Source organism: Micromonospora sp. NPDC051925, from assembly GCF_044548625.1.
Taxonomy (GTDB): domain Bacteria; phylum Actinomycetota; class Actinomycetes; order Mycobacteriales; family Micromonosporaceae; genus Micromonospora.
The window spans coordinates 1-115,343 of sequence record NZ_JBIUCH010000010.1 but is presented as its reverse complement, the minus strand read 5'-3'; the positions used below and the strand labels follow the sequence as shown (position 1 = coordinate 115,343).

At 70.8% G+C, this 115,343-nt stretch carries 99 protein-coding genes, 1 tRNA gene and 1 pseudogene (1 of these 101 running past the window's edge); 51 read left to right on the top strand and 50 right to left on the bottom strand.

Annotated elements, in window-relative coordinates:
- From ACIG87_RS15645 to ACIG87_RS15615, 7 genes are all read left to right on the top strand, one after another.
- A protein-coding gene (locus tag ACIG87_RS15645) for a MurR/RpiR family transcriptional regulator (RefSeq protein ID WP_396851193.1) crosses the window boundary here: on the top strand, window positions 1-234 show its 3' portion. 714 nt of this gene lie to the left of the window's left edge; the window shows 234 of its 948 coding nt (coding positions 715-948); the start codon falls outside the window, past its left edge; the stop codon is at window positions 232-234.
- Window positions 231-980 (top strand): sugar isomerase domain-containing protein, encoded by a 750-nt coding sequence (locus ACIG87_RS15640; RefSeq protein WP_396851192.1) that lies wholly within the window; start codon window positions 231-233, stop codon window positions 978-980. The genes ACIG87_RS15645 and ACIG87_RS15640 overlap by 4 nt, the downstream gene beginning before the upstream one ends.
- 25 nt (window positions 981-1,005) lie before the next feature.
- On the top strand, window positions 1,006-2,442 hold the full coding sequence (ngcE, locus tag ACIG87_RS15635; RefSeq protein ID WP_396851191.1) for an N-acetylglucosamine/diacetylchitobiose ABC transporter substrate-binding protein: 1,437 nt from the start codon (window positions 1,006-1,008) through the stop codon (window positions 2,440-2,442).
- Window positions 2,443-2,462: 20 nt separating this feature from the next.
- The gene (locus tag ACIG87_RS15630; protein WP_088645682.1) at window positions 2,463-3,371 is read left to right on the top strand and encodes a carbohydrate ABC transporter permease; all 909 of its coding nucleotides are present in this window, start codon (window positions 2,463-2,465) and stop codon (window positions 3,369-3,371) included.
- Between the two features lies 1 nt (window position 3,372).
- Complete coding sequence (locus tag ACIG87_RS15625) at window positions 3,373-4,293, top strand: carbohydrate ABC transporter permease (protein ID WP_396851190.1); 921 nt, start codon at window positions 3,373-3,375, stop codon at window positions 4,291-4,293.
- A gap of 226 nt (window positions 4,294-4,519) precedes the next feature.
- A complete protein-coding gene (locus tag ACIG87_RS15620) occupies window positions 4,520-6,184 on the top strand; it encodes a bifunctional 3'-5' exonuclease/DNA polymerase (RefSeq protein WP_396851319.1) in 1,665 nt (554 codons plus the stop codon).
- A gap of 321 nt (window positions 6,185-6,505) precedes the next feature.
- On the top strand, window positions 6,506-7,099 hold the full coding sequence (locus ACIG87_RS15615) for an NTP transferase domain-containing protein (protein WP_396851189.1): 594 nt from the start codon (window positions 6,506-6,508) through the stop codon (window positions 7,097-7,099).
- Between the two features lie 301 nt (window positions 7,100-7,400).
- On the opposite strand, the gene ACIG87_RS15610 is transcribed toward ACIG87_RS15615, so the two are convergent.
- From ACIG87_RS15610 to ACIG87_RS15585, 6 genes are all read right to left on the bottom strand, one after another.
- Window positions 7,401-8,051, bottom strand: a complete 651-nt coding sequence (locus tag ACIG87_RS15610; protein ID WP_396851188.1) for a hypothetical protein — start codon at window positions 8,049-8,051, stop codon at window positions 7,401-7,403.
- Between the two features lie 143 nt (window positions 8,052-8,194).
- Window positions 8,195-9,004 (bottom strand): metal-dependent hydrolase, encoded by an 810-nt coding sequence (locus tag ACIG87_RS15605; RefSeq protein ID WP_396851187.1) that lies wholly within the window; start codon window positions 9,002-9,004, stop codon window positions 8,195-8,197.
- A gap of 102 nt (window positions 9,005-9,106) precedes the next feature.
- The gene (locus ACIG87_RS15600; RefSeq protein WP_396851186.1) at window positions 9,107-10,939 is read right to left on the bottom strand and encodes a protein kinase; all 1,833 of its coding nucleotides are present in this window, start codon (window positions 10,937-10,939) and stop codon (window positions 9,107-9,109) included.
- 95 nt (window positions 10,940-11,034) lie between these two features.
- Window positions 11,035-13,107: a protein kinase gene (locus ACIG87_RS15595; RefSeq protein WP_396851185.1), complete on the bottom strand. Its 2,073-nt coding sequence runs from the start codon at window positions 13,105-13,107 to the stop codon at window positions 11,035-11,037.
- Window positions 13,108-13,186: 79 nt separating this feature from the next.
- Window positions 13,187-14,518, bottom strand: a complete 1,332-nt coding sequence (locus ACIG87_RS15590) for a glycosyltransferase family 4 protein (protein ID WP_396851184.1) — start codon at window positions 14,516-14,518, stop codon at window positions 13,187-13,189.
- Between the two features lie 142 nt (window positions 14,519-14,660).
- Window positions 14,661-16,601 carry an amylo-alpha-1,6-glucosidase gene (locus ACIG87_RS15585; protein ID WP_396851318.1) on the bottom strand — a complete coding sequence of 647 codons (1,941 nt, stop codon included), beginning with the start codon at window positions 16,599-16,601 and terminating at the stop codon, window positions 14,661-14,663.
- A 45-nt stretch (window positions 16,602-16,646) separates the two neighbouring features.
- On the opposite strand from ACIG87_RS15585, the gene ACIG87_RS15580 reads away from it, so the two are divergent.
- The 3 genes from ACIG87_RS15580 to ACIG87_RS15570 are packed head-to-tail and all read left to right on the top strand — an operon-like array spanning window position 16,647 to window position 20,958.
- A complete protein-coding gene (locus tag ACIG87_RS15580; RefSeq protein WP_396851183.1) occupies window positions 16,647-19,388 on the top strand; it encodes an MGH1-like glycoside hydrolase domain-containing protein in 2,742 nt (913 codons plus the stop codon).
- Window positions 19,389-19,437: 49 nt separating this feature from the next.
- Window positions 19,438-20,136, top strand: a complete 699-nt coding sequence (locus ACIG87_RS15575; protein ID WP_396851182.1) for an HAD family hydrolase — start codon at window positions 19,438-19,440, stop codon at window positions 20,134-20,136.
- A gap of 27 nt (window positions 20,137-20,163) precedes the next feature.
- On the top strand, window positions 20,164-20,958 hold the full coding sequence (locus tag ACIG87_RS15570) for a DUF4184 family protein (protein WP_396851181.1): 795 nt from the start codon (window positions 20,164-20,166) through the stop codon (window positions 20,956-20,958).
- A 412-nt stretch (window positions 20,959-21,370) separates the two neighbouring features.
- Here the strand turns inward: ACIG87_RS15570 and ACIG87_RS15565 are convergent, their stop codons facing one another.
- From ACIG87_RS15565 to ACIG87_RS15550, 4 genes are all read right to left on the bottom strand, one after another.
- A complete protein-coding gene (locus tag ACIG87_RS15565; protein ID WP_328345164.1) occupies window positions 21,371-21,646 on the bottom strand; it encodes a hypothetical protein in 276 nt (91 codons plus the stop codon).
- A 47-nt stretch (window positions 21,647-21,693) separates the two neighbouring features.
- On the bottom strand, window positions 21,694-22,125 hold the full coding sequence (locus ACIG87_RS15560; protein ID WP_396851317.1) for a hypothetical protein: 432 nt from the start codon (window positions 22,123-22,125) through the stop codon (window positions 21,694-21,696).
- 1,231 nt (window positions 22,126-23,356) lie between these two features.
- Complete coding sequence (locus ACIG87_RS15555) at window positions 23,357-23,539, bottom strand: DUF397 domain-containing protein (protein WP_091238730.1); 183 nt, start codon at window positions 23,537-23,539, stop codon at window positions 23,357-23,359.
- Complete coding sequence (locus ACIG87_RS15550) at window positions 23,536-24,333, bottom strand: helix-turn-helix transcriptional regulator (protein WP_396851180.1); 798 nt, start codon at window positions 24,331-24,333, stop codon at window positions 23,536-23,538. Before ACIG87_RS15550 ends, ACIG87_RS15555 begins: the two co-directional genes overlap by 4 nt.
- Before the next feature lie 313 nt (window positions 24,334-24,646).
- Here ACIG87_RS15550 and ACIG87_RS15545 point away from each other — a divergent pair, with 313 nt between their 5' ends.
- From ACIG87_RS15545 to ACIG87_RS15525, 5 genes are all read left to right on the top strand, one after another.
- The gene (locus tag ACIG87_RS15545; RefSeq protein WP_328348739.1) at window positions 24,647-24,901 is read left to right on the top strand and encodes a flavin reductase; all 255 of its coding nucleotides are present in this window, start codon (window positions 24,647-24,649) and stop codon (window positions 24,899-24,901) included.
- A gap of 454 nt (window positions 24,902-25,355) precedes the next feature.
- Window positions 25,356-26,648: an ABC transporter substrate-binding protein gene (locus ACIG87_RS15540; RefSeq protein WP_396851179.1), complete on the top strand. Its 1,293-nt coding sequence runs from the start codon at window positions 25,356-25,358 to the stop codon at window positions 26,646-26,648.
- On the top strand, window positions 26,645-27,544 hold the full coding sequence (locus ACIG87_RS15535; protein ID WP_396851178.1) for a carbohydrate ABC transporter permease: 900 nt from the start codon (window positions 26,645-26,647) through the stop codon (window positions 27,542-27,544). Before ACIG87_RS15540 ends, ACIG87_RS15535 begins: the two co-directional genes overlap by 4 nt.
- A gap of 1 nt (window position 27,545) precedes the next feature.
- On the top strand, window positions 27,546-28,379 hold the full coding sequence (locus ACIG87_RS15530; RefSeq protein ID WP_396851177.1) for a carbohydrate ABC transporter permease: 834 nt from the start codon (window positions 27,546-27,548) through the stop codon (window positions 28,377-28,379).
- A gap of 9 nt (window positions 28,380-28,388) precedes the next feature.
- Window positions 28,389-29,594 (top strand): ABC transporter ATP-binding protein, encoded by a 1,206-nt coding sequence (locus tag ACIG87_RS15525; RefSeq protein ID WP_396851176.1) that lies wholly within the window; start codon window positions 28,389-28,391, stop codon window positions 29,592-29,594.
- 544 nt (window positions 29,595-30,138) lie between these two features.
- On the opposite strand, the gene ACIG87_RS15520 is transcribed toward ACIG87_RS15525, so the two are convergent.
- Together ACIG87_RS15520 and ACIG87_RS15515 are read right to left on the bottom strand one after the other, a co-directional pair.
- Window positions 30,139-31,266, bottom strand: coding sequence for a winged helix DNA-binding domain-containing protein (locus tag ACIG87_RS15520; protein WP_396851175.1), 1,128 nt, complete (start codon window positions 31,264-31,266; stop codon window positions 30,139-30,141).
- Between the two features lie 248 nt (window positions 31,267-31,514).
- Window positions 31,515-32,006, bottom strand: a complete 492-nt coding sequence (locus ACIG87_RS15515) for a GNAT family N-acetyltransferase (protein WP_396851174.1) — start codon at window positions 32,004-32,006, stop codon at window positions 31,515-31,517.
- 87 nt (window positions 32,007-32,093) lie between these two features.
- On the opposite strand from ACIG87_RS15515, the gene wrbA reads away from it, so the two are divergent.
- A complete protein-coding gene (gene wrbA / locus ACIG87_RS15510) occupies window positions 32,094-32,711 on the top strand; it encodes an NAD(P)H:quinone oxidoreductase (protein WP_396851173.1) in 618 nt (205 codons plus the stop codon).
- Window positions 32,712-32,809: 98 nt separating this feature from the next.
- On the opposite strand, the gene ACIG87_RS15505 is transcribed toward wrbA, so the two are convergent.
- Window positions 32,810-34,729, bottom strand: coding sequence for a chorismate-binding protein (locus ACIG87_RS15505; RefSeq protein WP_396851172.1), 1,920 nt, complete (start codon window positions 34,727-34,729; stop codon window positions 32,810-32,812).
- A 267-nt stretch (window positions 34,730-34,996) separates the two neighbouring features.
- On the opposite strand from ACIG87_RS15505, the gene ACIG87_RS15500 reads away from it, so the two are divergent.
- From ACIG87_RS15500 to ACIG87_RS15490, 3 genes are all read left to right on the top strand, one after another.
- Entirely contained in the window at window positions 34,997-36,424 is a 1,428-nt protein-coding gene (locus ACIG87_RS15500) for an FGGY family carbohydrate kinase (RefSeq protein WP_396851171.1), read from the top strand.
- Between the two features lie 69 nt (window positions 36,425-36,493).
- Window positions 36,494-39,028: a nitrate- and nitrite sensing domain-containing protein gene (locus ACIG87_RS15495; protein ID WP_396851170.1), complete on the top strand. Its 2,535-nt coding sequence runs from the start codon at window positions 36,494-36,496 to the stop codon at window positions 39,026-39,028.
- Window positions 39,029-39,033: 5 nt separating this feature from the next.
- A complete protein-coding gene (locus ACIG87_RS15490) occupies window positions 39,034-39,447 on the top strand; it encodes a roadblock/LC7 domain-containing protein (protein WP_396851316.1) in 414 nt (137 codons plus the stop codon).
- Window positions 39,448-39,579: 132 nt separating this feature from the next.
- On the opposite strand, the gene ACIG87_RS15485 is transcribed toward ACIG87_RS15490, so the two are convergent.
- Entirely contained in the window at window positions 39,580-41,076 is a 1,497-nt protein-coding gene (locus ACIG87_RS15485; RefSeq protein ID WP_396851169.1) for a GH1 family beta-glucosidase, read from the bottom strand.
- An 897-nt stretch (window positions 41,077-41,973) separates the two neighbouring features.
- Between ACIG87_RS15485 and ACIG87_RS15480 the strand changes: the two genes are divergently transcribed.
- Complete coding sequence (locus ACIG87_RS15480) at window positions 41,974-44,871, top strand: glycoside hydrolase family 48 protein (protein WP_396851315.1); 2,898 nt, start codon at window positions 41,974-41,976, stop codon at window positions 44,869-44,871.
- 314 nt (window positions 44,872-45,185) lie between these two features.
- On the opposite strand, the gene ACIG87_RS15475 is transcribed toward ACIG87_RS15480, so the two are convergent.
- Entirely contained in the window at window positions 45,186-45,863 is a 678-nt protein-coding gene (locus ACIG87_RS15475; RefSeq protein WP_396851314.1) for a DUF3159 domain-containing protein, read from the bottom strand.
- A gap of 176 nt (window positions 45,864-46,039) precedes the next feature.
- On the opposite strand from ACIG87_RS15475, the gene ACIG87_RS15470 reads away from it, so the two are divergent.
- Window positions 46,040-46,927, top strand: a complete 888-nt coding sequence (locus ACIG87_RS15470) for a phosphatase PAP2 family protein (protein WP_396851168.1) — start codon at window positions 46,040-46,042, stop codon at window positions 46,925-46,927.
- A gap of 22 nt (window positions 46,928-46,949) precedes the next feature.
- On the opposite strand, the gene ACIG87_RS15465 is transcribed toward ACIG87_RS15470, so the two are convergent.
- On the bottom strand, window positions 46,950-47,402 hold the full coding sequence (locus ACIG87_RS15465) for a YbhB/YbcL family Raf kinase inhibitor-like protein (RefSeq protein WP_396851167.1): 453 nt from the start codon (window positions 47,400-47,402) through the stop codon (window positions 46,950-46,952).
- A 79-nt stretch (window positions 47,403-47,481) separates the two neighbouring features.
- Between ACIG87_RS15465 and ACIG87_RS15460 the strand changes: the two genes are divergently transcribed.
- Window positions 47,482-48,207: a maleylpyruvate isomerase N-terminal domain-containing protein gene (locus tag ACIG87_RS15460; protein ID WP_396851166.1), complete on the top strand. Its 726-nt coding sequence runs from the start codon at window positions 47,482-47,484 to the stop codon at window positions 48,205-48,207.
- A gap of 69 nt (window positions 48,208-48,276) precedes the next feature.
- On the opposite strand, the gene ACIG87_RS15455 is transcribed toward ACIG87_RS15460, so the two are convergent.
- A complete protein-coding gene (locus ACIG87_RS15455) occupies window positions 48,277-49,539 on the bottom strand; it encodes a low temperature requirement protein A (protein WP_396851165.1) in 1,263 nt (420 codons plus the stop codon).
- A gap of 75 nt (window positions 49,540-49,614) precedes the next feature.
- Between ACIG87_RS15455 and ACIG87_RS15450 the strand changes: the two genes are divergently transcribed.
- Both ACIG87_RS15450 and ACIG87_RS15445 read left to right on the top strand, forming a co-directional pair.
- Window positions 49,615-50,658, top strand: coding sequence for an LLM class F420-dependent oxidoreductase (locus tag ACIG87_RS15450; RefSeq protein ID WP_396851164.1), 1,044 nt, complete (start codon window positions 49,615-49,617; stop codon window positions 50,656-50,658).
- A gap of 1 nt (window position 50,659) precedes the next feature.
- On the top strand, window positions 50,660-51,472 hold the full coding sequence (locus ACIG87_RS15445) for an SDR family oxidoreductase (RefSeq protein ID WP_396851163.1): 813 nt from the start codon (window positions 50,660-50,662) through the stop codon (window positions 51,470-51,472).
- Between the two features lie 66 nt (window positions 51,473-51,538).
- On the opposite strand, the gene ACIG87_RS15440 is transcribed toward ACIG87_RS15445, so the two are convergent.
- The 6 genes and pseudogenes from ACIG87_RS15440 to ACIG87_RS15415 form a co-directional block, all read right to left on the bottom strand.
- Window positions 51,539-53,779 (bottom strand): DUF3488 and transglutaminase-like domain-containing protein, encoded by a 2,241-nt coding sequence (locus ACIG87_RS15440; protein WP_396851162.1) that lies wholly within the window; start codon window positions 53,777-53,779, stop codon window positions 51,539-51,541.
- Complete coding sequence (locus tag ACIG87_RS15435; RefSeq protein ID WP_396851161.1) at window positions 53,773-54,945, bottom strand: DUF58 domain-containing protein; 1,173 nt, start codon at window positions 54,943-54,945, stop codon at window positions 53,773-53,775. The genes ACIG87_RS15440 and ACIG87_RS15435 overlap by 7 nt, the downstream gene beginning before the upstream one ends.
- 11 nt (window positions 54,946-54,956) lie before the next feature.
- Window positions 54,957-55,955 carry an AAA family ATPase gene (locus tag ACIG87_RS15430; RefSeq protein ID WP_396851160.1) on the bottom strand — a complete coding sequence of 333 codons (999 nt, stop codon included), beginning with the start codon at window positions 55,953-55,955 and terminating at the stop codon, window positions 54,957-54,959.
- 35 nt (window positions 55,956-55,990) lie between these two features.
- A complete protein-coding gene (locus ACIG87_RS15425; protein WP_396851159.1) occupies window positions 55,991-58,615 on the bottom strand; it encodes a fibronectin type III domain-containing protein in 2,625 nt (874 codons plus the stop codon).
- Window positions 58,616-58,765: 150 nt separating this feature from the next.
- Window positions 58,766-59,542 (bottom strand): hypothetical protein, encoded by a 777-nt coding sequence (locus tag ACIG87_RS15420; RefSeq protein ID WP_396851313.1) that lies wholly within the window; start codon window positions 59,540-59,542, stop codon window positions 58,766-58,768.
- Between the two features lie 2,253 nt (window positions 59,543-61,795).
- Window positions 61,796-62,017: pseudogene (locus ACIG87_RS15415) on the bottom strand (tetratricopeptide repeat protein); the annotation flags it as partial.
- A gap of 219 nt (window positions 62,018-62,236) precedes the next feature.
- Here ACIG87_RS15415 and ACIG87_RS15410 point away from each other — a divergent pair.
- Window positions 62,237-62,320, top strand: a tRNA-Leu gene (locus tag ACIG87_RS15410).
- Here ACIG87_RS15410 and ACIG87_RS15405 read toward each other — a convergent pair.
- The 4 genes from ACIG87_RS15405 to ACIG87_RS15390 all read right to left on the bottom strand — a co-directional run bounded on the left by ACIG87_RS15405 (window position 62,302) and on the right by ACIG87_RS15390 (window position 66,197).
- Window positions 62,302-64,011 carry a recombinase family protein gene (locus tag ACIG87_RS15405; RefSeq protein ID WP_396851158.1) on the bottom strand — a complete coding sequence of 570 codons (1,710 nt, stop codon included), beginning with the start codon at window positions 64,009-64,011 and terminating at the stop codon, window positions 62,302-62,304. The two genes, ACIG87_RS15410 and ACIG87_RS15405, sit on opposite strands and share 19 nt — an antisense overlap.
- 408 nt (window positions 64,012-64,419) lie before the next feature.
- Window positions 64,420-65,286: a hypothetical protein gene (locus ACIG87_RS15400; RefSeq protein WP_396851157.1), complete on the bottom strand. Its 867-nt coding sequence runs from the start codon at window positions 65,284-65,286 to the stop codon at window positions 64,420-64,422.
- Window positions 65,274-65,858, bottom strand: a complete 585-nt coding sequence (locus ACIG87_RS15395) for a hypothetical protein (RefSeq protein WP_396851156.1) — start codon at window positions 65,856-65,858, stop codon at window positions 65,274-65,276. The genes ACIG87_RS15400 and ACIG87_RS15395 overlap by 13 nt, the downstream gene beginning before the upstream one ends.
- A 96-nt stretch (window positions 65,859-65,954) precedes the next feature.
- Window positions 65,955-66,197 (bottom strand): hypothetical protein, encoded by a 243-nt coding sequence (locus ACIG87_RS15390; RefSeq protein WP_396851155.1) that lies wholly within the window; start codon window positions 66,195-66,197, stop codon window positions 65,955-65,957.
- 618 nt (window positions 66,198-66,815) lie between these two features.
- Between ACIG87_RS15390 and ACIG87_RS15385 the strand changes: the two genes are divergently transcribed.
- The 7 genes from ACIG87_RS15385 to ACIG87_RS15355 all read left to right on the top strand — a co-directional run bounded on the left by ACIG87_RS15385 (window position 66,816) and on the right by ACIG87_RS15355 (window position 71,696).
- On the top strand, window positions 66,816-67,307 hold the full coding sequence (locus tag ACIG87_RS15385; RefSeq protein ID WP_396851154.1) for an SAF domain-containing protein: 492 nt from the start codon (window positions 66,816-66,818) through the stop codon (window positions 67,305-67,307).
- A gap of 67 nt (window positions 67,308-67,374) precedes the next feature.
- Window positions 67,375-68,007 (top strand): MinD/ParA family protein, encoded by a 633-nt coding sequence (locus ACIG87_RS15380; RefSeq protein ID WP_396851153.1) that lies wholly within the window; start codon window positions 67,375-67,377, stop codon window positions 68,005-68,007.
- Between the two features lie 173 nt (window positions 68,008-68,180).
- Window positions 68,181-69,332 carry a CpaF family protein gene (locus tag ACIG87_RS15375; protein WP_396851152.1) on the top strand — a complete coding sequence of 384 codons (1,152 nt, stop codon included), beginning with the start codon at window positions 68,181-68,183 and terminating at the stop codon, window positions 69,330-69,332.
- A 2-nt stretch (window positions 69,333-69,334) separates the two neighbouring features.
- On the top strand, window positions 69,335-70,159 hold the full coding sequence (locus ACIG87_RS15370) for a type II secretion system F family protein (RefSeq protein ID WP_396851151.1): 825 nt from the start codon (window positions 69,335-69,337) through the stop codon (window positions 70,157-70,159).
- Complete coding sequence (locus ACIG87_RS15365; RefSeq protein ID WP_091237217.1) at window positions 70,156-71,064, top strand: type II secretion system F family protein; 909 nt, start codon at window positions 70,156-70,158, stop codon at window positions 71,062-71,064. The genes ACIG87_RS15370 and ACIG87_RS15365 overlap by 4 nt, the downstream gene beginning before the upstream one ends.
- A gap of 51 nt (window positions 71,065-71,115) precedes the next feature.
- Entirely contained in the window at window positions 71,116-71,313 is a 198-nt protein-coding gene (locus tag ACIG87_RS15360) for a hypothetical protein (protein ID WP_091237216.1), read from the top strand.
- Window positions 71,310-71,696 (top strand): TadE family protein, encoded by a 387-nt coding sequence (locus tag ACIG87_RS15355; RefSeq protein WP_396851150.1) that lies wholly within the window; start codon window positions 71,310-71,312, stop codon window positions 71,694-71,696. Before ACIG87_RS15360 ends, ACIG87_RS15355 begins: the two co-directional genes overlap by 4 nt.
- Window positions 71,697-71,813: 117 nt before the next feature.
- Here the strand turns inward: ACIG87_RS15355 and ACIG87_RS15350 are convergent, their stop codons facing one another.
- The gene (locus tag ACIG87_RS15350; protein ID WP_396851149.1) at window positions 71,814-72,122 is read right to left on the bottom strand and encodes a hypothetical protein; all 309 of its coding nucleotides are present in this window, start codon (window positions 72,120-72,122) and stop codon (window positions 71,814-71,816) included.
- Between the two features lie 156 nt (window positions 72,123-72,278).
- Between ACIG87_RS15350 and ACIG87_RS15345 the strand changes: the two genes are divergently transcribed.
- The 4 genes from ACIG87_RS15345 to ACIG87_RS15330 all read left to right on the top strand — a co-directional run bounded on the left by ACIG87_RS15345 (window position 72,279) and on the right by ACIG87_RS15330 (window position 77,535).
- Window positions 72,279-72,656 carry a pilus assembly protein TadG-related protein gene (locus ACIG87_RS15345; protein WP_396851148.1) on the top strand — a complete coding sequence of 126 codons (378 nt, stop codon included), beginning with the start codon at window positions 72,279-72,281 and terminating at the stop codon, window positions 72,654-72,656.
- Window positions 72,657-72,795: 139 nt separating this feature from the next.
- Window positions 72,796-75,387, top strand: coding sequence for a BTAD domain-containing putative transcriptional regulator (locus ACIG87_RS15340; protein ID WP_396851147.1), 2,592 nt, complete (start codon window positions 72,796-72,798; stop codon window positions 75,385-75,387).
- Window positions 75,384-76,103, top strand: a complete 720-nt coding sequence (locus tag ACIG87_RS15335; protein ID WP_396851146.1) for a prepilin peptidase — start codon at window positions 75,384-75,386, stop codon at window positions 76,101-76,103. The genes ACIG87_RS15340 and ACIG87_RS15335 overlap by 4 nt, the downstream gene beginning before the upstream one ends.
- A 34-nt stretch (window positions 76,104-76,137) precedes the next feature.
- A complete protein-coding gene (locus tag ACIG87_RS15330; RefSeq protein WP_396851145.1) occupies window positions 76,138-77,535 on the top strand; it encodes a hypothetical protein in 1,398 nt (465 codons plus the stop codon).
- Between the two features lie 162 nt (window positions 77,536-77,697).
- Here the strand turns inward: ACIG87_RS15330 and ACIG87_RS15325 are convergent, their stop codons facing one another.
- Window positions 77,698-78,021, bottom strand: a complete 324-nt coding sequence (locus ACIG87_RS15325) for a hypothetical protein (RefSeq protein WP_396851144.1) — start codon at window positions 78,019-78,021, stop codon at window positions 77,698-77,700.
- A gap of 275 nt (window positions 78,022-78,296) precedes the next feature.
- Between ACIG87_RS15325 and ACIG87_RS15320 the strand changes: the two genes are divergently transcribed.
- Both ACIG87_RS15320 and ACIG87_RS15315 read left to right on the top strand, forming a co-directional pair.
- Window positions 78,297-79,169 carry a hypothetical protein gene (locus ACIG87_RS15320; protein ID WP_396851143.1) on the top strand — a complete coding sequence of 291 codons (873 nt, stop codon included), beginning with the start codon at window positions 78,297-78,299 and terminating at the stop codon, window positions 79,167-79,169.
- Window positions 79,170-79,585: 416 nt separating this feature from the next.
- On the top strand, window positions 79,586-80,914 hold the full coding sequence (locus ACIG87_RS15315; protein WP_396851142.1) for a HEPN/Toprim-associated domain-containing protein: 1,329 nt from the start codon (window positions 79,586-79,588) through the stop codon (window positions 80,912-80,914).
- 190 nt (window positions 80,915-81,104) lie between these two features.
- On the opposite strand, the gene ACIG87_RS15310 is transcribed toward ACIG87_RS15315, so the two are convergent.
- The 15 genes from ACIG87_RS15310 to ACIG87_RS15240 all read right to left on the bottom strand — a co-directional run bounded on the left by ACIG87_RS15310 (window position 81,105) and on the right by ACIG87_RS15240 (window position 96,513).
- Window positions 81,105-82,061: a C40 family peptidase gene (locus ACIG87_RS15310; protein WP_396851141.1), complete on the bottom strand. Its 957-nt coding sequence runs from the start codon at window positions 82,059-82,061 to the stop codon at window positions 81,105-81,107.
- 513 nt (window positions 82,062-82,574) lie between these two features.
- Complete coding sequence (locus ACIG87_RS15305; RefSeq protein ID WP_396851140.1) at window positions 82,575-83,018, bottom strand: hypothetical protein; 444 nt, start codon at window positions 83,016-83,018, stop codon at window positions 82,575-82,577.
- Window positions 83,018-83,416, bottom strand: a complete 399-nt coding sequence (locus tag ACIG87_RS15300) for a hypothetical protein (protein WP_396851139.1) — start codon at window positions 83,414-83,416, stop codon at window positions 83,018-83,020. Before ACIG87_RS15300 ends, ACIG87_RS15305 begins: the two co-directional genes overlap by 1 nt.
- 110 nt (window positions 83,417-83,526) lie before the next feature.
- The gene (locus ACIG87_RS15295; RefSeq protein ID WP_396851138.1) at window positions 83,527-84,516 is read right to left on the bottom strand and encodes a DUF932 domain-containing protein; all 990 of its coding nucleotides are present in this window, start codon (window positions 84,514-84,516) and stop codon (window positions 83,527-83,529) included.
- Window positions 84,517-84,771: 255 nt separating this feature from the next.
- Complete coding sequence (locus tag ACIG87_RS15290; protein WP_396851137.1) at window positions 84,772-85,230, bottom strand: hypothetical protein; 459 nt, start codon at window positions 85,228-85,230, stop codon at window positions 84,772-84,774.
- 62 nt (window positions 85,231-85,292) lie between these two features.
- On the bottom strand, window positions 85,293-86,555 hold the full coding sequence (locus tag ACIG87_RS15285) for a helix-turn-helix domain-containing protein (protein WP_396851136.1): 1,263 nt from the start codon (window positions 86,553-86,555) through the stop codon (window positions 85,293-85,295).
- Window positions 86,556-86,731: 176 nt separating this feature from the next.
- A complete protein-coding gene (locus ACIG87_RS15280) occupies window positions 86,732-87,328 on the bottom strand; it encodes a hypothetical protein (protein ID WP_396851135.1) in 597 nt (198 codons plus the stop codon).
- A 9-nt stretch (window positions 87,329-87,337) separates the two neighbouring features.
- Complete coding sequence (locus tag ACIG87_RS15275; protein ID WP_396851134.1) at window positions 87,338-88,039, bottom strand: hypothetical protein; 702 nt, start codon at window positions 88,037-88,039, stop codon at window positions 87,338-87,340.
- Between the two features lie 94 nt (window positions 88,040-88,133).
- Window positions 88,134-88,832: a hypothetical protein gene (locus ACIG87_RS15270; RefSeq protein ID WP_396851133.1), complete on the bottom strand. Its 699-nt coding sequence runs from the start codon at window positions 88,830-88,832 to the stop codon at window positions 88,134-88,136.
- A gap of 305 nt (window positions 88,833-89,137) precedes the next feature.
- Complete coding sequence (locus ACIG87_RS15265) at window positions 89,138-89,995, bottom strand: replication-relaxation family protein (RefSeq protein WP_396851132.1); 858 nt, start codon at window positions 89,993-89,995, stop codon at window positions 89,138-89,140.
- A gap of 204 nt (window positions 89,996-90,199) precedes the next feature.
- Entirely contained in the window at window positions 90,200-92,671 is a 2,472-nt protein-coding gene (locus ACIG87_RS15260; protein WP_396851131.1) for a type IV secretory system conjugative DNA transfer family protein, read from the bottom strand.
- Window positions 92,668-94,416: a VirB4 family type IV secretion system protein gene (locus tag ACIG87_RS15255; protein WP_396851130.1), complete on the bottom strand. Its 1,749-nt coding sequence runs from the start codon at window positions 94,414-94,416 to the stop codon at window positions 92,668-92,670. The genes ACIG87_RS15260 and ACIG87_RS15255 overlap by 4 nt, the downstream gene beginning before the upstream one ends.
- Window positions 94,413-95,303, bottom strand: a complete 891-nt coding sequence (locus ACIG87_RS15250) for a PrgI family protein (protein ID WP_396851129.1) — start codon at window positions 95,301-95,303, stop codon at window positions 94,413-94,415. Before ACIG87_RS15250 ends, ACIG87_RS15255 begins: the two co-directional genes overlap by 4 nt.
- Entirely contained in the window at window positions 95,300-96,190 is an 891-nt protein-coding gene (locus tag ACIG87_RS15245) for a hypothetical protein (protein ID WP_396851128.1), read from the bottom strand. The genes ACIG87_RS15250 and ACIG87_RS15245 overlap by 4 nt, the downstream gene beginning before the upstream one ends.
- A gap of 26 nt (window positions 96,191-96,216) precedes the next feature.
- Window positions 96,217-96,513 carry a pilin gene (locus ACIG87_RS15240; protein WP_091237189.1) on the bottom strand — a complete coding sequence of 99 codons (297 nt, stop codon included), beginning with the start codon at window positions 96,511-96,513 and terminating at the stop codon, window positions 96,217-96,219.
- Window positions 96,514-96,918: 405 nt separating this feature from the next.
- On the opposite strand from ACIG87_RS15240, the gene ACIG87_RS15235 reads away from it, so the two are divergent.
- The gene (locus tag ACIG87_RS15235; RefSeq protein ID WP_396851127.1) at window positions 96,919-97,716 is read left to right on the top strand and encodes a hypothetical protein; all 798 of its coding nucleotides are present in this window, start codon (window positions 96,919-96,921) and stop codon (window positions 97,714-97,716) included.
- A 215-nt stretch (window positions 97,717-97,931) separates the two neighbouring features.
- Here ACIG87_RS15235 and ACIG87_RS15230 read toward each other — a convergent pair whose 3' ends face one another.
- Window positions 97,932-98,708: a hypothetical protein gene (locus ACIG87_RS15230; RefSeq protein ID WP_396851126.1), complete on the bottom strand. Its 777-nt coding sequence runs from the start codon at window positions 98,706-98,708 to the stop codon at window positions 97,932-97,934.
- Window positions 98,709-98,967: 259 nt separating this feature from the next.
- Here ACIG87_RS15230 and ACIG87_RS15225 point away from each other — a divergent pair, with 259 nt between their 5' ends.
- Window positions 98,968-99,546, top strand: coding sequence for a hypothetical protein (locus ACIG87_RS15225; RefSeq protein WP_396851125.1), 579 nt, complete (start codon window positions 98,968-98,970; stop codon window positions 99,544-99,546).
- Entirely contained in the window at window positions 99,527-100,381 is an 855-nt protein-coding gene (locus tag ACIG87_RS15220; protein WP_396851124.1) for a TRM11 family SAM-dependent methyltransferase, read from the top strand. The genes ACIG87_RS15225 and ACIG87_RS15220 overlap by 20 nt, the downstream gene beginning before the upstream one ends.
- Window positions 100,382-100,849: 468 nt before the next feature.
- Here ACIG87_RS15220 and ACIG87_RS15215 read toward each other — a convergent pair whose 3' ends face one another.
- Window positions 100,850-101,305: an ATP-binding protein gene (locus tag ACIG87_RS15215; protein WP_396851123.1), complete on the bottom strand. Its 456-nt coding sequence runs from the start codon at window positions 101,303-101,305 to the stop codon at window positions 100,850-100,852.
- Window positions 101,306-102,897: 1,592 nt separating this feature from the next.
- On the opposite strand from ACIG87_RS15215, the gene ACIG87_RS15210 reads away from it, so the two are divergent.
- From ACIG87_RS15210 to ACIG87_RS15180, 7 genes are all read left to right on the top strand, one after another.
- Window positions 102,898-103,365, top strand: coding sequence for a hypothetical protein (locus ACIG87_RS15210; protein ID WP_396851122.1), 468 nt, complete (start codon window positions 102,898-102,900; stop codon window positions 103,363-103,365).
- Between the two features lie 96 nt (window positions 103,366-103,461).
- A complete protein-coding gene (locus ACIG87_RS15205) occupies window positions 103,462-103,740 on the top strand; it encodes a hypothetical protein (protein WP_396851121.1) in 279 nt (92 codons plus the stop codon).
- A 151-nt stretch (window positions 103,741-103,891) separates the two neighbouring features.
- Window positions 103,892-104,503 carry an RNA polymerase sigma factor gene (locus tag ACIG87_RS15200; RefSeq protein ID WP_396851120.1) on the top strand — a complete coding sequence of 204 codons (612 nt, stop codon included), beginning with the start codon at window positions 103,892-103,894 and terminating at the stop codon, window positions 104,501-104,503.
- Entirely contained in the window at window positions 104,500-104,940 is a 441-nt protein-coding gene (locus tag ACIG87_RS15195; RefSeq protein WP_396851119.1) for a hypothetical protein, read from the top strand. The genes ACIG87_RS15200 and ACIG87_RS15195 overlap by 4 nt, the downstream gene beginning before the upstream one ends.
- Complete coding sequence (locus tag ACIG87_RS15190) at window positions 104,933-105,553, top strand: hypothetical protein (RefSeq protein ID WP_396851118.1); 621 nt, start codon at window positions 104,933-104,935, stop codon at window positions 105,551-105,553. The genes ACIG87_RS15195 and ACIG87_RS15190 overlap by 8 nt, the downstream gene beginning before the upstream one ends.
- A 142-nt stretch (window positions 105,554-105,695) precedes the next feature.
- A complete protein-coding gene (locus ACIG87_RS15185; RefSeq protein ID WP_396851117.1) occupies window positions 105,696-106,421 on the top strand; it encodes a GGDEF domain-containing protein in 726 nt (241 codons plus the stop codon).
- The gene (locus ACIG87_RS15180; protein ID WP_396851116.1) at window positions 106,418-107,713 is read left to right on the top strand and encodes a hypothetical protein; all 1,296 of its coding nucleotides are present in this window, start codon (window positions 106,418-106,420) and stop codon (window positions 107,711-107,713) included. Before ACIG87_RS15185 ends, ACIG87_RS15180 begins: the two co-directional genes overlap by 4 nt.
- Window positions 107,714-107,859: 146 nt before the next feature.
- Here ACIG87_RS15180 and ACIG87_RS15175 read toward each other — a convergent pair whose 3' ends face one another.
- A complete protein-coding gene (locus ACIG87_RS15175; protein ID WP_396851115.1) occupies window positions 107,860-108,297 on the bottom strand; it encodes an NUDIX hydrolase in 438 nt (145 codons plus the stop codon).
- A gap of 190 nt (window positions 108,298-108,487) precedes the next feature.
- Between ACIG87_RS15175 and ACIG87_RS15170 the strand changes: the two genes are divergently transcribed.
- Entirely contained in the window at window positions 108,488-109,288 is an 801-nt protein-coding gene (locus tag ACIG87_RS15170) for a class I SAM-dependent methyltransferase (RefSeq protein ID WP_396851114.1), read from the top strand.
- Entirely contained in the window at window positions 109,285-110,592 is a 1,308-nt protein-coding gene (locus ACIG87_RS15165) for a UDP-glucose dehydrogenase family protein (protein ID WP_396851113.1), read from the top strand. The genes ACIG87_RS15170 and ACIG87_RS15165 overlap by 4 nt, the downstream gene beginning before the upstream one ends.
- Window positions 110,593-110,669: 77 nt before the next feature.
- On the opposite strand, the gene ACIG87_RS15160 is transcribed toward ACIG87_RS15165, so the two are convergent.
- A complete protein-coding gene (locus tag ACIG87_RS15160; protein WP_396851112.1) occupies window positions 110,670-111,986 on the bottom strand; it encodes a UDP-glucose dehydrogenase family protein in 1,317 nt (438 codons plus the stop codon).
- A gap of 154 nt (window positions 111,987-112,140) precedes the next feature.
- Here ACIG87_RS15160 and ACIG87_RS15155 point away from each other — a divergent pair, with 154 nt between their 5' ends.
- On the top strand, window positions 112,141-112,710 hold the full coding sequence (locus ACIG87_RS15155) for a GNAT family N-acetyltransferase (RefSeq protein ID WP_396851111.1): 570 nt from the start codon (window positions 112,141-112,143) through the stop codon (window positions 112,708-112,710).
- Here the strand turns inward: ACIG87_RS15155 and ACIG87_RS15150 are convergent.
- Window positions 112,662-114,371 (bottom strand): hypothetical protein, encoded by a 1,710-nt coding sequence (locus ACIG87_RS15150; protein ID WP_396851110.1) that lies wholly within the window; start codon window positions 114,369-114,371, stop codon window positions 112,662-112,664. The two genes, ACIG87_RS15155 and ACIG87_RS15150, sit on opposite strands and share 49 nt — an antisense overlap.
- Window positions 114,372-114,755: 384 nt before the next feature.
- A complete protein-coding gene (locus ACIG87_RS15145; protein ID WP_396851109.1) occupies window positions 114,756-115,157 on the bottom strand; it encodes a hypothetical protein in 402 nt (133 codons plus the stop codon).
- Window positions 115,158-115,343 lie beyond the last annotated feature (186 nt).

Sequence of the window (115,343 nt, the reverse complement as noted above, 5' to 3'; positions counted from 1 at the left end):
ACCGGGTTCCCGCGCTCGCCGCTGGCCGAGTTGGCCGACATCGTCCTGCTCACCGCCAGCCAGGCCACCACCTTCCGGCCGGACGCGCTGTCCGCCCGGCACCCCCAGCTCGTCGTGCTCGACCTGCTCTACATCGCTGTGGCGCAGCGCACCCACGACCGCGCCCACGCGGCCTTCCGGCGTACCGCCCAGGCTGTCGACGGGCACAAGGCCGCGAAGGGGACCACGTCATGATCAGTGCCCAGGGGTACGCGCAGGCCGTCCGACCCGTGCTCGACCGGCTGGTCGAGTCGCAGGCCGAGGCGATCGGCCGGGCCGCCGACCTGATCGCCGCCAGCCTGCGGTCCGGCGGGGTGCTCCAGGCGTTCGGCGCCGGCCACTCCGAGGCGTTCGCCGCCGAACTGGTGGCCCGCGCCGGCGGCCTGGTCCCCACCAACCGGATCAGCCTGCACGACCTGGTGCTGCACGGTGACGCCCCACGGGACGTGCTCACCGACCCCAAGCTGGAACGCGACCCGGCCGTGGCCCACCAGCTCTACCCGCTGGCCCGACCGCAGCCGGCCGACGTCTTCCTGATCGCCTCGCAGTCCGGCATCAACGGCTCGGTGGTCGAGCTGGCGATGCTGGTCACCGAGCGCGGCCACCCGCTGATCGCGGTCACCTCGGTCGCGCACACCGCACGGGTCGCCCCACGTCACCCGTCCGGACACCGACTCGCCGAACTCGCCGACGTCGTGCTCGACAACGGCGCCCCGTACGGCGACGCACTGCTGCCGCTGGAGGGCGGCGGCGCGGTCTGTGCGGTCTCCTCGGTCACCGCCGCGCTGCTGGCGCAGTTGGTGACCGCGGAGGTCGTCCGACGGTTCCACCAGGCCGGAGAGGTACCCCCTATCTACCTCTCCGCCAACGTCCCCGGTGGGGACGCGCACAACCTCGCCCTCGAGTCGCGGTACGCCGGGCGTCTCCGGCGGACCGCCTGACCCGTACACCCAAGGAGAGACGACGATGTCGAATACCCCCGAGACCCCCACCGCGCTGAGCCGCCGCACCCTGCTGGGCCGTACCGCCGCGGCGGGCCTGCTCGCCACGCCGGTGGTCAGCCTGCTCGGCGCCTGCGCCACCAGCGGCTCCGACGAGGGCACCACCAAGGCCGAGGAGGGCGCCAAGAGCGCCGGCAACCCGCTCGGTGTCAAGGAGGACGCCGCGCTGGAGGTGGTCATCTTCAACGGCGGCTACGGCGAGAAGTACGCCACCGACGTGCACGAGCCGCTCTACAAGAAGGCGTTCCCGAAGGCGGAGATCAAGCACCAGTCCACCCAGGCGGTCTCCACCGTGCTCCAGCCCCGGTTCGCCTCGGGCAACCCGCCGGAGTTCGTCAACAACTCCGGCGAGAAGCTGATCGACTTCGGTTCGCTGGTCGCCGACGGCCAGTTGATGGACCTCACCGAGCTGTGGGACGCCCCGTCGGTCGACGACCCGAACAAGAAGGTCCGCGACACGGTCGTCCCCGGCACCGTCGAGGCCGGCTCGTTCAACGGCAAGCCGTACGTCCTGTACTACGTCTCCACCGTCTTCGGCATCTGGTACTCGGGCAAGCTGTTCACCGACAACGGCTGGGCGCCGGCCAAGAACTGGTCGGAGTTCACCGCCCTGCTCGACAAGATCAAGGCCAAGGGCATCACCCCGTACGGCTACGCCGGGGCGAACGCGGCCTACTACCAGTGGAACGTGATCCTGACCCACGCCGCCAAGATCGGCGGCACCGACGTGCTCAAGAACATCGACAACCTGGAGGACGGGGCCTGGCAGCAGGACGCCGTCAAGCAGGCCGCCGAGGCGTGGGCCGAGATCGGCGCGAAGTACGTCGACAAGAGCTTCGAGGGGCTCAAGCACACCGACGTGCAGCTGCGGCAGAACCAGTACAAGCTGGCCTTCTACCCCAGCGGTGACTGGCTGGAGGGCGAGCAGAAGAAGGACACCCCGGCCGGCTTCGACTACCAGCTGATGCCGGTGCCGAGCCTGTCCGCCTCGGACAAGCTGCCCGCCACCGCGGTGCGGGCCACCGCCGGTGAGGGCTACTTCGTCTCGGCCAAGAGCAAGAACCCGCGTGGCGGTCTGGAGTACATGCGCCAGATGCTCTCGGTGGCCGGCGCGAAGGGCTTCACCGAGGTGGTCAAGGCCCCGACCGTGGTCACCGCCGGCAGCGCGGGCTTCGCCTTCCCGCCGGGTGTGGCCAGCTCCCAGGCCGCCCTCAAGGCCGCCGGCCAGGACGTGTTCAACCTGTACTTCGACGGCTGGTACAAGGAGCTGGACACGGAGGCGCGGACCGCCACCAACGAGCTGATGTTCGGCCGGATCAAGGCGGACGCCTTCGTGGAGCGGATCCAGAAGCGGGCCGACGCGATCAAGAAGGACAGCTCCGTCGCCAAGTTCACGCGCTGACCGAACGGAGTAGCGGGATCATGCGGCACGGCAAGTATCCGTTCGTGATCGGGTTCCTCTTCGCCCCGGTCACGCTGTACGTGGTCTTCGTCATCGCACCGTACGCGCAGGCGTTCCAGATCTCGATGACCAACTGGCGGGGGCTGTCCGCCCCGCAGTGGGTGGGCTTCGACAACTACCGGCGGCTGCTCGACGACGGGCGGTTCTGGCAGGCGGTCCAGCACCACGGCGTACTGCTGCTTGCCCTGCCGCTGATCACGATCGCCATCGCGCTGTTCTTCGCCTTCCTGCTCAACGTGGGCGGGCGCAGCGTGGGCGGCCAGCGGCAGGGGGTCCGGGGGTCGAAGTTCTACCGGGTGGTGTTCTTCTTCCCCCAGGTCCTGGCCGTGGCCATCATCGCGGTGCTGTTCCAGATGGTGTACCGACCCAACGAGTCCGGCCTGATCAACGGCGTGCTGATGAAGCTCGGCCTGGACCCGGTGCTGTTCCTGATCCGGCCGAACCTGGCCCTCTGGTCGATCATCGCGGTGCTGGTCTGGCAGGCCGTCGGCTTCTACGTGGTGCTCTTCTCGGCCGGGATGGCCTCCATCCCGGGCGAGATCTACGAGGCGGCCGAGATGGACGGGGCGAGCAAGGTGATGCTCTTCTTCCGGGTCACCCTGCCGCTGCTCTGGGACACCCTCCAGGTGGCCTGGGTCTATCTGGGCATCGCCGCGTTCGACGCGTTCGCCATCGTCGCGGTGCTCTCGGTGGACAGCGGCGGCCCGGACGGCGCGACGACGGTGCTGGCGGTGGAGATCTACCGCAACGCCTTCGTCTACTCGAAGTACGGCTACGCCTCGGCGATGGGCGTGGCGCTGTTCTTCCTCACCCTCACGTTCGCGGCGCTGACGCTGCGGTTGACCAAGCGGGAAAGCGTGGAGTACTGAGATGGCCGCACAGACGACGCTGCCGCCGGCCTCGGCGGACACCCCGCCGGGCCGGCCCGCCGCCCGCGCCCGCCGGGCCAGGGGCGAGCACCACGAGGTACGACTGTTCAGCGGGCTCGGCCAGCTGGCGCTCGCCGTCTGGGCGGTGATCGTCATCGTGCCGATCCTCTGGACGTTCCTGGCCGCGTTCAAGAGCACCGGCGAGATCTTCAGCAGCCCGTGGACGCTGCCGGCGGAGCTGCGCTGGGAGAACTTCGGCCGGGCCTGGACCAAGGCGCACGTCGGCCGGTACTTCCTCAACAGCGTCTTCGTGGTGTCGTGCAGCACGTTCGGCACCATGCTGTTCGGCTCGATGGCGGCGTACGTGCTGGCCCGGTACAAGTTCCGGGGCAACCGGGCGATCTACTACCTGTTCGTCTCCGGGTTGGCCTTCCCGGTCTTCCTGGCGCTGGTGCCGCTGTTCTTCGTGGTCCGCAACCTGGGTCTGCTGGACACCCACACCGGCGTCATCCTGGTCTACATCGCCTATTCGCTGCCGTTCACCATCTTCTTCCTGGCCGCGTTCTTCCGGACGCTGCCGAACTCGGTGGCCGAGGCCGGGATGATCGACGGCTGCTCGCACACCCGGCTGTTCTTCCAGGTGATGCTGCCGATGGCCAAGCCGGGCCTGATCAGCGTGGCGATCTTCAACATCATCGGGCAGTGGGCGCAGTACCAGCTGCCCCTGGTGCTGCTCTCCAACGCCAAGGACAAGTGGGTGCTCACCCAGGGCATCGCCGACATCTCGGTCAACGCCGGCTACGAGGCCGACTGGTCCGGCCTGTTCGCCGCCCTGACCATCGCCATCCTCCCGATGATCATCGTGTACGCGATCTTCCAACGGCAGATCCAGTCCGGCCTGACCTCGGGCGCGGTGAAGTAACCCGGCAGACCGTCGGCGGCGGGGTGGGCGCTCCACCTCGCCGCCGTCGTCGTGTCCGGCCCGGTACCGCACCGCCGGCCTGATCCGATGGTGCGGGGCCTGATCCGACGGTGCGGGGCCGACCCGATGGTGCGGGGCCGACCCGATGGTGCGGGGCCGACCCGCGTACCCGGTCGGGGTGTCACAGGGGCGGGGCAGAATCGGGTCCGTGGCGGTGGTGGCGGTGGTGGCGGGCGAGCGGGGCGGCGGGGCGCTCCGGCCGCTCGACGACGCCGGTCGCCCGGCCGGGCCGGTCGAGGTCGTCGACGACCTGCCCGGTGCCGTGGCCGCGCGCGAGGCGGCCGCGCATCCGCGCTGGGTGTGGGCGGCCGGCGCAGCGGTCTACCCACCGCTGCTGCGCGCCGGGGTGCGGGTCGAGCGCTGCCACGACGTCGAACTGACCGAGGCGCTGCTGCTGGGGCACGCCGGCCGGTGGGGTGAGCCCCGCTCGCTGGCCGCCGCGTATGCCCGGCTCACCGGGGCCGCCGTCCCGCCCGACCCGCCGCCCCGGCCGCCCGCGCCGCCCGGCCACGGCCAGGCCGTCCTCTTCGAGGCCGTCCCCGGCCCGCCGGCCCCCGGCATCGACACCCTGACCCTGGTGTACGCCGACCAGCTCGCCCAGGTCGCCGCCACCGCGCATCCCGGCCGGTTCCGGCTGCTGGTGGCCGCCGAGTCGGCCGGCGCGCTGGTCGCGGTGGAGATGGCCGCCGCCGGGCTGCCCTGGCGGGCCGACGTGCACGACGCGATCCTCGCCGAGCTGCTGGGCGAGGTGTCCCCGGTGGGTGGCCCGCCCCGGCGACTGGCCGAGCTGGCCGCGCGGATCGCCGATGCCTTCGGCGTCCGGCAGCTGCACGCCGACTCCCCGGCGGAGCTGCTGCGCGCGTTCGCCCGGGTCGGCGTGGAGCTGCCCAACACCCGGGCCTGGGTGTTGCGCGGCGTCGACCATCCGGCGGTGCCGCTGGTCCTCGAATACAAGGAGCTCTACCGGATCTGGACGGCGCACGGCTGGGCCTGGCGGGACGCCTGGGTCCGCGACGGCCGGTTCCAACCGGAGTACGTCCCCGGCGGGGTGGTCTCCGGCCGGTGGGCGACCCGGGGCGGCGGCGCGTTGCAGATTCCCAAGGTGATCCGCCGGGCGGTGGTGGCCGATCCGGGCTGGCGACTGGTGGTGGCCGACGCCGGTCAGTTGGAGCCCCGGGTGCTCGCCGCGGTCTCCGGCGACGCGCGGCTGGCCACCGCCGGCGCGGCCGGTGACCTCTATGCGGCGCTGGCCCGGGATTCCTTCGGCGGTGACCGGGCCCGCGCCAAGCTCGCCCTGCTCGGCGCGATGTACGGGCAGACCGGCGGTGCGGCGCTGCCCGCCCTGGCGGTGCTCAAGCGCAGCTACCCGACCGCCTTCGGCTATCTGGAGGCGGCGGCCCGTACCGGCGAGGCGGGCGGCCTGGTCCGGTCCTGGCTCGGCCGGACCTGCCCGCCGGGGACAGCGGGTTTCGGCGACGGCGACGACGCCCTGCCGGTTCCGGACGCCGGGTCGGACCCGCACTCCCCCCGGGCTCGGGCCGCACGGTCCCGGGGCCGGTTCACCCGGAACTTCGTCATCCAGGCCACCGCCGCCGAGTGGGCCTCGACGTTGCTCGCCACGCTCCGGGGCGAGCTGGCCGGGACCGGCGGGCAACTGGTCTTCTTCCAGCACGACGAGGTGGTCGTGCACTGCCCGGCCGACCAGGCCGACATGGTGGTCGAGGCGGTCCGCCGCGCCGGGATACGCGCCTCGGCGCTGCTGTTCGGCGATTCCCCGGTCCGCTTCCCCCTGGAGCTGTCCGTCGTCGACTGCTACGCCGACGCCGACTGACCGCATCGGGCAGCCTCGCCTGCTGTGCTGACGCGGCCTGACCGGCATCCGGCCCAGCATCGCCTGCTGTGCCGACGCGGCCTGACCGGCATCCGGCCGTGGCCTCGCCTGTTGTGCCATGCGGGCTGGCCGCGTCCGGCCGTGGCATCGAGTGCTGTGCCGAGGTGGGCTGGTCCCGCCCCGCCGTAAACTGCCGTGCCGACGCAGCTCCGCCGCACGCGCTCGTGGACGTCGGGCCATGGATATACGCGTGAAATATCCGTTTCGCCCCGACACTCATTCCCCCGGGGGCTCGTTGCACCCGGTGTGCGTATCGCAGGAATGATCATCGCGGCGGGCGGGGGACGCCGGCTCGGCGGCCCCGAGGCGTTGCTGAGCCAGGGTGGCCGGCCGCTGGTCAGCCGGATGATCGACACGATGACCGAGGCCGGCTGCGGACAGTTGGTGGTCGTGTTGGGCGCGGCGGCCGACGAGGTCCGCACGGCCGCCGACCTGAGCTCCGCCACCGTGGTGGTCAACCGGGCCTGGGGGACCGGAGTCGGCTCGTCGATCCGGGCCGGACTGGCCGCGCTGGCCGACGAGCGGGTCGAGGCGGTGGTGGTGGTGCCGGTCGACATGCCCGGTCTCACTCCGGCGGCGGTCCGGCGGGTGGCCGCCCTCCCGTACCCGGATGTGCTGGCCTGCGCCACCTACGACGGGCTGCGCGGCTACCCGATGCTCTTCGGCCGCCGGCACTGGGCCGGCATCGCGACCCTGGCCAGTGCCGACGTCGGAGCCCGCCCGTACCTGCTGGCGCACAAGGACCAGATCGTCGACATCGCCTGCGACTCGGTCGCCGACGGCAACCGGGTGGACACCCCGGAGCTGATGGCGCTCTACGGCCTCACCGTGCCACCCCAGCGGGTCGGCGCCTGAGCCACCCCCAGCCCGCCGCCTCACCTGCCCGCGCCGCCGCCTCAGCTCGTAGGCCGTCCCACCTATCCGCACCGCCGCTTGAGCCCGCACCGTCGTCTCGCCTGCTCGCACCGCCGCCGCCTGAGCCCGCACCGCCGTCCCACCTGCCCGCACCGCCGCTTCAGCTCGCACCGTCGTCTCGCCTGCTCGCACCCCCGCTTGAGCCCGCACCGCCGGGTCACCTGCCCGATCCGCCGGGGGCATCTGCCCGCACCGCCGTCCGTGTCCGACCCCTCCGTTCTGCCGGCCCGCTCGGGGCCGTTCAGTCGTCGGGTGGGCGGCAGACGTCCACTGTCTGGTGCGGGCGCAGCCGTCGGTCGAACGCGACGGTGACCGCCGGACGATCGGCTATCGCGACCCGGACCGTCCGCTCGCCGACGAACTCGGCGTCGATCCGTCCGGCGGGCCACTCGTGCCGGCAGGTGACCAGTTCCCGCTCGGCGTCGTGGCTGAGCAGCCCGGCTCGGGACCGGACCCGCAGTTCGGTGTGCGGGAGGTCCTTCCAGTCGCGGGTGTCCAGCCGGACCACCGCGTACCGGCCGTCGGGGGAGACCGCCAGCGTCGAGTCCCGTTCTACGGTCGAGGCGAAACCGGTGCGGAACATGCCCCAGGCGGCGGTGCCCACGCCGAGCAGCACCGCGCAGCCGAGCGCGCCGAGTCGTAGCATCGTCGAGGCGGGGGGCCGCCGGGTGGCCAGCCAGCCGGCGGCCACCAGCGTCAGCGCGGCCAGCGTGGCCAGCCCGAGCAGGGGTAGCGGTCGGTGCAGGAACCGCAACGCCGGATAGAGCCGGGCGTACCCGGCGTCCCAGAGCACCCCCGCGAAGAGGGTCAGCGACAGCAGGGTCAGCACTCCAGCGAGCAACCGTCCGCAAAAGGACCCGGCAAGGGGGCGGATCCCAGGACCGGCGCGCATGCTCGCATCGTAGGCGTGCCCCCCACCCCCGGTATCCCCCGGTGATCAAGAGGTTTGCGTCAGCCTCAAGATCATTCTTGACACAAACCTCTTGATCACCGGCGGCGGGCGCGCGTGGGGGCGCCGGGGTGGGGTGGGGTGGGTCAGACGTCGATGTTTAGGCGGTCGAGGACTGAGGGGGCGACCAGGCCGATCGTTGCGAGGACGGAGAGGACGGTCAGGGCGGTGCGCAGCACCACCACCTCGGCCTTGCTGCCGGTACGTAGGGCGATGCTGTTGGGCAGGCCGATCATCGTCCACATCCGACGCTTGATCGGAATCGGCCAGAGGATCGGCACCCCGGCCTTGGTGATCATGTCGCCGAGGATGTGCACGAAACAGCCCACCCCGACCGCCAAACCGATCATCGGATAGCCGCGATCGCCGGGCAGGTTGGCGAAGGTGAACCAGGCGGCGGCGGCCGAGACGAGCGTGACGATCACCCAACCGGCCCGCTCGGCCCACTTGTCGAAGAGCCCGCGCAGCGCCAGCCCGATCATGAAGAACAGGATGCCCACCACCGCCCACTTGCCGTACGCGGCGCAGAGCGTGGTGGTGCCCCAGCCGACCAGCACGGTGAACGGGATGGTGTGGGTCAACGTACGGTGGCCGTTGTTGCGGCGCGGATCCCGGCTGAGCTTGGTGGCGTAGTAGACCCCGAGTGAGATTTTCTCCATCACCTCGGCGACGAAGAGCGAGAAGACGCCGAAGGTGCGGGCCACCGTCGCGCCACCCTGGTTGCGGGTGACCTTGCCGGAGAGGTCGAGGTCGGGGAAGAGCGCGCCACCGGCGCAGACCGCCGTGCCGACGGCCAGCGCGAGCGGAGACTGGTGGTAGTCGGCGAAGTAGTCCAGTGCCCACGACCCGGTCAACCACACCGCCGCGCCCGACAGTGCGTGGGACGGTCCCATCATGTCGCCTCGCCCCTCCCCAGGTTCTTGATCGACAAAGCTACGCCACTGTGTCAGAACTCCCGCCGACGGGGCAATCACCCGGACGGTCCACAGGGGAGCGTGTCAGTCGGCGGGGCGGAAGCTCTGCCGGATCATCAGGAAGTACGTGGCGTTGACCTGCCAGTCGAACTGGTCCGTCAGCCATGAGACGGTGTAGGCCCGCTCCGGGGCGACCCGCACCAGCAACCGGGCGGTGTGCAGCCGTGAGCCGGCCGCGCTGGTCCACTCGCACTCCCACAGCGCACCGCCCCGGAACATGTCCAGCGCGGAGATCTCCACCCGGCGATAGCCGGCGAGCCGTCCGGCGTCGGTGAGCCGGCGCTCCTCGGCCTTCCAGTACGCCACCGGGTCGGCCGGCGCGTCACCCGCAGCGACGCTCAACACCCGGGGGCCGTCCGGCTCCCGCAGACAGGTCACCGCGCCCTCGGTGTAGCGCAGCCAACCGGCCGGCGCGGCGATCCGGAACCCGGCCGGGTCCACGTACCAGGTCCAGCCCGGAACCAGGCCGAACCGCTCACCCGTCGGCGGCGGTGCGGACCGGACCGGGGTGGCGTCCGCCGGCGCGGGCGCGGCACACGGGAAGGCTGCCGGCCGGGCCACCGGGCTGCCGGCGCCGCCACCCGGCGAGGACGGCGGGGACTCACCGGTCCGCAGCGCGAGCGTCGCCCCGCCCCCGGCCAGCAGCGTGCCCGCGACGGCCACCGCGACCAGGGCGATCCGGCGACGGCGGCGGAGACCACCGACCGGCGGCAGGGTGTCCCCGGTGGTCTCGCCCGCCACCGGCCCGCTCGCCGCCCGGACCCGCACCGGCCCGGTCGGACCGCCCGGCCCCAGCGCCAGGTTGACCGCTCGGGGAGCGGGACCACCCGAGCGCGAAGTCAGGCCACCCGAGCCCGAAACCAGGCCGGCCGATCCCGGGGCCGGGCCGACCGCCGGCACCGATGCCGGGGTCGCGCCGAAGGTCCCCGGCCCGGTGGGCATTCCCGGCCCGGTGGGCATTCCCGGCCCGGTGGGCATTCCCGGTCCGATGGGCGTTCCCGGTCCGATGGGCGTCGTGCCGAGCGCCTCCGGTCCGGCGGGCGAGGGCACGAGCGCCGCCCGTAGCAGCGGCTCCGTCTCGGCGGCGGTGAGCCGTCGGTCCGGGTCGCGACGCAGCAGGCCGTCCAGCGCCGGGCGCAGCGGTCCGGCCCGGCGCATCGGGTCGGGGGGCTCGGTGGCCAGCGCGCTCAGCGTCGCCATCGCGCTCATCCGGGCGTACGGGGACTGCCCCTCCACCGCCGCGTAGAGCGTGGCGCCCAGCGACCACAGGTCGGTACGCGGGTCGGAGACCCCGTCGCGGGCCCGCTCGGGGGCGACGAACTGTGGCGAGCCGAGCACCAATCCCGGTCCGGTCATCACCCCGTCGCCGCCGTCGAAGGTGGCCAGCCCGAAGTCGGTCAGCACCACCCGCCCGTCGTCGCCGACCAGGACGTTGTGCGGCTTCACGTCGCGGTGCAGCACCCCGGCGGCGTGCGCGGCGCGCAGTGCGGCCAGCACCGCCAGCCCGATCTCGGCCACCCGGTGCGGGGCCAACGGTCCTTCGGCGTTCAGCAACTGCTGCACCGACCGGGACGGGACGTACTCCATCACGATCCAGGGGCTGTCCCCGTCGTGCACCACGTCGTAGATGCGGACCACGTTGGGGTGGTTGAGCCGGGCCGCGGTACGCGCCTCGCGCAGCGTGCGCAGCCGCAGCTCCTCGCGCTCGGACTCGGCGAGCCAGTAGGGTGGGACGACCTCCTTGACCGCGACGTCCCGGTGCAACATCTCGTCGCGCGCCAACCAGACCCGGCCCATCCCCCCGGTGCCGACCAGATCGAGCAGCCGGTAGCGCCCGGCGACCAGCTGCTGGTGCACGACGTTCCCCCTCAGCTACCCCCGCTACCAGCGTATCCATCCAGCTGCGGTTTCTCGACCGCGGTGGTGGCGCTGGCCGCAGCGTCGGGTGCGGGTCAGCGGGGTGAGGTGACCTCGGTCGACCGGCCCCGGAAGCTCTCCCGGGCCACCCCCAGCTGTCCGGTCGACTCCCCCCAGTCCTCGTCGGCTGCGGACCAGCTGAGGACGAATCCGGCCAGGTCCCGGCCGGCGATCAGCCGGACGCCGTGCTCCCGGCCGCCGAACGGGGTGTCCCAGCGGCACTCCCACTGGGCGCCGTCGCCGTCGAACGCGGCCAGCTTGATCTTGTCGTACCCGGGCAGGGTGTCGGCGGCGAGCTGCTCGCGTTCCTCGGCACGCAGCCGGTCCAGGGCCTCGGTGCCGTCGACGGGCACCGGCTGCACGCTGAGCGTCCGACGGCTGCCCGGGTCGCGGAAGCAGATCACCATCCCCTCCTGGCTACGCAGCCAGCCGACCGGCACGGCGATCCGGTAGCCGGCCCCGTCGTACCAGGTCCAGCCGGACGGCGGACGGAATCCGTCGTCCACGGTCGCCGGTCGGCCGGTGACCTCCGTACCGACCGGTTCGGGGCGCAGGCACGGCAGAGGGGGTGGGGTGACGCCCCCTCTGCCGGGGGGCGGGCCGGGCCGATCCTGGTTCGGAGCCGGCTGGCTCTGCGGGCGGGCCGACGGTTCGCCGCTGGTCAGCACGTTCGTCCGGCCCGGTCCGGCCCGGTGGTCGTCGCGGTCGATCGCGACGGTGGTGCCGATGCCGACCGTCGCTCCCAAGGCCAGCGTCACCCCGGCCAGTACCCAGCCGCGGACCCCGCCCGGCAGCCGGGCCAGCGCCCCCGCCGCCCGCCGCCCCGGCACCCCACCCGTGCCGTCCCGCCCCGGACCGCGTCCTCCCGGCCCGCTTGGCCCCGGCCCGCCTGGCCCTGGCCCGCCTGGCCCTGGCCCGCCTGGCCCTGGCCCGCCTGGCCCTGGCCCGCCCGGCCCCGGAATGCCTGGCCCCGGGCCGCCCGGGTAGGGGCCGCCCGGGTCAGCGCCGCCCGACGCCGGACCAGCTGGCTTCCGGCCGTCCGGGTGCGGGCCGGGGGGACCGGACGACGCCGGGCGCTGGGCCGCGACGGGCTGGTCGGCCGCCGTGGTGGATCCGGAGGCCCCACGGCCGGGCGGGCCCCAGTCCCGTTCGTCGTCGAGGTCCGCCCGGCTCCTCGGCGGCCGGTCCGTCGGCTGGTCGGCGGGATCGCCGACCGCGTGGGGCCAGCGCGGCGCTGTCCGGCCCGCCGGACGGGCGACCGGCAGCACCACCGTGGGGGGTTCGGAGCTGGGTGCCGGTCGGAGCACCCGTTCCAGCCGGCGGCTCGCCTCGTCGTGGCCGATCCGCTGACGGGGGTCGCGCAGGAGCAGCCCCTCCAGCACCGGGCGCAGCGGGCCGGCGTGCGGCGCCGGGTCCGGTGGCGAGGTGGCCAGGGCGGCCAGGGTGGCCATCGCGGTGCTCCGGGCGTACGGGGAGCGCCCCTCCACCGCGGCGTGCAGGGTGGCCCCGAGCGACCACAGATCCGCCTCCACGCTGGACACCCCCTCGGCGGCGCGTTCCGGGGCGACGAACTGCGGCGAGCCGAGCACCATCCCGGGGCGGGTCATCAACCCGTCACCGCCGTCGAAGGTGGCCAGTCCGAAGTCGGTGAGCATCACCCGCCCGTCGTCGGCGACCAGGACGTTCTGCGGCTTGACGTCGCGGTGCAGCACTCCGGCGGAGTGCGCGGCGCGCAAGGCGGCCAGCAGCGCCATGCCGATGTCGGCGGCGCGGACCGGGTCGACCGGGCCGGTGGTGTCCAGCACCGTCTGCAACGACTGCGAAGGGACGTACTCCATCACGATCCACGGTCGTTCCTCGACCTGCACCACGTCGTAGAGCCGGACCACGTTGGGGTGGTTGAGCCGGGCCGCGGTACGCGCCTCGCGCAACGTCCGCAACCGCAGCTCGTCGCGTTCGTCGTCGGCCAGCCAGGCGGGGGGCACCACCTCCTTGACCGCCACCTCGCGGTGCAACACCTCGTCCCGGGCCAGCCAGACCCGGCCCATGCCACCCCGGCCCACCAAGTTCAGCAGGCGGTACCGGCCAGCGATCACTACCTGCTGCACCGTTCTCCTCACCATCGGCGGAGGTACACCGTAGCCAATGGATCGGGGTGGACCTATCGGTTGTCAGGTCCCGGTTCACTCAGCAGGCGGCACCGTCCAACGCCAGCAGGTTGCCCTCCGGGATGGCGATCCGTGGACGCCCCCCGGCCAGCAGAGTCGCCGCCCGACGGGCCTGGAAGCTGCCGTGTTCGCGGCGGGCGGCGGCGTAGCTGCTCGCGGTACGCGCGGCGATGGCCGCCCAGCCGTACCGTTCGCCGACCATGGTGCGGGCCCGGCGGGCCACCCGACGGGCGAAGACCTCGTCGCCGACGAGCCGGCCGACCGCACCGGCGAGCGCACCCGGGTCGCTGTGCGGGAAGGTCACCCCGGTGACGCCCGGCTCGACGATCTCGGCCAGCCCGCCGGTGCTCGCCACCGCCAGTGGCGCACCGGCCGCCGCCGCCTCCAGGGCGATCATGCCGAACGGCTCGTAGAGGCTCGGCACGACTGTCGCGTCGGTGGCGGCGAGCAGCGCCGGGAGCTGGCCGGCGTCCAGGAAACCGGCGAACCGGACGCTGTCGGCGACGTGCAGCCGGCGTACCTGGTCGACCAGTTGGTCCTTGTACGGGCCGTCCCCGGCGATCACCACCCGCAGCCCCGGGTGCCGGTCCCGCAGGTACGGCACGGCGTCCACCAGGTGCTGGACGCCCTTCTCGTAGACCAGCCGGCCGGCGTAGCCGACCAGCGGGCCGTCCCCGGCGAACCGGGCACGGGCCGAGGCGACCGCCCGAGGCCGGGCCCGCCAGGCCCGGTCGTCCACCCCGTTGGGCACCACGTCGACCCGGCCCGCCGGTACGTCGAACAGCCGGCTCACCTGGGTGCGCATGTAGCCGGAGCAGGCGATCACCCGGGCCGAGGCGTTGCTGATCCAGTGTTCGACGCCGTGGATGGTGCGGTTCATCTCCCCGGGCAGCCAGCCCTGGTGCCGGCCGGCCTCGGTGGCGTGGATGGTGGTGACCAGCGGCAGGTCGAGGTGCTCGGCCAGGGTCACGGCGGTGTGCCCGACCAGCCAGTCATGGGCGTGGACCACGTCGTAGGCGGCGGTGTCGGCGGCCCGCAGGGCGGTCCGGGTCAGGGTGTGGTTGAACGCCATCGTCCAGGCCAGCAGCGACCCGGTGGCCAGGGGGAAGGTCACCGGGTCCTCGGGGGCGCGCAGGATGCGGACGCCGTCGGCGTACTCCTCCAGCGGCGCCCCCTCGGCGTGCCGGGTGACCACGGTGACCTCGTGCCCGGCGGCGGCCAGGGCCGTCGCCAGGGCATGGACGTGCCGGCCGAGCCCGCCGACGAGCACGGGTGGGTACTCCCAGGAGAGCATCAGCACCCGCTGGTGCCGGGCGGGGTGGATGTCGATCACGTCGGCGTCAGGTGACATGCGGCCCCCTTCGGTGGTGCCTGGGCGCACGGCGGTGGGACACCATGAGGGTGTCGTCGCTGTGGCCCGGGGTTCGGGGCCAATCCTGCACACCCGCGGATAACCAGCGGAGACGTCGCCGTTGCCGGTGTGTAACGCCTGCCTATCGCGCCCGCCTGACGCGCAGCAACTCGGCCACCGACCAGGCCTGGAACGGGCAGCCGGTGGCGGCGTGCGGTGCGGTGCCCTCCGCCGTCTCGCTCACCGAGCCCAGGCCGTACTCGCCCAGATGGCCGACGAGCCCGACCAGCAGGTCGTCGGTGGGCAGCCCGGCCTTGCGGTACGCCTCGACGAACGGGCCGACCAGCCACGGCCAGACCGTGCCCTGGTGGTAGGCCCCGTCCCGCTCCGCCGGGCCGCCCCGGTGCCGGGGTGCGAACTCCGGCGAGTCGGGGGCGAGGCTGCGCGGGCCCAGCGGGGTGAACAGCCCGGCCGCCACCCGGCGCAACGCCACCGGGTCCGGCTCCAGCGGGGCGTACGGCAGCGACCAGGCGAGCAGCTGGTTCGGGCGGAGCAGGTCGTCGTCGTGGTGCGCCGCCCCGCCCAGCGGGTACGCCGGGGCCGGCGCGTCCACCACGTCGTGCAACCAGCCCGCCGGGGTGGGGAACCGCTTGCCGAACGAGTTCCGGGCGTGGCCGTGCAGCCGCCACAGCTCGGCCGGGTCCTGACCGGCCAGTTCGGTCAGCTCGGCCAACCCGGCCAGCCCGTTGATCCACAGCGCGTTGACCTCGACCGGCTTGCCGGTGCGCGGGGTCACCGGCACCCCGTACACCCGGGCGTCCATCCAGGTCAGCGCGGTGTCCGGGGGGCCGCCCTGGGTGATCAGCCCGTCGGTCGGGTCGACCGCGATGCCGTACCGGGTGCCGGTCAGGTGGGCCTGCACCACCCCGTGCAGCGCCGGTAGCAGCTCGTCACCCAGGTCGGTGTCACCGGTGACGGTGACGTGCCGGCTCACCGCGTGCAGGAACCACAGCGTCGCGTCGACCGTGTTGTACTCCACCCTCCCGGTGTCGGCGGTGTTCGCCAGCATCCCCTCCGACAGCGTCGCCGCGTACGAGCGCAGCAGCTCCCGCCCCTCGTCGGCCCGCCCGGTGCACAGGAACAACCCCTCGTACGAGGTCATGGTGTCCCGCGACCAGGCGCCGAACCAGGGGTAGCCGGCCACCACGTCCGGCCCGGCGGCGGTGCGCACCACGAACGCGTCCGCGGCCAGGGCCAGGGTCGCCTCCACCGGGTCGGCCGGCTGTGCCGCCGCCACCACCGCCCGGTGCCGTCGCCGGGCCGCCGCCACCACCTGCGTCGCCGGTGGCGGCTCCTCGGCCAGGTCACCGGCCCAGGCCAGCACGGCGACGGTGTCCCCGGGGCGGTCCAGCGCGCCGGAGAACCGGCCCGCGTACCAGAGGTCCTCGTCGGGGTGCAGCCCACGGGCGGCCTCCTCCCGGTGGTGCACGCCCAGCCACCACTGCCCCTCCGGCGTCCAGTCCGGGCCGGCGAGCCGGAACGCGCCCTCGACCACCGCGCCGCCGTCGACCGGCTCCACCCGGGGCGCGGGGCCGTCGGCCCGCCGCTCGCCGTGCGCGTCGCGCCAGGTGCAGGCGGCCGACAGGTCCAGCCGGACCGGGCCGCCGGCCACCAGCCGGTGCACCACGGCGACGGCGGACCGGCCGTACGTCATGGCCAGCTCCCGCTCGATCACCACGTCACCGATCCGCCACCGCCAGCGGGGCAGCCCGTCGACCAGGTCGAAGCGCTCCAGCAGCTCGAAGCCGCGGGGGTCGACCACGCCCGAGGACCACTCGTGCGCGCCGAGCCGGACCCGGGCGCCGGACGGCAGGACCACCGCCGGGTCCAGGCTCACCAGTCCCACCCGGCGGGCGGCCGGGGTTTCCCCGGCGACCACCAGCAGACCGTGGTAGCGACGGGTCCGCAGCCCGCTCACCGTGCCCGTGGCGTACCCGCCGAGACCGTCGGTGACCAGCCATTCCCGGGTCGCCCCGTCGGTCAGTTCACCGCAGACTCCCGGGCCGAAACCGAACTCGATCAACTTCATTCCTCCTGTGGCGGCGAGGTGTAACACGCCACGACGACAATGGGCGCTGTGGTCAAGTACCCCGGCGGCGTCGAAGATGTGCAGGTGTTCACCGACAGATCGCCCTCCGACGCACCGTCCCCCGACGCCGAGCGGCTCCGACTCGCCCAGGCCGATGCCGGGGAGCAGGACTGGCGCGCATGGGGTCCCTATCTGTCCGAGCGGGCGTGGGGGACGGTACGGGAGGACTACAGCGAGCACGGTACGGCGTGGGACTACTTCCCCCACGACCACGCGCGGTCCAGAGCCTACCGGTGGAACGAGGACGGCATGGCGGGCGTCTGCGACGACCGGCAGACGTTCTGCTTCGGGCTGGCCTTGTGGAACGGCGCGGACCCGATCCTCAAGGAGCGGATGTTCGGCCTCGGTGGTGACGGCGGCAACCACGGCGAGGACGCCAAGGAGTACTGGTGGTACCTCGACAGCACCCCCACCCACTCCTGGATGCGCTGGCGTTACCACTACCCGCAGGCCGCCTTCCCGTACGACGAACTGGTCGCCGTCAACGCCCTGCGCGGCCGGGACGAGACCGAGTACGAGCTGGTCGACACCGGTATCTTCGACGACGACCGGTACTGGGCGGTCACCGTCGACTACGCCAAGGCGTCCCCGACCGACCTGTGCATCGTGGTCACCGTCGCCAACCGGGCCGACCGGGCGGCCACCCTGCACGTGCTGCCCACGCTGTGGTTCCGTAACACCTGGGCCTGGGGTCCGCCCGGCGCGGACCGGGTGCCCCGGCTGGTGGGGGAGGGCGCCCGGCTGGTCGGCGAGCACTGGGTGCTGGGGCAGATCCTGCTGGAGGGCGACGGCGAGCCGACCCCGCTGCTCTGCGACAACGACACCAACGCCGAACGGCTGTGGGGGCTGCCCGGCCGGTCGCCGTACCCGAAGGACGGCATCAACGACCACGTGGTGGCCGGCGCGGACACCGTCAACCCGGACCGGGAGGGGACCAAGGGCGCCCTGCACTACGTGCTGGACGTGCCGGCCGGCGGGCAGCGGCAGATCCGGCTGCGGCTGACCCGGACCGCCCCGCCGCCCGCCGCCACCCCGCCGCCCCCGGCGGATCTGGACGCCGGCTTCGACGCCGTGGTGTGGGCCCGACGGGCCGAGGCGAACCGCTTCTTCGCCGGGGTGATCCCGGCGGCGGCCAGCGCCGACGAGGCACTGGTGGCCCGGCAGGCGATCGCCGGGCTGATGTGGAGCAAGCAGTTCTACCACTTCGACGTCAAGCGGTGGCTGGAGGGCGACCCGGGCTCGGCGCCACCGCCGGCCGGTCGCCGGCACGGGCGCAACAGCGCCTGGTGGCACATGACCAGCTTCGACGTGATCTCCATGCCCGACCCGTGGGAGTATCCCTGGTACGCCGCCTGGGACCTGGCCTTCCACTGCGTCAGCATCGCCCGGGTGGACCCGGGCTTCGCCAAGGAGCAGGTGCTGCTCCTGCTCCGCGAGTGGTACCTGCACCCCAACGGGCAGATCCCGGCGTACGAGTGGGCGTTCGGCGACGTGAACCCGCCGGTGCACGCCTGGGCCGCGCTGAAGGTGTTCGAGATCGACGGTGGGCGGGACCACGAGTTCCTCGCCCGGGTGATGCACAAGCTGCTGCTCAACTTCACCTGGTGGGTCAACCGCAAGGACACCGGCGGCAACAACCTGTTCGAGGGGGGCTTCCTCGGGCTGGACAACGTCGGCCCGTTCGACCGCTCGGCCGCGCTGCCGGTGGCCGGGGTGCTCGAACAGTCCGACGGCACCGGCTGGATGGCGATGTACGCCCTCAACCTGCTGGACATGGCGATCGTGCTGGCCGAGCACGATCGGGCGTACGTGGACACCGCGACGAAGTTCTTCGAACATTTCGCCTACATCGCCGCCGCCGGCTACTCGCAGGGCCTGTGGGACGCCGAGGACGCGTTCTTCTACGACGTGCTGCGGCTCGCCGACGGCAGCCAGGTGCCGCTGAAGGTCCGCTCGGTGGTGGGGCTGCTGCCGCTGGCGGCCACCACCCGGCTCACCGGGCGGACCCTGCAACGCCTGCCCGAGCTGGGTGCCCGGCTGCGCTGGTTCCTCACCCAACGTCCCGAGTACGCCGACGTGATCGGGGCCCGCCGGCTCGGCCCGGACGGCCGCCAGCAGCGGTTGCTGTCCATGGTCGGCCCGGAGCAGGTGGTCCGGCTGCTGGCCCGGATGCTCGACCCCGACGAGTTCCTCTCCGACTACGGCCTGCGTACGCTCAGCCGGGCCCACCTGGACAAGCCGTTCGCGGTCGACCTCGGCGGGCAGGAGTTCTGCGTCGGCTACGAGCCGGCCGAGTCGACCAGCGGGCTGTTCGGCGGCAACTCGAACTGGCGTGGCCCGATCTGGATGCCGACGAACTTCCTGCTGATCAGCGCGTTGCGCGACTACGCCTCGTTCTTCGGCGACGACCTCCTGGTGGAGTACCCGACCCGATCGGGGCGCAAGTGCACCCTGGACGAGATCGCCGACGACCTCTCCGCCCGGTTGATCGCCCTGTTCACCCGGGACGACTGGGGCCGCCGGCCGATCTACGGGGCCTGCCAGCTCTTCCAGACCCATCCCGACTGGCGGGACCTGATCGCCTTCCCCGAGTACTTCCACGGCGACAACGGGGCCGGGCTCGGGGCCTGGCACCAGACCGGGTGGACGGCCCTGGTCGCCGACCTGATCCTGACCCTGCGCCGGGAGAACCCGGATGTGCCGGACGGGCCGGGCCACTAGGGTGTCCGGGGCCGCCGCCGGCCGGGCGGCCGATCGGGAAGGGACCAGGATGACCCCGGATGGGACCACGACGACGCTGATCTTCGACGCCGACGACACGCTCTGGGAGAACAACGTCCTCTTCGAGCGGGTGATCGACGACTTCCTGGACTGGCTCGACCATCCGACGCTCGACCGGGTCCAGATCCGTACGGTGCTCGACGACATCGAGCGGGCCAACGCGGTGGCCCACGGCTACGGCAGCAAGGTCTTCCTGCGTAGCCTCGGCGAGTGCCTGGAGCGGCTGCGCGAGCGCCCGGCCACCGACCGGGAACGCCGCGACCTCGACGCACTGGCCCAGGCGCTGGTCACCCATCAGGTCGAGCTGATGCCCGGCGTCGCCGACACCCTCGACGCCCTGGCCGGCCGGTACGACCTGCTGCTGCTGACCAAGGGGGACCGGGAGGAGCAGCAGCGCAAGCTGGACGCCTGCGGCCTGCTGCACCACTTCGACGCGGCACACATCGTGGCCGAGAAGAACGCCGAGACCTACCGGTGGCTGGCCCGGGAACACGGCTTCGTCCCGGCCGACGCCTGGATGATCGGCAACTCCCCGAGGTCGGACATCCTGCCGGCGCGGGCGGCCGGTATGCGGGCGGTGTTCATCCCCAACGAGAACACCTGGGTCCTGGAGGACGACGACCTCGACCCGGCCGACGTCGGGGTGATCCGACTGGCCGCCTTCCCGGACCTGCTTGACCACTTCTGAGGGTGCCGAAACGGTAACGTACGGTGCGTGCCGCTGACCTTCCCCTCTCACCTGGCGCCGGTGCTGCCGCTGAAGCTGTGGCGTCCGCACTGGTTCGACGGGGTGGCGCTCTGCACCGGCGCGGTGGCACCGGACGTCGCCTACCTGGTCAGCGGCACCCGGTTCGAGCTGGGCGGGCGGGTGCACACCCTGGGTGGGGTGCTCTGGTGGTGCCTGCCGGTGGCGTTGGCCTACGCCTGGCTGGTCCGCCGGGTGGTGGCCGGGGTCGCCGTGCACCTGCCCGGGGGTCGACTCTTCGGCTGGCCCGGTTACGCGGCGCTCGGCGGCGTCCGGCATCCCTGGCAGGTGACCGTCTGCTCGGCGTTGATCGGCGCGGTCAGCCACGTCGGCCTGGACCGGGTGACCCACAGCACGCGGTGGCCGCATGCCCTGGGGGTGGACCCCGCCGTGGCCACCCTCGCCGGGATGGACTGGTGGTTCCTCTCCAACCTGGTCAGCAGCCTGGTGTGCGGGGCGGTGGTGTGCGCCCTGGCGGTCCGGGCCGCCCGTCGGGGGCAGGTCTTCCTCGGCGTTCCGCCGCCCGCGCCGCCGGCCCGGCCGGTGGTGTTCCGGGCGGTGACCCTGTCGGTCGTCGCCCTCGGGGCGCCGGTGCTGCCGGTGCTGCCCGCCGCCACGGTGTCCGCCCCGCTGGGCGTACGACTGCTGCACCTGGTGGCGCTGGGGATGATCCTCGGCGGCTGGGCGGCGGGACGCGCGGCTGCCAGCCCTCCGGTCACGCCACCGACCGGTCGCCTCGACGAGAAGCAGCGTCAGCCCGGCTGACCGTGTCACGCCGGGATGCCGCAATTCCACCCCCGTGTGAATCACTTTCGCGGCACCGCCGACCTGCTTGCCCGGCAACCGGGCGGGTGCCTAACCTTGGCCGGCGTTCGTGACCATTCGGGGTGGTCGGGAACGCGCCGAAGTCCGGTGCTGGGCACCGTGGAGCTGAGTGCAGGCGGCCGTTGCGTCGTGTCGGGCCTGGTGTGGGGCGTCCTGCCCCGCCCGCTGTGCCCGGTCGGCGAGCGCCGCCGCCAGGCCGGACGGCTGGCGGTCAGGGTCGGGGAGTTGCGGACCCGGCCCTGACCAGCTCTCCTCGCGCGGCCAGTTCTCCTCGCGCGGCCAGTTCTCCGCGCATGGGCAGTTCTCCGCGCGCGCCAGCAGACCTCGCGCCGGTCGGGACGACTCGGGTGGGTCAGGAGACCTCGTCCCGGACGATCGCCACCGCCACCCGGCAGAACTCGTCCATGTCGGGCCGGAAACCGGCGGCGATGTCCGGGTGCAGCCCGGAGCGGGTCTCCTCGAGCAACCGCTGGCAGACCTGTTCGACCGGTTCGCCCGCGTAGCTGGCCCGGACCCGGTCGGTGGCCGCCTGGAGGGCCGAGGTCAGCTGGTCCTCCAGCGGGCCGCGCAGCTTCTGCTGCACCGGGTCGAGCCCTCTCGGGTCGAGCGTGACATGTGGCTCCGACATCGGCGCTCCCTTCGTCGGCGTCCGCGGTACCCCACCGCGGGCGTCGGTCAAACCACGGCTGGCGCGGCGGCCACCCGGACCTGGTACGAGAAGTCCTCCGCCGGCTCCTCCAGGTACGACAGCCGACGGACCTGCCGGTCGTCGACGTAGAGGGCGACGTCGACCAGGACCCCGAGATGGGCCAGCCCGATGTTCGCCACCCGCTTCTTGTCCTGGAGCACCGCGCACACCCCACCGAGCAGGGTGCTGGCGTCAGACGTGCGATGCCCGGGTGGGCAGCGCAGGATCAGGTCGACCTCGATCGGCCCGGCCAACGGCGTCCAGCCGGTGTGCTGGGCCGCGGCGCAGGCCGCTTCGAGCAGGGCGCGGACCCTCGTCGCCTGCCGATGGCCGGCGGCGAAGATGGACAGCGCCTCGGTCTTTACCGGTGGCAGGCCGCTCACCTCGAACGTCAGGGCGAGAGCGCGGGTGTCCTGCACCACGGAGCACCTCCTCGTTGAGGACGATCCTGCCCAGACCGGTGGGCGCGCAGTGGGAGTTCGCGGGAGAACCCACCGAACGGGCAGGCTGATGTCGGCCGGAGGCGTATCGACTACGACGGCGACGCGCTGGCTGGTGGAGTGAGTGCATCAACGCTAGTGCACGCGGCACACCCGGGGTAGCCCCGCCGCACCCGCCGTCCGGACGGTCGTGGTCAGCCGACGGACCCCACGGTACCCGCCGGGGCGCGGGGCGTCGGGTGGTGTTGGGGTGCGGGCGGTGGCCGGGGCGTCGGGTGGTGTTGGGGTGCGGGCGGTGAGGGGTGCGGGGCGGGCGGGGTCGGTTCCATGGCCAGGAGTGTCAGACGAGGTTTTCGACGTTTCCCACTCCTTGCTTCAGCGGTGCTGCCCAGTCGCTGACCAGCGGGTCGACGAGATCCAGCGCATGGCGGCTGGCTGGCAGAGCGCTTGGTTGATCGACTCCAGGGGGGCGATGTTGCGGTGTCCACCGCACCTCGATACCGCTGTATCGCCTCAACTGAGTCGATCTTCGCGAAGGCTGGGCGCATGCTGAGCTACCCACCCGGCTCTGCTGTGTGTGCCGCCCGGCTTTGCTTGTGTGTCGCCTGGGCCGTCCGGCTCGGCTGCGTACCCCTGGCCGGGCGGAACTGCTGGAGCCTCAAGATCAGATTGCCATTCGATGTGCTTTCCCCGGCGTGTCGTCTCCATTTCGGCAATCCGATCATGGGGCGGGGCTTTGCATACCGCGACGTGGGGCGTGGGTCGGTCGGCCAAGGCCGCAGCGGCAGGTCGACGGTCGTCTGCGGGGTGGGCACCCCGACCAGCAGTCGCGTCGGGCGTGCAGCTCCGAGTCGAGACGTACGTGCGGGCGACACCTGCCGGCGGCACGCTGACGGCCGAGGCGACTGACGCCCCGATCGCCTCCGTGTCGCTGTCCCGAGATTGCGCTCTTGCTGAGCGCCGCCGCTGCCGAGTAGAGCCTCGTTGATCATCGACGACCGTCGCCCCTGCGCGACGGGCCGGAGCGGGGGTGAGAGGCGGCCGGGCCCGACCAGGCTCCCGGCCGCGCGGTGGAACCTGGTCGGGCCGCTCGGACTTGGGTCTTGCGGTGGGGGCTGGTTGGGCCGCTCGGACTTGGGTCTTGCGGTGGAGGCTGGTTGGGCCGGCCAGGCTCCCCGGCTATGCGGTGGAGCCTGGCCGGTGAGCCGCGTCAGTGCTGCTTGGCGTAGCCGACGAATGCGGTCCAGGCCGTACGGTCGAAGTGGAGGGTGCCGCCGTCGCGGTCCTTGGTGTCGCGCACCAGCACCCGGCCGGGCAGGTTGTCGGCGACCTCGACGCAGGCTCCGCCGTTGCCGCCGGACCTGGTCGACTTCCGCCACTGCGGGGTCATCATGTCCATGACTTCGCCACTTCCTTGATCAGCTCGATTGACTGCCGGCGGGGGAGCGCCTCGTTCCGCACGATCTCCCACGTCCTGGCCAGACTAGCAACATCGGTTGGCGTATCGACGATCTGCGCGGTGAGCTGGTTGTCCGCATAGGTCACCCGCTCACCGTCGGGCATCTCGGCGATGATGAACTGCCCGGCCAGCCCCAGGTACATGCCGGCGTCGGTCGGCACGATGTGCACCTGGACGTGCTCCTCGGCGGTCAACCGGGCCAGGTGCTCACACTGCTCGATCATCAGCCCCGGCTGGTCGAGCACCGGCCGGCGGAGCACCGCCTCGTCGATCACGCAGATGAGCTGCGGTGGGCGCTCCCGCCGCAGGATCGCCTGCCGTTCGAGGCGGGACGCCACGATCCGGTCGACGTCCTCCGGGGCGAACCGGCCGCCGGCCAGCGTCGCGCGGGCGTACCGCTCGGTCTGGAGCAGACCCGGCACGTACGCCAGCTCGAACCAGCGCAGGGTGGTCGCCTCCCGCTCGAACTCGATCCACTCCCGGAGCCAGGCCGGCTCGGCGTCGAGTCGGCCCAACCGCTCCAGCATCCGCAGGAAACGCCCGCCGGTCTGGTGGTGGCCGTCGACCGCCTTCATGAACTCTTTGGTGGGTGCCCGGCCGCCGGTCTCCACCGAGCTGACGTGCGACCCCGAGTAGCCGATGCCCTTGCCGAAGTCGTCCTGGCTGAGCCCGAGCGCCGCCCGGAACAGGCGTAACTCCTCCAACACGTAATCGGTAGCTGTCCCCATCACACCCCCAGTCTCTGCCCACCGTGGATCGGCGGGTCTGTCGTGGTCGCTCACCCGCCCCGCTGAGCTGCGCAGATGACGTGAGCGTGTATCGACAGTAGTGGTCCGATCAGCAGACTGTCACCCGTGGCGGGCCCGCTGGCAGCCGGGGAGGGCGGCAGCGGGCCCAGCCCGGGGCCGCTCCCGATCCCCCGTGCGGGAGCGGCCCCTTCCAGTCCCCAGATCGGTGTGGTGACGCGGATGGTCGGCCCCGGGTCGAGACGGCCGGGGCCGACCCCGCCGAACGCGCCCATGATTCGAGGAGGTGGCGGTGATGGTGGTCCGACCGCCTGTCCCGCACGTCGCGATGCGCCCACTGTGGCGGTGCCGCAACTGTGGCCGGGAGTGGCCCTGCCAGCCGGCCAAGCTCGCCCTGCTCACCGAGTACCGCAAGGACCGCACCGGGCTGCTCGTCTACCTCGGCACCCTGATGTACGAGGCGACGAACCAGCTCAGCCAACTGCACCCGGAACACCCACCGGCCCGGATGACCGAACGCTTCCTGTCCTGGGCGAGAGCCCGCGCCTGAACCGGGTGCGCCCGCCCCTGAACGGTGCGTGTCGGCCTGAACGGTGCGTGTCGGCCTGAACGGTGCGTGTCGGCCTGAACGGTGCGTGTCGGCCTGAACGGTGCGCGTCGGCCTTAACGGTGCGCGTCAGTCTCGACGGTGCCCGCGCGTCGCCTGAGTGGTGTGCGTCGGCCTGACGGTGTGCGTCGGCCCGCAGAGTGTGTGCCGAGGTTGAACCGTGCGGCCGGCCCGATTGGGCACGACCTGGGACACCCGGCCGCGCCACCTCCGGTGCGGGCCGACCGATCGGTCCGGACTCTGGTTACCGGCAGGTTTCGCGACTTCGCAGGTCGGGCAGTGTAGGCGCACGGAACGGCCGGGGCGGGGCGTTTCCGCACTTCACCGGCCCGGTACCGGCTCGCCGTGCACCGGGGCGCGGGTGACCTCCCCGGTATTCGCCGAAGAGAGGGGGAGGGTGATGACGGAGCCCGGAACGGCCCGACACCGGCGTCGGCCGGCTGTCCGGGCCGGGGCGGCGGTGGCCGCGTTGGCGCTGGTCGCGCCGCTGGCCGCGTGCGGCACTGACGACGGCGGCGGTGGTACGCCCACGATCAACCTGTACTACCCGCCGGAGCAGAACCTGCAGAAGGTGGTCGACGACTGCAACACCCGGGCCGAGGGCCGATACCAGATCGCCTACCGGGTGCTGCCCCGGCAGGCCGACGACCAGCGGGTGCAGCTGGTCCGCCGGCTCGCCGCCGAGGACACCGGGATGGACGTGCTCGGCCTCGACGTCACCTGGACCCAGGAGTTCGCCAGCGCGAAGTGGATCCGGGAGTGGACCGGTCAGGACAGGAGCGAGGTGGAGCAGGGCACCCTTGCCGGCCCGCTGGACACCGCCCGGTACGAGGACAAGCTCTACAGTGCGCCGAAGAACACCAACGTGCAGCTGCTCTGGTACCGCAGTGATCTGGTGCCGCAGGCCCCGAAGACCTGGGACGACATGATCACCGCCGCCAAGGACCTCAAGGGGCAGGGCAAGCCGTACCAGGTGCTCACCATGGGGGCGCAGTACGAGGGCCTGGTCGTGCTCTACAACACGCTGGCCGAGAGCGCCGGCGGCAAGATCCTCAGCGACGACGGCAAGAAGGCCGTGATGGACTCTGGCACGGTCAAGGCCCTCGACCAGCTTCAGCGATTTGCCACGTCGGGCGTGACGTCGCCGTCGTTCAGCAACTCCACCGAGGACCCCGTCCGGCTGGACTTCCAGTCCGGCAACGGCGCGTTCCAGGTCAACTGGCCGTTCGTCTACCCGGCGTTGCAGGAGGCCGACCCGGAGCTGGCCAAGAAGGTCAGGTGGGCCCGGGTGCCCGGGATCGACGCAAACACCCCCAGCAAGGTCACCATCGGCGGGGTCAACCTGGCGGTCAGCGCCTACTCCAAGCACCCGACCGAGTCGTTCGAGGCGGCGAAGTGCCTCCGGGACGCCAAGAACCAGAAGTTCTCCGCGATCAACGACGGGGTGCCGCCGACCATCGAGGCCGTCTACGACGACCCGGAGATGGACGAGGCGTACCCGATGAAGGAGACCATCCTGGCGGAGCTGAAGGAGCCGGCGGTCCGGCCGCTGACCCCCGCGTACCAGAGCATCTCCACGGTGATGTCGGCGATCCTGTCGCCGCCGTCGGCGATCCGGCCGGAGCAGACGGCGAACGAGCTGCGTGACGCGATCTCCGACGCCCTCCAGTCCAAGGGGGTCCTGCCGTGAGCCGGCGCAGCCCGTTGAGTGAGAACAAGAAGGCCGAACGGAAGCTCGGTTGGCTGCTCTGCGCCCCGGCCGCGCTGGTCATGGTGCTGGTCACCGCGTACCCGATCAGCTATTCGGTCTGGTTGTCGTTGCAACGCTTCGACCTGCGCTTCCCCGATGAGCGGAAGTTCATCGGGTTGGAGAACTACGTCACCGTGCTGAGCAACGAGTTCTGGTGGACCGCGTTCGGGGTGACCATGCTGATCACGGTGGTCACCGTCGTGGTGGAGCTGGTGCTCGGCATGGGGCTGGCCCTGGTCATGCACCGCACCCTGGTCGGCCGGGGCATCGTCCGGACCGCGGCGCTGATCCCGTACGGCATCGTCACGGTGGTCGCGGCGTTCTCCTGGCGGTACGCCTGGACGCCCGGCACCGGCTACCTGGCCAACCTCTTCGACGGCAGCGCGCCGCTGACCGAGCGGGCCAGCTCGCTGGCGATCATCATGCTGGCCGAGATCTGGAAGACCACCCCGTTCATGGCGCTGCTGCTGATGGCCGGGCTGGCGCTGGTGCCGGAGGATCTGCTCAAGGCGGCGTCCACCGACGGGGCGACCGCCTGGCAACGGTTCACCAAGGTGATGCTGCCGGTGATGAAGCCGGCGATCCTGGTCGCGCTGCTGTTCCGCACCCTCGACGCGTTCCGGGTCTTCGACAACATCTTCGTGCTCACCAACGGCGGCAACGAGACCTCGTCGGTGTCGATGCTCGCCTACAACAACCTGATCCGGGGGCTCAACCTCGGCATCGGCTCCACGATGTCCGTGCTGATCTTCATCACGGTGGCGATCATCGCGTTCGTCTTCGTGAAGCTGTTCGGCACCGCTGCCCCGGGCAGCGACGACGGGGAGAGGCGCTGACATGGCCGACACCACCACCCGGGCGAAGCTGCGTTGGGGCCTGATCGACGTCATCGTCGTCGTCTTCGCCCTGGTCCCGGTGCTCTGGATCGCCTCACTGTCGTTCAAGACCCCGGCCACCCTCACCGACGGCAGGTTCTGGCCGAGGGAGTGGACGCTGGACAACTACCGATCGATCTTCGACACCGACCAGTTCGTCCGGGCCCTGGTCAACTCCATCGGCATCGCCCTGATCGCCACGCTCATCGCGGTGGTGCTCGGCGCGATGGCCGCGTACGCGATCAGTCGGCTGGACTTCCCCGGCAAGCGCCTGCTGGTCGGGGTCTCCCTGCTGATCGCGATGTTCCCGCAGGTGTCGCTGGTGTCGCCGCTGTTCGAGATCGAGCGGCAGCTCGGCCTCTTCGACACCTGGCCGGGGCTGATCCTGCCGTACATCACCTTCGCGCTGCCGCTGGCGATCTACACGCTGTCGGCGTTCTTCAAGCAGATCCCGTGGGACCTGGAGAAGGCGGCGAAGATGGACGGCGCGACCCAGGGGCAGGCGTTCCGGCGGGTCATCGCCCCGCTGGCCGCGCCGGGGCTGTTCACCACGGCGATCCTGGTCTTCATCTTCTGCTGGAACGACTTCCTGTTCGCCATCACGCTCACCTCGACCGAGCGGGCCCGTACGGTGCCGGTGGCGCTGTCGTTCTTCACCGGCGAGTCGCAGTTCGAGGACCCCACCGGGGCGATCTGCGCCGCCGCCGTGGTGATCACCATTCCGATCATCCTGTTCGTGCTCTTCTTCCAGCGCCGCATCGTCTCCGGTCTGACCTCCGGCGCAGTCAAGGGATAGGTGGTAACAGTGGCCGAGATCGTGCTGGACAAGGTGAGCAAGCGGTTCCCGGACGGGACCGTGGCGGTGCAGGACGTCGACCTGGAGATCGCCGACGGCGAGTTCGTCATCCTGGTCGGCCCGTCGGGCTGCGGGAAGTCCACCACCCTCAACATGATCGCCGGGCTGGAGGACATCAGCTCCGGTGAGCTGCGCATCGGCGGGCAACGGGTCAACGACAAGGCGCCCCGGGACCGGGACATCGCGATGGTGTTCCAGTCGTACGCGCTCTACCCGAACATGACCGTGCGGGAGAACATGGCCTTCCCGCTGCGGTTGGCCAAGCTCGACAAGGCGACCATCGACCAGAAGGTGGACGAGGCGGCGAAGGTCCTGGAGCTGACCCCGCTGTTGGACCGCAAGCCGGCGAACCTCTCCGGCGGGCAGCGCCAGCGGGTGGCGATGGGCCGGGCGATCGTCCGGCAGCCGAAGGCGTTCCTGATGGACGAGCCGCTGTCCAACCTGGACGCCAAGCTGCGGGTGCAGATGCGAACCGTGGTGTCCCGGTTGCAGAAGAAGCTCGGCACCACGACCGTCTACGTGACCCACGACCAGACCGAGGCGATGACCCTCGGCGACCGCGTGGTGATCATGCGGGGCGGCGCCATCCAGCAGGTCGGCCCGCCCCAGGAGCTGTACGACCACCCGCGCAACCTCTTCGTCGCCGGCTTCATCGGCTCGCCGTCGATGAACTTCCTGCACGCCGCCGTGGAGGACGGGAAGCTGCGCACCGCGTTGGGTGACGTGCCGATCGGCGAGCGCCTCCGCCGTGAGCTGGAGGGGGCCGACGCGCCGCGCGAGCTGATCGTCGGCATCCGCCCGGAGCACTTCGAGGACGCCGAACTGATCGACGACGAGGCCCGTGGCCGGGGCATGGAGTTCACCGCACCCGCCGAGATCGTCGAGTCGATGGGCTCGGACAAGTACGTCTACTTCACCGTCGAGGGGCAGCGGGCCAGCGCCGCCGAGCTGGAGGAGTTGGCCGCCGACGCCGGTGCCGACTTCAGCGGCGGCGGGGGCAACCTGGTGACCCGGCTGTCGGCCGAGTCGCCGGTGCGGGAGGGTGAGGACCGGCGGGTCTGGTTCAACCTGGAAAAGATCCACCTGTTCGATCCGTCGACCGGGCGGAACCTCACCCTGCACGAGGGCCGGTCGGCCGGCACGCTCGGCGACTGATCCGCCGCCTGCGGGTCGTCCGGGACCGGTGGCGGCCCGCCCGCCTGGGACGGCACGCCCGCACGGAGGCCGGTGGCAGCACGCCGCCGGTCCCCGTTGGGGCGTGCCGTCCCCATCGGCGTGTCAGATCCCCCGCCCGCCACCCCACGACTCCTCGGGCTCCGCGTTTCGCCGCGCCCACCTGTTCAACACGGACAGTAACTTTACTGTGGCCCCACCCCACCACCTTCGGCCACTTTGCTCTGCTGCCACCCACGCGACGGTTGCGGGAGGTGACCGTCGCGTGGGTGGCAGCAGAGCAGAGTGTCTGCCAAGGGGTAGTGGAGGTCGGCGGTGTGTTTCGAAGAATGCCCAGCTCGGAGCGGCTCTGCTCGGGTTGTGGGTGCGTCGGGATCGTCGGCGACTGACAGTCATCGATTACTTTCGGTTACATCGCCGTGGGTTGCGTAGAGTCACCAACAGTGCGCAAGGTGCCGGGATGCGCGAGCAGCACCGTGGCGTGCAAGGGCTGCCCGGACCGGAAGGGCTGCCGGGACGCAGCGCACTACCAGGAGAGGTGCAGCGGCAGGCCGAGGAACCGGGCGTAGCCCTCCAACGCCGCCTCGACCCGCTGCCGCGTCTGCGCGTCCAGCGTGACCAGCGGCCGCACCGCCACGGTGACCCTGGTCCGGGCGAGGCGGCGCTTCCAGGTGCCGACCACCCGCCCACCGCGCACCACCGTGGACTGGAAGACCCCGTTGCCGCCGGGGATCACCGCCGCCAGGTGCGCCGGGTCGAGCATCAGCAGCCGGTCCTTGAAGCCCAGCAGGTACTCGTCGAAGCCGGGCAGCACGTGCACGTCGTCCAGCGGCAGCCGGGGCGCGTCGAGCAGCGCCGGGTCGAGGTACGACTCCACGCCGTCGACCTGCACCCGGGCCAGCTCACCGGCGTCGGTGGCGACCGTGATGGCCCGCTTCGCGTCGGCGGCGGTCAGTCCCGTCCAGCCGGTGAAGTCCCGCCGGGTCGTCGGCCCGTGGCTGCGGAAGTAGCGCCCAGCCAGGATGCCCAGCGCCTCGTCCCGCTCGGGGTGGTGCGGGTCGGGGGCCCACTCGTCGAGCAGGGCGAAGGTCTGCTCGGTGCCGACGTGCGGGGCGATGCAGGTGACGCCCCGTTGGCTGGCATACCAGAGCAGGTGGTAGCCGCGCTGACCGGTGACGTCGACTCCGGCGGTGGCGAGCGCGGCCAGGCACTGCGCGCGGGTCAGCCGGCCGCCGCCGGCCAGCGCCGCGCCGAGTGCGTCGGCGGCGTGGTCGGCCTCGACGTCGGTGAGCCCCAGCACGGCCCGCCGGGCCGTCGCCCCGGCCAGCGCCCGTACGCCGGTCAACTCCAGCATCCAGCGGGCGTCCCGGCACGGCACCAGGTGCACGGTGCCCCGCATCGGCCAGGTGCGCAGCGCCTCGCGTCGCTCCAGGGCGGCCCGCACGTCGGCCTCGGTGTGGCCGGGCAGCCGTAGCCCCAGCGACCACAGGCCGCTCGCCGCGTCCTGGGCCTGCATCGCTCCGAACCACTCGACCACCCCGGCGACGTCCGCCGGCCGGCCACGCGGATGCTCCCGCAGCAACAGTGCGGCCATCCGCAACGCCAGCGCCTCGCCACCGGTCAGCTCCACCACACCGGTCAGCATAGGAAGCATCCCCGACACCGGCCGCCGGATCGGGCCTGCCGGGGAAGGCCCCTGATCGCGCTCCGCCGGTTGCCGAAGCGGCGGAGCGCGATCCCCCCGTGCAGGCCCCCCGGTCGCCGAAGGCGGCCTCTCCCCCGGCAACGGTGCCCACCAGGATTCCGCTCCGGCCGAAACGTGAGAGCGTTCCCGCGCGGAACTTGCGCAAATCTTGAGCTGCGGCTCCGGCCTCTCGGAGGCCGCTCGGACCGGGCGTCCGATCAGTCCAGCCGGCGGTGCATCACCAGCAGGTCGACCAAGCCGAGGTCGGGGTGGCGGAAACCCTCCGGCACCCGGCCGACCACCGCGAAACCCAGCGACCGCCACAGCGCCACCGCCCGGGTGTTGCTGGCCACCACCGCGTTGAACTGCATCGCCCGGTAGCCCTCGACCCGGGCCAGCTCCAGCACGTACGTCCCCAGGGCCCGGCCGACGCCCCGACCCGCCGCCGCCGGGGCCACCATGAAACTGGCGTTCGCCACGTGGTCACCCGGCCCTTCCTGGTTGGCGACCAGCTTCGCCGTCCCCAGGACCGCCCCGTCGGAGTCCACGGCGACCACCGTACGACCGGGCGGAGGAACCAACCACCGTCGGCGGGCGTCATCCTCGGTGACGTCGCGTGGCCAGGTGTACGTCTGACCGGCGGCGACGATATCCCGCAGGAACGGCCAGATCGCCGGCCAGTCCTCGGCGGTGGCAGCTCTGAGCCTCATGTCCGGATCATGTCATGACGACGCGTTTGACCCTGCCCCCAACGGGTAGTCGCCGGAGCTGACCCGAAACCGAGGAGGACACAGACGATGGACGGCCAGGTCAAGGTAGCAGTCATCTACTACAGCGCGACCGGCATCACCTACCAGATGGCACAGGCGGCCTCCGAGTCCGCCGGTGAGGCGGGTGCCGAGGTACGGCTGCGCAAGGTGCGGGAGTTGGCGCCGGACGAGGCGATCCGCTCCAATGCGGGTTGGCAGGCGCACCGGCTGGAGACCCAGGACGTGATGGAGGCCGAGATCGACGACCTGGCCTGGGCCGACGTGGTGATCTTCGGTTCGCCCACCCGGTACGGGATGATCGCCGCCCAGCTCAAGCAGTTCATCGACACCACCGGCCCGCTCTGGGCCAACGGCGCCCTGGCGGACAAGGTCTACAGCGGCTTCACCTCCACCGCCACCTCGCACGGCGGGCAGGAGTCGACCCTGCTGTCGCTGTTCACGATCTTCTACCACTGGGGTGGTGTGGTGGTCACCCCCGGCTACACCGACCCGAGCCAGTTCGTCGCCGGCAACCCGTACGGCGCCTCGCACACCAGCAACAACGGGGAGACCGCCCCGGACCACGTGGCGCTCGCGGCCACCGCGCTGACCGCCAAGCGGGCGGTCCGGATCGGTGCCGCCGTCAAGCGCGGCCTCGCCGGCTGAGGGCCCCGGTCGCCCCGGTCTGGTCGCGGTCGAGCCGACGGCGACCGGTGGGCCGGACGGGTCGGGAGCCCTCGTCCGGCCCACCGGTCGCCGCGGTGCTACCCCCGTGCGGCGTCACCATGCGCTGCCAGCGCCGGTCGGGCCAGCAACTGCCCCAACAGCTCGGCGAGGACCGCCAGGCCGTCCCGGCTGAGCACCGACTCCGGGTGGAACTGCACCCCGGCGAAGGTCGCCCCGCGCAGCGCGTGCACCGACCCGTCCTCCGGATCCCGGGACAGCTCCACCGGGCCGTACGGCGAGCCGATCCGGTCGGTGGTCGACCGGGCGGTGAACGTCGAGTAGAAGCCCACCCGACGTGGTACCCCGAACACCGACACCTGTCGTTGCAGGCCCTGGTAGGGCGCTTCGCGGCGGTGCAGCGCCAACCCGAGCAACCCGCTGAGCAACTGGTGTCCCAGGCACACCGCCAGGGTGGGCAGCCCCGCGTCGAGCCGTCCGGTCAGCAGCCCGCGCAGCGCGGCCATCTTCGGTTCCCCGACCGCACCCGGGTCGCCCGGCCCGGGACCGACCACCACCAGGTCGTACCCGTCGCCGTGGCCGGGGGCGTGCCACGGCCGGACGTCCACCGTCAGGCCCAGCGCGCGCAACTGGTGGGCGAGCATCCCGGTGAAGGCGTCCTCCCCGTCGACCACCAGCGCCCGCCGGCCGGTCGCCCCGGGCAGCGCCGTCGCACCGGGGGCCCGTTGGTCGAGCCAGAACCGGGCCAGCGGGGTGTTGCGGGCGGCGAGCACCGTCCGTACCTGCGGGTCGTCGGCCAGGCGCACCGGCGGGTACGGGCCGGCGGCCGGCGCCTGCGGGCCGAGCCCCAGCGCGGCGAGCACCCCGGCGGCCTTGGCGTGTGTCTCGGCCACCTCACCGGCGGCGGTGGAGTGGCGGACCAGGGTCGCCCCGACCGGCACCCGGAGCCGCCCGGCGGGGGAGATCTCGGCGGTCCGGATCAGGATCGGCGCGTCCAACGTCTGCCGGCCCTCGGCGTCGCGGCCCAGCAGCGCCAGCACCCCGGAGTAGTAGCGCCGGCCGGTACGTTCGTGCCGGGCGATCACCCGGCAGGCGTTCTGCATCGGGCTACCGGTCACCGTCGGGGCGAACATGGTCTCCCGCAACACCTCCCGGACGTCCTTCGCGCCCCGCCCGGCCAGCAGGTACTCGGTGTGCGCCAGGTGCGCCATCTCCTTGAGGTACGGCCCGACCACCTGCCCGCCGTGCTCGGCGACGCCGGCCATCATCTTCAGCTCCTCGTCGAGGACCATGTACAGCTCCTCGACCTCCTTCGGGTCGCGCAGGAACCGCAGCAGCTCGGCGCGGTCGGCGGTCGTGCCGGTGTGCCGGAACGTGCCGCTGATCGGGTTCATCATGACCAGGCCGTCGTCGACGCTGACGTGCCGTTCCGGGCTCGCGCCGACCAGGGTCCGGGTGCCGGTGTGCACCAGGAACGTCCAGTACGCGCCCCGCTCGTGGCGCAGCAGCCGGCCCAGCGCCGCCAGCGCGGCACCCAACGGGGCACCCTGCACGGTGGCCCGCAGGGTGCGGTGGATGACGAAGTTCGCCCCCTCGCCCCGCCCGATCTCCTCGGCCAGCACCCGCTCGACGAGGCGGGCGTACTCGTCGTCGTCGACGTCGAAGGCGGCGTCGCTGGTGACCACCGGCCCGTCCGGCAGCGCGGCGAGCAGGTCGGCCAGCGGCAGCTCGACGTGCCCGGTGACGGTCAGGTACTCCAGTGGGGCACCATCGTCCAGGCACTCGAAGCCCCGTTCGGTGATCTGCCGGTACGGCACCAGGGCCAGCGTCCGGGGGCCGGGCCCACCCTCGGGCAGCGGCAGGTCGGCGAGCCGGTCGGCGACGCGTACCGGGCCGGTGAACAGGTCGACGTGGTCGACGCCGTCACGGCGGACGAGGGCGAACGGGCCGGGGTCGACGCCGTCGTCGACGGCGGCGAGCAGGTCGTGCAGGCGGTTCATCGGTGTCTCCTCCTGGGGCGAGGCCGCCTCTGTCGGGCGGCCCCGGTGCCGGGGAGAGAGCCGGCGGCCGCCTGTGAGGCGGCCGCGTGAAGCTACGCGCGGGGGGTGGCCGCCGGGTCGGCGGGCCACCAGCAGGTCAGGTGCGCGGGCATACCGACACCCTAGGCGGCCCGCGGGCGGCGGGGAAGGGCGTTCCCACGACGGCTCGGGCCGCCGGCCGCCCGATCGGGGAGTCGTCGACCCGGCCGCCGGGTACCGTGACCCGCGATGAACATTCTCGCTCTCGACCTGGGCACCTCCTCGGTACGCGGACTGGTGCTCGACGCCGACGCCGACCCGCTGCCCGGCGCGCTGGCCCGTCGCAAGGTGCATCTGGCGGTCGCCGAGGACGGCGCCGGCACCCTGGACGCCGACGGCTACCTCGCCTGCCTGACCGAGTGCCTGGACGAGTTGGCCGCCGCCGGCCACCTGCGTGACGTCCGGCTGGTCGCGATCTGCGCGCAGTGGCACTCGGTGGTGCCCCTCGACCGTGCCGGTGACCCGCTCGGCCCGGTACTGACCTGGTTGGACACCCGGCCCACGCCGCCGCCCGGGGCGATCGGCCCGGCCGATCCGGCGGACTTCCACGGTCGTACCGGGGCGTGGTGGCACCGCTGCTACTGGTCGGTGCGGCTGCCCTGGCTGCGGGACCGGACGGCCGGGGTGACCCGGTTCACCGGCCTGGTCGAGTACATCCTCGGCCAACTGCTCGACAGCGCGCCCATGTCGGTGTCGATGGCCTCCGGCACCGGTCTGCTCGACCTGCGTCGGCTGGACTGGGACGCCGAGGCCGTCGCGTTGGCCGGGGTCCGGCCGGGCGAGCTTCCCGAGCTGGCCCCGATGGACTGGCACGGCCGGCTGCGGGCCGAGCACGCCCGGCGGTGGCCGCAGCTCGCCGAGGCGAGGTGGGCCGCCCCGGTCGGCGACGGGGCCGCCTCCAACGTCGGTTCCGGCTGCGTCGACCCCCGCCGGGTGGCGGTGACGGTCGGCACGTCGGCCGCGGTACGGCTGGTCCAGCGGGTGCCGGCCGGGACGGCGCTGCCACCCCTGCCCGAGCGGCTGTGGCGCTACCGGGTGGACCACGAGTACGTGGTGACCGGCGCGGCGTACTCGTCCGGGGGGAACCTGTTCGCCTGGGCCAACCGGGAACTACGGCTGCCCGAGGGGGCCGACCTCGACGCGGCGCTGGCCCGGGTGCCACCGGACGGCATGCTCCGGGTGAACCCACGGCTGGGCGGGGACCGGCCCCCCGGCCTGGCCCCGGCGGGCTCCGGTGAGCTGCGCGGGCTCAGCTTCTCCAGCACCGGAGTGGACATCCTCGCCGCCCTGATGACCGGGCTGTGCCGGATGGTCGCCGACGACCTCGCCGTGCTGGAGTCCGGTGTCGACTCCCCGGTCGAGGTGGTGCTCGGTGGGGGAGCGGTGACCGCCTCCGCGTGGTGGCGCACGGCCTTCGCCGCCGCCCTCGCCCCACGACCGGTCCGCCACCGCGCCGAGCGGGAGATCGGGGCCACCGGCGCCGCGTTGGTCGCCCTGGGCCGGGTGCCCGACGCGGACCGGCTCGGCGGCACCGGCCGTACGGAGGAGGACCCCTCGCCGACCTCGCCCATCGCGTCCGGCACGTCCGCCCGATCGGATGCGCCGTCGACCCGTTGACACCGCTCCCGGGCCTGGTTGGATGGACCCGGCTCCCCGTCGTGGGGACGGGGACCGAGGAGGCGAGACGTGGGCGCAGGTCCCGACCCGACAGCGAGCGCGGAGTCGCACCCGGGGCGGAACCGGTTCGACGAGCGGGTCGTGCCGCATCGGCGGCGCTCGCCGTTCCGGCTGCGGGACTGGCGGGTACGGACCAAGCTCGCCACCGTCCTGATCATCCCGTCGGTGGCCTTCCTGGTGCTGGCCGGGGTGCAGACCGCCGGGCTGGTCGGGCGGACCACCACGCTGAACGACTTCGCCCGGCAGGTCGGGATCGGGCAGCAGATCACCGCGGCGGTGGACCGGCTCCAGCAGGAACGGGACCGGACCGCCGGTGAGCTGGCCGCGTTGCGCCGCTCGGGGAACGCCGCCGACCGGGACGCGGCGCTGCTCGTCCTCCGTCCGCTGTACTCCGCCACCGACACGGCCCTGCGCGAGCTGCGCGAGGCGGCCGGGCCGCTGGCCGACGCCGACGCCGCCTGGCAGGTCGCGTACGCCGAGGCGCTGGAGGCGTACGAGCAGGTGGTCTACATCCGGGCGGCGGTGCCGCCGGCGGTGCTGAGCAGCGACACCATCCTCGGCAACTACCACCGGGCGGTGGAGGCGCTGCTCGGCCTGCTCGCCGAGCCCAGCCCCGGGGCGGACCGTCCGGAGTTGACCGACGCGGTGCTGCGCTACGTGCAACTGGTCCGGGTCAAGGAGTTGTCGTCGCGGATTCGGGGCCAGTTGTACGCCGCCGCCCGTGACGGCCGGTACGACCTGGAGGACCAGGTGAACCTCACCGACCTGCGGGCCCAGCAGTTGGCCGCGCTGGGCGCGTTCCGGGTCGCCGCGACCAACGGCCAGATCCAGGCGTACGACCGGATTTCCCGGGACGAGGCGTTCGTCAACGCCACCCGGTTGGAGGAGAAGAGCATCACCACCGGCAGCGCCGCCCTGCCGGCGGTGCTGCCCGCGGCCCAGTGGTGGACGGCCAGCGAGCAGCGGCAGCAGCTGTTGCGGCAGTTGGAGACCCGGGTGCTCGACGACGCGGTGGTCCAGGCCGACGAGGCCAGCGCCGTCCAGTTGCGAACCACTCTGCTGGTGCTCGGCGGCATCGTGGTGGTGCTCGCCCTGGCCGTGCTGCTGGCCGCGTTGATCGGCCGGTCGATCGCGAACTCGATGCAGCAGCTACGCGACCAGGCTCTGCGGATCGCCCAGATCGAGCTTCCGCACGCCCTGGACCGGCTGCGTGCCGTCGACGGCGGGGTGCCGACGATCGACGTGCCGCCCGCCGTGGTCCGGTCGCTCGACGAGATCGGCGAGCTGGCCGAGGCGTTCGTGGCGGTGCACCGCAGCGCGGTCAGCGTCGCGGTGGAGCAGGCGGAGACCCGGCGCACCGTCAACGCGATGTTCGTCAACCTGGCCCGGCGCAGCCAGGTGTTGGTGGAGCGGCAACTGGAGCTGCTGGACGACCTGGAACGGGAGGAGGCCGACCCGGACCAGTTGGAGAACCTGTTCAAGCTGGACCACCTGGCCGCCCGGATGCGCCGTAACGACGAGAGCCTGCTGGTGCTCGCCGGCACCGAGTCCACCCGGCGGTGGAACCGCCCGGTGCGGCTGGGCGCGGTGTTGCTCGCCGCCAGTGCGGAGATCGAGCAGTACCAGCGGGTCCGTCACGAGGCGGTGGCCGACCTGTACGTGGTCGGGCACGCCATCGGTGAGCTGGTGCACCTGATGGCGGAACTGCTGGAGAACGCCACTGCCTTCTCCCGACCGGACACCCTGGTCCGGGTGACCGCGCGGGCCGAGGGCGACGGGGCGGTGGTGGAGATCGCCGACGCCGGCCTCGGTATGAGTCCGACCGCGTTGGCGCAGGCCAACGCGGTGCTGGCGGCTCCGCCGGCGGCGGACGTGGCGGCCGTCGAACGGATGGGCCACTTCGTGGTCAGCCACCTGGCCGCGCGGCACGGCGTCGGGGTGCGGCTGGCCGCTGCGGGGCAGGGGCTGGTGGCCCGGATCGCGCTGCCGGCGACCCTGCTCGCCCCGGCCCCCGCGCCGGAGCTGGACGCGTTGGCCGCGCAGCGGACCCGCACCACCACCGGTGCCGCGCCGCGCCGCGCCGAGCCGCCGCGCCGGCCCGGTCCGGTCCGACCGGCCGAACTGCCGGCGGCCGGCCACCGGCCGGACCCGTCGCCCGGGATGCCGCGTCCGGTGCCGGTACGCGCTGCGGAGGTGGTGACGCCGGTCGCCCCGGCCGACGGGGGAGGCGGTTGGTGGTCCCCGCAGGGTCCGGCTCCGTCCTCGCCGGTGTCGCTGGGGCAGAGCACGCCGGCGCCCCCGGTCGTCCCGGTGACCGGCGGCACCAACGAGCGGGGCCTGCCGGTACGGGTGCCGATGGCCCAGCTGACCTCGGCGACCGAGCCGGCCCGGCCGCAGCCGGCGAGGGTACGCGAGGACCCGGACCCGGAGGCGGTGGGCGGCATGCTGTCCCGGCTCTACAGCGGCGTGCGCCGGGCGGAGGCCGAGGAGACCACCGAGTTAATCTTGCCGCCGGGTGTGCGCAGCGAAGGGGGACGACAGTGATGACACTGAGCCAGGAGGCGCGTGACCTGAACTGGTTGGTCAACGCGTTCGCGGAGCGGGTGCCCGGGGTGGCCCACGCCGTGGTGGTCTCCTCGGACGGGTTGCTGGTGGCGATCTCGGCGCAGTTGCCCCGGGACCACGCGGACAAGCTGGCCGCGGTCACGTCGGGGCTGATGAGCATCACCGCGGGTGCGGCCCAGATGTTCGACGGGGACATCGTCAAGCAGACCGTGGTGGAGATGGGCCGGGGCTACTTCCTGGTCATGCAGATCCGGGACGGCTCGATCCTGGCGACCCTGGCCGGCTCGGACGCGGACATCGGCGTGGTGGGTTACGAGATGGCCCGGCTGGCCAAGCAGGCCGGCGAGATGTTGACCCCGGCGCTGCGCGCGGAACTCCAGCAGGCCCTGCCCCGCTGACCGGCGCGCGGTGGGACGGGTCCGTAGGTCGCCGGGCGGGATTGCACCGGTCACCCGGACGACGTCGCCGGGTGCCGTGCCGGACCGCCCCCACGCGGTCCGGCCGTGCCGGTGTGTTTCCCGGCCGACGGTCTACAGGCCGTTGTCCCGGATGACCTGGCGGTACCAGTGGGCGCTGCGCTTCGGGATGCGCCGCTGGGTGGGATAGTCCACGTAGACCAGTCCCCAGCGCTGGTCGTACCCCTCGGCCCACTCGAAGTTGTCCAGCAGCGACCAGACGTGGTAGCTCTCCAGCGGTACGCCGGCGGCGATGGCCCGGTGGGCGGCGGCGAAGTGGTCGCGCAAAAAGGCGATCCGGCCGCCGTCGTCGACGGTGCCGTCCGGGCCGAGGGTGTCCGGGCAGGGCAGCCCGTTCTCGGTGACGGTGATCGGGATCGACCCGTAGTCGCGGGTGACCCGGGTCAGGATGTCGTACATGCCCTGCGGGTAGATCTGCTGCCAGTCCGCCTCGCTGGTGGGCCAGCGGGTGACGGTGTTGCCGTTGCCGGTCAGGTAGAGCGGGGTGTAGTACTGCACCGCGAGCAGGTCCACCGGGCTGGCGATGGTCTCCAGGTCACCGTCGCGGATGCCCCGGACCATCCGGCTGTCCGGGCCGAGGTCGGCCAGCACGTCGGCCGGGTAGGCGCCGGTGAGGATGGAGTCCAGGTAGAGCCGGTTCTCGTACCCGTCGTGGAGTTTCGCGGCCGCGGCGGCGGCCGGGCTGTCGTCGGCCGGGTAGCACGGGTGCAGGTTGAGCGCCGGGCCGATCCGGGTGTCGTGGCCGGTGGCGCGCAGCGCGCGGACGGCGAGGCCGTGGGCGAGCTGGAGGTGGTGGGCGACCAGGTAGGCGGCGTCGGCGTCCTGCCGGCCGGGGGCGTGGTGGCCCCACAGGTAGCCGTTCTGCACCACGGTCTTCGGCTCGTTGACGGTCAGCCAGACCGGCACCTGGTCGCCGATGCCACGGAAGACGGCGTCGGCGTAGTCGGCGAACCGGTGGGCGGTGTCCCGGTTCTCCCAGCCGCCCTCGTCCTGCAACGCCTGCGGCAGGTCCCAGTGGAAGAGGGTGACCATCGGGGCGATGCCGCGTTCGTGCAGCCCGTCGATCAGCCGCTTGTAGAAGTCGAGCCCGCGCTGGTTGGGCTTGCCGGTGCCGTCGGCCTGGATCCGGGGCCAGGAGACGGAGAACCGGTAGCTGCGCAGTCCGAGGTCGCGCATCAGGTCCAGGTCGTCGGCCCAGCGGTGGTAGTGGTCGGCGGCCACGTCACCGGTGTCACCGTTGCGGGTGCGTCCGGGGCTGTGGCTGAAGGTGTCCCAGACCGATTCGCCCCGGCCGTCCTCCTTGGCGGCGCCCTCGATCTGGTACGCCGAGGTGGCGGCGCCCCAGCGGAAGCCGTGCGGAAAGCGCACCCGTTCCGCAGCGGGGTCGGCGGTCGGGTCGCCACCCTTCGGCGCCTCGCAGCCAGCGGCGAGGACGCCGGTGGCCGCGGTCAGGCCGGTGCCAGCGGCGGCAGCGGAGAGCCCGGCGCCGGCGGTGGCGGTGGCGGAGAGCGCGGCGCGGCGCAGCAGGCGCCGTCGGGTGAGTATCGACATGGATCTTCTCCTCAGGGTGCGGCCACCCCGACGGCCGGGAGCGCTCCCAGCGCGGGCGTGCGACGGCCCGGCCGCCTCGGTGGCGGACCGCCAGCCTAGAGGGCCGCGCATGGGCGGCCGGGATGGGGAAGTGGGGACGTGGCGGGCGCCGTCGAGGGACGGTCGGCCCAACTGCCGAGGGGCAGATAGCGATCGAGGCCGGCCGGGTGGCGCGCACGCCTGACCCGTCGGCCTCTTTTCCCGTCGAGTACGGGGGTTTAGTGTGGGGACGGGGGAGGGCAACCCCCGTCCCCACCTGTGTTGCACACACGCACGCTCGAATTGGCGTCCGGCCGTGCGTGTCGCGCGGGAGCCGGGCCACGCGAGTGGCTCTGGTTCCACCTCCCTCCGTGATGGTGGGTGTTGGCTGGCGACGGTGTCCGGGCTGGCCCGTCGTCAGCCGTTCGGGCTGAACCCCGTGGCCGGGCGACCACGGTTCGACCTTCATTTGTTGCATCTCCGTCGATGGAAGCGCTCCCATCGGCGATGCTGCGACTGTAACGCCCGTCACGGCTTTGTGAAAGCCCCTAAACGAGATCGAAACATCGATCTGCGTTTCGATACTGCCAGTTGTCGTGGGAGCGCTTCCATGGCACACTGTCGAATCAACGCAGCGGAGCCAGACACGCGCGAGTGATGGGTCGCCGAGGGCATCCGGGTCTCCCGGACGGCACCCCCAAGGAACGGCACGGCCGGTCAGTGCGGCCGTACCCCGTCCCTGCCCCGGCCCACCGGCCGGACCGACCACCATTCCGGCGCCTCCGTCCCCCCGCGCACCCCTGTTCCGCGCGTGGAGGTGCCTCCGCCGGGGCCCGCAGCCCCGGCCCGGTCCGAGGAGACACCGCGCACATGAGACTCATGGCAAGACGTCGCCGCACAGCGATGCTCGCCGCCACCGCACTCGCCATCGGCGGGGTGGGCCTGCCGGCCAGCGCGGCCCAGGCCGCGCCGGCCTGCGACGTGGTCTACGCCACCAACGACTGGGGCAGCGGCTTCACCGGCAACGTCACCATCAAGAACCTGGGCGACGCGGTCAGCAGCTGGACGCTCAAGTGGACCTTCCCGAACAGCAGCCAGCGGGTCACCCAGGGCTGGTCGGCCAAGTGGAGCCAGAGCGGCAGCGAGGTCACCGCGACCAACGAGTCCTACAACGGCAGCCTCGGCACCGGGGCGTCCACCACCATCGGCTTCAACGGCTCCTACTCGGGCAGCAACCCGAAGCCGACGTCGTTCACCCTCAACGGCACCCCGTGCAACGGCACCCCGGCCAACCAGCCGCCGACGGTCACCCTCGGCGTGCCCACCGGCCCGTTCACCGCGCCGGCCGACGTGCCGCTGACCGCCACCGCCAGCGACCCGGACGGGACGATCAGCAAGGTCGAGTTCTACCGCAACGGCCTGCTGGTCAACACCGACACCTCCGCGCCGTACGCGTACACGCTGACCTCGCTGCCGGCCGGCAGCTACACGGTCCAGGCCAAGGCGTACGACAACGCCAACGGCATCGGCGTGTCGGAGAAGTCGTTCACCGTCAACCCGGCCACCGGCCCGGTGCTGGTCGCCACGCCGTCCTCGGTGAGCGTCAACGAGGGTGGCAGCACCACCTTCAACCTCAAGCTGAGCGCCGCGCCGTCGGGCAACGTGCCGATCACCCTCACCCGCACCGGTGACACCGACATCACGGTCTCGCCGACCAGCGTCACGCTGACCCCGAGCAACTGGAACACCGGGGTCACCGTCACGGTCGCCGCGGCGGAGGACACCGACACCGCCGGTGGCACCGCCACCATCACCGCGGCCGGCACCGGAGTCGGCTCGGTGGTGGTCACCGCCACCGAGATCGACAACGACACCCCCGGTGGGGACAACGCCTACGTGGCGAAGTTCCTGGAGCAGTACGGCAAGATCAAGAACTCGGGCTACTTCAGCCCCGAGGGCGTGCCGTACCACTCGATCGAGACGCTGATCGTCGAGGCGCCCGACCACGGCCACGAGACCACCTCCGAGGCGTTCAGCTACTGGCTGTGGCTGGAGGCCTACTACGGCCGGGTGACCCAGAACTGGTCTCCGTTCAACAACGCCTGGACGGTGATGGAGAAGTACATCATCCCGTCGCACGCCGACCAGCCCACCGCGGGCGTCGCCGGCACCCCGCAGTACGCCGCCGAGTACAACCTGCCCAGCCAGTACCCGTCGGCGCTGAACCCGAACATCTCCGTCGGCCAGGACCCGCTGCGCTCGGAGCTGCAGTCCACCTACGGCACCGGCGACATCTACGGCATGCACTGGCTGATGGACGTCGACAACACCTACGGCTTCGGCCGCTGCGGCGACGGCACCACCAAGCCGGCGTACATCAACACCTTCCAGCGCGGCACCCAGGAGTCGGTCTGGGAGACCGTTCCGCAGCCGTCCTGCGACACCTTCAAGCACGGCGGTCAGTACGGCTACCTGGACCTGTTCGTCAAGGACTCCGGTGCCCCCGCCAAGCAGTGGAAGTACACCAACGCCCCGGACGCCGACGCCCGTGCCGTGCAGGCCGCGTACTGGGCGCTGACCTGGGCCAAGGCGCAGGGCAAGCAGGCCGACGTCGCCGCCACCGTGGCCAAGGCCGCCAAGATGGGCGACTACCTGCGGTACGCGATGTTCGACAAGTACTTCAAGAAGATCGGCAACTGCGTCGGGGCCAGCACCTGCGCTGCCGGCAGTGGCAAGGACTCGGCCCACTACCTGCTGTCCTGGTACTACGCCTGGGGCGGCGCGTACGACGCCAGCGCGGGCTGGTCCTGGCGGATCGGTTCCAGCCACAGCCACTTCGGCTACCAGAACCCGTTCGCGGCCTGGGCCATGACCAACGTGAACGAGCTGAAGCCGAAGTCCCCGACCGCTGTCGCGGACTGGCAGAAGAGCCTCGACCGGCAGCTGGAGTTCTACACCTGGCTCCAGTCGGCCGAGGGCGGCATCGCCGGTGGCGCCACCAACAGCTGGGACGGTAGCTACGCCCAGCCGCCGTCGGGCACCGCCACCTTCTACGGCATGTTCTACGACGTCGACCCGGTCTACAACGACCCGCCGTCGAACCAGTGGTTCGGCATGCAGGTCTGGTCGATGCAGCGCATCGCCGAGCTGTACCTGGAGACCGGCAACACCAAGGCCAAGACGCTGCTCGACAAGTGGGTGCCGTGGGCGATCGCCAACACCACGCTGGGCACCAACTGGTCGGTCCCGTCCGAGCTGAAGTGGACGGGCCAGCCCGCCAACTGGAACCCGAGCAGCCCGGCGGCCAACACCGGCCTGCACGTCGAGGTCATGTCCAAGGGCCAGGACGTCGGCGTCACCGGCTCGCTCGCCCGGACCCTGATCGCCTACGCGGCCAAGTCGGGCAACACGCAGGCGAAGACCACCGGCAAGGGCCTGCTGGACGCGCTCTCGGCGGCCAGCGACAGCAAGGGCGTCTCGACCACGGAGACGCGTGGCGACTACAAGCGGTTCGACGACGTCTACAACGCCGCCGACGGCCAGGGTCTCTACGTGCCGCCGGGCTGGACCGGGAAGATGCCCAACGGCGACACCATCGCCGCCGGCAAGAGCTTCCTGGACATCCGGTCGTTCTACAAGAACGACCCGGACTGGCCGAAGGTCGACGCGTACCTCAAGGGCGGCCCCGAGCCGACGTTCAACTACCACCGGTTCTGGGCCCAGTCCGACATCGCCATGGCGTACGCGGACTACGGGATGCTCTTCCCGAACGGGTGAGTTGACCCCTACCGGGTGGGTGGCGCGGCGCCGCCCACCCGGAGGCCGACCGGGCCCGGGGGAGCGGAAGCCCGGTCGGCGGGCGGCCTGATTCCCACGGTCAGGCCGGGGGTGGGTCGGCCGTCTGGCCGACGCAGCGGATCGGCCGGCCCACCCCACCATCCTCCATCCCCGTCAAGGCGGGAAAGCCGCGAAAAAAGAGGGCGTGCGGGATAACGCGACGCCCCATGACGGAGTACCGTGTTGATCGGAGAGGCCGCTCCCCCCGTGGCGGCCTCTCCATTAACGTTCCCGCCCCCGCCCCCGTCCTCGCCTCACCCGGGCTCCACCGGGTGCCGCAGCCCCGGATGGCCGGCCGGTAGCGACCGGCGGATCACCACCCAGCTCACCGTCAGCGCCGCCGCCACCAGCGGCCAGGTCAGCGCGACCCGGGCCGCGGTCAGCGCGAGCACCTGACCGCCCAGCCAGAGTGGCAGGAACACCGCCACCCGTACGACGTACGTCGCCGCCCACACCCAACTGCCCCGCCCGTACGCCCGCAGCAGCGCCGGGTCGCGCCGCCACCGCCCCCGCTGCCGCAACGCCGCCCCGACGACCACCCCGAGCAGCGGCCGGCGCACCACGATGCTCACCACCCAGACCAGCGCACTGGCCAGGTTCGAGAAGATCTGCAGCGCGAAGAAGTCGGCCGCCCGTCCGGTGCGCAGCGCCACCACCGCGGCCAGACAGACCGCCAGCAGCCCGATCAGCACCGCCCGGGGGCGATCCCCCCGCCGCCACCGCCACAGCGCCACCGCCGTGCCGGCCAGCACGGCCGCGGCCACCCCACCGACGACCGACCGTCCGGTCGCCAGCCAGCCGATCGTGAACGCCACCGGCGGCAGGGTCGCGTCGACCGCGCCGCCCCGCCCACCGAGCAGATCGGCCAACGACTCCGCCTGGTCCCGTGTCGACCGGCCCGGTGCCGCCTGCTCCGGTGCCGCCTGTTCCAGTGCCGCCTGCTCCCGGGCAGGATCCTCCGGTGCCGCCTGCTCCAGGGCTGGCCGGTCCGGGGTCGGTCGTTCGTGCTGCGGTGTGCCGGTCACCGTCACCTCCCGTGGTCCGGTGCCAAGGTATCCGGGCCGGGCCGGTGGCCCCGCGTGCGACGTGCCGGGCATGCCGCTACGGTGTGCGGGTGCGAGCGACGGCAAGGGGTTGGACCACGGTCTGGTTGGTCGTACTGGCGTTGGCCCAGACGGCCGCCTTCCTGCTGGTGTGGCGCTTCGCCGTCCACACCGGCACCGGGCAGTGGCTCGACACGGTCGCGTTGACCGGCAACCGGATCGGCCAGGACCGGATCGACGGGCTGGTCAACCGGGTCCTCAACGCCATGTCGGTGGTCTCCCTGCTGGCCGCCACCGTGGTGATCTTCTTCATCGCCCTGATTCGGGGCCGCAAGGCGCTCGCCATCTCGGCCACCCTGCTGATCGCCGGCGCCAACGTCACCACCCAGGTGCTCAAGTACGTCATCGACCGGCCGGCGCTCGGCATCGACCCGCAACGTGACGGGGCCGGCAACAGCCTGCCCAGCGGACACACCACCATCGCCGCCTCGGTGGCCCTGGCGCTGATCCTGGTGCTGCCGGCCAAGGTGCGCGTCCTCGGGGCGTTCCTCGGTGTCGCGTACGCGGCCGTCGCCGGGGTCGCCACCCTCTCCGCCGGCTGGCACCGACCCAGCGACGCGATCGCCGCCTTCCTGGTCGTCGGGGTCTGGGCGGCGCTGTCCGGCCTGCTCCTGCTGATCTTCCAGCACGAACAGGCGCAGGTCGCCCCGGACGACGCGCACCGGGTGGCCGCCACCGTGCTCGGCATCGGCGGCCTGCTCGCCGTCCTCGGCTGCGGCCTGGCCCTGTCCGGCCTGCTCGACCAGCAGCAGGTGCCGGTGGACGAGTTGGGTCGCCGCACCCTGTTCATCGGGTACGCCGGCAGCGCCGCCGGCATCGCCGGCACCATGGGGGTGGTGGCGGCGCTGGTGCTGCTCTCGGTGCACCGCCTGGTGCCCCGCTGGAAGGGCTGACGCCGTCGTCCCGCCGGACGGGCTAACGCCGGAACGTCCCCACCATCGTCCCGCTGGCCAGTTGCCGCCCGGCGAGCGCCGCGTGCACGTCGGCGGCCTGCGGCTCGCCGGTCAGGTCCACCGGACGATCGAGCGCGTACAACCGGAAGAAGTACCGGTGCGCCTCCTCGCCCTGCGGCGGGTGCGGCCCGCCCCAGCCGGTCGTGCCGAAACCGTTGGGCCACTCCCGGCCCCCCTCGGGCAGCGTGCCCTCGGCCGCCCCCTCCGAGGTGGGGGAGATGCCGGTGACCAGCCAGTGCAGGAAGGGGCTCCGGCCGGCGTCCGGGTCCTCCACCAGCAGGAGCAGTTCGGTCGCCGCTGCCGGCACGTCGGTCCACTGCAACGGCGGCGACACGTTGCCGCCATCGCGGGCGAAGCGCCCCGGCAGCAGGTCGTGATCGGTGAACGCGGTGCTGCGCAGCATCAACCCGGGCATTCGGCGACCGTCCCCTCTCCTCGACCCGCCGCGGGTACCCGACCCCACCCCGCCGAAACCGGGTGCGAGGCTTACGACCATGGGCGCGCAGTGCCGGGACGGCGAGACAGCGGCGGTACACACGGCGTTCCGTGACGAGTGCGCCCGGCTGGTCGTGATCCTGTCGACGCTGACCGAGGCCGACCTGGACCTGCCCACGCCCTGCCCACCCTGGTCGGTACGCGACCTCGTCGCCCACCTCAGCACCGGTGTCGGCCGCCTGGTCGACATGCTGGCCGCGCCCGCGCCACCCCGAGCCGAGGTGGACGCCGCCGGATACTTCGGCCGGGCGAAGTTCACCCCGCAGGTCGACGCGGCCCGGGTCGCCAGCGCCCGGCGGGCGGCCCGCGATCTGGCCGAGCCGGCCGGCGCTCGGCGGCTCGCCGGACCGGCGGTGGTCGCGGCGGACTTCACCGCCGCCTGGCGGGCCACCGACGTGGCCGTGGCGGCGCAGCCCACCGGCCGGGTCGTCCGTACCCGGCACGGGGATCCGATGACGCTGCCCGAGTTCCTGATCACCCGGGTGGTGGAGGTCGGGGTGCACGGGCTGGACCTGGCGGTGGCGCTGCACCGCGGTCCCTGGCTCACCCCCACCGCCGCCCGGGTGATCGCCGACCTGTTCACCGGGGGCCGACCGGTCCCGGCCGGGCTCGACTGGGACCGGCTCACCCTGATCCGCAAGGCCACCGGCCGTACCCCGCTCACCGCCGGGGAGCGGAAGGCCGTGGCCGCCTCCTCCCTCCGCCGCCTGTCCTTCGCCGCCTGACCGGGAACCCGACCCGGAGTTGGCACCACGGCGCGGTCGGGTCGGGTCGGACGGCAGCTCGGGCGGGGGTCACAGGGGTGGGGCGGCCGGCTCCGGGGGACCTCCCCGGGCGCGGCGGGCGTCGGCCACCGCGATCCCGCCGAGCACCAGGGCGGCCACCGTGGCGGACAGCAGCGTCCCGACGTGCAGCAGCAGCGGGAACAGCGCGACCAGGAGACCCGCCGCGATCCACCGCGACGGCGACACCCGGCCGAAGACCTCGTACTCGAACCTGGCCCGGCCGAGCAGGAAGAGCACCGGGCCACCCACCACCAGCACCACCCAGGCCGCCTCCGGGGCGGCGAGCGGATGCTCGATGGTCAGCTCGTACCCGATCGCCGTGCCGACCAGCCCCATCACCATCACCAGGTGGGTGTCCGCCGCCGAACGACCCGTGCTCGCCGGATTCCGGGACCGGATGACCGCCTCGGCCAGGATCTGTCCGGCCCGCTGCACGTAGATCCGCCACAGCAGCACCGACGTCGCCAGCGCCACCGCGAACGCGCCGGTACGGGCCGCGTCGAACGGCCCACCGCTGTACGCCAGCCCGCCCACCAGGATCGTCTCGCCCAGCGCGACCAGGAAGAACTGCTGGTACCGCTCGGCCAGGTGCTCACCGGCGACGTCCCAGCGGCTCGCCCTCGACCGGCCCAACCCCGGCACCGGCCAGCCGAACCGGGCGGCGAGATACTCCAGGAGCAGCGCCGACGCCCAGAGCACCGCCCGGGGGATGACGGGCAGCAGCGCGCCGGTCAGCCAGAGCACCCCGGTCACCCCGAAGATGATCAGCATCCGCTGCTTGAGCCGCCGGTACTCGTGGTTGCCGAGGACCACCAGCAGCAGTCCCGGGCGGGACACCTGCGCCACCACGTACGCCGAGGCGAACGCCAACCCGGCGGTGGTGAACGCTCTGGGGATCGCCACCCCCATCACCATGCTGCACACCAGGGCGGTGATCACGACGAGTTGGAGCCAGCCGTGGTGCGGGTCGTAGCGGCTGGTCGTCCACGCGGTGCCCTGCCAGATCGACCAGAGCGCGAAGAGCAGCAGCAGGGTCTTGCCGCCACCGGTGACCGGTGCCCATCCGGTGGCCCCGCCCGGCTCCAGGGCCAGATCCTCGAAGGCGCGGAACGAGATGCGGGTGAGCGCGAAGACGTACACCAGGTCGAAGAAGAGTTCCAGGAAGGTCGACCGCTGGGCCGACCCGGTACGCCGCAGCGGAGCGGTCTGGTCGCCGCTCGTCATGATCGCCGGCAACTGCCGTCGGCCCAGCCCACCAGAGGTTCGTAACACCCTGGGCGGGGTCGGCGACGGGCAACGTCGAATCCGCCCTTGTCCCGGCGGGGGAGAGCGGGCAGCATCGACCGGATGACGAACCGATGGGGCTTCACGGTGCCACTGACCGGCGTCCCGCTGGCCGAGCACGCCGCCGGCTACGCGGCGCTGGAGCGGGCCGGTTTCACCGACATCTGGTCGTCCGAGGTCAACGGCACCGACGCGTTCACCCCGCTGGCGCTGGCCGCCGCCTGGCAGCCCGGCCTACGGTTGGGCACCGCGATCACCCCGGTCTTCACCCGGGGACCGGGCCTGCTCGCGATGAGCGCGGCAGCGCTGGCCGAGGCCGCCCCGGGCCGGTTCGCGCTGGGTATCGGCGCCTCCTCCCCGGTGGTCGTGGGGGACTGGAACGGGGTGCAGTACACCGAGCCGTTCCGGCGTACCCGCGACCTGTTGCGGTTCCTCAAACCGGCGCTGCGGGGCGAGACGGTCGACGGGGCGTTCGACACCTTCCGGGTGCGCCGGTTCACCCTGGAACGCCCACCGGCCAGCCCACCGCCGGTGCTGCTCGCCGCGCTGCGCCCGGGAATGCTGCGGCTGGCCGCCGCCGAGGCCGACGGGGTGATCCTCAACTGGCTGGCCGCCGACGACGTGCCCACGGCCCTCGCCGAGCTGGGCGGGCGCGGCCCGGACTTCGAGGTGGTCGCCCGGATCTTCGTCTGCCCCACCGAGGACGCCGACTACGCCCGCGCCCTCGGCCGCCGGTTGGTCACCAGCTACCTCACCGTACCCGCGTACGCGGAGTTCCACCGTTGGCTGGGGCGGGAACCGGTGCTCGGCCCGGTCTGGGCGGCCTGGGCAGCCGGCGACCGGCGGGCCGCCGCCGCGGCCGTCCCGGACGAGGTGGTCGACGCGCTCATCCTGCACGGCTCGCCCGAGCACTGCCGCGACCAGGCCCGCCGCTACGCCGACGCCGGGGTGGACGTGCCGGTGCTCGCCCTGCTGCCCACCCCGGAACTGGCCGCCGGTGGGGCCGCCACGCTGGGCGAGCTGATCGCCCGGCTGGGGCCGTCGAGGACGTCGGGCCGCGTGGCGTCGGACGCGCAGCGCACCGAGCAGCCGGCGGGACGGGGCTGAGATGAACCTGACCGACCGGGTGGTGGTGATCACCGGGGGCGCGGGCGGCATCGGGTCCGCGCTGGCCCGCCGCTTCGCCGCCGAGGGCGCCGCCGCCGTCGTCCTGGCCGACCTGGACGCGCACGCGACCGCCACGGTGGCCGAGGCCGTCGGCCCGGTCGCCCGGGGCGTCGCCGTCGACGCCGCCGACGAGGGCCAGGTCCGCGACCTGGTCGCCGACACCGAGCGACGGTACGGCCGGATCGACCTGTTCTGCGCCAACGCGGGCGTGGCCACCGGCGTCGGCATCGAGGCCGCCGACGCCGACTGGGACCGCGCCTGGCGGGTCAACGTCATGGCCCACGTGTACGCCGCCCGCGCCGCGCTGCCCGGCATGCTGGCCCGGGGCGGCGGCCACCTGATGCACACCTGCTCGGCGGCCGGGGTGCTGACCGCGGTCGGCGATGCCCCGTACACCGCCACCAAGCACGCGGCGGTCGGGCTGGCCGAGTGGCTGGCGATCACCTACCGGGACCAGGGCATCCGGGTCAGCGCGCTGTGCCCGCAGGGGGTGGACACCCCGATGCTCGCCGACGGGCTGGCCACCGGCCACCTGGCCGCCCGGGTGATCGCCGCCTCCGGCGCGGTGCTCACCCCCGACCAGGTCGCCGACGCGGCGGTCGCCGGGCTGGCCGAGGAGAGGTTCCTCATCCTGCCCCACCCGGAGGTCGCCGGGTACGCGGTGCGCCGCGCCGAGGACCCGGACGGCTGGCAGGCCGGCCTGCGCAAGCTGGTCCGCCGACTGCGCGCCGCCCCCACCCCGCCTTCGCGGTAGCCGCCGAGCGCCACGCACCGGCCCACCGGCGTCGGCCGTCCGCCCTCCCGATTCCGCCGGGCGTCGTCAGCGGGGCCAGCGCAGGGGGCCGGGGTGCACCGACCAGAGCAGCCGTCGCCAGCGGGGACGGGCCGCCCGCAGGGCTGTCGCGTACCCCTCGGCGATGTCCCGGGCCCGATCGGCCTGGGCACCGGTCAGCGTGCCCGGGGCGAAGGCCGCCTGGTTGAGTAGCCCGGCCAGCTCCGCCAGCGCCGTACCGTCCACTGTGCGGCCGGAGTCCTCGGCGAGGGCGCGGCGGGCCTGGTCGGCCACCTCGGTGGCGGAGAGATCCCCGCCGACCGGCCGCCCCGACAGCCGCAACGCATCGGTGGTGTGCCGCCACGCGCCGCCGACCCGGCCCCCCGGATCACCCCGCGCCAACCGGGTCCGGGCCTGCGCCCGGCGCAGCCCGACCAGCACCCCCACGGCCACCCCCACCAGCAACAGCCCACCGATGCCGCCACCCGCCAGCACCGACACCGGCCCGCTCCGGTCGTCGTCGACCCGGCCCGGCGCGGCCACCGCCGGTGGCGTGGTCGGCGGCGTCAGGGTCGGCTCGGGCACCTCCGACGGCGGCGGGCTCTCCCGGGCCGGACGGAAGTCCTCCTCCACCGGGCGGACCTCGGTGTCGGGGCGGGGCAACGGGTTGAACGGCACCCACCCCACGCCGGCGAAGAGCACCTCCGGCCAGGCGTACGCGTCGGCGGCCCGGACCGGCCCGTCCCCCCGGGACGTGAAACCCACCACCACCCGGGTGGGCAGGCCGACCAATCGACCCAGCACCGCGAACGCGGCGGCGAACTGCTCCGAGGTACCCCGCTGACCGCCGCCACCCCGCGGCCCGAACAGGAAGAACTCCAGATTCGGGTACGCGTGCCCGCTCGGCGCGTCCGCCACCAGCCGGTAGTGCTCGGCGAGGAACTGCTCCACGGCCGTCGCCCGCGCGTACGGGGCGCCGTTCTCCTCGGCCAGGTGAGCGGCGAGCCGACGCAGCGGCTCCGGTGTCCCGTCGGCCACCCGCAGCACCCGGGCCACCTCCGCGCCGGCCGGTACGTCGGCGGTGGCGAACAGATTGACGTCCGGCCGTTCCCGCGCCGAGGTGACCGTGTACGTCAACCCCGGTGCCAGCCCCTCCGGCCGGATCAGCGTCCCGGTCTCCGGGTCGTACGCCACCCGCGCGCCGTCGACCGCACGCGGGGTCGCCACCGCCGGCAGCAGCCGGCCGGTCAACTCGTCCACGGTGATCTCCTGCCGGACGGTGTCGACCGTCCCCGTCCCCGGGTCACCGGCGGGCAGGACCCGACCGGCGGTGCGGTAGGTCGCCCCCACCCGCCAGGTGACGCCGTCGTAGTCGCTGAGCACGGCCAGCCGGATCGTGATCGGCCCGCCGTCCGGGGCCCGGGTCGACACGTCCAGCAGTTTCCGTTGCGGGTCCAGCGCCCACCCGGAGATCCGGATCAGCGGGTTCTCGTCCAGCGACTCCACCCGGGGTGGCGGCACGTAGCGGCGCGGGTCCACGGGACGCCCGTCGACCCGGCCGGCGAGGAACGGACCGAGCAGGGCGGCCAGCCCGACCACCACCGCCACCCCGGCGGCGGAGACCGCCGCCGCCCTGGCCCGTACCGTGGCCCGCACGGCCGGTGACAGCCCGGCGGTCGGGTCGGGCCCCGCAGTGCGTCCCGCCGATCCGGCCAGGGCGACCGCGACCAGCCCGGCGAAGAGGACCGACGGTCGGACCGCCGGTGCCGCGTTCGGGCCGACCACGTAGACGGCCCCGACGTACAGCGACGTGCCCGGGAGGAAGCCGAGCAGCACCCGACCGGCCCGCAGCGCCACCTCGGCACCGGCCAGCCCGGCCAACCAGGCCGCGACCACCGGCACCAGCACGGTGTCCGGTGCCGGCTCGACCGGGATCATCGCGGTGAGCAGCCGGGGTACCGCGTTACCGGCGGCGTCGGCGGTCACGTCGAGGAAGCCGCCCGGCACCTCTGCGTGCGCGGCGGCGAGCCGCACCGACCAGGCCGTGAAACCGAGCATGGCGGCCACCGACAGCGGCGCCACCAGCCAGGACGGCAACCGGCGGGCGGCCACGCTGACCAGCACCGCGCCGAGGGCCGCGCCGAACACCAGCCGGGTCAGCAGGTCACCGGCGTACACCCGGCCGAGCACCGTCCCGGCCAGGCCGATGGTGGCGACCAGCACCACCGGCACCACGGCGGCCCGCCACGCCCGCGCCGCCAGCCCGCCCAGGTCGGTCACCGTCACCATCGGCGCACCGCGTCCCACGCGGCGGCGAACGCCGCGCCGTCGACCGCGTCGACCACCATCGGGCCGGCCGCCGCAGGGGTCGGCCCGGACGCCCCGAGGACACCCACCACCATCGACGGGTACGCCGCCCGCAACGTGCCCACCCGACCCAACTCGTCCCGGCCACCGGGGCCGGTGAGGAAGACCAGGGTGTCGCCGGGCCGATCCCGACGCAGCCGGGTGACCGTCGCGCCCAGCGCCCCGTCGTCCGGGTCACCTGTTCCCTCCGGGGGGTCGGCGTCGGTCAGGGTCACCGCGGCCAGCCGGTCCAGCGGCGGGTCGGCGGCCCGGTCGTCGCCCGGGTCCACCATCAGCAGCACCACCGGCAGGTCCTGGCGGAACGCGGCGACCACCACCGAGGCCGCCGCCTCGCAGGCCGCCTCGAACGACCCGGCCACCCCACCGGTCCGGTCCGGGTGGGCGGCGGCCCGGTTGTCCAACAGCACCACGATCCGGGGCAGGCTGGTGTCCACGTTCTCCCGCACCATCAGCTCACCCACCCGGGCGCTGGTCCGCCAGTGCACCCGGCGCAACTCGTCGCCGACCACGTACTCGCGCAACGAGTCGAAGGTGATCGACCCGTGCGGCACCCCGTCCACCCGACCGTCCAGGCTGCGCCCCGCCCCGGTCGGCACCGCCGTCAACGGGTACACCCGGGGATGCACCCGGATCACCGTCGACGGCCCGTACGGGCGGGTCGCGGCGAACAGGCCCAGCGGGTCGCGGCGGGTCACCCGCAGCGGGCCCACCGGCAGCACACCGCGTCGGCGGGTCGGCACGTCGTACCCGAGCGTGGTGTCCCGGCCGGGGCGCAGCCGCAGCAACGGCACCGGCACCGGGCTGCCCGCGCAGCGGTCCTCGGCCAGCAGGCTCGCCACCCGCAGCCGCCCGGCGTTGCGTACCGTCAGGGTCATCCGGGCCGGGTCGCCCACCGCCACCCGGTCCGGGTCGGCCTCGCGGGCCACCACCAGCCGGGGGCGTCGGGCCGCGCCCAACACCGCCTGCCCGACCGCGACCGCGCCCGTCGCACCCAGCACGGTCAGCTCCGGGTACGCGAACCGCAACCCCGCGCCGAGCAACGCGGTCGCGGCGACGAGCAGCCCGGCACCCCGGGCGGTGAGTCCCATCCCGGCCCCGGTCAGCCGTGCGTCGGGGTGGACTGGCCCGACGGCAGCGGCACCGGCACCGACGCCACCGCCTGGCGCAGCACCTCGGCGGCGGTCACCCCGCGTACCTGCGCGTCGGAGGTGAGCAGCAGGCGGTGGGCGAAGACCGGCTCGACGAGCGCCTTCAGGTCCTCCGGCATGATCCACCCCCGGCCGTCGATCAGCGCGTACGCGCAGGCCGCCCGAGTCAGCGCGATCACACCCCGGGGGCTGACCCCCACCCGTACCTGCGGATGGTGGCGGGTGGCGGTGGCCAGCCGGACGGCGTACCCGTAGAGGGGTTCGGCGATGTGCACCCGGCGGGCCATCCGGACCATCTCCCCGACGGTGGCCGTGTCGGTGACCGGTTGCAGCGAGTCGGGGGAGCGGACCGCCGCGCCGCGCAGCACCTCCACCTCGACCGCCTCGTCCGGGTAGCCCACCGACAGCTTCACCAGGAACCGGTCCAGCTGGGCCTCGGGCAGCCGGTAGGTGCCGTCCATCTCCACCGGGTTCTGGGTGGCCACCACCAGGAACGGCTGCGGCACCGGGTGCCGGACCCCGTCCACCGTGACCGTCCGCTCCTCCATCACCTCCAGCAGCGCCGACTGGGTCTTCGGGGAGGCCCGGTTGATCTCGTCGGCGATGACGATGTTGGCGAACACCGGCCCCGGATGGAACTCGAAGCCCCGGGTGGCCTGGTTGAAGATCGTCACCCCGGAGACGTCCGAGGGGAGCAGGTCCGGGGTGAACTGGATGCGTCGCCACTGGCCCTGCACGGTGGCCGCCACCGCCCGCGCCAGGGTGGTCTTACCCACCCCCGGGACGTCCTCCAGCAGCACGTGACCCTGGGCGAAGAGGGCGGTCAACGCCAACCGCACCACCTCCGGCTTGCCCAGCACGACCGCGTTGACGTTCTCCGCCAACCGGGCGGCCAGGGCGGCGAAGCCCTGGACCTCCGGCTGGCTGAGCGGTTCGGGGGTGCTGTTCACGACGGCGGGGTGCTCCTCGGCTGCGGCGGCGCTGGTCAGCAGGTGGGCAGCACGGCGATGTCGTCACCGCCGGCCAGGTTGAGCCAGGCCCAGGGGATGTAGTTGCGCCCCTGGTAGTCGACCCGTACCCACCAGGTGCTCTGCTTCTGGTTGTTGTAGATCCAGGAGTCGACGTTCTCGCCCTGCCGGCGACAGTACGTCCGCAGCCGGGTGCCGGGCTTGGCCCAGCCGACCTGCTTGTCGTTGTCCTGCCGGGGCACCGAGAACACCTCGTTGCCGTTGCGGCCGTCCACATCGGCGTCACAGTAGGTGCGCTGGTCGCCGTCGGGTCCGTTGACGCAGGTGGCCACCCCGTAGAGCGGGTCGGTGCCCTGGGCCCGGCTGGCGGTGCCCGAACCGGCCGCGTTGGCCGCCGTGACGGTCACCGTGTACGCCGTACCCGGGGCCAGCCCGGTGACCCGCAGGCTGGCACAGCTACCCGTCGCGCTCTTCCCACCCGTGGCGGCGGTGCAGGTCGCCTCCCCACCACCGGCGTCCACCGTGAACGTCACCGTCACCGACGTCGCATCGGCCGACGACCCGGTCACCGTCACCCGGGGCACCGCCACCGTACGGGCGGTGGTGGTGGCCTCCGGCCCCGGGCCGGCCTCGTTGACCGCCTTCACCCGGACCATCACGTTCTGCCCGTCACCCAGCCCGGTGACCGTCGCGCGGGTGTCGGTCACCTCGCTGGTCCGCCCGCCCACGTCGACCTGGTACCGGCTCACCGGTCGGCCGTTCGCCGCCGCCGGCGACCACTGCACCGCGATCGTGCCCGGCCGGTCGGCGACCGTGGCCGCCCGCAACCCGACCGGCTGCCCGGGAGCGGCGAACGGCACCACCGTGTCGCTGATCGGGGAGGCCGCCGAGGCGGCGCCCCGGTCGTTGACCGAGGTCACCGTGAACGCGTACTGGTTGCCGTACGTCAACTCGCCGGCCGGCACCACCAGTTCGGTGCGGCGCGACTCGCCGACCGGGGCGTTCGCGCCGGCCGAAGTCGCGGTGACCGCGTACCGGGCGATGCGGTTGCCCTGCCCGTCGGCGGCCGGCCACCGCACCAGCACGGTGCCGTCGGGGCGGGCCTGCGCGGTGACCTCGGCCGGCGGGGCGGGCACCGCCGCGGTCGGGGTGACCGGGTTGCTGCGCCGGGCCGGGCCGTCACCCTTGGCGTTCACCGCGTGCACCGAGAACGTGTACGTCTCCCCGTTGGTCAGCTCGGTGATCTCCACGGCCCGCTGGTTCGCCCCCACCTCGTGTCGCTGACCGGCCCCCTCCACCACGTACCGGACGACGGCGGCGCCGTTCGCAGCGGCCGGTCGCCAGGCGACCCGGGCCCGCGCATCGCCGGCGGTGGCGGTGACCTGCTGTGGCGCGCCGGGCTTACCCACCCGGGGCTTCGGCGGCGGAGGCGGCGGTGGCGGGTCCGGCGGCGGATCGCCGCCCAGCACGTCGTTGGCGTACTTGTCGACGGTGCGCACCCGGTGCCGGTCGTCGACCACCCGGGCGGTGGCCGATCCCGGGGTGTTGATGAACAGATGGTTCTCCCGCACCTCCAGCTCCAGCGGGCCGGTCGCCCGGCCGGGCCGGATGGTCTCCACCAGCCGCCCGTCACCGTCGAACGAGTAGACCGCGCCGGTGACCCCGTCGGCACAGTAGAACCGGCCGGCCCAGGCGACGGCCGGCCCGACCTGGTCACCACTGCCCGGCACGACGATCCGGGTGACCACCCGGCCGTCACCGACGGCGAGCACCTGCCGGTCACCGCCGATCGTCACCGGCACCACCGGGCCGCTGGTCCGCGCCGGGAGCGCGCCACCGGCAGCGATTCCGGGCACGGTACGCAGGGTCTTTCCGGCCCGGATCGTCACCAACGTGCCGGTGGTCCGGTCCAGCACCGCCACCCCGTCGTCCAGGGTGGACAGGGTCAACTCGTGGCTCGGCTCGGCCACCGGATGGGTCTCGACCCGACGCGGCCCCCGACCGCCGGTCACCCCCGACGCCGGCCCGGACGGCAGCGCCCCGGCGGTGACCGCCGACACGGTGCCCTCCGCCGGCACCGCGATCCACAACCGGCCCCGACCGTCGAACGCGCCGGCCGTGATGCCCGGCGGGAAGAGCACCGGGTCACCCACCGGGACCAGCGAACGGGGGTCGAGTTGCCGCACCACCCCCCGCACCGCGTCGACGACGAACGCGGCGTCGTCGTGCAGCACCACGTTGACCCCGAGACCCGGCGTGGTGGGGGTGGTCGCGGTGATCTGCAGGGTGGCCAGGTCGAGCGCGCTCACCTGACCGGTCTCCAGGTCCCGCAGGATCAGCAGCCGGTCGGTCTGGGTGACCTGCACCGGATGCTGCCGGGCCCCGGGGACCTCCTTGCGGGTGTCCACCCGCGCGGTGATCCCGTTGACCCGGGCCAGCTCGCCCCGGGCGGTGCTCCACAGCCAACTGCTGGCGTCGAAACTGGCCAGCGCGTCCTCGGCGGCGCCCCGCCCGAGCAGGGTGAGCCCCAGTGCGGCCACCAGTGCGGTCACCGTGCCGACCGTGACCAGCCCGCCCCGTAGTCGGGACCGACGGCGGGACGCTCCGGCGTCGACGCTCGCGGCGTCGTCGATGCTGGCCACAGCGGGCTACCCTCCGTCCGGTGGCCCGGGCGGCGTGCCGGGTGCCGGACGCCCTGCCCTGAACCGTGGGACATCATATGGGCCACACCGGGACGAGGAAACCCGCACCGTTCCGATTCGGACACCCAGCGTGCCAGGTGAAGGCCCCGGTCAGCCGCTCGGCGACGAACGAACCCGGTCGGTGCAGACCTGGCCGGAGGTGGCGAACGCGTTCGTCGAGTAGACCGCCAGCACGGTGAAGCAGTAGTCCACCTCGGCGTTCAGGCCGTTGACCGTGAAACTGGTCTCTCCGGGGTCGACGGTGGCCATCACCCCGAGCGGCCGTCCGGTCCGTCCACCCGCGACCATGAACGGCACCGATCCGTTGCTCGGATCGGACCAGGTGACCGTGATGGTGGCCGCATCGTCACGCAACTTCAGGTCGTGCGGTGGGGGTCCGGCCGTCTCCCGGGGCGCGGTGTCGGCCGACTGTCCCGGTCCGGTCGAGTCCCCGCGAAGCGTCACCGCGCCGATCGTGCCCCCGACGGCCAGCAGCACCACCACCACCCCCGCCACCACGGCCACCGTCCGGCCCCGCCCGCGCGACCCAGCTGCCCGCACCGGATACGACGAGGTCAGCGCGGGATACCCCGTCCCCTCCACCGGCGGCGGTACGTCCACGGCGGCGATACGCCCCCCGGTCGGCCCCGGTGTCGTCAGCGCGCTGACCGAGGTGTCCGGGTCCGCCCCGCCCCGCGCCGTGGGCCCCGGCGTCGTCAGCGCGCTGACCGAGCTGTTCGGGTCCGCCCCGCCCGGCGTCGCCGTTTCGTCGGCGGGAACCGGGGCGTCACCCCCGACACCGTGGCTGCTCCCGGCGGTCCACGCCGGGACGCTCGTACCCCAGGGCCCGGTGTCCAGCGCAGGTGACGCACCGGCCGGCGGACGCATCGGAGACCGTGACCCCGGGTCGGGCGAACCCACCACGGGCGGCCCGTCGACCGGCTGTGAAAGCCCTACGCCCGGCGCGCTGTTCGGATATGCGGGCGTCCCCGCCGGTGGCGCACCCACCGGACGCGGGTACGCCTCCGCCGCCGGCATGCTGACCGGATCCGGATCCGGGTACGCCTCCGCAGCCGGCCCGCCCGGACCGTGCGCCGATGGTCTGCCGGCCGGGGGCGGGTGCGGTCCGGCGGGGGGTGCGCTCAGCGGGTCGGCCGCCGTTGTCGGCGGTCGAGGCGGCAACGGCACCGGTGCCGGTGGTCCGCTGACCGGAGGAGCCGGCAGTGTGGCGTGGGCCGAACCCCCGTACGGACCCGCCGGGTCAGGCGGTGCCGACCCGGGCGGTGCACTGACCGGATGCGTCGGTGCCGGTGGAACGCTCACCGAACTCGGTGCCGGTGGTGGTGCCGTTGGCGGTGGCGGTGGTGCCGGAACGCTGGGCAGCGGCGTCGGCGATACGGACCCTGCCGAGGCCGCCGGTGGCGGCGGGAGGCTCCCTGCCGGTGCTGCCTGAGGTGCTGATGGCGGTGGTGCTGGTGCTGCCTGAGGTGCGTGAGGTGCCTGTGGTGCTGGTGGCGGTGGTGCTGGCTCTGGTGGGGTGCTTGCCGCCGGGCTTGCTGCCGGTAGCGGCGGCGGGCCAGCCACGACGGCGGGTGGAGCGGTGGGCGGCGTACCGGTCGGGGCCGGGTCGCTCGGCACGGTCGTCCGCTGGTCCTGGGCGACGTTGCGTCCCTGGTCCTTCAGCAAAGGCCCGATCTGCTGCACCTGCACCGTCGGTTGGTCCCAGCCCTGTGTCGGTAGAGGACCGGCGACGGGTGGGGCGGACAGGGAGGGCGCGGGGGTCGGTGGTGCGCACGGGGGTGGATCGTCCGGCGGAAGATCCGGCACCCCACGGTCGGCGGTCGGGGTCGTCACCGACCCGGGTCGATCGGTGTTCGGGGTGGGAGCCGGTGTCCGCCGGTCGGCGGCGTACTGAGTCTTGCCCTCCGGGGTGAGGCGGGGGACGGGGATCTGAGCCGACTCGGCTTCCGGTTGCTGCGTGCCGGTAGGGGGTGGGCTGACCGGCCCGGCGAAGTGTCCCACGGGAGCGGACGGCGGCGCGGGGAAGGCAGGGCGTATCGGACCGAGGACGTCGATCTGCCCACCGTGCGAGGCAGGTGGGAGCGCAGTCGGCTGGCCGTGCCGGGTGGGCGGACCGGACGGGAGCGGGGTCGGCTGTCCAGGGCTGGACGGGGAGCCGGCGGGGATCACGACCGGCTGTCCGTGGTGGGCTGGTGGGCCTGGTGGCATCACGGGCGGCTGCCCATGGTGCGGTGCGGGCAGTGGTGTGGTCGGCTCGGTGAGGTCAGGCCGCCCAGGCAGGACCGGTGGCGGTTGGCGGGCCGGCGGTGCGGCGTGCTGCGGCTGGAGGTGCGGCGGCGCCCAGGGCGACGTGGCCGGCGCACCGTCGGATACCGGTGCGGACGAGGGAACCGGCGGTGCCGAGTGCTGCCGAAGTGACGCCGCCGCCGGAGGTGCGGGGTGTGGTGGCCCGTCCGGAGGTGCCGGGGCGGCGGGGGGTGATGTCGGGGCGGAGGACGGCTCGGATCGCGGTACTGGCGGCGTCGGATAGGGCCGGGGTGCTCCGGGCCGGTGAACTGTTGGCACGCCGTACATCTGCCGGGGCAGCGGCACCCGGGGCTCGGCACCTGGTGCCGAAGCGCCCGGCGTGGGGCCCCGCCTCGGCACCGGCGGCGTGTGTGCCGGTTGGTCAGGAGAAGCCGGGTGACCGGCCGGGGCCGATCGGCCGGGGGCAGCGGCGGGAGGTGCAGAAGTCGGTCGGGACGTGGGTGGTGCAAACCCGGGCCGGGCCGTCGGCGTCGGCGGGTACCGCTCGGGGGGCGACGCTGGCGGGGCGTACCCGGGACGGAACGACGGCGGTGCGGGCGGTGACGGCGGTGGTGCTACCGGAACTGCCGGGGACGACGTTGCGGTGGAAGTCGGCTGCGCTTGGTCCGCCGGGATACCCAGGTACTGACGTGCGGCGCGTACGGCGGGGTGCTGTTCACCGAGCACGGCGGGTCCGCCGGTGGCGACCCGGGTGTAGTTGCGTCGAGCCTCGTGCCGGTTGCCCAACTCCTCGGCGACCCCGGCCAGGTCGAAGGCGAGGGCCAGCATCAGCGGGTCGGCCGGATTCCACCGTCGCTCGCCGGCGGTGTACGCCTCCTCCAGCACCCGGCGGGCGGCTGCCGGTTCGTCGGCCTCCCGGTGCAACCTCGCGAGCAGGTGCGCGGTGCCCAGGATCTCCGGGTGGTCCTCTCCGTAGGTGGGGCTGGCCGAGGCGATCGTGTCGGTGAGCAGCCGGCGGGCCGCCGACAGGTCACCGGAGGAGCGCAGGGCGAGAGCCCGGTGTTGAACTGCGGCGAGCGGAGAGGGTGCGGACACGCAGCCAATGCTGCCGCCTGACCGGGGCCGGACGCTACCCACCCGCCGGAGCCGTCAGGAACAGGCGTCTGACCTGCGGTGATCCAGTTCCCGTTCGCCCATCGGGCAGCGATGTGCATGATCCATACGGGCCGTGTACAGTAATGCCCCGTGCGGCCCGCCAGGGCGGCTGACCGGGGTGAAAGCCACCGGAGCCGACGCGGTAGGCTGAACGGGCAAGTCCGGGTGGCGGAATGGCAGACGCGCTAGCTTGAGGTGCTAGTGCCCGTATAGGGCGTGGGGGTTCAAGTCCCCCCTCGGACACGAACCAAATCCCAACGGTGTGCGCCAAGATCCACTATGGCGCGCACCGTTTGTGTTTCGTCGTTGTAGGTCAGCTTGAGCCGGAGGAGCCGGTACAGGTCGAGCTTGTGCTCAGGCTCAGCCTCGGCGAGGGCTCCGGCGATGTCGCCCAATTCGGCAACCAGCGAGGCGATGTCGTCAACGGTCATCGCCTCGACGGCCTGAGTTCTGGCCGCTGGTGGGTGCGCTGCGAGCGCTTGGTCCCGCTGCTGTTCGGCCTCGGCGATCCATGCGGTCACGACGGCTGGGCTGGCCCCTTCGTCGAGGGCTTTCTTATAGCTGGCGATCTTCTTGTCGAACTCGGCGCCGGGGTTGCGTGCTGGCTGCTGCTTGGGGAGTGCCGCCTCTTCGGGTGTGGCGAGTTGTTGAGCGAGCAGTCTGATGGTCTGATCGCGATGTAGCGGATCGAAAGCCGAGGCGAGCCATCGATCGATGTGTCCGGTGACGAGATCTTCGCGCAAGATGGCGTTCTTTGGGTGGTCGACGCGGTTGGCGAGTGCATATTCGGCGGGGTAGCGGCACCTGTAGTAGGCGACGCCGTGGGAGTGCTGCCCCTGCATCCGGCGGTTGCACGTGGAATGATAGAGGATGCTCTTGAAGACGTAGGGGTGTCTCGTGCGGTGTGGCTTGTGCGCCGCTGGCTTGCGTGCTCGGGAGCCGAGAAGGTCGCGAGCCGCGTTGAAGACATCGTCAGTCACAAGAGGCTCGTGCGCGATCTCTTGCGAGGTGATCCACTTTTCTCGTGGATTCCAGCGCATCACAGGCATGTGCCCGAGCGCGACGTCGTCCACGTCCACAAGTACCTCGTCGGTCCGCTGCTTGTTCCAGACCTCGCGGCCGGTGTAGCGCGCGTTGGTGAGGATCACCCGGACGGCGCTCTTTGCCCAGGCGCGACCGTCGCGATGCGAATTGCGAGCGCGGTCATAGGCTGACGGGCAGAGGATTCCCTCACCCGTTAGGGCTTCTGCGATGGCGAAGATGCCGTTGCCGTTGAGGAAGTCGCGGAAGATGCGTTGCACGATAGGAGCGGTCTGAGGGTCAGGCGTCAGGCCGTGGAGGCGTTTGCCGTCAGCGGCCTTCTGCGGGTTCGGGTGAGGGCCAAGGTCTTTCAGGGTGTAGCCGTACGGTGGCCGTCCACCGAGGTAGCGGCCCTGCATCTGCACCTGCGTTGCCATGGAGCTGCGTACACGTACCTTCACGCGTGTGCGCTCGCCCTTGCTCATGCCGCCGAAGACCGACATGACCAGGTCGTGGGCCTCGTTGTCTGGGTCGATCGGCCCGCCCACCTCGGGTACCCACAGTCTCACGCCGAAGTGAGCGAAGACGGGAATTGTTAGGCCGTACTGGTTGCCGTAGAAGGCGCGGTGAGGCTCTCCGATTACTACGTCGTTAAAGCCTCGGTTGGGGTTTCGCAGGGCCGTGAGCAGCCGACTCGCTTCGGTGCGCCGTGGCCACGGGATTGAACGGCTATCGCCGACGTCAAAGAAGCTCTCGACGATCTGCCCTTCCACGGGTCGGATGAGACCTTCGGCAAGTGTCAACTGCCAGTTGTACGAAGACTCTGGGTCTTGATTGTCTTCTGTTGAGACCCTGCCGTAGAAGGCGAAGCAGTGTTTATAGCATGAGCTTCCGAAACGGTTCTGTGTGCTCATTCAGACTCCAACTGTCGGGTGTTCTTCGATTGGATGCGCCTGTCACGGACGTCAAGTAGCAGGCGTATCAATGCGGCGGTGGCCGGTTTGTCAAATGCGGGCGGGGCGTCGGGCAGGATGACGGATAGGTCATCAGTGTTGCGTTCCAGCCCGTTTGTATTGTAGTTCTCATTGGTTGGTTCGCGGCGTTGGGGTTCGTTATTCAACGTGTTCCCTGGGGGTGCTGGCGGCGCTCTCGCGCGCGGCGATCGAGTCATTGGGAGACCTCCGTTTCGCTTCCTCTTGATGCGAATAAGCCGATCGAGCGACTGCTCGATCGGCTTATGGTTGGACCGTGATGCGGATAAGGGGAGGCCCTGCCGAGAACGGGGGGTCTCGGCAGGGCCTCGTCTAGGAGCGGTATGGCGTCTAGCTGGTGATAACCGCTCGCAATTCCGTGACGGTGACGTTGGCACTCGTCGTGGTGGTGATATTGGGTTCTGTTCCGGACAGGCCGCCCCCGCTCCAGGACACGTCCCATGTGGCGACGGCTCGGACGGTGAACATGCCGGCGGGGCTGTCGGCGGACGTCGTGTTGTAGATGTGCCCGCAGGTAGGTGACGGTGAAGTGGGGTTGGTTGAGGCGCTCCACGGTGTCCCCGGGCCTGTGCAGACGGTGTTTGTGCCATCCCCTGCGTACCAGGTGATCTTCCGGGGGACCGCCTTGGCGGTGATGGTCAGGCCGCCTGCTGAGGCGTTCGCGGTCTGGGTCTGCCACCAGCCGGGCTGCACCCACCACCAGACGGGCACGTGGACGAACTGCTTCGTGGCGAGCGCTGGACTGGCCGCGATGACCGGGCGGGGCATCGTGAGGTTGTCTACGGCTCGTTGCGTGATCATCCCGAGCGCCGCTGGCGGCTGGAGCAGCGTCACGATGGTCATGCCGGGGATGGGATCGCCGGTTGCCGGATCGAGACAAGTCTTGATCCACTGGTTGGCGGGTAGGTAGTCGGAGTAGTCCTTGCCGTAGTAGCAGCCGTCGCTGCCGAGCCAGCCGAAACCGTTCTGGCATTCGACGACGTTGCCGCCGACTTTGCAGACGACGTTGCCGCTCCCTCCACCCCCGCCGTTGCCGCCGCCGGTGTACGTCACCTCGACGGTGCATTGCGGGTTGCCGGGGGTGACAGAGCAGTTGACGCCTCCGTAGGCATCCGCGTGCGCTGGTGCCACCGCAGCGAGTGCCATCGTCAGTGACGTGGCAACCACCGCGAGCAGGCGCCGCGCTATCTCTTGCATGACCCCACCTCTCTGATGCCGACGGCTGTCACCTTCCATGCACCTTCGATGCGTTCGACCTCGGCGAGGACGAGCCGCATGCCGCCCGGTGAGTCCTTGTACGGGCTGCCATCTGCCTTGTAGCGCTCGGTCTTGCTGGTGTCCATGCAGTCACGCACGGATGCCCTGGTTGGTGCCGCAGGTGGTGACAGTGACGCCACCTGCGGGTGAAAGATCGTTTGTCCGCGAGCGAGAAGGCCCTGCCTCTTGTTCGCGTTGAGCCCGTTGGTCAGCAGGGTCAATGCGGCGCTGGTGGCGTACTTCGGCAGGTCCGGGTAGGACGGCTCACCGGCTGCGCTGGCCTTCTCGAAGGCTGTTTGCATGCCCACGTACGCGTCGATCGCGTGCTGCCTGGCCTCCTCGGGAGTCTCGGCTGCCGCTGAGGCAGCGGCGGACGGGCTCGTAGAAGTCGATACCGGTGGTGCCGAGGTCGGCAGCGTGGTCGGTGGGTTCTCGTCCTCGGCGCACGAGGCGAGCAGCGCCGTAAGCGTTACAGCCGTTGCTAGTCCAATAAGTGATGTTGCGCGTTTCATGTTGCCCTCCAACGCGAGAGGCCCCGAGCTTCGTTCCTACCTCACGGCTCGACGGGCGCGCTACCGACAGTTGTGTACGTACAGGCTGTCAGTACGTCATGCCGCGCGTTCCGCCTGTCGCGGGGTGTGGATCGAGCAGTTGCCGTCGCACGCGTCTTCGGGCAGGTGAACATGCGTATAGACGGTGGCGATGGCCTCGTAGGTCATCAGGGACTCTCGGCCTCGGTCCGTCAGGGCGTAGGTGTTGATGACGCGACTGCCAGAGCGTTCGCTGTCCGCCCGGACGAGGCCGGCGCGGGTGGCCCGATGGAGGCTTCGCGTCAGAGCGTTGTCGTCCACGTGCTCACCGATGTGTGTCTCAAGCCGTGCGTGAAGCGCCCGGTACCTGTAGGGCCCTTCGGCCAGGACCGCGAGGACTGCGGGGTCCCAGCGGAAGCGGAACAGGTCGGCGATCCGGACTAGGGCATCGATGTCAATCTTTATCCCCCCATGTGCAAGTTGCGAACGAGGTGCCACCGTGACATTTGTCGATCAAGAGCGGCAAATGATATCGCCGGGTATGCCTTGGGGGGCAAGGCAATCGCTCCATTCGGACCAGTGGCCATCGACTCTTCGAGCGATGACGAGTCCGGACATGTCATGACCTGCGAACTTGTGCCTCGCTAGATCGTCAAGTGCACGCATGACGGACGTACACATTGTACGTAGAAGCTCTACGTACTCACTTGTCCGTGGCGACAGGTCTTCGCGCTCAGGTAGGACAAACATTCAGATATTTCACGGGGGTGATTGACGATGACTACGGTTGCCGAGACGCGAAGGACTGCACCGGTACGGCCTACCCTAAACGGGACGGCGCAGCCGAAGCGGCGCTGGTCGCTACTTGTCGGTGGATTCTTACTAGTCTTGTTGTGCGCAGGAGTTTTCGCCGTTGTCCAGTTGGGCGGTGACGCCCGTGTGCAGGTGCTCGCGGTCGCCCGGCCCGTGGCGGCTGGGCAGGCAATCAGTGCCGAGCATCTGCGGATCGTCGCGATGGTGCCGGACCCGAGTGTGCCCCTGGTGCGTGCCGGACAAGCGCAGCAGGTGATCGGTCGCAGCGCAGCGGTTCCGCTGGCAGCGGGAACGCTGCTGTCGGAGTCGCAACTCGGCCCAGCCAGCTGGCCTGACGCCGGGCAGGCCGTGGTCGCGACCGCATTGAAGCCGGGCCGTGTCCCGGCGGGCGTCACTCCCGGAAGTCATGTACTGGTGGTGACAGTCGCCAAGGACGGCAGTCCGGAAACGCCGGGTCTTCCTGCGGCGCCAGTGTCGGTAGCCGCCACCGTGGTCGAGGTCGTGCCGGGCGTAGATGGTTCCGGCACCACCGTCGTCTCGCTGCTGCTGGCCCGTAACGATGCGACCAAGCTGGCCGGGGCGGGGTTGGAGCTGTCACTCGTCGTGATTGCGGGCTGACATGTTGGTTGCTGTCGCATCCGTGAAGTCAGGCGGGGCCACTACTGTTGCCGCCACATTGGCGGCGGTGTGGCCTGGCGAGTCCGCGCTGCTGATCGAGGCCGATCCGGCGGGTGGTGACCTCGGCGGCTGGCACCGGCTCCCGGACACCCCTGGCCTGGCGTCTCTGGCCAACGCGTGTCGTATGGGTCAAGTTGACCTGTCCGAGCACACCACTCGGCTGCCGTTCGGCGTCGACGCGGTGCTCGCTGCCGCCGGTCGCCCGCAAGCCAGCGCGGCGATCGGGCTGCTGGCCGACATCGAGCCGGCTCGGTGGGCCAAGGAACGCCCCACCGTGCTGGACGTCGGCCGACTGGAGCCCGGCTCACCGTCCTTGCCGTTGCTGGAGTTGGCGGACGCGGTGCTCGTCGTATCCGGCGGCGATGTGCTGTCGCTTTTACGAGTTGCCCTGGCGGAGATCCCGGTCGAACGGGCGCAGCTGGTCACGGTCGGCCCGCTCGCGTACGCGCGTGACGACCTTGACGGGCTGCCCATGCCGCTGGTCGCGCAGTTGCCGTGGGACCGCCGCAGCGCCGAGGTCATCGCCGGTACCCGCCGCGCCCGCCACGCATGGACCCGCGTGGACCTGCCCGCCACCGCACGAGCGCTGGCCCTTTCCCTCGCCACACAAGCCCATCCCGCAGGAGGTGACCACAGATGACTCTGCCGTCGACCAGCGTCCTACCCGAGACCGAACTCGTCGCCGACCTACGCGCCCAGGTCGCCCAGGCTCTGGCCGGGCATGCCGGGGGCGGGCCGCTGCCCGCCGCCGAACGGCGCAGGCTCGCCGAGCAGTACACCGGAGAAGCGCTCGACACCCACGCCCGACAGGCGTTGGACGCCGGGCGGGCACCGCTGTCGGCCAGCGTCGAGGCACGGGTGGCCCGCGCGGTCATCGACCACATCATCGGCGCTGGCGGCCTGCAGCAACTACTCGACAACCCCGACATCGAAAACGTTCACGCCAACGGCTGCGACGAGGTGTTCATCAAGTTCACCGGCGGCAAAGCAGAGGTCGGCCCGCCGATCGCCGAGACCGACGAGGCGTTGATCGAGATGATCCGGGCGCTGGCCACCGAGGCGGCGTTCGGCGACGACTTCTCCGGCCGTGGTGAAGAGCGCGCCTTCGACCGGACCAGCCCGGTCCTGGACATGCGGATGCGCGACGGGTCCCGGCTGTGCGCGGTCATGTCGGTGTCACGCCGCCCGGCGCTGTCGATCCGCCGCCCGACGATGATCAACGCCGATCTCGATGATCTGGTGGCCAAGGGCACCCTCGATGAGCCGCTGTGCCGGGTGATCCAGGCTGCGATGCGCGCCAAGTTGAACGTGATCTTCTCGGGCGGCACCAACACCGGCAAGACCACTCTTGCCAGGGCTGCCGCTCGTGCGATTCCGTCGCAGGAGCGACTGATCACGATCGAGGACAGCTTCGAGCTGGAGTTGCACGACGCGGTGGCCCATCCGAACGTCACGGCGTTGCAGGCCCGCCGCCCGAACCTCGAAGGGGTCGGGGCGGTTTCGATGTCGACGCTGGTGCGCACCGCGCTGCGGATGGACCCCGACCGAGTCATCGTCGGTGAGGCCCGCGGCGACGAAGTGATCGACCTACTTAAGGCCATGTCGCAGGGCAACGACGGCAGCTTCGCCACTGTGCACGCCTCGTCCAGCGTCCAGGCGTTCACGCGACTGATGATGTACGCCGTCCAGGCCCCGGAGAGGTTGTCATTCGAGGCCAGCGCGATGCTGATTGCCGAAAGCTTGAACCTGGTCGTGCAGCTCAACTGGGCGCCGGACAAGACCCGCGTGGTGTCCAGCCTGCGGGAGGTCGTCGGCTTCGACGGCCGCGACGTGATCTCCAATGAGGTGTGGAAGCCCGGACCGGGCCAACGGGCCGTGCCGAACACGCCGCTGCGCACCGACACCCTGGACAGGCTGGAAGCCGCCGGGCTCGACCCGCACATCATCGACCGGGTCGGGTGGTAGCGGTGGCTGCACTCGCTGCACTGCTCGGCGCGGGCGTCGGCGTGGGCCTGCTGGCCATGCTCGCCGGTCTGCGCCGTCGTGCCGTCACGGACCAGCCCCGTCCGCCCGGATTCCGGCTCACCCGCGAGCAGGTCATCAGGATCGCCGTGGCGCTGGTCGCCGCCGCGCTGGTGGGGATGCTCACTCGGTGGCCGGTCGGAGCGATCCTGGCCGGGATCGCCGCCTATGCCCTGCCCATCGCGCTGGGCACCGACAAGACCGCCGCGCGAGCCCTGGCCCGTACGGAGGCCATCGCGATGTGGGCGGAGATGCTGCGCGACAACCTGGCCGCAGCCGCCGGTCTGGAACAGGCCATCCTCGTGACGGCTCCGTACGCGCCGGCCGCTATCAAGGGCGAGATCGCCGACCTTGCCGCCTCGATCCGGCTGGGTCAGCGGCTCCCGGTCGCGCTGGGCGAGCTGCGCGAGCGGCTCGACGACCCGACCGGCCGTCTGGTGGTCCGGGCGCTGATCCAGGCGTCGACCCGCCAGTCCCGGCAGCTGGCCGAGCTGCTGACCGAGCTGGCCAGCCGTGCTCGTGCCCGTGCCACCCTCCGGCTGAAGATCGCCCCGGGTCACGCGAAGATCAAAACGAACGCGCGGGTCATCACCGGGTTCACGATCGCGATGGCGGTCGGCCTCGTGGTGCTCAACCCGGCCTTCCTCCAGCCCTACAGCAGTTTTGCCGGTCAGCTGGTCCTCGTCGCGGTCGGCGTCGTGTTCGCCATTGGCTTCCTCGGCATCGCCCGCCTGGCCAAGGTCGGGGTCGCCGAAGGAGCCAGCCGATGATCACCGCTGTTGTGCTCGGTCTGGGTACTGGCCTCGGGCTGGCGATGCTGGCCGCGTACGCGTTCCCACCTCGGCTCACCCTCGCACAGGCGTTCGCCGTGCTGCACCCACCCACGACCGGTAGGACGATCATGGTGCGGCCGGTCATCGCACCGGACGAGGCCGGGCGGCTGGCCTCGGTCGGGCGCCCGTTCGTGCCGCTGCTGGTCCGCCTCGGACTGCCCCGTGCCAGCGTTCGCGCCGATCTGGGCATCTGCGGCCGGGAACCGGCCCGGCACCTGGCCGAGCAGGCAGCCATGGCACTGCTGGGCCTGTTGATTCCGCCCGCGTTCGCCGCCCTGGTAACCCTCGGCGGCACGCCGATCGGCTGGCAGCTGCCGGTATGGGCGTCGCTGATCCTCGCCGCGCTGGGCATGTTCGTCCCAGACCTGGCCCTCGCCTCCGAGGCGGTCAAGCGGCGGGCCGAGTTGCGCAACGCCGTCTCGGCGATGCTCGACCTCGTCGTCATCTCTCTGGCCGGCGGCGCAGGGGTCGAACAAGCCCTGCGCGACGCCACCGACGACGCCGAAGGCTGGGCGCAGCAGGCATTGCGTCAGGCCGTCGAAGCCGCGCACCTGCGACGGCGCCCGCCGTGGCAAACCCTCGGCGAACTCGGCGAAACCACGGGCATGACCGCGTTGGCAGAGCTGTCGGCGGCGCTGTCGATGGCGGGCAGCGAGGGAGCCCGGATCAAGGCCACCCTGTCAGCCCGGTCGGCGGCGCTGATGACCCACCAGCTCGCCGAAGCCGAAGCCGCCGCCGCCTCGGCCACCGAGCGCATGGTGCTGCCCCTGGTCCTGCTGCTCGGCGGATTCATGATCTTTTTGATGTTCCCCGCGTTCGCCACGATTTTGGGCGCGTTCTAGCTCGACCGGTTCAGGAGGGCTGGACCGGCTAAACCCCACGGGAGGAACGAGATGATGATCAATCAGCTGGCGGCCTACGTCACCGTCGCCGCTTTGGAGGTTCGTGACCGGTCGCGTCGGCGCACCCCTGACGGCGGCTACTCCACCGAGGCCATCGCTGTGACCGCTTTTCTCGTCGCGCTCGCCTTGGCGGCGCTGGCGATCCTCGGCCCGAAGGTGCTGGCGAAGATCCGGGGCGTCACGCTGTGACTCGTTCGGCGCCCCGGCGCCGGCGGGACAGAGGGGCGGCCAGCGTTGAACTGGTGCTGGCCACCCCTCTGCTCGGCCTGCTGCTGATGGTCGCCGTGCAGTTCGCCTTGTGGCAGCACGCCAGTCACATGGCCCAGGCCGCCGCCAACGAAGGCGTGCAGACCGCACGCGCCTACGGCAGCAACGCCGCCGCAGGGAAGACCGACACCGAAGCGCTGCTGCGCGACCTGTCCGGCGGCGCGCTGTCGGGCACGTCGGTCACCGTAAGCCGCAGCACTACCAGCGCGACCATCACGATCACCGGCCGAGCCCCCTCGGTGATCCCGGGCCTGACATTCCCGGTCAACGTCACCGTCACCGCACCCGTCGAGCGCGTGCCCTAGAGGTCACGCCGGACCGGGATTCCTGAAGGTTCTTACAGCGCAACCGGAGGAGGTACGTCCCATGTCGAGCGCCGTCTACGGCAGCATGCGCGGTGTCGGCCGCCGCTTTCGCCGACTTCACGCGGCCGGCGACCGCGGCTCGGTCACCAGCGAGATGGTCGTCTTCGTCGTGCCGTTCCTCATCGTCATGGCAATGTTCGTGGTCTTCTGCGGCCGGGCCGCCTCGGTGGCCATCGACACGCACGCCGTGGCGTCGGCGGCGGCCCGCGCCGCCGCTGACGCATCGACTCCGGCCACCGCCCGTACCGCCGCTACCAGGGCGGCCAACGCGATGGCGTCGGGCAGCAGGTTCACCTGCACGGCGACCACCGATACTGGCCAGTTCCGGCGAGGCGGATCGGTCACGGTCCGGGTGGCGTGCGTCATGCGGATGGACGACCTCGGCCTACCAGGCGTCGGCGCGACCAAGACCGCCAACGCATCGGCCACCGAACCGATCGATATCTATCGAGCAGGGACATGAACACCTGCAGCGCCAGGCGGCGAGCCCGCCGCTTTGCCCAACGATCCGACCGGGGCGCAGTGACCGCGTTCACCGTCGTGTGGCTGGCCGCCGCGCTCCTACTCGGCGGTCTGGTCCTGGACGCCGGGCTCGCCGTGTCGACCAAGGTCAATGCCCGGTCGGTGGCCAACGCAGCAGCCCGCGCCGGAGCCCGCGAACTCGACGTGGCCGCCCTGCGCACCACGGGCGTGGTCCGGCTGGACCTGGCTAAGGCGCGCACCGCCGCCACGAGCTGGATCGCCCGCGCCGGAATGCCCGGCACCGTCACCGTCACCGCGACCACGGTAACCGTCAGTGTGGCCACCTCTCGGCCGACGCAGTTGCTCAGCCTGGCCGGGATCGGCAGCATCCCCGTGCATTCCACCGCGACTGCCGACGCCATCGTCCCCATCATCTAGAGCAGAAGGAGGTAGCGCGATGCTGTCATGGCTGGGCCGCTGGACCGTCCGCGCCAGCGCAGGCAGCGTCCTACTTGCGGCCATCGCCGGAATCCCGGCGTGGCTGGCCCTCGCCGTGGGTTGGCCCCTGCCCCGCGCCGTGCCCGACCAGGACGCTCTTGTCGCGTTCTTCGGCGGCGGCGTCACCGATCGCATGGTGGTCAACCTGCTCGCGGTCGCGATCTGGCTGGTGTGGGCGCTGTTCGCGCAAGCCGTCGTCGCAGAGCTGCGCGACACCACCCGAGGCGTCAAAGACCTGCACCAACGCCGCCACCGCAACCCGATGCGCACTGCCGCGTCGGTCCTGATCAGCTCCATGCTGCTGGGCAGCGTCCTGGCGGCCACCGCCGCGACCGCTGGGCCGCAGCCCGTCCGAGCCACCGCCGACGCACCGATCGCCGCCGCCCAGGCCGCGCCGGTGCTCACCCGGGCGGCCGAAGGCCCGACGATCGTCTACGTCGGCAACGAGCGATACGTGTACGTCGTCAAGCGCGGCGACTACCTATCCAAGATTTCCCAGGCGTGGCTTGGCGACGCCGACCGGTGGCCGGAGATTTGCCAGCTCAACAAGCACCGCCACTTCCCCCGAGCCGGGGGGACGCTACGCGACTGCAACATCATCTACCCCGGGTGGGACCTCCGGCTGCCTGTTGACGCACGCCCACCCGCAGGAGCCACCCCGGCCCAGCCGCCCGCACAGCCGCCCTCGCCGGTGATCACGCCACCAACGACCGTGCCGTCCGCCGCGCCGAGCAGCCCGGCTGTCACGCCCAGCCCCTCCGTGTCGCCGAGCACCGCCGTGGACGGCCCGGTCATCGTGCCCTCGACCGTCCCGGCGTCTCCTCCGGCAGTGACGTCCGCGCCCGCCTCGCCGTCCCCGATCCCGTCCCCGTCTTCCAGCCCGGCCCCGTCCGAGTCGCCCTCGGCAGCGCCGGCAGCCAGCGACACCCCGAGCCCAGCGGTAACCACCGACGAGCACGGGGTCCAGATGGAGTCGAACTGGATGCCGTGGGCCTTGGCCATCGCGATCAGCACCGCCGCCGCCCTGGTGTGGCTACAGCGCCGCCGCCGCTACACCGGCCAACCTGACAACGACCCGCCGACCGAGCTGCCCCCGCCAGTGGTCAAGCTCCGTCGCGCAGTCGCCCGTCATCCCGAGCTGGCCCACGCCGACACCGGCACCGACAGCACTGAAGTGCCCACGCTGGCGCCCGACCTCGCACAGCTGCCAGCGGGCGGCACCGGAATCATCGGCGACGGGGCGACCGCAGCCGCCCGCGCCGCCCTCGTCGCCGTGCTGGCCTCGGGCAGCCCAGACCATCCCGACGCACGCGGCGAGGTCGTCATCGACGCCGCGACCCTGGCCACACTGCTCGGCTCCGAGGTGGTGACACTCGGCCCGTGGCCGCGTCTGCACGTGGCCGACAGCATGGACGAAGCGTTGACCGTGATCGAGTCCCGGCTGTTGCACCGCAGCCGCATCCTCGATGAGCACGCCCTGAGCGATCTGGGCGAGCTGCGTCAGCAGGCACCCGACGAGGAAGCACTGCCGCCGGTCATGCTCATCACCGAGACCCCGCCCGCGGGCGCCCGTATGCGCGCCAAAGTCGCCCTCGCTCTCGGCGAAGGGCTGCACGTGTCCGCGCTGCTGCTGGGCGAATGGGCCCACGGCGCCACCGTCGAGGTGGCCACAGACGGGCACACCAAGCTCGTGTCCGGCACAGCCGTCGAGCCGGTACCGCCGCGTCTGCCGGTGCTCGGCCCCGCCACCGCGATCCAGATTCTGACCACGCTGCGTGAGGCGCAGACCGGCGAGCCGCCCGCCATCGCCTCCGAGGCCGTCCCGGTAACTGTCGTGCCCCTGCACGCCAGCCGCACCAGCGCCACGCTCGCCGAGACGACCGAGGTCCCGGCCCCCGTGCCCGCCGCCGGGCCTGCCGGTTCGGCGCGGGCGAAGCTGCGGCTGATCGGCCCGCCGCGCATCGAGGACATCACCGCCGAAGGCCGCCCCCTACGGGCCAAAGCCTTGGAGCTGGCGGTTTACCTCGCCGTCCACCCGGACGGCGCCGCGACCCGTGAGATCGGCGAATACCTCGAACCCGACGCCCGCATCAGCCAGGCTGACCAGCGCGTGCACACGAACGCCTCGAACCTGCGCCACGTTCTCGGCCGTGCCGGCACAGCGGACGCCAAGAACGGCTACGTCATCAAGTCCGCCGGGCGTTACCGGCTCGACCCGGCCACCGTCGATGTCGACGTGTGGACGCTGCGCGACCTGATGCGCAAAGCGACCATCGCTTCCGGCCCCAACCGCCGCGAGCTGCTGACCGCAGCCTGCGACCTCTACACCGCACCCCTGGCCGAGGGCCAGGACTACGAATGGTTGCCCCCGCACAGGGAGACAGTCCGCCGCTGGGGCACCGAAGCCCACCTACTGCTCGCCGATCACCTGCTCGACACCCACCACCCTCAGGAGGCGTCCGACCTGCTCGACAAGGCCATCGGGCTGGATCGCTACAACGAGGCCCTGTACGTGCGAGCAATGCACGCCCGCCACGCCCTCGGCGACGCCGACGGCATCCGAACCCTGCTGCGCGCACTCACCAAGGCCCTGGCCGACCTCGACGCCGAACCGCAGGAAGACACCATCACCCTGGCCACCCAGCTGCGCACCAGCCTGGACGACAAATGACTTCGACCGTCGCCCCGATCCGCGCTGGCGCACGGGCGATGCTGCCCGCGCTGGCCGTCGTACCGCTGCTGCGCTACGCCGTCGCTGTACACGCCGTGGCCGACGACCAGCCGTGGCGCACCACCTGCCCGTGCGGGCAACCGCTGTGGCCCGACGCCATCGGCCCGTCCGGCCGCTGTGCCGGATGCGGGCGACGCGTTGGCGCTGCGCCGTACGCTGTCGAAGCCGCTGCGCTGGCCCTGATCGCCGGGCTCGTGGCATCTGGCCGTACCGGCTGGGCGCTGGCCGCGTTGGCGTGGTGCGCCGCCGGGATGGTGGTGCTGTTCTTCGTCGATCTAGCCGTGATGCGTCTGCCGCATCGGATCACCGCAGTCACGACGGCCGGGTTCCTCGCCCTCCTGGCCGTCAGCGGCGACCCGCGTGCCTGGTTGCGCGCTGTTGGGGCCGGGCTGGTCCTGGCCGTCTTCTTCGCCGTGCTGGCGGTCGTCTCACGCGGACAGCTCGGCTGGGGGGACGTCGCTGTCGCTGTGCCCGTCGCCGCTGTGCTCGGCTGGCACAGCTGGTCGGCCGTCTACGCCGGGACGCTTCTCGGCCTGGGTGCCGCCGCCCTCGCTGCGGTCATTCTTCGCCGTACGGGTCGTCTGGCGGCGGGGGCGTACCTGCCGTTCGGCCCGTTCCTGTTCGCCGCCGCCGCTGCCGTCGTGGTGTGGCCGTGAACTGCGCCTCGAACCGAACGGAAGGAACCTGGTCGTGAACCTCAACGACCTCACCGCGCTCTACCAGGACAACCAGACCCTCGTGACCAGCCTCGCTGCCCTGACCGCAGTCGGGATGCTACTGCTGATCGCGAACCGGATGCGCAAGATGGCCGCGCACCGCGCCACCCTGCTCATGGCCAACATCCTCACCGTCATCGCGGCGGCACTCGCGACGGCCGTGAGTTCGTCGGGCATGTGGAAGGTCTTCACCGACATCCTCGGTGAGTCCCCGCTGCGCTACGCCTTCTTCTGGTTCATCGAGATCGCCCTGTTCGCCAGCGCCCTGCTCGCCCGTGCGCGACTGCTGCGCGAACCGGAGAAGGGCTCCACCGGCGTCGACGGCGCCGCCGTATGGGTCTTCGCCCTCCTGACCGCGAGCCTGTCCGCGCTCGACGCCGACTCCTTCAGCGAAGTCTGCCTGCGCCTGGCCGCGCCGCTGGTCGCCGCCTGGATGTGGGAACGCGCCCTGGCCGCCGAGCGCAGCGCCCGACTGGGCCGCACCGCCACCCGGATCAATTGGACCATCACCCTGGAGCGGGTGTTCGTCTGGCTCCGGCTCGCCGAAGCCCAAGGCCGCGACGTCACCGAGGTCGACCGCGCCCGCCGGCGTGCCCGCCTCGGCCGAGCCCGGCTCAACCTGCACCTGCTGCAAAGCAAGAAGAAGGCATCGGCCTGGCGGCTACGCCGCGCCCACAACAGGGTGATCCGCCAGGCGATGCAGGCTGCCGAGCACACCGGCCTGGCCGACTTCCCCGACGCCGCCAACGAGCGCGAAGCCATCCAGATGTATATGGCCACCCTCTACGGCTTCGTGACCGCCACCACGCCCGAGGCTGTCGCGCACCTCAACGCATGGCGGTCCACCGACACGTCGGAGCCGCACGCCGTTGCCGACGCCGCCCACGCAACCACTCCGACGACTCACACCGCCGGGCTGATGCCGCAGCCGGCCAACGGCCACGATCTTGCGGCCGACTCCGAAACGATCGGAACTGCCGGACGGGTTGAGCGCAGCCAGGAGGAGGAACTCGCACAGCACAGCCACGCCGACGACGCCACCGTCACCGACCGGGTGAACCCACTGGACGGCGACCGGCCGCAGCGTCCGGCGTGGCAGGCCGAGCCGCCCTCCGCAGCCGACGATCACCTAGACGAAGAAAACGATGCGGACGACACCGACGATGAGTCCGACCTGTCCGCCGTCGCCGCCATGCGAAGGTTCTGGGATACCGAGGTCGGCAAGGGCCGTATCCCCACCGGCGCGGAACTTTCCCGCGCCGCCCGGGTGCCCCCCACGACCGGCTTGGGACGGCGCAAACGACGCGAGTGGGAATCCGAACTGCCCGACGAACTCCGCAGACCTCTCGCCCATGCCGGTGATCGCGGATGACGAGGTGGCCCACCCGGAGGCAATCGTGGTGCTTCGCCAGCGCTTCTGACCTACCTCCCCGCAGCCGAGACGGCGCTTCAGCCGGTCGATGCTGCCCCTCGACCGGTGAAAGGTCCGTAGGCGGGGACCTTCCACCGGCCTCCTTGGGCCGATCCGCGCGGACTATTGGGTCTTGGCGACGTTCGCGGCGATGGCGTGAGCACCGGCCATCAGGTGCAGCCCGGTCACCAGGTGACGGCGGGTATCGGCGGCGAGGTCGGCGGCCCGCTCCAACGCCTCGCCCGTGCCGGGCTCGTTATCGTCGGCAGGCGGCGTGGCCATCTGGAGCAGGTTTGCGGTGAACTCGCTGGTGACCGTGGCAGTGTCGAGCATCGCCGCGATCAACTTCGGGCCTGGGGCAGCCAGCAGCGGGCGGCACCGCTCGATGGCGTCGCGGACGACCGCAAGCGCATCCGCCACCGACGGCGATTCGTGAGGTGTGGTCACAGGGCATCTCCCTGGGGTCTTGGTCGTATTCGCATAGGACGGGCCGATTCCCGCTCCATCTGCCGGCCCGGTCAAGCGCATACGACGTACCGTCAGCGGAATCGGCCTGACCAGGGACGACCATGATCGTGTGGGCGGTGACGACAGCGGTGACTACCGTGGTCCAGATGGAGGTCTGGTCCGCCCAGCAAGGCCGCTCTGCGGGGGCGAGAGCCAGCGGTGCATCGGCGAGGTAATCGCTGGGCATTCCGGGTGACGCTACGTAACCTCGTCTCGTGACTCTTGTGGACTGGTGCCGTCATTGCGGCTTAGAGGCTCAAATGACCGAGGAGCACTTGCCGCCGAAGTCCGCTGGCAACGCTGAGCCGATCACGATCTACAACGAGGTGAACGGCGCGCTGAAGGTCTTGCGGAGCTACGAACATGGGCACACCATCCCGTCGCTATGCCGCGCCTGCAACGGCGGTGCCAGCGAGCGGGGCCTCCCGCAGGCGTACGCAACCTGGCGGAAGGATACTCTCGGGCTGCTTGGCCAGGCGGGTGCCGCGATGCACGCAGCGTTCGGCTGGGATCACAACGATCTTTGGCTGCTTGCCAAGTCGGAGACTGAGGCGTTCTGGTTGCCGGTGGAGCACGGCAGGGGCATCGCGCGCGGCGGTGGATTCAGCCTGCACCCTGGACGGATTGTGCGGCAGGTCATCGGCATGATCCTCGCGGTGCAGGGCACCCGGCACCTTCGAGACGAGCATCCCGAACTGATCGCTGCGTACCAGTCCAAGGAGCCTGCTTCGCTCACCGGGCATAGCGTGCATGTGGCGCTTGCGGCCACAGGCACGTTGGCCTACTTCACGGATGCCGTGATGTCGGTGACCGTCGATAGCTTGGATCAGGGGGGTCCGAAGGTAACTCCGTTCTGGGCGATCGTGTTCCAACCGTTCGTGATCATGTTGTGCGAGGGGGCGAGCGCTCCGATTGAGGCTGCTCGCATCGATAAGTGGCTGACCTACCCAGACAATGCGATCTATACCAAGGCCGACCGCAAGACCAGCTATCCGATCGCCCTCCGGGGCAATCTGCTAGTCGAGTTCCTTCACCTAGGCGCAGACCAGGTGCGGCTGAAAGAAGGGCCGAGCACCGACGTGGTCTAGATCATTACATGGAAGGAGACCGACGCCAGGCCGGAGTCTTCCTCACGAGTGGGTCGCAAGCGACATCGGCGGCGATACGATCTTGAGACAGGGTTGCCGAGCCTGAGAACCGTTACTCGACCTGTAGGTTCTCACCACGACTGGCGGACCGCGCATGAGAGTGCTGGGTGCTCGCAGGCTTTCTCGCCCTGTGGCGGCTGCAGACTCTCACGATCATGGCGGATTCCTCCGCAGTGCTGACCTTCCAGCGCTGGAGCGCTCGCAGGCCAGGCGAGGCCGCAAGCGTGCGACCGGCAACTGCGGAGCGTCACGGTAGTCGATCCGGCGACATGCTTAGCGTTGGATAGATTTGAGTCACCGGACGACACGACGGTGCAGATGAGCGCCATAGTTTCCTGGCAGAGACGGGACCGAACTTGGGTACTGAGATCACGCTTGACGTGGGCGGCGTTGCAGTCACATACAGTAAGAACCATCGCGGAATGGATCATGGATCGATATTCCAGGAGCAGGACCTAAAGGCTGTCAGAAGCGACCAGATAAACTACGAATGGTACGAAGAAAATGACGAGAACCCCGAATCCCACGAGATGGCGTTCACGCGACCGCTGAGACACGTCGCTCCGCGCCTCGAACTTCTCGGCTTCAACTTGGAGCGCGTCCGACGCGAGTACGGCGTGATCGCGTCAGAATGGAAGGGGAGGGAATTCTACCTCCGTGAAGGTGAAGAAGAATTTCCTCCGATCGAACCGATGAGCTTTATGGAGTTTATGAACTTTGCTATCGTGCACCCTGTAGGTAGTCTGGACGACACTTTCGTCTCGCCGTCTTCAGGTCATGAGAGTGCAGCGCAGATACAGGTCCGATTCAAAGGAAAGGGGATCGAAAGGATACCGGCATACGGACTCTCCTCATCTCCATCCTTTTCGGAGCGAGAATTCTTTATCAGATTGATAAATATCCTCCATCCCTACTCGGTCTTGCGAATTTTGGCGGAGGCTGAGGCGAATAAAAACGCCGCTGTGGTCTGGCAGTATGGTCCCCTTGTGGAGGCCGGATGGGCGGCTGAGCGGGAGTTCTTTCCCAACGCTCGACGGACCGAGACATTCCTGATCGCTACCGAGGGTAGCTCCGACGTCCACATTTTGAGGCACGCTCTCGCGTTGTTGCGTCCCGAGGTGGCGGATTTCTTCCGTTTCATCGACGTCAGCGAGAGTCACCCATTCTCGGGCACTGGGAGCTTGGTAAAGTTCGCAGAGGGGCTCGCGAAGATAGACGTTCAAAACCAGGTCCTCTTCGTGTTTGACAACGATGCTGAAGGACTCGAAGCACATCAACGTCTGTCGACGCTGATGCTACCTGGGAACATGCGCAGCGTAATGCTGCCCCAGCTTGAAGAGTTTTGCTCATTTCCCACCCGGGGCCCCGAAGGGGTCCATCACACGGACATCAATCGCCGCGCGGCCGCAATCGAGTGCTACCTTGACCTAAACGCAGGGAACCATCCGCCAGCAAAGATTCGTTGGACGAACTATAAGAAGAATCTAGACACCTACCAAGGCGCGCTCGAATTCAAGGAGGGGTATTACAAACAATTTTTGAAGCAAACCAGGGAGAGCCTAGACCGTGGCACATATGACGTTCGCAAGATCGAGGCTGTGCTCGACTACCTCATTGCAGAATGTGTTGCGATCGTGGTCGACCAATTTGATCCAACCGACGTTGAACCCCTGAATCTGTTCTGAATCTTGAAGACCGTCCATGGGCTCGGGCGCAGCGGCCTGTACGGCGAAAAAAATACTGCGCGCCGGGCTGCTAGGTTCGTCAGGCGCACAGTCCAATATGCGGGTCGTTCTCGTGATCTTGGCGGAACCGCCACCCGGCCGCCAAGATCGTGGGAATCCGCCATCCGCGCGGTGAGAACCTACACGACCGTTAGGTGACGATCCGGCGGATGGAGGCGATCTGATCGAGCCAGCTGTTCAAGCGGGTGATCTTCACGACGTCGCCGGTCTTCGGGGCCTGGATGATCAGTCCTTGGCCGAGGTACATGCCGACGTGCCGCGGGTTGGACATGGTGCCTTCGCTGCCGGGGATGAGGATGAGGTCGCCGGGCAGCAGCATGGCTGGGTCGGTGATTCTCTTTCCCGCGTTGACCTGGTCGGTGGTCACGCGCGGGATGGTCACTCCGGCGGCCCGGTATGCCGACTGCATCAGGGAGGAACAGTCGCACTGCTTGTCGGGGTCGCCGGAGCGCGGGTCGGTGCAGCTGCCGCCAAAGTGGTAGGGGGTGCCCAGTTGCCCGACCGCCCAGAATATGGCGGTCATGACGGCGGGTGGGGTGTTGACCGGCAGGGTGAACCCGTCCGGTAGTGCGGCGAGCGCGTCGGTGGCGCAGTCGGTCAGGGTGCTGGTCAGCTGCTCGATCAGGCTGAGTGCGTCGTCGGCCCACTTCGCGTACGCGTCGGGGAACGCTGACACTTGGACCGCCTGGGCGGCCTTCGTGAGCGGCATCGTCTCCCAGCCGGGGACGGTAAGCAGCTTGTCGAAGAACCTCGCGGCCTGGTACTCGGGTTCAGCTAGCTGCTCGACGGTGCCCCAGCCCTGGCTCGGTCGCTGCTGGAACACCCCGATCGAGTCGTGGTCGTTCGCATCGCCGAGGAAGGGCAGGTTGCGCAGGCCGGACTCCTGCATGGCGGTGGCGATCCCGACTGCCCATCCCCAGCGGGGTACGCCCTTGGCGACGCCGACATCGATGATGGTTGCGGCGATTTCGAGTTGTTCGGTGTCCCACGTGCCGAGGCCGGGAGGCTGCCCGGAGGGGCGCAGGGCGGGCGCGGCGACGGCGCAAGCGCCGGGTCCGCCGCCCATGACGGAGGACAGCAGCAGCATCGGCAGGCCGAAGCAGCCGATGATGACGAGGGTGACGATGCCGATAACGGCTTTGGTCATGACGATGCCTTCCGGTGAAACAGAAAAAGGCCGGGTCTTCGCGCGGGTGCGCGGCCGGCGGGGACGAGGTGCGGGACGGGCTACAGGTGGTCGATCAGCGGCAGCAGCCCGGCGTGGGTCTCGCGGAGGAACTCGGCGAGCAGGTTGGCGGCGTCGGCCAGCGGATGGCCGAGGTCGACCACTGTGGCGTAGCGCAAGTCCCACTGCCCGGTTCGAGGCTGGGCACGAACCACAGCGCGCCGTGGTAGCTGCCCCGTTGACCTGCGGGGCGAGCAGGGTCTCCCTCAAGGGTGGTGAAACACGAAAAGGCCGTGGGCCGCCCACGCGGGCGGCCCACCTTGAACCGTTGGATTGGTGTTGGGTCAGTCGCACTGTTGTCGCAGCACGTGGGTCGAGGCCCGCAGCAGGTGCTCGGTGGCCACGCTGTCGTGTTGGTAGGTGGGGGTCAGCTGGTCAGACGCTTGGCGGGATGATGACGGCGCGGCCGGGACCGAGCACGGCGTTGTGCTGGATCAGCAGCGTTTCCTCGGGGGTGAGCAGCCAGGCGGGCAGCTGGGGCACCTGTTCGCGCCAGGCCCGGTAGAGCCGGTGCGCGCCGTCAATGAGCAACGGCGCGGGCGGGTGTCCGTTGACGGACGGCTGGGCGACGATGACCGGCTTGGCCAGGTCGGTGGACATGGCGTAGACACGGTCGAGGCCATCGCTGGTGGGGCCGATCAGGCTGACCGCGCTTCGGTGCGGCTCGTCGAGGTGGGTCAACCCGAACGCGGCGGCCCAGGACGGGACGTCGATCGGCCGGGTGTCGCGGGGCTCGGCGGCGATCAGCGCCTCGGCGGCGTGGATGGAGAACACCCACGGCCCGAAGTGGAACCACTGCTGTGGCCGAGGGCTCGTCATCAGCCGCCAGCCTTACCAGTGATCCGGCTGTAGATCGCCACGCACCGCAGGATCAGTTCGTGCGACGGCAGAGTCAACAGCCGCTCCCGGTGCTCGTCCTTGAGCCGGTCCCAGATGGTGACGGTGACGCTGGCCGACCACAGGTCCACCAGCACTCCGTCGATCTTGGCGTGCTGCCGATCGGCGACGATCCGCCGCAGCGAGTCGATGAGCGTGGCGTCGCCGGGCGGGTGGTTGTAGTCGTCGGGTCGGGCCGCGTCGGGCAGCAGTGTCAGGCAGTCCTCGCAGGTGTAGTCAGAACGCGGCGGGTCCTCGGTCTCCCACCGTGTCACGTCGGCGGCCGGTATGCCGCAGACGGCTTGGCGTACGTCGCGGGGATGACGAATGTGCGGGGTCATCGGCCACTCCATTGGCATTCGATGGTGCGGGTCATGGGTTGTTGGTCCGTTCCGGCGGGCCGGGGCGGCAGTCGAAGGCGACCGCCGCCCCGGCTGGGTTGGGGTGGTGGTCAGACCTTCAGCAGGTCGAAGGCGGTCAGTTTCAGGTCGCCGGTCTTGCCGGTCAGCACTCGGTTGGCGCGGACGGTGGCGTTCTTCGCCTGCTGGTAGTGATCGAGGTACTCGGTGATGGCCTGGTATCCGGCCCACCGACTGCCCGCGATGGCCCGCTGGGTGTCGGCCTCGGTAATCAGGTACTTGAGCGTGCCCAGCCGTTCTTTGGCGTTGTTGCGGGTCTTTTCCGGGGCGTTGTCCTTGACCGGCCACACCTGCGCGACGATCGCCTCGAATTGAGTCATGGTCATCGCGGTCTGAAGCATCCGCTCGGCGGCGGCCTCGAACGTCTCCATGTACTTCCACATCAGCCCCAGCGCCTCGCGGGCCTGGGCGATCTGTTGGTTGACGTTGCTCGTGTGCCGGAACGTGTAGTGGCCCACGGCGTGCTGGAAGGCCGCGCGCTGGGTGTTGGCGCACACCACGCGGATCGGGCTGGCGTCCACACGCAGCGCGGCGCTGCCGTCGTGGGAGGTCGTCCCGATGAGGTAGAGGTCCATGCGATCGACACCGGCGATCTCCATCGCCGTGGGCAGCTTCATCGTGACGAACACGCTCTTGCCTCCGCGCAGGCTGCCCGCGGTCTCGAAGTGGCTGCCTCCGACCTGGTCTACGAGCTGGTCGAGCATGTCAGCGCACTGCTCGTTCTGTACCACCGTGTAGTCGGTACCGACGATGCCCAGGTACTCGGTGTCGCCGGTGACCGGGTTACGGCGTACCGTCATGCGCTTGTCGTCGGCGAGGATCGGGATCTCGACGCCTTCCACGATGTCGACGCCATACACGGGGATCGTGCGTACGCCCCAGTCGCCCAGCAGGGCGGCGGACATGATCTCCTCGGCCTTCATCGTGTTCTGCGTGACGGTGCCCAGCTGGTGCCAGGCCGAGACCCGGGCACTGGCGAAGGCGGTCTGCCCGTTGGCGAAGGTCTCAAGCTCGTGCGGCATAGGGGTTCTCCTTCCGAAATGGCTTGGGGGGCCGAGCCATGGCGGCTCGGCCCCCGAAGGATGTGAGGGGGTTACTGCCGTCCGGCCTTGATGCCGTACCGCGCGGGTAGCGCGAACGTCATCGGGGTCGAGTACCGGCCTGGGCGAGGCTGCCGAGGGCGGCCTCGTGCGAGCGGATAGTGGCGACGGTGCCGACGCCGATATGGCGGGCGGTCGAGGCGGGCGCGATTCCCTCGGCGATCTGTCGAGGTAGGGCTACCGGTCGGTGTCCGGGTTGGCGGAGGCATTGACGTCGTAGTCGGGACCGTCGACCGTGCCGATCCTGTTCTGCACCTCGATGCCGTGTTCGGCCAGGAACTCCCGGACCCGCGCGACTACCGCATCTGGCGCTTCGGTGATCAGCAGCTCGTGGTCGTTCTCTACTGCGTGTCTTGAGTCGTGTACCAGCCCGATGACCCACCGCATCAGCCCGTCCTCGGCGGGGTGTGGGCTGATGCCCACCTGCCCGTCGGCGTACTTGCCGTGCTTGATGTCCAGCCAGATCACGTAGTCGCCGCCCGGTGACCCCGACTCCAGGTACCAGGGCTCGCCCAACAGGTTCGCTACCGGTGCCATGAGTACGGGGCTGTGCTCGTGGTCGTGATTTCTGGCGTCGGTGACATCTGTCGGCCAGGCACCACCCCAGAGGGTGTTGATCTGCAATCCGTCGTACACGCGTTGCCTCCTTCCTATCGGCGCCGCCGGGGTCGGGCAATCGCTCGACCCCGGCACTGCCATCAGGACTGCTCGTTCGTGGCGTCGTCGGCCTGGTCCGCGTCGCCGCCGGCCTCGGCGGGCGCCGGGAACTGGAAGGCCCATGGCACCTCGGAGACCATGACGATGCGGCCGGCGGCACCGAGCTTGCCGCAGTTGTTGCGCACCGCCCCGGAGCTGACCGCCCGGCCACCGAGCTGGCTGCTGATCGAAGTTGCGATCTCCTGCGGCGTCATCGTCCGGCCCGGGTTGGCCTTGAGCGTGTCGAACGTCAGCCGCTCCAACTCGCCTCTGCCGAACGGCTGGCTGCCGTCGGCGTTGATCGTGGCGTCGGTGCGGCGCGTCCCGACCGTCGCGAAGCCCGGCGTCCGGGTCGGCACCCGCTTGGGCAGCGTCACGGTGTGGACCGTGCCGTCCTCGGTCACGACGTGCAGCGTCCCGTCCTGGCGGACGAGGGGCTGCACCTGGGCGACCGCCTCCGGCGACTCGGACAGGCCCTTGATCACCTGGAAGCACAGCGGGCAGCGGAGCGGCTCCGGGTTCGGGTCGACCTCGCTTGCCTTCGTGGGTCCGGCGATCCAACGCCGGGGGGTGCCGGGCAGACGGCGGGCGGCGTCGGCCTGCTCCATCGCGGCCAGCAGACGCGCGACGGTCGCGTCCCCGATACCGCTCTCGGCCACGATCTCCATCGTGGTCGCGCCGTCCTCACCGTGCTCGGAGATGACCGCCTTGATCGTCATGACCTTGCGGTCGCCGGGGCGGCTCGGCCGGACGACCACGACCGTGCTGCGCTCGTCCTCGCTCTCGTCGCTGTCCGCGTCCTCAGCGGCCGGGGCCCCGTCGGCGGCGTCCGCGTCGGCGTCGTCCTCGGCGTCGTCCTCGACGGCGTCGGCGTCGTCGTAGTCGTCCGGCTCGTAGCCAGGCTGCGAGTCGTCGTTGGCGTCGTTGCCCTCCGGGTCCTCGTCGATCAGGTCGGCGTCGAAGTCGGTCTGCTCCTCACGGCCGGCCACCTCGGCGTCGCTGAGGTCGTCGGTGGTGAGGTCGGCCTCGTCCAGCGCCACGTCCTCGGCGAGGGTCCACCGGGCGGGGGTGCCCTCGGCCGGGTCCGCGCCGGTGTCGACCTCGCTGATCAGCCCGGCGTCGCTGAAGGTCTTCAGTGCCTTGTGGACGGTGCTGACGGCACGGCCGGACTTCTCGGCCAGTTCGTTGACGTTGCCCTGGCCGAGTTGGCGCAGGGAGTCGAGGACCTCCCGCATGGCAGGGGTCAGGGACAGGTTGTGCTGCATGGTTCCCTCCTTGGGAACTAGCGGGTTGAAGCCCGGCACGGTGTTGTGTCGGGCTGCCGTGCGCCGGGTCGCGGGCAGCAGTCATCGCGGCAGGCGCGTGGATCTGTGCGCTGCCGTGAGGTGTGTGTGCTGGGATGCGGCCCGGTGGCCTCGGGGCGGTAGAACGCCGCCCGGGTTCAGTCGTCGGAGGCGGCGGCCTTGTCAGCCGCGGACTCCAGGACGTAGAGCGTGCCGCCCTCGGCCGGATCGTGGTAGATCCCGGCGTCGGCGTGCGGCAGGCGTAGCTGTCCGGGGCCGACCGTGGGGTCCAGCTCGGCGTCGGATTGGCTGATGCGCACGCGGGTACGCCGACCGGCGAGCCGCTGCTTGCGGCAGGAGTCGGTGTGCGGCAGGACGACGAGCACCGTGTCACCGGGGTTGACGTAGCGCCGGTGGAGCGACCCGCCGGTGTTGGCGGCGGCGTACTCGGTGCGGGCCGGGTCGGTGATCAGGGTGTCGGCCCAGTTGCGGGCGTGCCGGTAGTCGCGGCCGAGCTGTTCGATGTCCGCCAGCGACCCCGTGACGGCGGCGACGCTGCCGGTCAGGTCGTCCTCGTTGATGAGAGCGGTCCGCAGCCGGTCGACGGTGAGCAGCAGCTCGGTCCGGGCGCGCCGCATGTCGCTGGCTGCCTGGGGCAGGTGCGCGGCAGCCGGGACGGGGTCGGTGGCGTGCTGGTCGAGGGTGCGGCCGGTTCGCCGGATGATCCAGCGGCCCACCGCGTCAAGGTTGAGCACGGCGACCCCCTAGATGGCGAGTCGGGCGAGTTCGGGCTCGGTGAGCTGGTCAGGCGTACGGCTGTTCCAGAGGGCCGAGTGCCGCAGCTGCCACCAGCGCAGCAGCGACCGGCAGGCCGAGGCGATGTCGTCGCAGGCCGGCAGCCGGTAGATCATGCTGGGCTGTTCGGTGAGGTACGCCGGATCGGTGTACGCGATGGGCGTCCAGCCATCTTCGGTCTGGGCGACCTGGCCGACGACGCGCCCGGCGTACGGTGCCTCGAACGCCAACGCGGCTTCTGCGTCGGGGAGCACCAGCCAGGTGTTCGGCCCGTGAGCGCGCAGCACTCCCACGCCCCGCGACGGGTCGCCGTACTGCATCAGCAGGTAGTGCTCGTCGCCGTGACGCTCGATCGGGCGGTGCCTGCGCCAGGCACGGTAGGCGTCGATGAGCAGGTCGGCGAGGATGCCGTGGCGCTCCACGGCGGCGAGCATGTTGGGCAAGGCGTGGCGGTAACCGGCCAGACGGAGTTCCGGGCGGGCAGTTAACTGCTGCACCGCTTGGTCGAGGAAGGCCGTGGTGTTGTTGAACCCGAGCGTGGTCCGGTGCAGGATGCGGGCGAGGTCGCCCAAGGCGTCCTCGGTGGCGGTGTCGTAGCGCCACAGGTGTTCGGGCAGAACCTCGTTGGTGACGGCGGCGATGTGCCGGAGCGCGGGGTCGGTCAGGAACATGGGTGTCTCCTGGTCGGAATGGCTGGATGAGGGCATGGCGAAGGACCGGTCGCAGCGAGGCTGCGACCGGTCCTGAGGGATGTCGGGGGTGTTGTCAGTCGATAGCGACGGCGCAGAGGCGCTGGTGGGAGCGCATACCGTGCAGGTAGCTGGTCGCGCGCTGGAGGTAGCGCAGCCGGTCCGCGAGCGAGGGGCTGGTGGGTTCCAACAGCTGCCCTTCGGCGGTGATCAGTGCGTCACCAACCAGGGCGGTCTTCCAGTGCAGCGCGGCGTAGGTGGCCTCTCCTGCCTGGTAGGCGTCCAGCTCGTAGGGGTCGAAGGTGTTGGTGGCGGTGGGGTGCGCGGACATGGCGATCATGGCCAGCACGCGGGGCTGCTGCTCGAAACGGCGCCGAGCTTCATCGATGCTGATCTTCTTCGGGTCGGCCTGGTGCTGGGCCTGGAAGTCCTCCCAGGTGCGGGCGGTGGGGGTGGTGGTGGCGATGTACTGGTGCCACATCCGCCAGCGGGCGGTGGCCTCGTTGTTGGCGTTCGTGACCGTGGCGGTCAGGTTGAGACGGCTGAGGCGTCCGCCGGAGGCACGGGTGACCGAGCCGAAACGGCGTACTGCGTCGAGCAGGTTGGTGTCGAACCACCGGGTGATCCAGCCGATCATGCGGCGGTGACGCACCGCGAAGCGGCGGACCGGGGTGCCGGCGGTGTTGAGGTGGTGGTCGATGACCTCCGAGGCGGTGAACCAGTTGGCGTCGGAGCCGGAGGGGAAGGTGACGATGATCGTGCGGGTGGCGGGCATGGCGGGGTGCTCCCTTCGAGGGGCGGACAGGGGGTGAGTGGATGCCACCGGATCGCGACGTCTGGGCCGGGGAGGCTGCCATGGAAGGCGCGAGCGTGGATCACGAGCCGACCGGGAAGGTGGGCTATGGGTGATCGCGCTGGCGCGAGGCAGGTCCGGGAGGACAGACGGGCGGCGGTGCGAGCAGAAGAAATAGAAGAAGCTGCACCGTAGCCATGCGACCTGACATCACAACCCTTGTCAGGAAACGCCTCCATGCCGTTGACCTGCGCTGACAGGTCTGACGGTCGGGCTGACAGGGTCTGTCAGACCAGGAAGACGCCGTCATCGTCAAAGTTCGGGTTCTCGGCCCTCGGCTCGCCGTGGTCGCTGGGTAGATCGGCCAGCCGGACGCGACCGGTGGTGCCAGCCGGAAGCCACACCGCGCCCGCCGGATCGGCATCGTGGGTCGCGGTCGCGACCGGGACTTCACCGCGCCGGCCGCGCAGAAGCCGGTGTAGGTGCTCCTCGCGCTGCTGGCTACCGAGCCAGAACAGCACCGGATACCGCACGCTGGCGCGGCGGATCAGCTCGGCGTACTTGTCGAGCTTGCCCGTGACCTTCGTCAGCGATTCGCTGCCGGTGTCCGCCTCCAAGTAGAAGCCGACCGTGGTGCCGGTGACGCTCCAGAGGCCGTGGCCGTCGGGTGTGATGGTTCGGCGGAACTGCCTGGCAGCCGTGGCTTCCGACCACCACCGGGTCAGCTGCGCCTCGGGATGGCGACGGGCGTACGCGGACAGCCGCACGAAGAACTCGTTGGTGATGACCTGGTGTGTGAGGTTCGGGTTGGCCGATAGCCGCTGCATGGTCTGGCGGCTCGTGCGGGCGGTGGGTTCGGTCCGGTTGTTGGCGGCGGCCTGGAACCGGTGCCCGTTGTGGCCGAGGGTCCAGTGCCACGGCTGGCTGCCTCCGCCGTCGCGGGCGAACCGGAACCGATCGAGCAGGCCCAGGGCTCGTAGCTCGTTGAGGCGGATCTGGCAGGTACGCCGGGCGAGGAAGAACAGCCGGTGGAGCTGGTCGGTGGTGAGGACCTGGTGGTCGTCGAGGAGCTGGAGAAGCTGACGGTCACGGCTGGTGATGTGGGGATAGATGGCCAGCAGGCCATCAGAGAGAGTTGGTGGCATAGGTGGATACCCCTGGAGAGAGAGTCCCGGTAGGGAGTCTGGATAGGTTGATCTTGCTATCGGGTCGACGGCTGGCCAGGTTTGGCCAGGTCAGGCACCTGACAGGTCAGGCGAAGAGGGCTCGCATGGGGTCTCGTGTCGCAGACACCCCCAAGCGAGCCCCCGATGCCGTATCCGGCCGAGACCCGAAACGAGCGGCCTTGATCAGCGCTCGCGGGCGGCCATTCGCCGCTTCATCGCCGTCCGGGCCAACCGCTCCATCGGCGGATCGTCCGTGTCGCGGCTGTGCGCGGCGGCGACCTCCTGACGGATCGCGGTCGCCTCACCTACCAGCTCAACCGGCGGGTTGGTGACGAACGTGAACGCGGGCAGTTCCCGGTTGCCGACCAGCAGGCGGGCGGCGGCGGTGTAGACGTCGAGGTGGGCGAGGTCGTGCTCGTCCAGCTCCGGCTTGGTGTGCCGGGACAGCTCGCGGGCGTCGGCCGGGTCGACGTTGAAGTACAGCTTCGACCGGGCGTTGGCCGAGATCGCCGCCCCGACGTCCTTGGGCAGTTGCGCCAGGTCCTGGTGGGCCAGCACCAATCCGAGTCGGAAGCCACGCGCCTCGGCCAGCATGTCTCCGACGCTGCCTGGCAGGGTCAGGAAGTTCTGACACTCGTCAATGTATAGATTGGCGTCTTTGCGTTCGGCTTCGGGGATGCTGGCCCGCGCGATGGCGGCCTGCCAGACCTGGGCGACGATCAGCGACCCCAGGATGCGGGCCGTCTCCTCACCGAGGATGCCCTTGGGTAGCCGGCATAGCAGCACCTCGCCGTCGAGCACCTTGCCCATGTCGAACGACGATCGGGCGTTGCCGATCACCGACTTCACGAAGTCCCGCAACAGGAACGCCCGCAATCGCGCCAGGACCGGCGCGATGACCTGGCCACGGAACGACTCGTTGATGCCGTCGTACCAGACCCAGAACCCGCCGAGCCCGTCCGGATCGTCCAGGCCATGGGTGAACCTGGCCCGGAAATCCTTGTCCTGCAACAACGAAGGCACCAGGCTCAGCGTCGGCTTCGCGTGCCGCATCAGCGTCAGGCAGGCGACCCGCATCGTGTCGTCCATACGGGGCCCCCACTGCCCCTGGAAGATCTTCGCGAAGATACCCACAAGGTTATCCACAGCCAGATGTGGATCGCCCCGGTCATCCAGGGGGTTGAAGCAGCCGGGGTTCTCCTGGTCGGGGTCGATGATGACGATCTTCTTGGCGTACGAGGCGGGGAGCCGGTCGAGGATGTCGGTGATCAGGTCCCCGCGCGGGTCGATGACCACCGTCCCGCGACCGGCCCGGATGTCGCCCAGGATCATGTTCAGCAGCAGCGTGGACTTGCCGACACCGGTCTTGCCGACGACGTGGATGTGCTGGCGGGCGTCGGTGACGGTCAGGCCCACCGAGTGGTGGCCGATCTGCGAGCGGCCCAGCACCTTCACGCCCCGTCCGCCGGAGGGCACCGCCACCGGCGCCGGCACCGCCTTGGCCCGAGCCCGGTCCAGGCCCGGCACGGCCAGGTCTTGCGGCAGCGCCGCCATCGCCGCAAGTTCCGGCACCGACGCGAGGAACCCGCGCCGAAGCCTGCGCCCCGCGACCGTGGCCACCGGAGCGGGCATCTTCATCCGCCGCAGCCGGTTCGGGCCGCTGTACGCCGCGGCGGCCGAGGCGATGGTGTGCCCCAGACCGACAAGGCGCTCGCGGATCTGCTTGGCCCGCTCCTTGTCCGGCTGCGACTTGTCCAGGTCGGCCGCGACGGCGAACCGGACCGCGATCTCGTAGTGCGGCACCCGTACGGCCTTCTCCACGATCGTGCGGGCGTCGGCAGTGGCCACCGGATCACGTTCGGCCGTCCGACCAGTCGCCCCCGCGTGAGTAGGGGTTCGTGACCGGGACGGGCCGGGCGTGAACACATCCAGCATCCACAACAGCGGCTCGATGGCCAGCCGCGCCATCCCAGAGACGGCACGGGCGGCCATATCGGGCCGCCCATGGGGATGGGTGCCGCTGGTCGCAGCCGCCCGTCTGGCCGCACGCACGCGGCGGGCCGTCGCGGGCCGGGCGAGGATCTGCACACACGCGTGCTCGCGGTGACGAACCTCGGCCCCGGCCGACAGCAGCGCCCGAAGCGGGTCGGCGTCGTGCTCGGTGCGCAGTGGCAGCGCGTCGGTCGACTGCGGCCAATGCGCCCCGCCGACCTGCTCACCTACGCTGGCCGGGATCGGCTCGACGGCGTCCTCGGTCGTCAACGTCGCGGCGGGCCAGGCCGCGCGGACGGCGGCCTCGACCGCGCCGGGTGGCACTGTGCCCGGCACCCACACCCTGATCGTCAGGGCTCGGCCGGTCCAGGTGTACTCCCAGCCCACATGCGGGATGCCGTACACCCGCCGCCGCCACACCGAGGGCGTCAGGACCCCGACGAGCGTCGTCCAGAATGCCGCCGCCGATTCCGGCGTGACCTCCGGCGGCGCGGCGATAGTCAGCCACCGCGCGCCGGTCGCATACCGCTTGTGCCGCCAGGCGAGCACCTGATCGTGGCCGAACACGTAGCCAACGATCGCGGCGGCTGCGAGGAAGCCCAGCCACGGCCGCGCGACGATCCACTGCCCAACCTCGCCGGGCCAGGTCGGTAGGGTGTTCATTCGGCCTCACCGATTCCCGTGACGGCGATCCGGTGCTCGGCCGCCGACCCGACGCTGCGGAAGGGAATCCGTGAGCGGCCCGCGACGAGCAGACCCTCGCCCCTGGGTGCCGACAGCAGCAGCCTCGACTCCCCAGCGGTGAGACTGAACGCCTCGGACACCGCGTCGATGGACTGGGTGCTCTGGCGCATCAGCACCTGTGTGGCCGCGTTGGACACAACGGCGAGGCCGAGGTCGGTGGACAGCACGTCGGCGGCGTCCTGGGTGATGACGCACAGCCCCGCCGACCGCTTGCGGGCTGCCTTGGCCATCCGGAACAGGAACCGCGCGCCCTCGCCGTCGCGCATCAGCAGCCAGGCTTCGTCGACGACGACGAGCTGCCGCCGCCGGCGGGCGCCGGTGTTCGGAGTGTCGATGCCCGACCAGATCGAGTCCAGCGCCAGCAGCGTGCCGACCGTACGCAGCTCGTCGGACAGGTGCCGCAGGGACCAGACCACCAGGTGCCCGCGCGGGGTGGTCGTGGTCGGCCCGTCGAACAGGGAGCTGAAGTTCCCGATCGTCCATGGGGCGAGCCGAGCGGCGAGCTGCCCGGCGGCCGGGTCGTCGTCAGCGGCCAGGGTTTCGGCCAGGTCACGCAGCAGGGGCGCTGGCAGGGTCCAGGTGGCCGGGTCGCCGTTGATACCCGCCGCCGCGTAGGTAGCGGTGATCGCCCGGTCGAGGGCGGCCCGTTCGGTCGGCGGCGGCGGTGCGCCGAGCATGACCGAGATCAGTGTGTGCAGGTACAGGCCGCGCCGGTTCAGCGTGTCGGCCCGGTTGTCGGTGGGCAGGTCGAGCGGGTTGACCCGCACCCCGGGCACGCCCAGCTGAACGACGGTCCCGCCGACATGCTCGGCCAGGGGCGCGTACTCGTCCTCGGGGTCGATGACCGACACCGCCGTGCCCTGGTACAGGTTGCGCAGCACTTCGAGCTTGACGAAGTAGCTCTTGCCCGCGCCACTGCGAGCCAGGACCACGCTGTTGTGGTTGTCCTGCGCCCACCGGTTCCAGATCAGCACCCCGTTGGAGGTGGTGTTCACGCCGTAGAGCACGCCCTCTGGCGGGGCGATGACACCGGGTGCGGGGGCGGCGAGGTCGGCCGAGGCGAGTGGGAACGCGGCGGCCAACGCCGTGGTGTCGAGAATACGGCGCATCCGCAGCAGGTCCACGCCGATCGGCAGGGTCGAGATCCAGCCTTGCTGGTGGCGGAACGTCGCGGGCTGCAGGTCCAGGAGCACCGAGGCGGCGGCGGACTTCACGCCCGCGGTGAGGGTCCGCAACTCATCGAGGTCGCGGGCGTGGAGGGTGACGTAGATGCCGGTGTCGAACAGCTTCGCCGCGCCGCGGGCGACCCGCTCGGCGAGGTCGGCGGCGTCGGCCGCCGCCGCATCCACCATCGGGTCACCGAGCTTGCCCTGATCGGAGTCCAGCCGCCGCGACGACTCCAGCCGGGCTCGCTGGCGCTTGAGCATCGGCGCGGCCAGCTGCGGCGCGACGGGGTCGATGTGCACGGCGACGTCCACGCGGCCCGGATAGGACAACAGTGGGTCGAGCCACGCCGGGCCGACCTCGGCCGGATACCCGCACACGGCGTAGGTCGCGGCGTAGCCGTCACCTACCTGGACGTGCCACGGGGTGACCGACAAAGCGGCCGGTGAGGGCATCCCCTTACCGGCCGCAAGAGTCGTCTTCTTGGGTTTCAGGTTCATGTGCTGCTCCGTACGGTGATGGAGGCGCCGGGTACCGCTCGCGGGCCGGGCACGGGTGGGGAGAAGGGATCGACCGCGTTGGCGAGCGCCGCCGCGACGGCTGGCCCGTCCAGCGCGGCGGCTTCGACACCGAGCCCGGACAGGGCGCGCACGGCGGTGTCGGCGGAGTGCTCGCCAGTGACGACCGCGATCACCTGACGGCGCAGCGGATCGCGTTCGGTGTCGAGGTCGAGCAAGAAGCCGGCGTAGTCGTCGGCCGCCTTTTGCAGCGCCGGATGCGGCAGGCGCGGGGCATGATCGACGATCGCTTGGGCGTGTGCGGTCAGGTCATGACGTTGGGCGGCCACGACGATCTGCGCCGGGCCGGTCAGCGAGTTGAGGAACCGGCCGAATCCGTCCAACAGCGCCGATTGCTCGCCGCCGGTGCGCAGATGGATGTTGGTGGTGCCGCAGGCGACGAGCACCCTAGCGCGGCCCTCGCTGGTCAGGACACCGGTCGGGCTGACCGCCGTGACCGGCGAGCGCAGCGGCGCCGGAACGCTTGTCGTGCCGGCGACAGCCGCGACCGAGCTGGCCCGAGGTGTTCCCGGTGCCAGCTGGCGTGGGCTGCGGGACAGAGTGAAACCGTGCCGCAGCCAGACGTCCAGCGGAAGCCCGTCGCGGCGGCCCAGGGCCACCACGATCGCGACGGCGAACACGAGGAACCCGGCCACGATCCAGACGGCCGGCGGTAGCAGGTGCCCGAAGGTCTGGTACAGGCCGAACCCACCGAGGCCCACGCCACCGACGATGCCCAGCTGCCGGAACGTGAGCCCGAACGCGATGCGGTCGGGCTCGTTGACGTTGGCCGGTACCACGGCCCGGGGTGTGGTGTCGTCGTGGGTCATCGCCCACCTCGCACCATGCCGCCGAACGGCAGCTTGCGGGTGACGGTCTGAATCAGCACCGCCCGCAGCAAGACCCCGCCCCTGTTCGCCCCGCCCCTGCTGGTCACGAACCGGCTCATCATGCTCGGGATCTTGATCGTGACCCAGAGCAAGACGGCGACGAGAAGCAGGTTCAGAATGTCCGAGCCGGGCAGGCCCAGTAGGACCGGCAGGCTGGCGTTCGGGTCGATCAGCAGTTGGACGCCGGTCGAGAACGCGACGGCCTGCAAGGTGGCCACACCGAGGCAGCCCAGCAGGGTCCGCCACCACAGCTGCGCGGTCCCCTGGGTCCACGGCGTGGCGTAGCAGGCCAGCGCGACCGGGGCGATCCCGGCCAGGATCACCAGGACCCCAATGCGCACGATCCAACCGGTGACGAGGGTGAACATCAGCCCGACGATGAGCAGGCCGACGATCAGGGCGACCAGGGCATTGGCCGGGTCGGACAGGGCAGCGGCGACGTGGGTGCGCGCCATGTTGACCGCCTCCGTCGTCGGCGCGGCCGTGCCGACCATGGAGACCGTCAGTGCGTTGGCGACCTCGATGAGCGCCGCGCACAGCGGGACGGCGAAGTTGCTCGCAACCAGCCCGACGATCAGCCGGGGTGCCAGCTCCTTGATGCCGTAGCGCACCTCGACCGAGCCGCCGACCATCGTGGCGATGCCCACGGCGATGATCGCCAGGACGAAGCAGGAGTTGACGACCAGGGCGCCCTTGTCGGCGATCGCCTGCACCTGCGGTAGGACGGTGACGTCCGGTGACAGAAACATTGACGAGGTCAGGTAGGTCAGCAGCCCGCCGAGCAGTTCCAACAACCGCTCGGCGAGCCACTCAACCAGCCCATTCATCAGCCAGTTGACCATGATGGGTGTCCTCAGCCGCCCAGGATGCCCTGCAGGACGGTCAGCACGACCGGGGCCAGCACGGCGAGGGCGTAGCCGATCAGCGCGGACTTGAAGTTGCCCTTGGCCTGCTCGACCTGGGCCGGGTCGCCTCCGGCCGCCATGTAGCGCAGGCCACCGATCACGAGGAACATCGTGGCGACGGCCGCGATGATGCCCATGATCCAAAGGCGGATGCCGTCGATGACCTCGGGAAGGGTTTTCGGAGCCGCCAGCGGCTGCGGCGCGGCAGCGGCAAGGTCGGCCAGGTACGAGAGAGTCGTATGCATTTGCGGCACTCCACAGGAATGTGGGGCCGCCGCGGCGGGGACCGGGCGAAAGCTCTGGGTAGTCCGGTGGGGGCGCTCCTCCCTTGCGTGGTGCGAAGGGATCGCGGTGTCAGTACGCCGCGCCAGCCGTGCCGGACCCAGGGGCCTCGCCCGTGAGTGGTCCCCACCGGGCGGGCATGTCGTGGATGACATGCACCGCCCAGATCTCGACTGTCAGACCAGATGAACTCGTCTCGCATCTGTCACGGTCTGACAAGACCGGTCAGCGGGCCCTGTGCCGCTTGGTGGATGCCCGCTCTGCCACCGTCCAGAGGCGGCACCTCCGCCAGGCCGCGTGTCCACCCACGGCCGGGCGACCGGCGGGGCCGCCCGAGGTCTGTCGCAGGTGCAGCGCACAATGAGGCGGTGGCCAAAGACCCCGACCTCCTCGCTCAGATCGAGCGCGGCGCATTGAACGACGCCGTATCGCTCGCCTCGCTCCTTCGCAAGTGTGTCGCGCTCGGCGGTGCCACCCGCAGTGCGGAACTGCGTGACTGGGCCAGCGATGAACTCAATGGCTATCGCGACGACACCAAGATTCCGGAGTACCGGATTGTGCACGCACCGATCCTCGCTGACGGCCGGACCTTCACCCACCAGATCACCGGGCAGCAGATCAGCAGCTGGGACCTACCGGATTTCGCCCGAGAGCACATCACCAATGAGGTGCGTCTGGCCCGTGGGGTCGGCGAACTGGAAGCGGTGCTGAGCAACGCAGCGCGCAACGGGGAAACCGTCGTCCGCCTTCAACCACCTGGTGCGGCTGATCTGGTGACCTTCATGAACAGCCAGCAGGGCGGAGGGATCGAGCGCATCTACTGGGGTGTGAGCACCGGCCAGATCGCAGGAACCCTCGACCAGATCCGTACGACGCTCGTCCGCCTGGCCAGCGAGATGCGGGCAGCCCAGCCTGCCGGCACGGCAATGCCGTCGCACGACGCCGCCACGGAGGCGGTCCATGTCGTTCTGCATGGCGGCACGCGCAACGTCGTCAACATCAACACCGCCCAGGCAAGAGACGGCGGCAACGCCACCGTCATGGCTACGCCGCCCACAGACGGGAAGGAACCTGGGGGTTCGAAGACCGCCACTATCTGGACTGTGGCCGGGGTCGTGGTGGCGATCGTCTCCGCATACTTCACCTACCGGCAGTGGCGCGGTTAGCCCCGACGCAAGCCGGCCAGCCAGGTTCGGGATCTCTGGGGCCTCGCCATCGCATCGGTACCCTCAGGACCGTGATCTGCGATGCGCGCGCCGTGCACCTTCACGATCACCGTGACCTTGAAGGCCGCTGCAGGGCTGGTGACATGTAGGCGGTGAACGCAAGCAGGCCGCCCCGGGCACTTGCCCGGGGCGGCCTGCTGTTGTCTGGTGCTAGGTCAGGCGGCCATAGCGGCTTCGTGGCGGTTCGAGGTGCGGACCGGGCCGGAAAGGTCACCTCGCACAACCGCTGCGGCCACGGCGCGTTCAGCGCGCCGCCTGCGCATCCTCAACGACGAGGCGGTTACCCCTTGCTCGGCGGCCAGGGCCTCGATCAGGCTGTCACCGAACCGAGTCGCGCTGATGAGTTCCGCGTTCTCCGGCGAGATCAGGCCAGCGGCGGCGGCCCGGCCGAGCAGCAGGTCCGGGTGGCCGTAGGGCATCCTCGGCGAGTGCGATCCGCTGGAAAGATCCAGCGGCAGTTCCTCGGTATCGCCGCCCTTGATGACCGCGACGCCTGCGCGCCAGGCCACCCAGCACAGCCGCAGCCACAACCGGGGCGCGTCGAGGTCGGCGGTGCGCAGGGCTTGGAGGAATCCGGCCAGCACCTCGGAGTCCACGTCCTCTGCGTGCCGCGGCCGTCCGCCGCTGATCTTCGCCGCCATGTGGGTCAGCGCGGGCAGAGCCACGCCGATCGAGCCGACGACCCAGGCCGGTCCCCATTCGCGGGCGTGGTGGGCCAGCTGCCGCCATAGCGCGTCAGTGGTGTCGCTGTCGTAGCGCTCGAACAGCAGGAGCTTGCGCAGCTTGTCCAGCGGCATCGTCGTGTCCGGCAGGCCCGGCACGGGCCGGGCGTCGAAGCTGAGCGGCGCGGGCTCGCAGGTCAGCAGCTCGAACGCTCGCTCGGCAGTGCTCAGCGCGGTGTCGGCGGTTCGGCTGCGGGTGGCGGTCGCCATGGTGTCCCCCTCGGGTGGGGAGCGCTTCACCTGGTGCGAAGGCTCCGAGGCCGTTGATTGGGACAGCCGGACCTGACACCACAAGCGTTTGTCAGAGCGGGACAGGTTCTGCCAGGTCGTGTCAGGTTCATCGCTGTCAGAACGGCCCGCGCGCCCGCCGTCTGACCGGATCTGTCAGGTGCGGGGTGGGTTCGATCAGCCTGTCAGCGCCGTTCTGGGAACCGTCAGTACGCCCGCCGGTCCGGGGGCCACCACACCCATGACCGACAACACCCACCACAGCGCACCTGTCCCCGTGGGGGACGTGGTGCCCGGAGACCTGCCTGTGCCGATCACCGTCTGGCCGGTTCCCGCCCCGCAACCGGGCGAGACCATGTCCAACGCGATGGGCGTACGGCTCGTTCACAACCTTACCCACCTCGGCGGCCTGGTTGTCGACTTGACCGACGGGCCGCAGCTGGCCCGCGCGGTGATCGCCGCCAGCCGTCGCCGCCAGCTGACCTCGGGCCGGCAGGTCGGCTGGGGCCGGGAGTCGGCCAGCCTGATCGTCACCGGCTGGCCACTGCCCGGCGAGCCCGCGTCGCCGGCCGAGTTCTTCGACCGGTGCCGCGCGAGGCTTCTGCCCGGTGGCTGCATCGCGGTGCTGCTGGCACACGGCGACCTGACGCTGCCAGTCGATGTCATCATCGCCGCAAAGCAGGCCAGGCTGGGATACCTGCAGCACATCGTGGCGGCCGACCCGCCGCCCCGGCGAGGAACACCCAACCGGCTCGACCTACACACCGACGTGTTGATCCTGACCCGCAGCATGGCGCAGATTGGCGGCGCCGATGACTGAAGACCTTCCGGTCACCTCCGTCTGGCTCACCTGCCAACAGCCGTCGCGTGACCAGCGGCGAGGCCGCTACGTGCCGGAAAGCTCCAGCCACCCCGGCAAGATGCTGCCCAACCTCGCAGCCCACGCGATCAGTGTCTACACCGGGCCCGGAGACCTGGTGTTCGACCCGATGTGCGGATCGGGCACGACGCTCGTGGAGGCCATGCACCTAGGCCGACACGGCATCGGGCTCGACATCGAACCCCGCTTCACCACCCTCGCCGAAGCCAACGTGGCATTGGCTTCTGCGCAGGGCGCCGCCGGCACGGCGAAAGTACTCACCGGCGACGCCACCCGGTTGCTCGATCTGGTGCCCGCGTCTGCGGTCGGGCAGGTGGGACTCGTGCTCACCTCCCCGCCCTACGGGCGCGGGACCCACGGCCTCGTCCGGGCCACGAGTACCGGGGTACGCAAGCGGGACCACCTCTATGGGGACCGCGAGAGGGGCAACCTGGCATACGGCGGTTGGTCCCGCTTGCTCGACGGGTTCGCCGCGATCCTGGCCGCCAGCTACGAACTGCTGCGACCCGGCGGGACCGTGGCCATCACCTGCCGACCGGTACGCCGCCACCGCGATGACCTTATCGATCTGCCCGGCGAGCTACTGGCCGTGGCCAAGTCGGTGGGACTGGTCCCGGTGGAGCGGTGCGCGGCGATGCTCGCCGCCGTCCGCGACGGGCAGATCGTGCACCGGGCGAACATGTTTGGCCTGATGGCGGTACGCCGCGCCCGTTCCGAAGGCGTCCCAGTGCACCTGGTGGCGCACGAGGACGTGCTAGTGCTGCGTCGCCACTAGGGCAGCCCTAGGCATCAGGAGATCTGAACATAAGGGCAGTTCAGCTACCTGACAGCCCTGGATTCCTTCGCCAGTATGCGGCCAAGTGGCGGGACATGGACAGCTCAGCCATGTCCCGCCACCTGGCACAGGCCGAGCGGTTCAACGACGCCCGACTGGACTGAGTCCCGCTGTGGCCCGGCGTCGCATCAGTTCGTGGTGAAGAGGTCCCGGCCCGAGCACAACGCGGGCGGTCCGTGGCCGGGATCTATCCGCCCGGTAGCGGGACCCACAGCCGCCGGGCAGCGGGACAGGTCCCGCTCGAGGTACCGCTTCGCCAGCCGGGGAGCGGGACCGGTCCCGCCGATGGCAGCGACCGGTGCGGGACGATCCCCGCACGAGTCCCGCAGTCTTCGACCGGCCCGGATCTTGCGCTGAGAGGAGACGACTGGCGCGGAGCCGGTCAGGTGGGCAGGTGTCTTCGCCTGGTCAGCTTCTCGGCCGGCGGGTCGAGTGGTGTTCGTGGTGGTGGCCGGTGGTGTGAGCTGATTGGTTGACGGTGACGTCGGTGCAGGGTGTCAGCTGGACCCATACCCGCTTGCCGCCGTCGTGGTGGTGGACGCCCCATTGGGTCGATGAGGCTTCGATCAGAGTGAGGCCGCGTCCTCCGTCGACGTCGGGGTCGCGCGGGCGTGGGGGCTCTGGTGAGGTGTCCGCGACGGACAGCACCACCTGCCCCGCGCGGGCCTCGATCCTGAACTCGACGCAGCCACCGCCGTAGCGGACCGCGTTGGTGACCAGTTCGCTGGTCACGACCGCCGCTGCGTCGAGCCATGCCTCGTCCCGGAAGCCCCAGCCGTGCAGCACGGCGACCACCGCGCGCCGGGCGGCCGTGGGCGCGTGCACACCGAGGGGCATGTCCAGGTAGGCGGTCAGATCAGTCATGGGCGACAGGTCCGTTCACGGTCGTCAAGGTGACGGCGAGACGTGGGTACCCGCCCGGACAGAAGCAGAAACAGCGGGGTGCCGTTGCCAGCCAGACCCGACCAGTAGCTCGAAAACGACGGTTCCATGGACAACAGACGGCCCCTACCCTGACGGGAGGGACCGGGTAGTGCTCGCCTCAGCCAGAGACCCGGGGCGGTTGCACTCAGACCTGCTGGTGGCGCTCATTGTGTCGGAGGGCTTCTTGCGCGAGGCAGTACCGGAGATGCCGACGAACATACGCGCCGGCATCCCTCGCGGTGCCCCTCGCCGTCGTTATGTCAGCGTCGCGGGCGGGAGCGATCCTCGCGCAGAGCGGGACGAATTCTCGGCCGGATCGTCTGGACCGTACGCGTGACCATTCGACGGACCGCCGGAGCATCACGAACGACCGAGGGCATCCACTGGCCACGTCGGCCGGTCAACGGCACACGCCGCTCGTCCAGCAGCCGCCACAACGCGACTCCGCAATCCGCGCAACAGCCGTGCTGCACCGCAACCCCGGACGGATGCGTCGACTCCTTGGCGACGACTACCAGGCCGCCGCACCGCACACACCCGGCAGCTCCGGTCACGTCCACCAGCCCACGGTAGACGTCCAACGTGCCGCCCGCGACCGCTGCCGCAACGACACGGGCAGAAGGAGCCACCTCGTCCCGATTAGTCTCTCCGACCTGCCCGTGAGCTGCGATGACCGCACCGTCGGTACCTGTGATCAGTCAGACCGACCGGCACGCAAGCCTGAGCCCACCGACGCGGGACACCGCCGAGCCGTTGCCCGTACCCGCAGCGCTCGTTGGGCCGATAACGCTTAGAAGCGATTGTGAAGGTAGGTGCGGTGAGCGTGGATAGCCAAGGCTACGACGGGCACGCTGACAACGACGAGCCACGCAACGCTCCCCGCGACTGGTCGACCCCCACGCCGTGCCGCAGCCCGTACGTCGACCGGAGCGCACCACCGCAGAACCGGATACGCGGCAACCAGGGTCGACACCGCAGCGACCAAACCCGGTAGCACCTCGGTCGCTGGGCGCTCGCGAACGGACGTGCCCAACGTGCCGCACTGCTCGCCACCAACCCTGAAAAGGATCACAGCCTCGTAACGGTGACTGGTACCAGCGCGCGAGACCCTCACCCGGGCCGTCGTTAACCACGAGGGTGCGTCTCGGCGATAGATTGCCCCGCGCTCAAGGCTCGCCGCCTTGGCACCCCCGGAGTTACCAGCCACTACAAGTAGCTACGGGACCTGACAGCGTCGCCCGATAGGTGATCCTGTCAGGTTCTGCCAGACGAGCGAACCTGACAGCGCCGCCCATCCGACCTCCGGCGCGCATAGCCTGAAGGTTCTCCCTATTTCCTTATGTGCCCCCCGATCTGACGCCCCGTGCGACGGCACCCTGCCCACCACCTACGGTCGGCCGCCTTCGCCAGCCCCAGATCCGGCACCCATAAAGCCCACGCCCGTCGCGTACGGGACCGGGCGCGGTATCCCCATCTCTTCTCAGGCGGTCACCAGTCGGTGGCCGCCTTCTTCCTGTCCCACGGAGGACGACATGCTCCAGAACAGCTGGTACCTGACAGAAGGCGACTTCTTCGCTCAACTCCCAAGCGCTCCGCGCCTCGACGACGACGGCCAGGCCGTCATCGGCCAGGTCGCCAACCTGTTCCACGACGAGTCCTACTTCAGCCCGGCCAAGACCGTCGCCACCGTGCACGTGCTGCTGCTCGCCGCCGAACACCTTGGCGACAATCTCAGCTTCGACGCTGCCGCCAGACGGCACGATCTGACCGAACTGGCCCGCCTCGTCGGCGGTCTCAACCTCGTACAAGCCCACCTGACCCAGATCATCCAGCGCATCGCCGAGCACATCGACGCCCGCGCCTTCAACGGCCTCGACGCCCCGTCCGCCGCAGCCGTGCAGACCCTCACCAACAGCCTCAGCAGCGCCGGCGTCAACGGCGAGATCTCCGCCGACTACCTCAAGGAGGCCCACCTCACCCTGCGCGGCCTCACCAAGTAACCCCACTCATTGCATCCATGGCGCGCGATCCGGCAGCGGACGCGCGCCTTCCTCTCGTCCTGGAGACCCCTAAACCCACCCTGCAAGGAGATCCCGATGAGCCTCTACCGCCTGACCCCGAAGCCCGGCCGCGAGCGCTACGCCATCCAGGTCGGCTGGAACCCGCACCGGACCCTGTTCGCCAACGTCACCGACCACAGCTGGGACCCCGACACCGACCCGGACAACGAACCCGACTCGGTCACCCTCGGGCTGATCGAGGACATCCTCGACCCCGCCGCCCTGTTGGCCGCTGTCGAGCCGTACGCCGTCATCCCCGAAGACCTGATCTACACCCTGCGCGCCGACATGCACTCCCACCCGGTCCGCTGGTGACTCGTCTTGGACTGACCTGATCCCGCTACGCCCTCCGTAGCGCCACCCGCACCACCCCGGCCGTCGCCCGGCCGAACGCGCACACCCGCGCACCCTCCGGGCACGGCCGACAGCCGTGCCCGGATTCCTATCCATCCACATGGAGGAATCCATGCCCACGCAGGGCACAACGCCTAACCAACAGCGGCCCTGGCCGTCTTCACGCCGCCGGCGGCCCGAAGTCACCCCGGACACCCTCGCGCTGCTACACCGCGCCCAGCACGGCGACCGCGACGCCTTCGCCGCCCTCTACCTGGCCTACCGCGAGTCGGTCACCCGCTACGTCGCCGTGCGGATGCGCTACCGCGACCGCGACGCGGTTCCCGACCTCGTGCAGGAGACGTTCACCGGCGCCCTGGCAGACCTGTCGTCGGCCTTGGCCGACGTGCGCGGCTGGTTCATCGTCCAGGCTGCCAAGGCGTGCAACCAGCACGACTGGTCCCGCCGCCGCTACGTGCGCGCCGCATACGCCGTACGCGACCACGCAGCCCGCGACACGGCTGCCCCGGCGGCCGACCGACCCGGCCGCATCACGTTCGTGCACGCAATGGCCCGGCTGACCCCCGGTCAGCGTCGCGCGATCCAGCTGCGCTACCTCGACGGCTACCCCCGTGACACCGCCGCCCGGCTCATGGGCCGCAGCAGCGAGTCCGTACGCGGCCTGGAGCGACGTGCGATCCGGCGGATGCAGATCACCCTGAGCGCCCCGGCGGTGACCGCATGACCACGAGCCGGGCGCCGATGGCGTTGCACGTGATCGCGGTCTACCACAACCGGGAGTCCCGGTTCTTCCCCTACGAAGACGGCCACCAGCTCACGCAGGTGATCTCCCACTGGCGGCACCACCCGATCGGCACCGATCCGGCCGACATCGCCGCCTGGGCCTTCGAGGTGTTCAACGCCGACCTGGACTGGTTGGAGCCCCACCGCGGCACGCCCGATGGCGAGGCTGACTTCCTCATCTCTTGCGCCTACCGGCTGATGCGGCGGCGCTCGCTGTCAACCGGCGACGTCGTCGCGGTCACCACGGACGGCAGGACTACATGGCTGGCGTGCGAGTTCCTCGGTTGGCGACACATCGCCGTCCCGCCCGCCGTGACCGGCGAGCCGCTCACCGCCGACGCGGTGTACCGCCACGTCCGGGGAGGCGGCGATGCGTGAGCACCCGTGCCAGCTGCACCAGCCCGGTTACCACACCGACGCCTGCCTGACCGGACCGTGCGGGTTCTGCGGCACCGATCTGCGGACCACCGCCTCCGGCGAGTGCCGCTCGTGCCTGCGGATCGTGTGCGAGACGTGCGACGCCGGATACGACGCCGAGCAGGGGCCCATCTGCGCCCCGTGCGCTGAGCCCGGCACCCGTACCTCCGGGCCGGACCCGGCCAGCACCCCACCGCCGGACGGATATGAGCTTCACCGGCTGTGCGTGTTCGTGCTGTGGCTGTCCTGCGGGCACCTGGTCACGTACTTCACTAACGGGTGGTACCCCGTGGTGGTGTCCTGCTGCGACCGGCTCGGCGGCACCACCCTGCGGGGCGTTTACGTGCCCTACTCCTCCCACGTCGACTACGTCGACGTGCTGTCCGAGCGGTACGAGCACCGACCGACCGGCAGCCCGCGCGAACCCGCCGAGGTGCGCGGCCGATGGCCCCGCACCGACAACCCGTACCGGTCGCCGTACCCCGGCAGCGGGTCCAGCACCGGAAGGTATCCCGCGTCGGCCGGCGCCGCCTGGAGCCTCGACGGCTCGACCGCGCCGGCCGAATCCTCCTGACCCTCCCGAATTCGCCGCCGCATCGGCGGCAGATACAGGAGAAACGGCCCGCCAGAAGGCGGGCCGTCGTTTATCCGGGACCCGGGACGCCACGCCTAGACAACGAACGCGTCCGGGTTCTCCATCGAGATGGAGGAACCTAGTGTTCACCACACTCCTCGTGATCGCCACCATCCACACGGCGATCACCCTCACAGTCGGAGCCTGCGCAGGCTTCGGACTCGGTTACCTAGCCGGGTGGCCCACCGTCGAGCAGCTGCGCGCCGAGCTGGCCGACGCCGCCTGGCAGCTGGCCCACGATCCCCTCACCGACCTCTACAACCGCAGCGGACTGCGCACTGTCCACGCCGCCCTCGCCGCATCGGGTCCAGCTCAACCGATCATCGCCATCCTGCTCGACCTCGACGGATTCAAGGAGATCAACGACGAGTTCGGGCATGACACCGGCGACGACCTGCTCATGGAGATCGCTGACCGGCTGGCACCCTTGACGGCTGCCTATGGCGGTAGCGTCGCCCGGCACTCCGGCGACGAGTACGCCGCCATCCTGCCGGTACGCCAGCACGGCATCTTCGACATCGGCGAACGGATCAAGGCCGCCATCGCCGAACCCATCCAGCTCCGAGGGGAAGCCGGCCCAGAGGCGATCGTCGTCACCGCCAGCATCGGCATCGCCATCGCCGACAGCACCGAACCGCTGCAGGCCGCACTTCACCGGGCCGACATCGCCATGTACCACGCCAAGGCCCAGGGTCGGAACCGGCACGTGCTTTACGCCTCCGGGATGACCATGCCCGACCGGGCGAGCCGTCGCGGGTTGCGCCTGCGCGACCGACGCCATGGTCGCGGTGGAGTGGACGCCGCATGAACCTCGCCACCATGATGGCCTGCGCCACCTGCCGCATTGCACTCACCGAGCACAACAGCGGTGACAGCATCGTCTACCGCCACCCCGTCAGCGACGATGGGCACGAAGTAGCACCAGTCAACGCCGACCTGATCAAGAGGGTTTTCCACAGCTGCCACACCTGCACCGACGCACCACCGATGTGGAACTACCACACCGGCCACATCGAGATCCTGTCCCTGTCCAGTGGCATCGCCGCTGACTACAGCGACCAGTGGCACGTCTGCCTCCGATGCGCACAGCTCATCGAAGCCGACGACTCCGACGCCCTCACCGCACGATGCGCAGGGCTCATGCGCTGGCACCCCGACAGCGACGAGTACACCATCCTGCGCACCCTGCAACGCGGCATCGTCCTCAGCCGCGAAGGCCGCACCCTGCTCACCACCACCAACTGGCCACCGGCCCGGATCAGCGCCGACATGATGCCGAAGATCCGCGACCGGTTCAGCGGGCTGCTACGAGGCCCCGCGAACCTGCCAGCAGCCATTAACGACCGCGACCAGCGTCAGAACCTGGCCCGTCAGTTCGACCTCATCCCCATGTACTGGATCAACCAGGAGTTCACCAATCTGGTCAACACGGTCAGCGCCGACCGGCCCCCGGCGTGGGTAACCGACGAGATCGCCCCATCAACATCCGGACTCCTCGCCTGGCCCGACCCGGTCGGCCAGACGGGACAACTCGCTGCCGTCTCCTGGACACCAGAAGGCGACGGCTGGCAGGTCATCGGCTACCGCAGCATCGGCAGCGGCATAGACGAGGACCTTATGCCCACCTTGCGACACGAGATCGGTTGGCTCGTACCCATCCACGCCGAGCACATCGCTCGCGGTACCCCCCTGGGCGGTAGCCACCCGCTCGGCCCCCTCATCACCACCTGGCTGCTCATCAACCAGCAGATGGCCGAAGCAGTGCCGGCGAAACTCCCAAAGGGCACTACCAGGGCATACCAGCGAAGCCGCCGCCCCGCACCAGAGGTGAAGATCGTCCAGATCAGGGCGCGCGACACGACACCACTACCGGAACGGGCCGAGCAGACCGGCCCGCGTACGCGAGCCAAGCCCGATCACCGATTCTGGGTATCCGGCCACCCACGGCAGCAGGCGTACGGCCCCGGCCGCAGCCTCCGCCGCGAAATCGAGATCCAGCCGTTCCTCAAGGGCGACGAGCACCTGCCGATCAAGCTGAGCACCACTGTGCGCATCCTCGGTGGGCGACCTGGGGAAGCCGGTGACATGAGCCCGGAGTGATCGCGCGTTGTGTGCGTGGGGGTGAGCATTGCTCACCCCCACGCACACACAACCACCCTTTCTGCGTTTCATCTGTCGGTCAACTCGCGCTCACGATCGCCGAACTGTCGGAAGGAGGAGCACGACCGATCTCTGGATGAGCCTCGCTACTGATGCGCCGGGCGCACTGCCCGAATGGTCAGCATTGTTTGGTACTGCTTGGAGGTAAGGAAGTCCCGTAGGACCGGGCGCGCGTTCGCCGCAAGATCGAGTTGCGCCACCGCGTCTGCGGGGACGAAGACCATCGCTCGGCCTTCGCCGACCACGATGTCGGATGCATCGGCGTCGGTGGTCGCGTAGTAAACGTGGGCGGTGTGTCGTCCGTCTGCGGTGACGCCGGACCAGAACAGGTGCAGGGGCTCGTGGACCTGTAGGCCGGTTTCCTCGAGCAGTTCCCGGCGGGCGGCGGCTTCTGGGGTCTCGCCCGGTTCTGCGAGCCCGCCAGGTATGCCCCATCGGTTTGCGTCTGTCGGGGCATGGTCGTCGCGTAGTTGCAGCAGCAACGAGCCATCTGACCGTACGAGCACGACGCCTGCTGTCTGCATGTTGGAGATCTTTCCACGTCGCACGGGGATATCTGCGCGCGAGGCACTTCCCCGGGGTGCTGGGTGGTCGCCCCGGGGCTATGTCGATGACAGTGAATGCAACGCGGCGGCCCTGGACGAATCGGGTTGGAGGCGATGTCGCGATCGGGCTGCATCCTCGCTGTCTGCCCCTTAGTCGAAGGAACACGTCATGGTGTACGAAGCACCCGCGACCCTGTTCGCGGGCACGGAAGACAGGTACGCGGCGTACCGGCCGCCGCATCCGGCGGTGTTCGTCGATCACATCGCTGGCCTCACTCCCGATGGTCCGATACTCGACCTCGGCACGGGTCCGGGTTCGCTGGCCATCGGTCTGGCCGAGCTAGGCCGTGCTGTGGTCGGGGTGGATGTCAACGCCCGGATGATCGAGGTTGCCCGTCAGCGGGCGGCGGACCTGAACCTCAGCCGTGACCTCGACTTTCGAGTCGGTGACGCGCACGATCTCAGTAGCCTTCCCAAAGTTGCGGGAGTGGTCATCGGCGACGCGTTGCACTGGTTCGATCGAGCCAAGGTGTTGCGGGGTCTCGACCAACTCGTCCTGCCGGGCGGGTTTGTCGCGATCGTGATGTCGTTCGCCAGGCAGACCGCCAAGCCTTGGTGGTACCCCCTGGTCGATCGGGTCATCTACCGGCACCTCGGACTCGCCCGCCGCGCCGGCTCCGAGGAGTTGCACCAGGAGCAGCCCGGTGGCGACCACGAGGCGGTGCTGCGCGGGTCGCCGTTCAACCATGTGACGGTGCTGCGGACTGACCAGCGGCTGGTGTTGAGCCTCGACGAGTTGATCGGGCTCCAGTACACGCACGCGTACAGCTCGCCTGCGGTGCTCGGTGACAGACTCGCGGACTTCGACGGCGACCTACGCCGTCTGCTGTTGGCCGCTGAACCCAGTGGAGTGTTCAGCGCCATGACCCACCCGGGAATGATCATCGCGCGGCGCGGGGAGGACTCATGAAGATCACCGTCATCGGGTGCGGCAGGCTCGGAGCGCCCTACGCGGCCGGTCTGGCGGCGCTCGGCCACGAGGTGTTGGGACTGGACAGCAACACCGACACGGCGTCACTGCTCGACGCGGGGAAGCCACCGTTCGCCGAACCGGGGCTGGCCGAGGCGATCACGGAGGGCGCGGCGACCGGAGGGTTGACCTTCACGTCGTCGTACGCCAAAGCGGCGGCACACGCCGCCGTGCACTTCATTGCAGTGCCGACCCCACAGGCGATGGGCGCGGCACATCACGACCTCACCGACGTGTTCGCCGCCGCCGAGGCCCTGGCCCGGGAGATCACTCGTGACATCGTGGTCGTGATCAAGTCCTCCGTTCCGGCGGGTACGAGCGCCCGGGTGAAGCAGCGGATGATGGCGGTGGCGCCAGCGGGGGTTCGGGTTGAGGTGGCCGCGTCGCCGGACTTCATGCGGGAGGCGCACTCAATCTCTGACGTTCGCCGGCCTACCCGGATCGTGCTAGGGGTGGAGCATGGCGGACGTGCCGAGAACCTGTTGCGGCAGGTGTGGTCGGAGTGCCTGGCGGACGGGGTTCCGCTGGTCGTCACCGACCTGGCCACGGCGGAGCTGTGCAAGCTGGCGGCGAACGCGTTCCTGGCCACGCGGGTGTCGTTCGTCAACGCGCTGTCGGAGTTCTGCGAGGCCGCCGGAGCGAACGTCGAAGACTTGGCCGCCGCGATCGGTCACGACAAGCGCATCGGGGCTCAGTACCTGATGCCAGGGCTGGGGTTCGGTGGGTCGTGTCTGACCAAGGACATTCGGGGGTTCGTCGCGCTGGCTCAGTCGCTGGGTGTCGGGGAGTCCCTGGAGTTCCTGACGAAGGTAGACGCGATCAACCAGGGACGACGTGAGCGGGCCGTGCAGTTGGCCCGGCAGGCGGCTGGCGGGGATCTGAGCGGATGTCGGGTCGGGGTGTGGGGGGCGTCGTTCAAGGCGGGGATCGACGACGTGCGTGACTCTCCGGCTCTGGATGTCGCCGTGCGGCTGCACCAGGCGGGCGCAGTGGTGAGTGTCTACGACCCGCAGGCCATGGACAACGCCCGGGCAGAGCACCCGTACCTGAGTTACGTGACCGATGCGGCAGCCGCCGCGCAGGAGGCGTCGGTCCTGCTACATCTGACCAACTGGGCTGAGTTCGGGCGGCTGTCTCCGGCGCAGCTCGCACCCAGCGAGCGGCCGACCCTGGTCGACGCGCGGCGGGGGCTGCTGCGTCACCCGGAGTGGGAGGCTGCGGGCTGGACCGTCCAGATTCTGTGAGCCGGCGGAACGTCGGCGGATGAGGCAGGGGCGCCCCCGAGACCGAGGGGTCCCTGTCCCATCCCCCGTTGGGCCGCTTAGGACTGGTAGCCGAGGCCCAGGACGTTCCAGCCGGCTGCGCGCCAGCGCTGTCCGGAGATCACCCCTCGGGTATCCAGGAGCGTCCGCCGACTTACCCGGTCGGCAATGTCGTAGGGGTCCAAGGCTCCGAACTCCGGCCAGCCTGTTCCGACCACCACCAGTTCGGCATTGTCGGCGGCGTCGGCGGCGGTTCCGGCGTAAACGAGCTGCGGTGCAGACTGCCGGGCCATCGCGAGACCTTGCGGGTCATAGACGGTGACCCGCGCGCCGTCTTCGTGTAGGCGCAGGGCGACGTCCAGAGCCGGGGAGTCGCGAACATCATCGATGCCGGGCTTGAAAGATGCACCCCACACTGCAATCTTGCGGCCGGACAGGCTCCCGCCCAGTGCCTCGACGGCCAACTCGACCGCCCGCGAGCGCATGTGAAGGTTGATCGCGTCCACGCCTCGCAGCAGGCTCGCAGCGGCCAGGACGCCGCCTGTCTCGGCCTGGTGGGTGAAGGCGTGTAGATCCTTGGGTAGGCAGCCGCCGCCGAAGCCGAGCCCTGGCTGGAAGTAGTGGTGCCCGATGCGGGCGTCGTGGCCGATGGCCTCGGTCAGCTCGGCGACGTTCGCTCCGGCTGCCGTGCACATCTCGGCAACGGCGTTGACGAAGGAGATGCGGGTGGCCAGATAGGCGTTCGCCGTCGCCTTGACCATCTCAGCGGTGATGCGGTCGGTGACTACGAGCGGACATGCATGGCCACTGGTGATCGGCTCGTACACAAGACGCAGCGTCTTCTCTGCCTCGGTGGAGGCCACACCGAGCACGATCCGGTCCGGGGTCAAGGTGTCTGCGACCGCGGTACCCTCGCGCAGGAATTCTGGGTTCCACGCCACCTCCACCGCATCACCAGCGGGGGCGAGCGAGCGGGCCAGAGACTCGACTCTCTGCGCAGTTCCCGGGGACACGGTGGACTTCCCGACGATCAGGCATGGACGGGTCAGGAACGGGGCCAGCCGCTCGATCGCTCCGGTGATCTGGGCCAGGTCATAGGCGCCGTCCGATCCCGACGGAGTGCCGACTGCCAAGAAATGCACGTCGCCGAACTCGGCCGCCGTCGCGAAATCAGTGGTGAAGCGCAGGCGGCCGGTACCGATGTTGCGGGCGAGGAGTACATCAAGTTCGGGCTCGTGGAACCAACCGCGCCCGGCGTTCAGTGTTTCGATCTTCGCGGGATCAATGTCGACCCCGATGACGTCGTGGCCGATGTCCGCCATGCCGGCGGCGTGGGTGGCGCCCAGATGCCCGGAGCCAATAACGGTGATCTTCAACAGACTGACGCTCCTCGAATATGATCGTTTGCCGCTGACTAGGCGGTGACTCTAACCCAGCTGCAAACCTTTACAGGGCCTCAGAATGCCTGCTGACAGCTTTTCCCTGTCGCACGGGGAATGTTGCTCGCGGGAACGCACGTAAGGTGAAACCGTGACCGATGTGATCTTCACCCGCCTGACCCGCACCGACGCCGCAGACCTCATGGATGGCTTGTGCGACGTCTACGCCGACGCCTACGGCCACGTGCCCGGCGAGGACTCCACCGTCAAGACTGCGGCCTTCCGCGACCGCGCCACTGGCGCGCTCAACGCGCGCAACTACGAGCTGGTGACCGCCAGCGTCGACGGGCAGTTGGTCGGGTTCGTCTTCGGCTACAGCCTGCGCCCCGAACGTGAGTGGTTCGCCGGCCTCAGCCCGCAGCCCGAGCCGGGCTTCACCGACGAACGCGACGGCCAACGCACCGTGGTGCTCGCCGAGATCGAGATTCGCAAGGTATGGCAGGGCCGTGGCGTCGGCCACGCTCTGCACGACGAGTTCCTCCGGGGACGCCGCGAGGAACGAGCGACTCTCACGGCGAACCCGATTGCCACCAGCACCCACGCGCTCTACGAGGGGTGGGGCTGGCAGCGAGTGGGGAGAATCCCTGGCCGACCGGGCGCCTACTACAGCGATTACGAAGTGTTCGTACTGCCACTGCCATTGGGTGGTGGCGTCCGGTAACTGTTGATCGCCTGATCGAGTTCGCGTACAGCCCGCGTGCGTCTCCACGGGCCCAGACCGGCACGCAAAACCTTAATCCTTTGGTCGATACGCCTCGTGGAGTTGACCGACGTCAAGGCCACCACGTCGGTGATCGTCTGGCACGCTAATCCGATGTGGCGCTGCCGAGCGAACGCCTCGGCGCGGAACAGCAGCCGAAACGCCTTCTCGTGCAAATTGCTCTGATCGCCGAGCGTTAACGATCGGTCGATGGCGGTGAGCACCTTGTCGGGTGCCTGGAACCTGAGCGCGTTCTGCGCGTTGGTACTCCAGTAGAACGACTCGTCGTAGAAGTACCACCACGACTTGCGCGGGCCTTGACCGAAGGCAGTACCCTGCAGTGCCGTGTACTCGCGCTCCAACGCGTCCTTCGAACGATCCGCCTGGCCATCGGCGGTGAAGGCTCGCACTGCCACGTCAGCCGCGTACGCGCGGGCATGCGGGCTGTCGCTCTGCTCGGCCCAGGCGGCAGCGGCAGCGGCATGGTCGATACCGACACGCGGCTTGCCCTGCCACGTAGCCAGATGACTCATCGTGCACAGCACGTAGGTGACCAGCTCTACCGCACGCGCCTCGTGAGCGGCAGTACGCGCGTCATCGTAGAACGCCTGCGCCGCTGGATAGTCACCCATGTTGAAGCACAGCCACCCCGTCAACTGCGTCAACTCCGCATACACCGCGATAGCACGCTCGCGCTTGGCGGCCGGCGCGGCCTTGGCCTGCTGCTCCGCGATCTGCCGGTAGGCCAGTGCGCCCGGCAGCGTCGCGTGCGCCCCCAGAACATCACCTTGCTTGCGAAGGTTCGGCACCATCGCCTCGCAATGCGCCACCGTTGACGCATCAAACAGGCCAGGCTCTGTACGCGGCAGTACAGGGGCAACCCCGGCTTCCGCAATCGCGGACGGGTCGCCTACGGGCACCGCTGCGGCGACGACCAAGGCCGCCGTGAGCTTACCCAGCACGTCCCGGCGGGTCTGGGAGTGCGGTATGCGTTGAATCCACATGACGATGACCTGAGCCAATTCTCCGAAGTCGGCCTCCTCAGGCCGACCGAGCAGGCTGGTGACAACCGCTGGAGGCGCGTTGCCCACCTCAGCCCCGGGGTGCCGGCTGAGCAGGTCGAGCAGCAGATTCTCTGCCTCGCTCGGAACCATGATCTCACCCGTCAGGCTACTTGCCGTACCCCGCGTCACTGCCAAAGTCGCTGCAGCCGAGTCGCGATGACGAAAGCTTGGCATATCCGACAAAAGGTCAGCTACACCGCATTCGTAGAGTTCGGCAAGGCGTAGGAGATTGTCCCTCGACGGCTGGTAGCCACCCTGCCCTGGCCACGTCTCCCAGTAGGAGAAGTTCTTCAACGTCTTGGCGTAGTCCGGCCAACGACGGTTCCACTCCTCAGCCGCGTGTGCCTGACTCCAACCTCGGACGACCCGCAAAGCAGTACGCGGGTTCAGCCGGAAACGACGCTGGAACACCTCGGCCACTTCGACCCAAGTCCGACCAGCGTCACGTAGCTCAGCCGCCAGCCGAACGCGCTGCTGCTTGAGACTTCCCGTTGCCGCATCCACCCGCTGTCGCTCCGATCCCCGAACCGGCCGCGATACTGCCGCCTGTTGCGTCACGGTACGCAGCCGAGCCTCCACAGGGGAACTTCCCCGCGACACAGGGAATCACGACACCCACGCCGTAGGAACCCGGTCTGCGTAGCCGTACAAACTCGCCCGGCGCTACCGCCAATCCCCTTTAGCCGTACAGGGCAGCCTCCCGCAGCGCCTCGTCCCGGGCCGCCGTTAAGGCATCGATCAACCGGTCGACGTCAGCCACCGGCAGCCCGCACCGCAGAGACAGGGCCACCTCGCATTCCCCCTGGCCGCGGACCGAGACGCCGACATCCACGTACGCCCCGCTCTCGAAGGACTGCGCCTGAATCGTGAACTTTGGCCCACGGTCCGGCTCAACCTCGACCACGCGTACCGGATGCGTCTCTGGTGGCTCTAAGTAGTTGCTCACGCCCCACCACCCACGAGCAACGCCAGCCGATAGTCCGTGCTGTCCCCATTGCCACGCGTGGCCAACAGTCCAGCCTCAACCAACTCAAATATGAACACGGACAACGTCATTGCCGTGAACCGGTCGTACGCCAACTTCCAATCCGGCTCATCGTCCTCGTTGCGCATCGCATCCGACAGTGGACCCTCGTAGAACCGGTTCGGCCAGTAGTCGAGGATCAGCCCGCCATCGTCAGCCGCTGCTGCAAGTCCCCGAACAAGAGGGTGCAGGTAGATGCGACGGCGACCGACGAGCGTTAGAGCATCGGCTTCCCACTCGTCAGGACCCACGAACCTGGCGCCGGTGCGGAACCCCCAACGGTCGGCGTCCGTGGTGAAGTCGTCAGCGGTGACAGTCATTCATACCTCCAGTCGGTGCCAGCGTTCGCGCCAGCGGGCTTGTGAGCGGGGCCGCCCAGATGGGGGCGGGGACCATTGTGGTGGTCTTCTGAGAGGTTGATTCGAGAGGTTTCGTCCGCCGAGGGTTTGACCGGGGTTTCGGGGGCTACTCGAGGAGCTAACTGGACGGCGGCGATGGGGCGAGGC

Coding starts and splice junctions, on each gene's coding strand:
- ACIG87_RS15460 (WP_396851166.1), top strand. CDS start 47,482: ATGGGCGCGCAGTGCCGGGACGGCGAGACAGCGGCGGTACACACGGCG.
- ACIG87_RS15230 (WP_396851126.1), bottom strand. CDS start 98,708: ATGGCGACCGCCACCCGCAGCCGAACCGCCGACACCGCGCTGAGCACT.
- ACIG87_RS15250 (WP_396851129.1), bottom strand. CDS start 95,303: ATGACCCACGACGACACCACACCCCGGGCCGTGGTACCGGCCAACGTC.
- ACIG87_RS15225 (WP_396851125.1), top strand. CDS start 98,968: ATGACCGACAACACCCACCACAGCGCACCTGTCCCCGTGGGGGACGTG.
- ACIG87_RS15165 (WP_396851113.1), top strand. CDS start 109,285: ATGAAGATCACCGTCATCGGGTGCGGCAGGCTCGGAGCGCCCTACGCG.
- ACIG87_RS15610 (WP_396851188.1), bottom strand. CDS start 8,051: ATGCGCGCCGGTCCTGGGATCCGCCCCCTTGCCGGGTCCTTTTGCGGA.
- ACIG87_RS15295 (WP_396851138.1), bottom strand. CDS start 84,516: ATGCCGCACGAGCTTGAGACCTTCGCCAACGGGCAGACCGCCTTCGCC.
- ACIG87_RS15395 (WP_396851156.1), bottom strand. CDS start 65,858: ATGAAACGCGCAACATCACTTATTGGACTAGCAACGGCTGTAACGCTT.
- ACIG87_RS15530 (WP_396851177.1), top strand. CDS start 27,546: ATGGCCGACACCACCACCCGGGCGAAGCTGCGTTGGGGCCTGATCGAC.
- ACIG87_RS15515 (WP_396851174.1), bottom strand. CDS start 32,006: ATGAGGCTCAGAGCTGCCACCGCCGAGGACTGGCCGGCGATCTGGCCG.
- ACIG87_RS15485 (WP_396851169.1), bottom strand. CDS start 41,076: ATGTCGATACTCACCCGACGGCGCCTGCTGCGCCGCGCCGCGCTCTCC.
- ACIG87_RS15270 (WP_396851133.1), bottom strand. CDS start 88,832: ATGCCCGCCACCCGCACGATCATCGTCACCTTCCCCTCCGGCTCCGAC.
- ACIG87_RS15545 (WP_328348739.1), top strand. CDS start 24,647: ATGGTGGTCCGACCGCCTGTCCCGCACGTCGCGATGCGCCCACTGTGG.
- ACIG87_RS15285 (WP_396851136.1), bottom strand. CDS start 86,555: ATGCAGCACAACCTGTCCCTGACCCCTGCCATGCGGGAGGTCCTCGAC.
- ACIG87_RS15500 (WP_396851171.1), top strand. CDS start 34,997: ATGAACATTCTCGCTCTCGACCTGGGCACCTCCTCGGTACGCGGACTG.
- ngcE (WP_396851191.1), top strand. CDS start 1,006: ATGTCGAATACCCCCGAGACCCCCACCGCGCTGAGCCGCCGCACCCTG.
- ACIG87_RS15480 (WP_396851315.1), top strand. CDS start 41,974: ATGGCAAGACGTCGCCGCACAGCGATGCTCGCCGCCACCGCACTCGCC.
- ACIG87_RS15310 (WP_396851141.1), bottom strand. CDS start 82,061: ATGCTGCTGCTGTCCTCCGTCATGGGCGGCGGACCCGGCGCTTGCGCC.
- ACIG87_RS15590 (WP_396851184.1), bottom strand. CDS start 14,518: ATGTCACCTGACGCCGACGTGATCGACATCCACCCCGCCCGGCACCAG.
- ACIG87_RS15195 (WP_396851119.1), top strand. CDS start 104,500: ATGACCACGAGCCGGGCGCCGATGGCGTTGCACGTGATCGCGGTCTAC.
- ACIG87_RS15260 (WP_396851131.1), bottom strand. CDS start 92,671: ATGAACACCCTACCGACCTGGCCCGGCGAGGTTGGGCAGTGGATCGTC.
- ACIG87_RS15520 (WP_396851175.1), bottom strand. CDS start 31,266: ATGCTTCCTATGCTGACCGGTGTGGTGGAGCTGACCGGTGGCGAGGCG.
- ACIG87_RS15215 (WP_396851123.1), bottom strand. CDS start 101,305: ATGACTGATCTGACCGCCTACCTGGACATGCCCCTCGGTGTGCACGCG.
- ACIG87_RS15640 (WP_396851192.1), top strand. CDS start 231: ATGATCAGTGCCCAGGGGTACGCGCAGGCCGTCCGACCCGTGCTCGAC.
- ACIG87_RS15265 (WP_396851132.1), bottom strand. CDS start 89,995: ATGCCACCAACTCTCTCTGATGGCCTGCTGGCCATCTATCCCCACATC.
- ACIG87_RS15440 (WP_396851162.1), bottom strand. CDS start 53,779: ATGGTGACGGTGACCGACCTGGGCGGGCTGGCGGCGCGGGCGTGGCGG.
- ACIG87_RS15435 (WP_396851161.1), bottom strand. CDS start 54,945: ATGGGACTCACCGCCCGGGGTGCCGGGCTGCTCGTCGCCGCGACCGCG.
- wrbA (WP_396851173.1), top strand. CDS start 32,094: ATGGACGGCCAGGTCAAGGTAGCAGTCATCTACTACAGCGCGACCGGC.
- ACIG87_RS15240 (WP_091237189.1), bottom strand. CDS start 96,513: ATGCATACGACTCTCTCGTACCTGGCCGACCTTGCCGCTGCCGCGCCG.
- ACIG87_RS15170 (WP_396851114.1), top strand. CDS start 108,488: ATGGTGTACGAAGCACCCGCGACCCTGTTCGCGGGCACGGAAGACAGG.
- ACIG87_RS15450 (WP_396851164.1), top strand. CDS start 49,615: ATGACGAACCGATGGGGCTTCACGGTGCCACTGACCGGCGTCCCGCTG.
- ACIG87_RS15555 (WP_091238730.1), bottom strand. CDS start 23,539: ATGATGACCCCGCAGTGGCGGAAGTCGACCAGGTCCGGCGGCAACGGC.
- ACIG87_RS15445 (WP_396851163.1), top strand. CDS start 50,660: ATGAACCTGACCGACCGGGTGGTGGTGATCACCGGGGGCGCGGGCGGC.
- ACIG87_RS15505 (WP_396851172.1), bottom strand. CDS start 34,729: ATGAACCGCCTGCACGACCTGCTCGCCGCCGTCGACGACGGCGTCGAC.
- ACIG87_RS15190 (WP_396851118.1), top strand. CDS start 104,933: ATGCGTGAGCACCCGTGCCAGCTGCACCAGCCCGGTTACCACACCGAC.
- ACIG87_RS15420 (WP_396851313.1), bottom strand. CDS start 59,542: ATGCGTCCGCCGGCCGGTGCGTCACCTGCGCTGGACACCGGGCCCTGG.
- ACIG87_RS15245 (WP_396851128.1), bottom strand. CDS start 96,190: ATGAATGGGCTGGTTGAGTGGCTCGCCGAGCGGTTGTTGGAACTGCTC.
- ACIG87_RS15465 (WP_396851167.1), bottom strand. CDS start 47,402: ATGCCCGGGTTGATGCTGCGCAGCACCGCGTTCACCGATCACGACCTG.
- ACIG87_RS15400 (WP_396851157.1), bottom strand. CDS start 65,286: ATGCAAGAGATAGCGCGGCGCCTGCTCGCGGTGGTTGCCACGTCACTG.
- ACIG87_RS15615 (WP_396851189.1), top strand. CDS start 6,506: ATGATCATCGCGGCGGGCGGGGGACGCCGGCTCGGCGGCCCCGAGGCG.
- ACIG87_RS15360 (WP_091237216.1), top strand. CDS start 71,116: ATGATGATCAATCAGCTGGCGGCCTACGTCACCGTCGCCGCTTTGGAG.
- ACIG87_RS15145 (WP_396851109.1), bottom strand. CDS start 115,157: ATGACTGTCACCGCTGACGACTTCACCACGGACGCCGACCGTTGGGGG.
- ACIG87_RS15200 (WP_396851120.1), top strand. CDS start 103,892: ATGCCCACGCAGGGCACAACGCCTAACCAACAGCGGCCCTGGCCGTCT.
- ACIG87_RS15205 (WP_396851121.1), top strand. CDS start 103,462: ATGAGCCTCTACCGCCTGACCCCGAAGCCCGGCCGCGAGCGCTACGCC.
- ACIG87_RS15580 (WP_396851183.1), top strand. CDS start 16,647: ATGGGCGCTGTGGTCAAGTACCCCGGCGGCGTCGAAGATGTGCAGGTG.
- ACIG87_RS15255 (WP_396851130.1), bottom strand. CDS start 94,416: ATGAACCTGAAACCCAAGAAGACGACTCTTGCGGCCGGTAAGGGGATG.
- ACIG87_RS15550 (WP_396851180.1), bottom strand. CDS start 24,333: ATGGGGACAGCTACCGATTACGTGTTGGAGGAGTTACGCCTGTTCCGG.
- ACIG87_RS15405 (WP_396851158.1), bottom strand. CDS start 64,011: ATGAGCACACAGAACCGTTTCGGAAGCTCATGCTATAAACACTGCTTC.
- ACIG87_RS15565 (WP_328345164.1), bottom strand. CDS start 21,646: ATGTCGGAGCCACATGTCACGCTCGACCCGAGAGGGCTCGACCCGGTG.
- ACIG87_RS15180 (WP_396851116.1), top strand. CDS start 106,418: ATGAACCTCGCCACCATGATGGCCTGCGCCACCTGCCGCATTGCACTC.
- ACIG87_RS15335 (WP_396851146.1), top strand. CDS start 75,384: ATGACTTCGACCGTCGCCCCGATCCGCGCTGGCGCACGGGCGATGCTG.
- ACIG87_RS15210 (WP_396851122.1), top strand. CDS start 102,898: ATGCTCCAGAACAGCTGGTACCTGACAGAAGGCGACTTCTTCGCTCAA.
- ACIG87_RS15625 (WP_396851190.1), top strand. CDS start 3,373: ATGGCCGCACAGACGACGCTGCCGCCGGCCTCGGCGGACACCCCGCCG.
- ACIG87_RS15630 (WP_088645682.1), top strand. CDS start 2,463: ATGCGGCACGGCAAGTATCCGTTCGTGATCGGGTTCCTCTTCGCCCCG.
- ACIG87_RS15350 (WP_396851149.1), bottom strand. CDS start 72,122: ATGACGCACGCCACCCGGACCGTGACCGATCCGCCTCGCCGGAACTGG.
- ACIG87_RS15275 (WP_396851134.1), bottom strand. CDS start 88,039: ATGTTCCTGACCGACCCCGCGCTCCGGCACATCGCCGCCGTCACCAAC.
- ACIG87_RS15300 (WP_396851139.1), bottom strand. CDS start 83,416: ATGACCCCGCACATTCGTCATCCCCGCGACGTACGCCAAGCCGTCTGC.
- ACIG87_RS15365 (WP_091237217.1), top strand. CDS start 70,156: ATGATCACCGCTGTTGTGCTCGGTCTGGGTACTGGCCTCGGGCTGGCG.
- ACIG87_RS15605 (WP_396851187.1), bottom strand. CDS start 9,004: ATGATGGGACCGTCCCACGCACTGTCGGGCGCGGCGGTGTGGTTGACC.
- ACIG87_RS15175 (WP_396851115.1), bottom strand. CDS start 108,297: ATGCAGACAGCAGGCGTCGTGCTCGTACGGTCAGATGGCTCGTTGCTG.
- ACIG87_RS15575 (WP_396851182.1), top strand. CDS start 19,438: ATGACCCCGGATGGGACCACGACGACGCTGATCTTCGACGCCGACGAC.
- ACIG87_RS15305 (WP_396851140.1), bottom strand. CDS start 83,018: ATGACGAGCCCTCGGCCACAGCAGTGGTTCCACTTCGGGCCGTGGGTG.